Raw genomic sequence first — 113222 nt, forward strand, 5'->3', positions numbered from 1 at the left:
CGCCTCCACGTCGTCACGGCGGTCCTCGTCCACGGCCAGACCGTCGGCCGTCGGGATCGCCCATCCGAAGTCCGGCTCGAACCACTCGTCCCACCAGCCGTCGAGGACCGAGAGATTGAGGCAGCCGTTGAGCGCGGCCTTCATGCCGCTCGTACCACAGGCCTCCAGGGGGCGCAGCGGGTTATTGAGCCAGACGTCGCAGCCGGGGTAGAGCTTCTGCGCCATGGCCATCCCGTAGTCCGGAAGGAACACGATGCGATGGCGCACCCGGGGATCGTCGGAGAACCGCACCAGCTCCCGCACGAGCCGTTTTCCGCTGTCGTCGGCGGGGTGGGCCTTGCCGGCGACGACGATCTGGATCGGGCGGGTCGGGTGGAGCAGCAGTTCCCTCAGCCGGTCGCGGTCGCGCAGCATCAGGGTCAGCCGCTTGTACGAGGGCACTCGCCGGGCGAAACCGATCGTCAGCACGTCCGGGTCCAGCACGCTGTCGATCCAGCCGAGTTCGGCCTCTTCCGCACCCCGGGTGCGCCATGAGGCGCGGAGCCGCTCGCGTACCTCGGTGACCAGCTGTCCGCGCAGGGCCCGTCGCAGGTCCCAGAGCTCCCGGTCCGGGATCTCGGCGGCCGAGTCCCAGCGTCCGGGAGCGCCGCCGTACCCCTTGCGCAGCCGGAGGATCTCGGGCGCCACCCAGGTGGGTGCGTGGACCCCGTTGGTCACGGAGGTGATCGGCACCTCCGCCGCGTCGAAGCCCGGCCACAGCCCGGCGAACATCTTGCGGCTGACCGAGCCGTGGAGGGTGGAGACCCCGTTGGCCCGCTGGGCGAGCCGCAGCCCCATCACCGCCATGTTGAAGAGCTCGGGCTCGCCGCCGGGGTAGGTCTCCATGCCCAGTTGCAGAATGCGTTCGACGCCCACGCCCGGGAGTTCGCCGTCGTCCCCGAAGTGCCGGGCGACGAGCTCGCGGTCGAACCGGTCGATCCCGGCGGGCACGGGCGTGTGGGTGGTGAAGATTGTGCCGGCCCTGACCAACTCCACGGCGGAGTCGAAGTCGAGTCCGGTGCCGGAGAGTTCACGGATGCGTTCGAGCCCGAGGAAGCCGGCGTGGCCCTCGTTGGTATGGAACACCTCCGGCGCCGGATGCCCCGTGAGGCGGCAGTACGTCCGCACGGCCCGTACGCCGCCGATGCCCAGGAGCATCTCCTGGAGCAGCCGGTGCTCGCTGCCGCCGCCGTACAGCCGGTCGGTCACCTCGCGTTCGCCCGGCGCGTTCTCCTCCACGTCGGAGTCGAGCATCAGCAGTGGTACGCGTCCCACCCGGGCCTGCCAGATATGGGCGTGCAGCGAACGGCCGCCGGGAAGGGCGAGCACCACCCGGCTCGGGGTTCCGTCGACCTCGCGCATCAGGGTCAGCGGCAGTTCGTTCGGATCGAGTACGGGATAGTGCTCCTGCTGCCAGCCGTCGCGGGACAGGCTCTGGCGGAAGTAGCCGTGCCGGTAGAGCAGACCGACCGCGACGAGGGGGACGCCCAGATCGCTGGCGGCCTTCAGATGGTCGCCGGCGAGGATGCCGAGCCCGCCGGAGTACTGGGGCAGTGCGGCGGTCACCCCGAACTCGGGTGAGAAATAGGCGACGGCGGCCGGCAGTTCTGTTCCCTGGGCCAGCTGTTCCTGGTACCACCGGGGACCGTTCAGGTAGTTCCGCAGGTCTGCGGACACCTCGGTCAGCCGGTGCAGGAACTGCTGGTCCCGGGCCAGCTCGGTGAGCCGCCCGGCGGAGACGGCACCGAGCAGCCGCACGGGGTCGCATTCGGCCGTCCGCCGGACCTCCGGGTCGACGGCCTGGAAGAGCTCACTGGTCTCGGTGTGCCAGGACCAGCGCAGATTGCGAGCGAGGTCGCTGAGCGGTTGAAGGGGATCGGGGAGGACGGGACGCACGGTGAATCGACGAATGGCCTTCACGTATTCCACCTTTACAGGGGACGCACGAATCCGAGGGGACGCACCACGGTGTGCGCCTCACCGTCACCCTCTACGTCAACGGTGGGCCGCGCCCCGCGACCACGGCGCGCGACCGGCTCACAGCCCGTGCCGCCGGCCGGGCCGCCTGCCCCGCTTCCGTCTGCCCCGCTTCCCCCCGGGGCGATCTCCGCCCGCCCCGCCTCGTCCGTACCCGGGGCCCCTCACATCCGGTCCGGGCACATCCGCCACATGGGTAATGGCCGATTCCGTCCCCTCGTTCGCTCTTGTGGCACTTCGCACCAAGGGGAAAGCTGCCCAGTGACGTCCGAAGGGGCACCGACGAGCCCGCACACGCGGGGCGGCTCCCGGCGCATTCAGGTCGTCAAAGATACGCCCGATTAGTTGACACATCACCGGATCGGCCCCCCGGAAAGCATGGGAAGGCTTCTCCGGCACACAGCCCGAGTGCATACCGGGACCACGCGAATACCGCCCGAATGCAGCACAAATGCGAGGCACCCGCGGGACCGGTGTTCATCCGGTTCACATCCGCGCAACACATCCGCGCACCAGCCATTCGAGTGCCATTCGAGTGAATGCGGACAGGAGCGGCCATGCCCACACCCCATCAGCCGTCAACGGAGCAGCTAGAAAGGACGGACCCCCTCGGTCGCGGTGCGCGTATTTCGCCCTCCGCGGCCGCGTCGCGCCCCGTTCAGCCCGAGATCCAGTCCCCAGGTGATTCCATGATCGGTCGCATTCCCGTCCTCGACGTCCGCCCCCTCGTCGACTGCGGCAGAAGGCCTGCCAAGGCCGTTGCCGGTGAGACCTTCCAGGTCACCGCGACCGTCTTCCGAGAGGGCCATGACGCCGTCGCCGCCAATGTGGTCCTGCTGGATCCGAGCGGGCACCGCGGTCCCTGGACGCCGATGCGCGAACTCGCTCCCGGCACCGACCGCTGGGGCGCCGATGTCACCCCGGTCTCCGAGGGCCGCTGGACGTATACGGTCGAGGCCTGGAGCGATCCGGTCACCACCTGGCGACAACACGCCCGGATCAAGATCCCGGCGGGGATCGACACCGCGCTCGTCCTGGCGGAGGGCGCCGAGCTGCACGAGCGGGCCGCCGCGGGCGTACCCAAGCGGGATGGGCGCGAGGCGGTGCTGGACGCGGCCGACGCCCTGCGCGACGAGTCCCGCCCGGCCGCCGCCCGGCTCGCCGCGGCGCTCGCCCCCGAGGCGCAGGCCGCGCTCACCCGTCACCCGCTGCGCGAACTGGTCACCGCGTCCCGCCCGCTCCCTCTGGTGGTCGAGCGCCGGCGCGCCCTGTTCGGTTCCTGGTACGAGCTGTTCCCCCGTTCGGAGGGCGCCAGGGTCGAACCGGCCGAACCGGCCGAACCGGCCGGGACGGCGAAAAAGGACAGGGCGGGGAAGGCGGCACAGGCCGCGGCACGGCCAAAAAGGATCATCAGCGGCACCTTCCGTACGGCTGCCGAACGGCTGCCCGCAGTCGCCGCCATGGGTTTCGACGTCGTCTATCTGCCACCCATCCACCCCATCGGAACCACCCATCGCAAGGGCCCCAACAACTCGCTCTCCCCCGCTCCCCACGACGTGGGTGTGCCCTGGGCGATCGGCTCGGCCGAGGGCGGTCACGACGCCGTCCATCCCGATCTCGGCACCCTCGACGACTTCGATCATTTCATCGAGACGGCCCGCACCCTGCGCATGGAGATCGCGCTGGATTTCGCGCTCCAATGTTCTCCCGACCACCCCTGGGTGGAGAAACACCCCGAGTGGTTCCACCACCGCGCGGACGGCACCATCGCCTACGCCGAGAATCCACCGAAGAAATACCAGGACATCTATCCGATCGCCTTCGACAAGGATCTGCGCGGACTGGTCAAGGAGACATTGCGCATTCTGCGGTTCTGGATGGATCACGGGGTACGGATCTTCCGCGTGGACAATCCGCACACCAAACCGGTGATCTTCTGGGAGAAGGTGATCGCAGATATCAACCGGACCGACCCCGATGTGATCTTCCTGGCCGAGGCATTCACCCGGCCCGCGATGATGCATACGCTCGCCGCCATCGGCTTCCAGCAGTCGTACACGTATTTCACCTGGCGCAACAGCAGGCAGGAAATCACCGAGTACATCACGGAACTGTCGGGCGAATCCGCCTCCTACCTGCGGCCCAACTTCTTCGTGAACACCCCGGACATCCTGCCGGGCTATCTCCAGGACGGGGGCCGTCCGGCCTTCGAGGCGCGGGCCGTTCTCGCCGCGACGCTCTCCCCGACCTGGGGCGTGTACGCGGGGTACGAGCTGTGCGAGAACACCCCGATCCGGCCCGGCAGCGAGGAGTACATCGACTCGGAAAAGTACGAAATCCGGTCCAGGGACTGGGAGTCGGCGGAGCGCGAGGGCCGTTCGCTGGCCCCGCTCATCACCCGGCTCAACCGCATCAGGCGCCGCCACCCTGCGTTGCAGCAGCTGCGCGATGTGCACTTCCACTCCCCCGACAACGACGCGGTGATCGCGTACAGCAAGCGTTCGGGTTCGGACATCGTTCTCGTGGTCGTCAACCTCGACCCGCACCACACCCAGGAGGCCACGGTCTCGTTGAACATGCCGCGACTCGGCCTCGACCGGCACGAGAGCGTGCCGGTGCGCGACGAGCTCACCGGCGATACCTATCACTGGGGCAGGACCTTCTATGTGCGTCTGGAGCCGGGGGTCACGCCCGCGCACATCGTCGTCCTGCGACCGTCCCCGCCGACCGGAGGGTCACCCACACCATGATCGTCAACGAGCCCGTCCACGACCTGTTCGAGGACACCCCGGCCAAGGACCGCGATCCCAACTGGTTCAAGCGCGCCGTTTTCTACGAGGTTCTCGTCCGGTCCTTCCAGGACTCCAACGGCGACGGCATCGGCGACCTCAAGGGCATCACCGCCAAGCTGGACTACCTTCAGTGGCTGGGCGTCGACTGTCTCTGGCTGCCGCCGTTCTTCAAGTCGCCGCTGCGCGACGGCGGCTACGACGTATCCGACTACACCGCCGTACTGCCGGAGTTCGGTGATCTGGCCGACTTCGTGGAGTTCGTCGACGCCGCGCACCAGCGCGGGATGCGCGTGATCATCGACTTCGTCATGAACCACACGAGCGATCAGCACGACTGGTTCCAGCAGTCCCGCACCGACCCGGAAGGGCCGTACGGCGACTACTACGTCTGGGCCGACGACGACAAGCAGTTCCCGGACGCCCGGATCATCTTCGTCGACACGGAGACGTCCAACTGGACCTTCGACCCGGTGCGCAAGCAGTACTACTGGCACCGGTTCTTCTCCCACCAGCCCGATCTCAACTACGAGAACCCCGCGGTGCAGGAGGAGATCATCTCCGCGCTGCGCTTCTGGCTGGACCTCGGCATCGACGGGTTCCGCGTGGACGCCGTGCCGTATCTCTACCAGCGGGAGGGCACCAACTGCGAGAACCTCCCGGAGACGCACGACTTCCTCAAGCGGGTCCGCAAGGAGATCGACGCGCACTACCCGGACACCGTGCTCCTCGCCGAGGCCAATCAGTGGCCGGAGGACGTCGTCGACTACTTCGGCGAGTTCCAGGCCGGCGGCGACGAGTGCCACATGGCGTTCCACTTCCCCGTGATGCCGCGGATCTTCATGGCCGTCCGGCGCGAGAGCCGCTACCCGGTCTCCGAAATCCTGGCGAAGACACCGGCGATCCCGAAGAACTGCCAGTGGGGCATCTTCCTGCGCAACCACGACGAGCTCACCCTCGAAATGGTCACGGACGAAGAACGCGACTACATGTACGCGGAGTACGCCAAGGACCCGCGGATGAGGGCCAACATCGGTATCCGGCGGCGGCTGGCCCCACTGCTGGACAACGACCGCAACCAGATCGAGCTGTTCACGGCACTGCTCCTGTCGCTGCCCGGCTCCCCGATCCTCTACTACGGGGACGAGATCGGGATGGGCGACAACATCTGGCTGGGCGACCGGGATGCCGTACGGACCCCGATGCAGTGGACGCCCGACCGGAACGCCGGGTTCTCCTCCAGTGACCCCGGCCGGCTCTACCTCCCCACGATCATGGATCCGGTCTACGGCTACCAAGTCACCAATGTCGAGGCTGCGATGGCCTCCCCGTCGTCGCTGCTGCACTGGACACGGCGGATGATCGAGATCCGTAAGCAGAACCCCGCCTTCGGCCTCGGCTCGTTCAACGAACTGCCGTCGTCGAACCCCGCCGTACTCGCCTTCACCCGTGAGCACGGGGACGATCTCGTGCTGTGCGTGCACAACTTCTCGCGGTTCGCGCAGCCGACGGAGCTCGACCTGCGGTCGTTCAACAAGCGTCATCCGGTGGAGTTGATCGGTGGGGTGCGCTTCCCCGCCATCGGTCAGTGGCCCTATTTGCTGACTCTCGCGGGGCACGGTTTCTACTGGTTCCGGCTGCGGAAGGACGTCCCGCCGAGCTGACCGGGCGCCACTTCGCGCCACCAACCGCGGGGCGGCTTCCGCCGCCCCGCACGGGGCGCTCACCCCCGCAATCGAACACTTCCGGGCCCTTCCGGGTCCCCTCTGGCGTTTCGATCCCTTCGAGTCGAGTCCGTACGGACCATCCTGACCCGACACGTCCCGCACAGCCGGACAGCTATTGCCGCAATCCGGGACACTCTTCGCATCCTGTGGTGTGCCCGGGGAAAGGACGCGATGCCATGTCGGAGGCTGCATCCACTCGGGTCGCCCTGACTGACAGCACAGCCCTGCTCCCGTCTCTCGCCCCTCTGCTGCACAATTGGCTGCCCCGGCAGCGGTGGTTCGCGGGCAAGGGGCGGCCGATCACCGCGTTCTCACTGGTGTCGGCGACCGAAATACTGCCGGTGCGCACCGATTCCGTCGGCGCCCGAACCGGGACCGGGCTGCTCCATCTGCTGGTCCGGGTCCACCAGCCGTCCATGCCCGCGCAGTCGCAGGACGACTGCTACCAACTGCTGCTCGGCGTACGGGCCGCGCTGCCGCCACGGCTGGCGCCCGCACTCATCGGTCACGTGGCCGAAGGGCCGCTCACCGGCAACACCGTCTACGAGGGACTGCACGATCCACGCCTGGCCGAACTTCTGCTGGAACGGTTTCGTACCCCCGGCACCTTCGGCGCCCTGCGCTTCGACCGGGGCGGTACCCCCATCGCCGCGGGGCTCGCGCCGCGCGTGCTCGACGCCGAGCAGTCCAACACCTCACTCGTCTACGGCAACGCCTACATCCTGAAGATCTTCCGCCGGATCTTCCCCGGCACCAACCCCGATCTCGAACTGCCGCTCGCGCTCGCGCGCGAGGGCTGCGGTCGGGTGCCCGCCCCCGTCGCCTGGTTCGAGGCCACCGCGCCCGAGCCGCTCACCCTCGGGGTCCTGCAGCCGTTCCTGCGCGGCGCGCAGGACGGCTGGCAGCTCGCCCTGCGGGCCCTCGCCAAGGGCCTGGACTTCACCGGCGAGGCCCACGCCCTCGGCACGGCCACCGCCGAGGTGCACACCGCGCTCGCCACCGCCCTGCCGACACCCGCCCTGCGCCGCGCCCAGACCGAGCATCTCGCCGCCGCGATGGTGCAGAGGCTGGAGGCCGCCGCGCAGGCGGTACCGGCGCTTGTGCCGTACGTCCCCGGGCTGCGCGCCGCCTTCGACGCCGTGGCCGCACTGGGACACCGGGGCCGCAATTGGGCGGCCCAGCGTGTCCACGGCGATCTCCATCTCGGTCAGACCCTGCGCGCGGCCGACGGCTTCTGGTCACTGATCGACTTCGAGGGCGAGCCGGCCAGACCGCTGCCCGAGCGCCGTCGTCCGCAGCCTCCCGTGCGTGACATCGCCGGGATGCTCCGTTCCTTCGACTACGCGGCCCGCTCGCACCGCCCGTGGAACGCCGAGTGGGCTGCACGCTGCCGGACCGCGTACTGCGAGGGATACGCCAAGGCCGCGGGCGTCGACCCGCGCAGCGAACCGGAGCTGTTGCGCGCCCATGAGACCGACAAGGCGGTGTACGAGGTGCTGTACGAGGCCCGGCACCGGCCCGACTGGCTTGCGGTCCCGATGGCGGCCATTCACCGTCTGGCCTCCGTCGCCGACTGACGGCCCGGGTGCCGCCGCCCGCTCGCGGTCCCGCGGCCGTCGCACCCGCTCCACCGCCCGGCCCCGTTCCGCCCGGTTCCACCCCGGCCCGCCCGGTTCCACCCCGTTCCGCCCCGACAACACCTTCCGAGGAGGCTGTCCCCGTGACCGCCCGCAAGCCGTCCCGCAAACCCCCCGCCCCCACCGAGGTCCCCCGAGTCCCGCTGCTGACACCGGACGGGGCGGCATCCCCCGCGACCCCGGCGAAGGAGGCCGCGCCGCCCCCTTCGGAGCCGGCCGCGCCGGATACTCCGGACGCTCCGGCCAAGCGGCAGATGCCTGCGGGCAAGCAAGCCGCCGGTACCGATGCCGCGCCGCCGCATCCTCGCCGGGGCGCCGCCGGGCAGGGGGTACGACAGGCACGTCCCCTCGACGACAGCGACCGGGCCCGGCTGCTCTCCGGCGAACACCACGCCCCGCACGACCTGCTCGGCGCCCATATGGTCCGCGGCGGTGTGACCTTCCGGGTGCTGCGCCCGTACGCGCGGTCCGTGACCGTACTCGCCAAGGGGCTGCGCGCACAGCTGCACGACGACGGCGACGGCCTCTTCTCCGGGCTGCTGCCGATGCCCTCACTGCCCGAGTACCAGCTCCTGGTCGCCTACGACGACAACGAGGTGGAGGTGCACGATCCGTACCGCTTCCTGCCCACGCTCGGCGATCTCGATCTGCATCTGATCGGCGAGGGACGGCACGAGGAACTGTGGACCGCCCTCGGCGCGCAGCCCATGGAGCACCAGGGGGTCACGGGCACCCGGTTCACCGTCTGGGCGCCCAACGCCCGCGGTGTGCGGGTCATCGGGGACTTCAACTACTGGGACGGCACCGGCTTCCCGATGCGTTCGCTCGGCTCCACCGGGGTGTGGGAGCTGTTCCTCCCGGCGATCGGGGAGGGCACGCTCTACAAGTTCGACATCTGCCGCCCGGACGGTTCGCACACCACGCGCGCCGACCCGATGGCCCGCCGCACCGAGATCCCGCCCCACACCGCCTCGATCGTGACGGCCTCGCACCATGAGTGGCAGGACCAGGAGTGGATGGCGCACCGCGGGGACGTACCGGTGCACGAGGCGCCGTTCTCCGTGTACGAGGTGCATCTGCCATCTTGGCGGCCGGGGCTCACCTACCGCCAGCTGGCTTGCCAACTCCCGGAATATGTAAAGGATCTGGGGTTCACGCATGTGGAGCTGATGCCGGTCTCCGAGCATCCCTTCGGTGGTTCCTGGGGCTATCAGGTCACCGGTTTCTACGCCCCGACGTCACGCATGGGCACACCGGACGACTTCCGTTTCCTCATCGACGCGCTGCACCGGTCCGGTATCGGCGTGATCGTCGACTGGGTGCCCGCGCACTTCCCGCGCGACGACTGGGCGCTCGCGGAGTTCGACGGCCGCCCGCTGTACGAGCACTCGGACCCGTCGCGGGCCGCGCACCCGGACTGGGGCACGCTGGAGTTCGACTACGGGCGCACGGAGGTACGCAACTTCCTGGTCGCCAACGCCACTTACTGGTGCGAGGAGTTCCACATCGACGGGCTGCGGGTCGACGCCGTCGCCTCGATGCTCTACCTCGACTACTCGCGTGAGAACGGGGATTGGTCCCCGAACGAACACGGCGGCCGGGAGAACCTGGACGCCGTCGCCTTCCTCCAGGAGATGAACGCCACCGTCTACCGGCGCAACCCCGGCGTCGTCACCATCGCGGAGGAGTCCACCGCCTGGAACGGCGTCACCCGCGCCACCCACCATGTCGGTCCCGACGGTTTCGGCGGGCTCGGCTTCGGGCTGAAGTGGAACATGGGCTGGATGCACGACTCCCTGGAGTACGTGTCGAAGGAGCCGGTGCACCGCAAGTACCACCACAATGAGATGACCTTCTCGATGGTGTACGCGTACAGCGAGAACTACGTCCTGCCGATCTCGCACGACGAGGTGGTGCACGGAAAGCAGGCACTGGTCAGCAAGATGCCCGGCGACTGGTGGCAGCAGCGCGCCAACCACCGGGCGTATCTCGGCTTCATGTGGGCCCATCCGGGCAAGCAACTCCTCTTCATGGGCCAGGAGTTCGCGCAGGGGGCGGAGTGGTCGGAGGGGCACGGTCCGGACTGGTGGCTGCTCGACCCCTCGTATGCGGCCGAGAGCGACCACCGGGGTGTACGCACCCTGGTCCGTGACCTGAACTCGGTGTACGGCGCCACCCCCGCGCTCTGGCAGCGCGACACCGTCCCGGAGGGCTTCGACTGGGTGGACGGCGGTGCGGCCGACGACAACGTCTTCGCCTTCCTGCGCTACGACGCGCACGGTTCGCCGCTGCTCGCGGTCAGCAACTTCTCCCCGGTGGTACGGCACGACTACCGCATCGGCGTCCCGGACGTCCTCGGCGATCAGGCCGCTTGGGCGGAGGTCCTCAACACGGACGCCGCGCGGTACGGCGGCAGCGACGTACACCATCCCGGGCCGCTGAAGCCCGAACCGGTGACCGCGCACGGCCGGCCCGGCAGCATTCCGCTGACGCTGCCGCCGCTGGCGACGGTCTGGTTCAAGCCGGTGTGAGCACGGGTGCGGGGCCCCCGACCACCTCCTGGTCGGGGGCCCCGCGCCGTCCCCCCGCTCAGGACAACGACAGGATGTCGTGCCACACAGAACCCGGCAACACCGTGCAATGCGCCACTCTTTGACGCCTTGCTGCCGGACCTCTCTTTCCGCTGACCACGGCACGGCGCCGGCTCCTCTGCGGCTACGCCGGTGCCATGGATTCCGGACGGAGGAGCTCCTCACGCTTGCCGTCGACATGTCATGTGATCCAGATCACGGGCCACAGGTGCATCGTGGGCCGCGTGCCAGTGCCTTCTACAAGGTGTAGGCGACCGGCGAGAACAGGGACAGTGCGGATGGAGCAGAGTCGAGCCCGTGCGTTCGACGAGTTCGTGGCTGCCCGCTGGTCGGCGCTGGTCCACCTGGCCCGTCTGCTCGTCGGAGGCGATCGGCATCGGGCCGAGGACTTGTTGCAGGAGTCCTTGGTCAAGCTCTGGTTCGTCTGGCCCAGGGTCGCGGATGACGCACCGGAGCCGTACGTCCGCAAGGTGATGGTGCGTGCGGCGGCACGCTCCGGACAGCGGCGTTGGTGGGGTGAACGCCCCGTCGAACAGCTGCCCGAGGCGGCGGTGGTCGGCGATGTGTCCACGGACGTGGTGGAGCGTTCTCGACTGGAGGCCGCGCTGGCCCAGTTGTCGCCGAAGCAGAGGGTGGCGGTGGTGCTGCGCTACTACCAAGACCTGCCCGAGGGGCAGGTGGCGGAGGCGCTCGGATGCCCGGTGGGCACGGCTCGGTCCCATACCGCACGCGGAGTGGCGCAGTTGAGAAAGCTTCTGAGCGATGTGAACGAGCCGGTGCGGTGAAGGAGAACCCCATGGATCACTTCGAGCGGCAGCTGGCGCACATGATGCGCGACACCGAGGCGCCCGCACCGTTCGAGCCGAAGCACCGGGAACGTCTCCGGGCAGGGGTGCGTGTTCACCGTCGGAGACGGGCCGCGCAGAGGGCGGTCGGCTCCGTCCTGGCCGTCGCCGGCCTCAGTGTCGGACTGTTCCTGCTGCCCGGCCATGCGCCCCGGGTCGAGCCCAGCCACCCTGGCCCACAGCCCGCGACGAGCCCGTCGCCCTCCGCCCCGCCCGCGACACCCGACGCGTCCCCGAGCGCGCCCCCCTCCTCCAGCACCTCCACTGCCCCCGCGTCCCCGGACGAGACCGCCGAAATCATGCCGCCGACCACGACCGGGAGTACGGGCACGGCCACCGACACCCCGCCGGGGAGCACGGAGGACGCGTCTCCGTCCTCGACCTCGGCCCCGCCTTCGGGTACGGCGACCGCGCCGAACTAACCGTCGACCGCCTCGTCCTCGCTCGTCACCGCGTAACGCCGTAACGCCGTAACACACCGTCGCCCCGAGTGTCTTCGGCCTGCCCCATGCCAGGTTACAAAAAGGACAAAATATGAGAAACCAAGGGTCGCTTGCCCTGAAGGAACTGAGCCGACTGCCGCACCGCGCACCGGTGGCGACGCACCACCCGGAGCCCGTCCTGGACGTGGTCGTCCCCGTGTTCAATGAGGAGAGAGATTTGGAGCCGAGCGTGCGGCGGCTCCACACACACCTGTGCGAGACCTTCCCCTATCCGTTCCGTATCACCATCGCCGACAACGCCAGCACGGACAGCACCCCGCTAATAGCCGCTCGGCTGGCAGACGAACTGCCCGAAGCACAGTGGCTTCGGCTGGCCGAGAAGGGGCGCGGCCGGGCGCTGCGTACCGCCTGGTCGCTCTCGTCGGCCCCCGTACTCGCGTACATGGACGTGGACCTGTCCACGGAACTGACGGCGTTGCTACCGCTCGTGGCCCCGCTGCTCTCCGGCCACTCCGATATCGCCATCGGCACCCGCCTGGCACCCGGTTCCCGGGTGGTGCGCGGCCCCAAGCGAGAGATCACCTCTCGTTGCTACAACGCCCTCCTGCGCTCCGTCCTCGCCGTGGGCTTCTCCGACGCGCAGTGCGGATTCAAGGCGGTGCGGCGTGATGTGGCCCAGCGGCTGCTGCCCCTCATACAGGACTCGGAGTGGTTCTTCGACACCGAACTGCTGGTGATCGCCGAGCGTGCCGGGCTGCGCATCCATGAGGTGCCGGTCGACTGGGTGGACGATCCCGACACCCGGGTCGACATCCTCGCCACGGCACTGGCCGACCTGCGCGGCATCGCCAGGATCGGCGGGGCACTGGCGCGGGGCACGCTGCCGCCCGGCGGGTCGCTCCGCGGCGGTGGCGCCGACACACCGGGCGGGCTCGCCACCCAACTCGTGTGCTTCGCCGCCGTAGGAGCCGTCAGCACCCTCGCATACCTGCTCCTCTACGCGGCGCTGCGCCCGGTGGCCGGGTCCCAGGCCGCCAACGCACTCGCGCTGCTGGTCTGCGCCGTCGCCAACACGGCCGTGAACAGGCGGTTCACCTTCGGCCTCCGTGGCCGCGGCGGTGTGCTGCGCCACCAGGGCAGGGGCCTGGTCGTCCTCCTGATCGGCCTGGCGCTCACCGGCGGATCGCTCGCCGCCCTGCACCACGCGGTGCCCTCGGCCGGGCAGGCCACCGAACTCGCCGTACTCCTCGCCGCCAACCTGGCCGTGACGCTGCTGCGGTTCCTGTTCTTCCGAGCGTGGGTGTTCCGCGCGTGATCAGGACCACCGCCCGTACGACCGCGACCGACACCCCGAACTGGAACGCGAGGCTGTCGCAGCAGCCCGTCACCACGGGCCCCGACCGCCGGCGCCGGCTGCGCCGCACAGCCGAGCACTACGGCCCCGTACTGGCCGTCTACGGCACGCTCAAGTTCATCGGCTTCGCCGCCTTCATGTGGCTGCTGCACTCCGCCGGGGACTACCGCACGAAGCACCCGCGCTTCGGCGGCGGCGCCCACCCGTGGGACGTCCTGGCCAGTTGGGACGGCTGGTGGTACCAGCAAATAGCCATGTACGGGTACGACCCTCGGCTGGTTCCGATTCCCGGCGCCACCGGCCCGATCACCCTCGAAGGAAACTCGGCGGCGTTCTTCCCGCTCTACCCGGCGCTGATGCGGCTGATCTCCGAGCTCACCGGCCTCGGCCCGTACGGCGCCGGCCTGCTGGTCTCCGTCGTCGCCTCCTTGGTCGCCGCCCTGGGCATCTACGCCATCACCGAACGCCTCGGCGGCAGACGGGCCGGGCTGGCCGCGGCCGGACTCTGGGCCGTCTGGCCCGGTTCCGGCGTGGAGTGGGCGGTCTACTCCGACTCCCTCTACGTGGCCCTGGCCGTCTGGGCCTGCCATGCCGTACTGAGCCGCCGCTGGCTCACCGCCGGTCTCCTCACCTGCGCGGCAGGGCTCAACCGGCCCACCGCCGTGGCGCTGATCGCCGCCGTCGCCGTCGCGGCCCTGCTCGCGCTCCACTGTCGCCGGGACGGCATCCTGCGTCCGGTGGCCGCGATGGCCGTCGCCCCGCTCGGCCTCCTCACCTATCTCGGCTGGGTGGGTCACCAAATGGGCGACTACGGCGGCTACTTCAGGCTTCAGTCCGGTGCCTGGGCCCACGAGTGGGACTACGGCCGACACACCCTCGACGTCCTCACATCCGTCTCGGTGGGCCACTTCGACTATCTCTCCGCCTGTCCCTTCGCGGACCTGATCGGCGTCGGTGTCGTGCTGCTCGCGCTCGTATTGCTCACGCTGCTGATCCGGCTGCGTCCCCCGGCCGTCCTGACGGTCTACACCGTCCTCACCCTCGTCCTCGTCCTGGGCAGCCAGCAGATATTCGGCAACGTCTCCCGCTATCTGCTCCCCCTCTTCCCGCTCTTCCTCCCGCTCGCCCTCGCCCTGCGCCGCCTGAGCCTGACGCACCAGCTCCTGCTCCTCGGCATCGCGGCCCTGGCTTCCGGCTCGTACGCGGGCTACGGCCTTTTCGAACTCGGCGTCCCGTAACCGACGAACCCGCCAGGGCCGCGGCAGGCCCGGAGACGGCTGCACATGGAATCCCGCCTCCACCCCGGCATGGTGCACGGCCCGGCGGAAACTTCTTCCGGAACGGTCGCAACCTCGCGCCTGGTCGCACGTCGTATGGGGCAAAGGGCGCGCTCCCGCACCCCGACAGCGCCATTTCGCAAAGGTCCTCACTCCACAACGAGAAGTCGGCCCGCGATCCCTCGCAGCCGCCAGGCCCGCTCCGGCGCCGGCACCGTCGTCACCAGCGACGAACTCGCGGGCAGGCAGACCAATACGCTCTACGCCACACACCTTGGTGACAGCGCCCACCACCTCTACAACTGGGCGCAGACACGCTTGGCCTGACCTCTTGTCCAGCCCCTGCTCGGCCGGCACCTCCTCTCGGATGCGGTGGTCCGGTCCACGTCGCCTCAACCCGGCTTCCAAGGCCGGGACTTCGGGCCGCGAGATGCGAGCGTCGGGCTCAGTAGTCGCTGCCGCCGCAGCTGCTGTTGGATCCGCAGCTGTGGTGCCCTCCGCCGCCGTCCGCGTGCGGGCCCTGCTCGGAGTGCCTGTCGTCTTCCCTGTCCAGCGCCTTGCCGAACTTGACCAGCATGCGCCCCACCGACGGCAGTGGGCTCCCGCCCTCGTCCCGCCACTGCGGGCGTCGGCGCTCGCCCGGCAACCCGCCCCGTCCGTCGAACACCACCGCCCCGAGCGTTGCCGCGGCCCACGGTTTGCTCCTGCGCAACGCTGCGAGGCGGCGACGGCCCACCGGGCAGAATGGTTCGAGGACCGGGCCTGCCGGTATCGCGGTGAGCCAGGTCAGCCGCCGGGGCCCTGCGGATAGGTGTGAACGATGTACGCCCAGCGTGCTGCGCCTACTGCCAGGAAGATCAGTGCTGGCGCCAGCCACCAGCGGCTGAGGGAGTGCCGCAGCACTGGGCCCAGAGCGAGCAGGGAGGTGATGATGCTAAGGGTGATCAGCAGCGCTGACGCGACCTCGATTCCCGTCAGGGTGCTTTCGTCCCAGGCCCCTTGCGGCTGGGTGACGAGTGCGCCGTAGGCGACGTAGGCGCTGAGCAGGTTGGCAAGGATCAGGGTTACGGCCCAGGGCCCTCGGAGCAGGCCGGTCACTTCAAGGCGCTCCTCGCGTCGTCCAGATTCATGTCGAAGCCGCGGCCGTAGGCCTGGGCACTGTCATCCTGCCAGTAGGGGTTGCCGTTGTGCGGGCGGCGAGTTCTTGGCGCTGTTCCCGTGTCATTTCGTCTGCCGGGACGTCGGCGAAGCCGCTCTCTTCCTTGAGCATGGCCAGGTACTCGGAGGCGATGAAGATGTGGCCACCCTCAGCAGTCCGGGCGAACGGAAGTGCTCGCGTTCGGGCTACTGCCAGCACATATGACCGCCTGTCACTACACGGCGCAGCGGCGCCGGTCTGGGTGTCGAACTGTGCGAGGTGGGGGCCGCCGCTCGCCCCGACTGCGCCGCGCGTGGGGCGACAGCAGACGCGGGGATTCCCCCGGCGTGGCCGGAACATGCGTGGGCTGGAGCATGGTTCCGGCCCGCACGTCCCTACGTTCTGCTACTCACCGCGAACTGTCGAGACGCATGAGGGCGGAGTACGCCGACTCCGCCCTCCGCCCCGGGGCGGCATCAGGACGGGCATGGTCGAGGAAGCTTTGGGTCCCGCCATGGTGGAGCACCCGGCCGGACTCCATGAGGGTGACGGTGTTGGCCGCGTCGGCCAGATCGATCACGTCATGGGTTGACATCAGTACCGGGGTACTCGCCGCAATTTCCCCCAGCACATCACGGAATACGGAACGCTGATGAGGGTCGAGACCTGCCGTTGGTTCATCCAGCAGGATGACGCGGGCGTCGTGGGCGAGGGCACAAGCGATACCGACACGCCGAAGTTGTCCCCCGGAGAGACTGGCCGTCTTCTGTCCGGACTGTTCGGCGAGGCCGACCTGCTCAAGGGCGATGCCGGCTCGCTCCCACGCGTAGGCGCGGCTCTCGCCCTTGAGCCAGGCAATGTATGCCACGTACTCGCGAGCGGTCAGCTGCGGAGAAGTAGGTACCCGCTGGGGAAGCCAGGCCACGTGACGGCGGTATTCACGGGTGGCGGAGGTGAGATTCGAGTCACTGAACAGGACTCTGCCTGCTGTCGGCTCGACCGTACCTGCGAGAAGGGCCAACGTCGTGGACTTTCCCGCTCCATTGGGGCCGAGCAAGATTGTCAGACCTTGGTCAGGCACCTCGTAGGTGAATCGGGAGAGGACAGGGCGAAGCCTGCGTCGGTAAGTGAAAGTGACACGGTCAAGCAGGAGAGTCATCGGTCGGTCCTTGGCACGAGGCAGGTGAGGAGAGCGAGCCCCGTCAGGAAGACGAGGGCGGCGCCCGTCGCGGCGTGGGCGACATCGGCCTTCTCGGTGACGATTACCCAGGGATAGGGGTCGTTGATATGTCTGCCCCCGGTGAACATGGCGAGGATCATCCAGAACACAGGAACGAGGGCCGCTCGGTGTTTGAGGAAAGGCCAGCTCCCGAGGGTGAGTCCGCAGAAGAGCAGATTGTTGCGGGCGGCTGTCCACATCGCGTCCGAGCCCAACGGAGTCATCGCCGTTGCCGCCGCGCTGGCCAGGAGGGCGAAGCCTGCCACCAGGGCGATATCGATCGCATCGAGCCGGCGCACAGCGGATCGCTCCATGCCGGGCAAGCGCCTTTCGAGGCATGAGACGAGGGCGACAGAAGGCACGAGGCAGAAGAAGTTGCTCAATTCAGTTGGTATTGGATGGCTGCCCAGATACGCAGGGAGGACGAGGACGAGATTCGATGTGAGAGCGATGCTCAAGATGAAGGCGAACAGCGCGTAGGGCAGCAGGTCGAAGGCGCCTCGTTGACGTAACCACCAGATCATCCTGGCTGGCCGGCCTGGCAGGAGAGCTGGCGCTGCTCGACGTACCAGTTCTTCTGTTCGTTCAGCGGAAGGCCGTTCACCCTGCCCATTTCTGTGAGGAGTTGTTCTCTGCTCTTCCCCTTCCGGAATGATTGGGATTCACGGGAGAGCCAGTCGAGGTAGTCATCTGCCACCCCCATGGTCTGGGCGGTCCAAAGAGTGCTGTAGTGCAAGGTGTTCCACTCCGGGGTTTCGCAGGGTATTCCCACGACGACGATCGCCACATCTTTCCAGGGAATTCCGTCCGAGCTCCCGGCTGCAAGGTCGAGTGTCCACTCCTTGCCTATGGCATCCGCTTGTGCCCAATGGGAAGCTGACTCCGATGAACACAGCTATAGCTACGAGCGGTGCGGCGTACAACGCATGGAGGCGCCGCCCGATGAGGAATCCTATGACCGCGTGCGCGGCGAGCAGGACGACAACCATGCCGAACAGATGCAGCACATACGCGTCGGGAAGAACTCCGACGATCAACAACGCGCCCGCCGTAATGCCGGCGATCAGGGCTGCCAAAGTGAGCACGGATAAGGATCGGCTGGACAGCAACGCGCAGAGCGGAACGTGCGGGACCCATCTCCCAAACACCGAGAGTCCGGAGCCGTGTCGCTTCCACGGCAGCCAGTCCTGCAGCAGCAGCGAAGGCCAGTGGAACTGGTGCGTGTATGGCGTAGGACGCGACCTCGGTCGGCCAGGGCAGTGAACCGAAATGGCTAATTCTCCCCTTGGTCGTGAAAAAGACGTAGGCAAAGAAGAAGCCGGTCACTGGCAAAGCCAGCACAGCGGCGTGTGTGCGTAGAGCGGTGAAGAAGCGCATGGAGCCTCAAGGACATACAAGGCGGGCCGCCGCGCAGGATGCGCGGCGGCCCGGCGGGATCAGTCGGCCTGGGTCGTGTCCACGACGATCTGCCTGACACTTACTGTGCAGCTGATGCACGAAGCTAAAAATCTCCTGCCCATTCGGTTGACGAGGCCCCCCTCGAAGTGAAAACCGAACGGCTGAGCGACTGTATTACCGGCCTCATCGGTCTCACCGACTGATAGCCACGACTGATCGTCATCCGGCCAGATTGCCCTCGTGCTTTGGCAGTTGGGCGTGGGGCAGCAGGAACGGCGGACCCGCACTCCACGGGGTAACCGCCCTGGGCCTTCTCTCCGGCGGCACCGACGAGACAGTGTGCACCTCCTCTACCACCGGCACCTACCGCAACTACTTCACGAAGGTGCAGACAGTGCTGAACCAGACCGGTCTCAAGGTCTGCTGACAGCGAGCCGCCGCAATCAGTGAACCCGCTCTGCCCCGGCCACGTCACAGGGGCAGGGGCAGGGCAGCTGCCACGTCACCATCTTTTCGGAGGTCCACATGCGCATCCGGGCATCACGCTCGCTGAGCTTGCTCGCTGCGGCGGCTGTGTCCGCCGCCGGCTTGGGGACCATCTCCGGTTGCGGCGACCAGAAGGGTGCTGGCGGCGACACGGAGGTGCTGACGCACCGTGCCCGTGAGGTCGCCAAAGCCTGGGACGGATCAACCGCTGCCGCCGCGTGGCGAGCTGGCTACCACCCCATGGGTGACGTGGTCCAACTGCCGCGCGGCGGCCTGCGGAGCCAGGCCGACAAGCAGGCCTACCAAGACCACAACCTCGCCCTACGTGGCACGATGCCCAGCACCGGGCCCAAGAACGGCCGGGTGACTTGGGCTGGAGGCAGAGCGCTCACACGGCCGCTGACTGGGGCGGCTGAGTCGTACAAGGCCCTGGCCGGGGGCCACACCGACGGAAAGCCACACCTCACTGTGACCGGGGCGAAGCTGGGTGTGATGAGTGTGGCCACCAGCCGGGGACCTGCGGTGGTCCCAGCGTGGCTGTTCACCCTTGACGGCTATGCCTCCCCTCTCAAGCAGGCCGCCGTCATCCCATCGCCACTACCCCGTCCGCCGATCGGGCGGGCCGACGACGTCCCGGGCTATCCACTCAACCGGCTGGTCCAGATTGCCGCAGACGGGCGTTCGGTGACCGTAGTTGCCCTCCATGGCGCCTGCGACGACGGCCCCGTGGTGGATGTGCTGGAATCACGCGGCGGCGTGGTGCTCTCGGGCTCCGTCAAACACCGGAAGGACGACGGCGGCCTCTGCACCACACAGGCAGGGTTGCAACAAGTGACTGTGAAACTGGCGCGCCCCGTAGGCGACCGCGTGGTGCTCGACGCGCACACCGGCCAACCGGTTCCCTATAAGCCACCGCATGGACCCTCGCCGAGCTGGAGTTGAGCGGTACCAGCCGTCGGCGCACTCACGAAGGCAAGGCCCGACACTCCCGTCGAACGCGTCTGAGCCGCCCTCAAGCAGCACCTGGACAACACCGCCCTCTCCTGGCCGGCCCGCAGGCGACGGTCCACGTCTTCTTCCGCAGCCGATCACCCGGCCCAGATCCTGACCACCGCCGACTACGCCAACCAAGGCGAGAGGGTGCACTTCATCCAGGGGGATGGAACGGCCCCTCCCAGCCGATGGACGACGAAGCCCGCTGGGCCACCGCCCGCCGCCTGCTGCACGACGATGCCCTCAAGACCGAAGGCCGCCTCGCCGGCCTGCTGTTGCTCCTCTATGCCCAGTGGCCCGCAGCGATCTCCCGACTCACCGTCGACCACATCAAGGAGACGGACGGAGCGGTCCGCATCCGCCTCGGCGCGGTCCCCGTCGAGCTTCCCGCACCCGTCGCTGAACTGGCCCTCCAACAGGTCGAGGCCCGCCGCAGCCATGCCGTCCTCGCCCGGACGGATTCACCCTGGCTCTTCCCCGGCGGCCAGCCCGGCCGCCCCATCAGCGTCTGGGCCATGGGCGAACGACTCCGTAAACTCGGCATCCGCCTCGCCGAGGCCCGCTCGACCGCTCTGTTCCAGCTCGCCACCGAGCTGCCGGCCGCGATCCTCGCCCGCACCCTCGGCATGGACATCACCGTCGCCGTCAAATGGCAGCGAGCCGCCTCCGGAGACTGGGCTGCCTACGCAGCCGAGATCAGCCGACGCGCCAACCTTTCCGACCCACAGGGAGAAGTACATGACCGTCGATGACCAGCGCCTACTCGCTCTGCTGCGAAGTCTGGATGACCCAGACCACTGGGAATTCCCTCACGACTACGACCATGTCGCCACCCGGACCCGCTTCGATCGGCTCGCTGCACTGCTTGACCAGACGTTCGACTGCACATGCTCCGTTGATCGGGGAGTACAAGATGCCAGTTTCCACGGCGACATCGCCATCCCGGCTGTCGCCACGAAGAGCGGTGACCTCGTCGTGGTCCGGCTGAGCAACTTCGGCTCCCTGATCACAGCGAGTGCGGGAGGTGTCCCAGGTGACACCACAGATCCTGCCGACGGGCTGCACGACGAGGATCGCAGCCGAATCGAAGCTGCCGCGGCGACACTCGGCTGCATCTTGATTCCCAGGCTCGTGCTCAGGAAGCGATACGACGGATCGACGGAGATGGACGAGTGGCAGCACCTGTGGTGGCACCGCTTCTTCGACTACATGTGATCACTGGCGCCAAGGTATTCCGGGAGTTCCAATACCCGACGTCACCATTAGCGATCTACCCCGCCGAGACCATCGAGGCCCATCGCGCCTTCATCGACCGCCGCAGAGCCACCCGACCCAGCGATGAGTATCAAACACCCACCGAGGAGGAATGGGACGCTTTCCTGGCGCACTTCGAGAAGCGCAAAGTGTCCATCGGCACCTGCGCTCGTGCCTGTTCGAGCCCTTGTGTTCACGAACACGCTTGCATTCATTGCTCGCTCCTCCGGCCGGACCCGGCCCAGCGCGGCCGGTTGGAGGAGATCCGCGACAATCTCGTCGCCCGCATCGCTGAGGCCGAGCGTGAGGGCTGGCTCGGCGAAGTCGAAGGACTGAAAGTCAGCTTCGCTGGTGCCGAGGACAAGCTCGCCCAGATGGACGCCACCACAGCCCGCACGGCCGCGGCGGTCGATCTCGGGATGCCTGACTTCACGTCGGCCGCTGGACGCTCCAGCGACGCGTGACGACGGATATGCTTCGGTGGCTCAGTAGATTGGGAGCGCAAATTTGGGGGTGCCATGAGTCGGCCGTTGCTGTTCCTCGACGTCGACGGACCCCTGAATCCGTATGCGGCGAAGCCCGAGAAGCGCCCCGAGGGCTATACCACCCTTCGCGTCCCACAGGAGAGCGGGGCAGTTGGGGGGCACGGGAGCCTGCGGACCCACATGAGGCCACTACGGGTATGGCTCAACCCCGATCACGGGCCGGCGCTGCTGGCTCTCGGATACGAGATCTGCTGGGCCACAACCTGGATGAGCGACGCGAATAAGTGGATCGGACCTACGCTCGGTCTGCCTGAGCTGCCGTTCGTCGACTTCAGTGATGCCCTGCTCAACGAGCGCCCTGATGGCGTTCATTGGAAGTTGGAGCCATTGGTGGAGTACGCCAACGGCCGACCGTTCGCTTGGGTGGACGACGAACAGAGCGACGCGGATCACGCACACGTGGCTGCCAATCACCACGCAGCCGTCTTGCTCCACCACGTCAATCCACGGATTGGCCTGCGGAACGACGACTTCACTACCCTCGCGGCCTTCGCAGCATCCGTCGACACGTCGATGGGCGCTCCCTGAGCTTCAGGCGCCCAAGCCTAGTTCAGAGAAGCATGCGTGCCCGTGGATTCAAGCCGTTCCGTATGCGCGTCCGCAGTCGCCGAGCGCGAGTTCGCGGCGTTCGATCGGGCCTGTTCGGATTAGCCGTGCGTCACGCGGAGATATCACCTGCACACGCACATGCATCCGGAGCACAACCGGATCGGGGGCTGCCATGTGGACCACGCTTGCGCTCATCGACGCGACGGCCGCACTGGCCTCCTGCACCTCTTCCCTCGCCCTGTCCGGTCGGCGACTGCTCCGGTTGCGCCGGGAGCACATCCCTGAGCTGGGTCCGTACGATGCCGCGCTCCTGGCGGGCGGACCGAACCGGGTGGTGGAGGCGGCCCTGCACACCATGTGGGGCGGCGACAGCAGCGTCGTGGTCCGCTCGGGCGGGCGGCTCCGGCTGCTGGAGCCCGGGGCAGAACCCGCCCATCCGGTGGAGCATGCCCTGGTCGAGCAGTGGCGGGCATCAGGCGTTGCGACCCCCACCCTGCTGCGTCCGCGAGCGATACGGACCGAGGCGGTACGCGAGATCGGCGACCGGCTCGTCTCGTACGGTCTGGTGCTGAGCCCGGCGCGCGCACGAGCCCGGCTGTTCGCCGCGCGGGCCCTGCTCACCGTGGTGTTCGGCACGGTGGTTCTGGCGGCCTTCGCCCTCCCGCAGGGACTGCGGCACACGGTTCCGTTCCTCGCGGTGGGCGCCTGCTGTCTCGCCGTGCGGGTGCTGTGCCCGGCGCGTGGACTGTTGACCCCGGTGGGCCGTCGCCGCCTCGCAGCGTTGCGCAGGAGCGAGCCGTGGGCCGCGGCGACACTCGGGGCGGTGGTGTTCGACGGGCAGGGCGGGTTGCCGGGCGAGCGCCGACGCCCGCAGTGGCGGGACGAGGGCGGGAGCCCACTGCCGTCGGTGGGACGCATGCTGGTCAAGTTCGGCAAGGCGCTGGACAGGGAAGACGACAGGCACTCCGAGCAGGGCCCGCACGCGGACGGCGGCGAAGGTCACCACAGCTGCGGATCCAACAGCAGCTGCGGCGGCAGCGACTACTGAGCCCGACGCTCGCATCTCGCGGCCCGAAATCATGTTCTTGGGAGCCGAGTTGAGGCGACGGGGGCCAGCCCACTGCACCCGACCGGAGGACGTCGGGTCACCCCGGGCAGGCGGGCCCGGCGGCGGTCGCGTCGCCGCGGACAGGCGGGACCGGCGGCAGTCACCTCATCGCGAGCCGCCGGGTCACCAGAAGAAGTCGGGCAGCTCCCTGGCCGAGGGAAACGGCGCGTCCGCCGGCAGGGACCTGATCTGCACGAAGGCGTGCTCGAACTGGGAGTACGAGAACCCGTCGAGCCCCGGCGCAACAACCAGGACGTTGTCGCCCCGCCGCCAGGCCCGGTACCGCCACTCGTGGTCGAGCTCCGGCCGCCGCTCGTGCGTCACGTCGTGATCGGGCGGACCGAGCAGAGCGGTGAACATGTCGGCCACCTCGTCGAGTTGGGCCCCACACGTGCCGGCCGGCGGGTCGACAAGCCCGTGCCAGCCGGGGAGTTGGCTCCAGAAGTCCTCCCCCATCGCCCCGTCCGGGTGCACGTAGTACTCGTACGCGAACGGCATGGCGAAGCAGTCGTCGCCGTACACCATGTGCCCCGCGGGCGTGTGGCACTTCTCGTCCAGGTCGCCCAGGTAGTCACCGGTCGGCTCCCAGCCCGCGGCGACCATCGCCCGCTCGGCGGCCTCGGCGTCCTTCCAGTCCAGCTCCGCCACGTCGACGATCCGGGCAGCGAGTTCGGGAGTCACCGGGCAGACCGCGACGATCCAGGGCGCGTCGTCCGGGTCATCGTCGTCGATCCGGTCGAACGGCTCGTCGACCATGTGCGGCACTCCTTGCTCTGCTGTCCACGCGCACCCTACCCAGGCGGGAACGACGGCGGAGGACGGGAGCCAAGGAGCGCCGTCCGGCGGAGGAGAGCCGCTAGTGCCGGCATCAGGCAACGTTCGCCCCGACCCGGCTCTGGGGAACCGGTCTGACGCACCCGTTGTAGGAGTTGTAGGTGGCGACTGCCAAGCTGGCGCCGACAACTCCGCTCGCAGTGATCAACTGGGGTTCCGATGCCTGATGAACGATCCAAGTCCGCGCTGTCCTCGGTCGGCTTCGACGCCGCGTGGTGCGCCACCGACCTCGGCGAGTACCGCGCCTGCCGATACACCTATGAGCGCTACCCGTACGAGAGCCTGCCGCCGCTCGACTCCAGCCAGTTCACAGGAGCTTTTCAGTGGCTCGGTGGCACCCGAGGCCTCGACCCTGAGCAGGTCGCGAAGCTCAACGACTTGGCGGGGAATCTGGCGGCCAGGAACCTGTCTCTGCCGCAGGACTTCGTCACTTTTCAGACCAGTGCGAATCTGTACGGCTCGCTGGACGACCTACGACCAGGTGCGCGCGTACGGGCTCCCGGCGACCGAGGGCAAGAGCGGCGATCCGAGGTGGCCGGCCTTCGCCGACCGCTACGCCGAATCCGCGGCCACGTCACCCGGGCTCTGTCAGGAAAGGGTCGGAACATGCACGCCGGCGTCCGACCGATCTGCATGACGTCCACCGTGGGCTGCAGCGGAACTGGCTTCCAGCCCGTCACCTCCTGAATGAACCCGCCCTTGTCTGCCGTCGTCGCGTTCCGGCCTCGGTCCAGGACCGGCAGCCGAAGCCAGATGATCGGTTCCCCGGTATCGGCATTCACGGGCGTCCTGTAGTACGTGAGGAAGTCCTCCTCCTTGTATGGGCCGAACATCTTCTCCAGCTGAGGGTCACGGGGCAGGGTTCGGGCGTAAGGCGCACCCTCGAAGATGTCGGAGAAGGCGGGCGTCGTAACAGTCCAGAGAATGGTGACCTCGCCGGGCCGATACAGGTCTGACCAGCGCTCATGGGCCCTGTGCGCGTAGCCGTCCACCCACATGCGCCAGAGTTCAGCGGCACTCATCTCCTCTGGCTTGCGGCCCGCGCTGCAGCGTGGCGAGCCGTGGCACCAGATCGGCGTGGACAACCCCGTACCTCCTACGCGAGCGCTGCCCGGAGCCGGTCAACGCCGCTGATCCCGGTGAAGATCAAGCTGCCAGGACCTTCCGCAGTTCCCGTACGGCGCACTCACGATTCCACGTGGACGTGCGGGAGTTCGTCGCGCAGGCGGTCCAGGACCGGCCAGCCGAGCTTCGTGTACCGCAGATCGACGGCTTCGAGATGCGGCAGCTGGAAGAAGGACTCCGGCAGGACCGTCAGCTCGTTGGAGGAGAGGTCCAGCCGCCTGAGTCCCGGCATTCGGGCGAACGCGTCGTCGGGTAGCGCGGTGAAGGCGGTTCGCGCAACCTGTCCATGCACCGTGCATTCGCCCCAGCGGTCGATCTCCAGTTCCTCCAGGGTGGTGACGGCCCAGATGCCGGAGAGCAGATCCCGGTCCGGCTCGGGCTGGTAGGTCCACGGGGTGTTGCCGCTCAGTCGCAGCACCCGCAGTCGCGGGAGTCGCGCGAGGTCGGGCAGCCGCTCCAGGCGGGCCGACAGTGAACCGCGCAGGTCCAGTTGCTCCAAGTCGGCTAGGGCAAGCAGCTCGTCGGGGACGGATTCCAGCCACACGTGCATGAGGCCGAGAGCCCGCAGTCCTGTCAGCTGGGTCACCGGCAGAGGGAAGCCGACCGGCGACCGCCCTGGGGCACGCATGCCGGACAGGTCCAGCTCGCGCAGCGCCCGCAATCGGCCCACGGCCTCGGGCACCGGGCAGGTGAGCCCTCCGGCGTTCAACACTTCGAGCTGGGCCAGGTCGCCGATCTCCTCGGGCAGGGACTCGAAACGGTTGCCGGAGATGTCGAGGACGCGCAGTTGGCGCAGGGAGCCGATGGCCCGTGGGAGCTCGGTCAGCCCCATACCGGCAATGTTCAGCTCCTCCAGGGCGGTTAGCTCCCCGATACGGTCGTCGAGGGCGCCGAGGTACTCGTTGCCGGCGAGGGCGAGCTTGCGCAGTCCGGGGAAGGCGAAGAGCTGCCCGGGGACCTGCCGTAGTTTGCGACGGGACAGGTCGAGTTCGGTGATCTCGGCCGCCCTGGGCAGCAGGGCTCCCAGTTCTTCCTGTACGGCCAGGTGACTTGGCCGCGCACGGGGACCCAGGATCGGCTGTCCGGCGCGCAGAGCTTCGCTGATCCTGTACTCGTCGGCCCGGCCGTCCTCGTCGAGCAGTTCCGGCAGGACGATGCCGCCCAGTTCGTTGTCGGTGAAGTCGACCGGGCAGGTGGTGCGGTAGGGGTCGGCGATGAGCAGGGCTTCCGGTTGCTGTGCGAGGTCAAGGTTGAAGTAGAGGGTGCTGATGACAGCCTCGGCCCGGATACTGCCCTGGACCGTCAGATAGCCGCCGTCGTCGCCGTGATGGCCCTGGACGGCGCCGGTGGCGGTCAGGTCGCCGCGCACCACCACGTCGGGGCAGCCAAACAGCAGCACATTGCGTGCCCGTACGTTCCCGGTGAGCAGCAGGAAGCAGCCGCCAAGCCCACCCCACCACTCCAGATCGCCGTCGACGGTCAGGTCGCCGTCCACGATCACGTTGTACGGCACCCGGTCACCGTCGGAGTCCGGCTCCAGGCTCCCCGCGACGTGCAGGCCGCCCTCGTAGAGGCGTATCTCCTGCTCGTCGGCGAAGTCCTGGTATGGATACGCCAGGTCGGAGGAAGCAGAGAAACGCCTTTCCGCCTCGGCAATGGTGAGGACGCGATAGCCCGGCGGTGAGGTCACTGTGGTCATGCCGCCGGATGTTATAGGCCGCCTCCGACAGCCTTGTACACCCGGACACCTGCCCGGCGGCCTGCGGCCCCTGCGCGACAAGAACGCCGCGAGCTCGGGATCACGCATGCCGCGTCGGCTCCGCCGCAGGTGAGGTCTCTCCGCAGACAACACACAGAATTGCGTACGTCCGCGGTTCCGCATCCGGCTCCTCGTCCGGCGCGAGGGTCCACTGAATGTGCCTCACGATGGCGCGGGGCCCGCTCATTTCCCGCGCCTGGATTCGGCGTTGAGGGCAGCGAGGCGAACGGTCAGCTCCTGGCGCGAGGAGAGCACCTCGATGCCGTCCGGGTCGGCCTCCCACGACAGTCCGCCACTGATCGGGCGGAGTTGGATGTGCCCATCGATGGTGGCCATCACGACGCCGAAGCGGTCGGTTTTCGTATCCTTGACTACTGCCCCGATCCGGGGGTCGGCCTGCTGGTTGTTCGCCATGACGAAGACGCTATGCGCGCGCAGTGGGTCGAACCAGACACGGTGCGTGGCACTCTCCCAGCTCCAGGGAAGGAGGCACCACGCCTCGTAGTTACTACCCGGCGATGCCCAGGTGAAGTGCCATGTCACGCATGTCCTCGGTGAGCGTGCGCTTCCGTCCGGCAAGGATGTCGCTCATGATGTAGCGGGCCATTTGCTGGTGCCTCAGCCACTCGGGAGAAGCCCGCCTGATCGCGTTCAGCTCGTCCATTGCGTCCTGGTGGGAGCCGAGCATCGCGTGGGCCCTGGCCACGTCGAGACGGTGCCGGTCCCAGTTGTTCGCGCTCGGCCGACCGAGCTTCTTCAACGCCTTGCGGCTCAGAGTTCCCTCATCGGCCCGGCTGAGCACTCCGCGAGCGTCGCCGATGAGGGAGAGGTCCTCGATCGCCTTCATCTCGGCCGTGACGGGCCCGAATGTGGTCCAGTGTTCCCGGAAGTCGATGTGCTCTACGTCCAGGGCAGAAGCTGCGGTCGCAGCCAAGCGCCGGGCCTCCTTGGCAACCTCGGGGCGGTTGTTCCGCATGGCCGCGGCGGCTACGCGCTGACACAGTTCTCCCCAGACGGCGAGCTCGCCCGGCAAGGCGTTGGACATGCGCGGCTCCACCGCGTCGGCCGTGACGGTGGCCAGACGCTCAGCTTCGTCGAATCTGTCCTGCCGCAGAAGGAGCCAGCCCATACCGACGACCCCGGTAGCGGCGAGGAGGGTCTGTCCGGCCTCCCTGGCGTCCCTGATGCCTTGCGAAAGGGCGTGGTAGGCCATGTCGTAGCGCCGGACCTGGGTGAGGTACTTGCCAGTCAGAAGGAAAGCACTGGCCCTGACGATGGTGGCTCGCTGTCGCGGCTCCCCCGCGCCGCTGAGCACGACGGCGGCCTCGGCGGCGCGAAGGATGCCCGGCAGGCGCTTCGCGACGGAGTCGTAGCGGTCGGCTTGGTAAAGGGCATGGGAGTCGTCGATGTCCCGCTGTATGGCAGCGAGGCTGACTGCCCCCTCAGGTTCTACGAGGACCTCGGAGAGACCGACCGGCGGCATGAGCGCACGGCGTAGTTCCATGAGGCGGACACTGTCGCCTTCGTCCCCACGGGCAGGCTCAGGAGCGGCGGTTTCGAAGAGGCTGGATGTGGTGGTGTCGAGTGCCCTGGCGAGTATGTGGAGTGTCTCGACCCGCACACTTCCGCCCTGCTCGGCTTTTCGAACAACACCCAGAGAAAGGCCCGCACGCTCGGCAAGCTGTTCCTGGCTCAGGCCGGCGCGACGTCGGAAGTTGCGAACGTTCTCGGGCAGCGGCATGGGATCACCTCCCTTGCAGGGTACGTCCGTTGAGATCGAGGAGAGAACGCCGTCCGTCAATGAGTCAGCGGCAGAGAAGCCGTACTTCAGGTGGATGGCAGAGAAGACGGTCGACGGGCCTGATTGAGGAACGGCCCAGCAATTCAGTGACACCGGGGTTCCCAGCTGCAACACAATGCGGCCTACTGATTGAGAGCTTGTCAAGTGCCACGACCGGGCGGTAGCCGTGTCCGGCTCCGCCGTTCGAGCAGCGCGACGCTGCGGCTCGGAACCCGAGTTCCGGGCTTCGAGGGTCGGGATTCGAGCTCCGGGACCGGCTGGATCACTCTTTCGTGGGTACGAGGAAAGGGTCGGTCCCGACACTCGAGCTTCGGGATCCGGGTGTCGAAATCCGGGCTCCGGGATTCGAGCGCTCTTGGTTAACCGGTAGATGAAAGAAGGGGGTTGGGGAAACCTCCCCGTCCTCCCTGACCCGTCACGACCAGCAAGTACGACTAATCTTGACCAGCTTGCGGGGCGCCGTCGCTGCTGCTTACGGTTCCCCCAACCAAACGACCCCGACACGGTGTTCGCGCACCAGGCCGGGGTCTCACCCCAAGATCGAAAAGAGCGATCTCGTGGCTACCGAGAACCTTAACCCTGCCCTGCGTGCGCCCGCATCCTCACGCCCGTACGCGAAGGCCAGCCCCGGCTATGGCAAGCGATCCGCACTGGACCAACGCCCGCCCCGCGCCGATGACTTCGCGCTGCTTCCCGAGCGGGAGCGCTACATCGCCGGGTACGTCGACCACCTGCCCGACGGTGCGGCCATGGACATCAAGTCGCTGGCCAGGAGCATCCCCCTGTACGGACAGATGGCCGTCGGCAGCGCCCTCAGGGCGCTGGGAGTGGCCGGTCACCTGCGGTACGCCCAGTGCCGGGTCGAGGAGCGCGGCCAGGTCCGCTGGGTCACCCGAACCTTCTGGTCCCGCACCGCCCGCGACAACGAATGGTGGGGCGCCTTCCTGGACGCCGAGAACAACCGAGCCGCCCAAGAAGCAGCCGCAACAACCGCTCCCCAGCCGCCGCCCCGAATCCCCATGCAAGCGCCCGCTCCCCGAGCCGGGGCAGAACCGTCGGCCCCAACCTCCGTGGCACCGGCCGAGTCCGCGGCGCGGCCCGCCTCGCCCGCTCCCGTACCCGTACCCGTCGTACCGCAGCAACGGACCCCCGAACCGCCCCCGGGTCACCCCTCACCCGCGTACCTCGCCCTGGCCCAACTGGGCCGAATCGAACCGCGCCTGCCCCTCTCCGCCACCGACTGCACCGTCCTGGAACCACTGGCCGCCCAATGGTTCGCCCGGGGCGTGGACGCCGACTACCTCACCCATGCCCTCACCTCCGGCCTCCCCGCCCGGGTCGACTCCCCCGTCGGCTTCGTACGCCGCCGCCTCAACGACAAGATCCCACCCGGCCTGCCCACCACCCGGACACCGACCACGCCCGGCAGCCCCGTCCGCCGCCTGATGGTGGAATGCACCGAATGCGGCACACCCGGCCCACCCGAGGCACTCCCCGACGGCCTCTGCCGCCCCTGCCGCACACCTGCCCCGGGCCCGGCCCCGACAGCCCCCGCCGACCCGCCCGTCGAACGTGACATCCACGCACTGGTCGGCACCCTCCGCGACCTGATGAAAAGCCCCTGAACGCGTCGAGTTGCGCAGGTACCGCGCAGACAGCCGCCTGGAGATACGCCTGGAGATACGAACGCCCCGCCTCACACCGTCTCGAACACGTCCTCCAGCTCCTGGAGCAGCCTGCGCTTGGGGCGGGCGCCCACCATCGACTTCACCGGTTCGCCGGAGCGGAACACCATCAGGATGGGCGTCGACAGCACCGCGTACCGGCTCGCGATCCCGGGGCTGGTGTCGACGTCGAGCTGGACGATCTTGATGCGCTTGGCCCGCTCGGCCAGCTCCCCGATTCGCATGTCCTCGACGGTAAAGGTTGACGCGGACGTCAAGGCAAGCACGAAGGGCCGTCGCGGGAGCTCCCGCGACGGCCCTGCTGTTGCCGAGTGTTCGGTGTCTAAGCCTTTGCCGGGGCGGGCTCCTGGCCGCCGTCGCGCGGCTCCGGAACGGTGTGCGTGGCGTCGCCGTGCCCGGCGTCCTGACTGAGCATCTGCTCGTTCCACGGGAGCGCACCGGAGAGGACCTGCTTCACCCGCTCCTTGTCGATCTCCTTGGTCCAGGTGCCGACCAGGACGGTGGCCACCGCGTTGCCCGCGAAGTTCGTCATGGCGCGGGCCTCGCTCATGAAGCGGTCGATGCCGACGATCAGTCCGACGCCGTCGACCAGTTCGGGGCGGTGCGACTGGAGGCCGCCCGCGAGGGTGGCGAGGCCCGCGCCGGTGACTCCGGCCGCACCCTTCGAGGCGACGATCATGAAGAGCAGGAGCGAGATCTGCTCACTCGCGCTCAACGGGTCGCCCATCGCGTTGGCGATGAAGAGCGAGGACATCGTGAGGTAGATGGCGGTGCCGTCGAGGTTGAAGGAGTAGCCGGTCGGCACGGTGATGCCGACGACGGGCTTGCTGACCCCGAGGTGCTCCATCTTCGCGATGAGCCGCGGCAGGGCGGACTCCGACGAGGAGGTGGAGAGGATCAGCAGGAACTCGCGGCCCAGATACTTCAGTAGAGCCGGCAGACTGACCCCGGCGACCAGCCGCAGGATCGTGCCGAGCACCACGAAGACGAAGATCGCGCAGGTGGCGTAGAAGCCGACCATGATGACTGCGAGGGACTTCAGGGCGTCGACGCCGGTCTCGCCGACCACCGCCGCCATCGCGCCGAACGCGCCGACCGGGGCCGCCCACATGATCATGGCAAGGATGCGGAAGACGAGGCGCTGGATGTGGCCGATGCCGCGCAGAACCGGTTCGCCGGCCGAACCCATGGACTGAAGTGCGAAGCCCGTGAGCAGGGCGATGAGCAGGGTCTGCAGCACCTCGCCCTCGGTGAAGGCGGAGACCATCGTCGTCGGGATGATGCCGAGCAGGAAGTCCACGGTGGACTCACCGGCGCCCGCCGCCTGCTTCTCGCCCGCGGCGCGTACCTCTTCGGTGAGGTGGAGGCCCTGGCCGGGCTCCAGGATGTTGCCGACGAGCAGACCGATGGCGAGTGCGACGGTCGACATCACCAGGAAGTAGCCGAGGGCGAGGCCGCCGACCGCGCCGACCTTGGCGGCCTTGCGCACCGATCCGACGCCCAGCACGATCGTGCAGAAGATGATGGGCGAGATCATCATCTTGATGAGGTTCACGAAGCCGGTACCGAGCGGCTTGAGTTCGACCGCGACGTCCGGGGCCGCGAAGCCCACGAGGATGCCGAGGCCCACAGCCGCGATCACGGCGAGATACAGATAGTGCGTACGGTCCCGCTTGGCGGCTGCCACTCCCACGGGGGTTCTCCTCGGCTCGTCCAGGTAGCTCCCCCGTCCCTGGGGGGGCTTGGCGACTATCCCGCTCCCTCTGACGACGGTCACCGTTACGTACATTTCGTTCATATGTTTTCGGCCAGGCAGACTGTCGCCATGCGTCTCCCCCGCCCCCGTACCCGCCCTCGCAGCCTGGCCGGCCAGCTCTTCGCCATGCAGGTGGTGCTGGTCGCGGCCGTGGTGGCGGGGTGTGCGTTCCTCGCGTACGTCGCCGGCCGCGCCCAGGCGAAGGAGACCGCGACCCGGCAGGTCAGGGCAGCGGCGCTGGCGATCGCCAACTCGCCGTCCGTACGGGAGGCGATCCGCACCCCGGACCCGTCCGCCGTGCTCCAGCCGTACGCGGAGAAGGTCCGCAGGGAAACCGGGATCGCCTTCGTCACGATCATGTCCCCGGACCGGGTCCGCTGGACGCATCCGGACGCCGACCGGATCGGGGAGCAGTTCCTCGGGCACACCGCGCAGGCGCTGCGCGGCGAGACGTTCACGGAGACGTACACCGGCACGCTCGGGCCCTCGATCCGAGTCGTCACCCCGGTCCGGGACGGCGGCAGGATCACCGGTCTGGTCAGCGCGGGCATCACGGTCGAGCGGGTCACCTCGCAGGTGCGGGCACAGCTCGGGGCGCTGGGGCTGGCGGCGGGCGGGGCGCTGGCGCTCGGCGGCATCGGTACGTATGTGATCAACGCCCGGCTCCGGCGTCACACGCACGGTATGAACGCCGCCGAGCTGAGCCGGATGCACGACTACCACCAGGCCACGCTGTACGCGGTGCGCGAGGGGCTGCTGATGCTCGACGGGCGGCGCAGGATCGCGCTGATCAACGACGCGGGCCGGGAACTGCTCGGGCTCGAGCCGGGTGCGGTCGGGCGCAGGGTCACCGACCTCGATCTGCCGACGCCGCTGACCGGTGCGCTGCTCGCCTCCGAGAAGCGGGTCGACGAGCTGCATCTGACGGCGGACCGGGTGATCGTGGTCAACACGCGTCCGGTGGTGGGCGGGGAGCAGCGCGGTACGGTCGTGACGCTGCGCGATCATACGGAACTCCAGGCGCTTTCCGGTGAGTTGGACTCCGAGCGGGGATTCACCCAGGCGTTGCGCTCGCAGGCGCACGAGGCGGCGAACCGGCTGCACACGGTCGTGTCGCTGATCGAACTGGGCCGGGCCGAGGAGGCGGTGGGTTTCGCCACCGCAGAACTGGAGTTGGCCCAGGCCCTCACCGACCGGGTGGTGGGCGCCGTCGCCGAACCGGTGCTGGCGGCACTGCTGCTGGGCAAGGCGGCGCAGGCGAACGAGCGGGGGGTTGAGTTGGTGCTCGCGGACGACAGCCTGATCGACGACGGCGCCCTGCCCGCGACCCTGCCGCCACGGGATCTGGTGACGATCCTCGGCAATCTGATCGACAACGCGGTGGACGCGGCGTCGGAGGCGGGGACCGATGCGCCCGGTCCCGGAGCCGTGTCCGCCCGGCGAGCGGCGCCGGGGCGGGCCTGCCGCGCCCGGGTCACCGTCACCGCGCTCGCCGGGGAGGGCGAGTTGCTGCTGCGGGTCGCCGACACCGGGGCCGGGATCGATCCGGACGACGCCGCCGAGGTGTTCGACCGGGGCTGGTCGACGCACGGCGCGGGCCGGGGGATCGGGCTGGCCCTCGTACAGCAGGCGGTGCACCGCAACGGCGGGACGGTGGCGCTGGACCACGGCCCGGACGGCGGTGCGGAGTTCACGGTGCGAATGCCGCTGGCCGCCGGCGACCGCACGACGCACACCACGAAGGAGGCCATCGCATGATCCAGGTGCTGGTCGTCGAGGACGAGCCAGTCGCCGCGGACGCCCATCAGCTGTACGTGGGCCGCGTCCCCGGATTCACGGTGGCCGCGGTCGCGCACTCGCGTGCGGAGGCGGTGCGGGCGCTGGACCGTACGCCGGTCGATCTGCTGCTCCTGGATCTGTATCTGCCCGACGGGCACGGTCTTCAGCTGCTGCGTTCGCTGCGCGCGGCCGGGCACTCGGCTGATGTCATCGCGGTGACGTCGGCGCGTGATCTGGCGGTGGTCCGGGAAGGAGTGTCGCTCGGTGTCGTCCAGTACGTGCTGAAGCCGTTCACCTTCGCCACCCTGCGCGACCGCCTCGTCCGCTATGCGGAGTTCCGCGCGGCGGCCGGTGAGGCGAGCGGTCAGGACGAGGTGGACCGGGCGCTCGGCGCGCTGCGGGCCCCGCAGCCGACCCGGCTGCCGAAGGGGCTGAGCGGCCCGACGCTGGAGGCCGTCACTGGCGTCCTGCGTGCCGCTCCGGACGGGGTGACGGCGGGCGCGGCCGGGGTGGAGCTGGGTATCTCGCGGATCACGGCGCGCCGCTATCTGGAACATCTGGTGACAGTGGGGCGCGCGGTGCGGAGCCCGCAGTACGGCCAGATAGGACGCCCGGAGCTGCACTACCGGTGGGTGGCCCGGAGCCGCTGACCCCGTACGGCACTCGGACGTTCCTACGAGCCGTGATATCGGTGGAACACACCGTAGCCGGACCGTGTGTTGACTCCTACGGTGGGGCCGTGCACCCCTCGCCGCCCTTCAACGCCCCCGCCTCACGCCGGCTCCGCGAGGCCCTGGGGATGCTTCCCGACCATGTCGCGTACGGGCTCGGAGCCCAGTACGGACTCCGCATCAGCACCGAGACGGTGGTCGCCTGGGAGCGCGGGCTCGCCGTCCCGAGCGAGTACGAACTCACGGCGCTGGCCGGTGTGTTGTGGTGCTCGCCGATCGAACTGCTCACCGCCGCGCGCTCCCTGCGGGAGCACCGGGTGGCCCGGGAGCTGACCGTGGAGGAGCTGGCGCGTCTGTTGGGGCTGACCGTTTCCGCGTATCTGCGGATGGAGGAGTCGGGACGCTGGCGCGGCAGTGAACGCCAGTCCGCGGTGCTCAGCGAGGTGCTGGGGCTGACGGCTGCCGGGTTCGTGACGGTGTCCGGCCGGGACGAGGAACTGGCGGAGCTGTTGCGCGATGCGGTGACGACGCGCTGGCAGGCTCATGTCCGGCCGGTGGCGAAGCTGGTGCCGCTGGAGCGCGGGTTCCTGCAGGACGTACTGGCACAGTTGCACGCCGACTACCAGGCGCTGATGGTGTCGACGCTGAGCTGGAGCAGTACGGGTACGGAGCGGGCCGGGGCGACGGACGATGCGGCGCAGGCGTTCCTGGCGAAGATCGTGGAACGGTTCTGGCAGACGGCCGGGGTGCAGGGGACGAGCGCCTGAGCCGGCCGCCCCCGCCTGCCGCGCTGCACTCGGCCGTCGGCCCCCTGCCTGCCCTGCTGCACTCGGCCGTCGGCCCCCGCCCACCCCGCTGTACTCAGCCGTCGACCACCCGCCCGCCCGCGCTGTACTCAGCCGGCCGCCCCCGCCCGCCGCGCTGTACTCAGCCGTCGGCCGCGTCCGTGGCCACCGGGTCGAAGGAGAACAGGCTCCCCCGGTCCACCCCGTCGCAGCCCATCTGCATCAGCTGGGCGCCGCGCTCGGTGCCGGCCGCCTCGGCCCCGACGCACAGGTGGGTGTGGGCGGGGCGGATCCGGTACCCCTTGACGGGATGGCCTTGCGGCTCGATCCAGAACGCCTCCGCGGAGCCGCGCTTGCCGCACTCCTGGTCCTGCATCGGGGCTCCGGCCTCCCGCATCCCGTCCCAGATACCTGAGCAGCCGGGGCCGAAGTCCGGGTGATCGGTCACGATCTGCCAGACGTCGTCGCCCAGGGGTCTGAGGGAGAAGGCCGGGATCGTCTCCCCGTCGCACGGCACCTGGTAGATCCGGCCGCTGGCGGTTCCCCGCTTCTCGGAGAGACAGAGCCCGGAGTGGACGGACCGGATCTGCACCGTCCGCCCCGCCACGGGTCCGGCGACGGGGGCGGACCCCGGCTGTTCGTCGCGTACGAATAAGGCGACGGTCACCGCGGCGGCGAGCACCAGCAGGGAGAGGGCGGCCACCAGGACGGTCCGGGGGCGGCGACGGGCCGGGGGCGGGTCGGCGAGCGGGTCGGGTGACTGCTCGGGGGACTGCTCGGGGGACTGCCCGGCCGACGCATCCGGGACCTCCTCGGCCTCCTCCGTACCGGCCTCGCCCTCGGCCGCGACCGCTCCCCCGGCCCGTTGCCCGTGCACGGCGAGCTCCTTGCGTACGCCGAGCCAGCCCTCCACCTCCGTCGGCCCGCAGCCGCAGGCCCGCACAAACGCGGCGAGGAGTTCCTCGCGCGGGACCGTCGTACGCCCGAGCATGTTGGCGATCGTGGAGCGCGGCAGGACGTCCCCCACCGCGTCCGCCCGCTGCGTCAGCTCGCGGAACGTCAGACCCGACGCGTCCTTGAGCACCCGCAGCAGGGCAATGAATTCGGCCGCACTCCGCGCCTCCCTGGGATCCGGAGCCCTGCCCTCGACCACCATGTGCTGTGCCTCCCCTGGAATCCACGCCCGGACAGAGTTGGGACATGTCCGGGACAGGGATAAGCCTTGTTGATCCGGGCCGCCGGCTCAAGAGTGGAATCCGGCACCACGGCCCGCCCGGCCTCGACCCTCCGGAAAGGCCATGGCCGCCAGGGGGAACGGCAAGCGGCCCTGACCGTTCACGGGGGGACAGTCAGGGCCGCAGGCCACTCCTTCTGTGACGCTGCCGCGCGCCAGGGTCAGAAGACCGACTCCGTCTCGTCCATCCGGTCCTCCGGCACCGTCTTGAGCTGGGTGATGGCGTCCGCGAGCGGAACCATCTTGATGTCGTTGCCCCGCAGAGCCGTCATCCGGCCGAAGTCGCCCCGGTGCGCGGCCTCCACCGCATGCCAGCCGAAGCGGGTGGCGAGCACCCGGTCGTACGCGGTCGGCGTGCCGCCTCGCTGCACATGGCCGAGAATGACCGGTCGGGCCTCCTTGCCGAGCCGGGTCTCCAGCTCGATGGCCAGCCGGTTGCCGATGCCCTGGAAGCGCTCGTGGCCGTACTGGTCGATCTCGCCCTTGGCGTACGGCATGGAGCCCTCGGCCGGGTGCGCGCCCTCGGCGACGCAGATCACCGCGAACTTCTTGCCCCGCGCGAAGCGCTCCTCGACCATCTTCACCAGGTCCTCGACCTGGAAGCGGCGCTCGGGAAGGCAGATGCCGTGCGCGCCGCCCGCCATTCCGGACTCCAGCGCGATCCAGCCCGCGTGGCGGCCCATCACCTCGACGACCATGACCCGCTGGTGCGATTCGGCGGTGGTCTTGAGCCGGTCTATGGCCTCGGTGGCGACGCCCACCGCGGTGTCGAAGCCGAACGTGCGGTCGGTGGCGGAGATGTCGTTGTCGATGGTCTTGGGGACGCCGACGACGGGCATCCCGGCGTCCGACAGCATCCGCGCGGCGGTGAGAGTGCCTTCGCCGCCGATCGGGATGAGGGCGTCCATGCCATAACGGCGGCTCAGCTCGGTGCAGTTCTCGGCGGCCTCGCGCAGCCGGTCGCGCTCCAGCCGGGCCGAGCCCAGGATGGTACCACCGCGGGCGAGGATGCCGCTGACCGCGTTGAGATCGAGGGGGCGGAAGTGGCCGTCGAGGAGTCCCTTGAAGCCGTCCTCGAAGCCGATGACTTCATCGCCGTGACCCACCACGGCACGGTGCACGACCGACCGGATCACTGCGTTCAGGCCTGGGCAATCGCCGCCTGCGGTGAGAACTCCGATGCGCATCGTGCTGTATCTCCTGCTCGCTAGTGTGGTGCATTTCGGGGGCGACTACAGAATCCCCCGTACCGTGAGCCACAACGATTGTCCCACGTCAGGCCCGGTTCACGCGTTCTCGGCCGCTTTGCGCATGCCCACACGGGTGTTCCGCCGGGTGCGGCAAGGAATCCGGCCCGGATGCGGCAAGGAATCCGGCGGCGGTCCGGCCGGACGGGGCGGGGGCCCTATGGCCCTCCGCGCAGGGCCTTTCGCCCGGTGGGCGGCGTCTCGGGGCCCGCGAGTATCGTCAACATGGCAATACCATCCCAAACCGAAAAAGTGGACGGGAGAGCACGCGTGACGCGCAGCGTGTACGTGACCGGGATCGACCGGGGAGACGGCCGCCAGGTCGTCGATCTGGGAGTCATGGAGCTCCTGACACGTCAGGTGGACCGGGTCGGGGTGTTCCGACCACTCGTCCACGACGGACCCGACCGGCTATTCGAGCTGCTGCGGGCCCGCTACCGGCTCCCCCAGGACCCCGAGTCGGTCTACGGCCTGGACTATCACGAGGCGTCCGCGCTCCAGGCGGAGCAGGGTACGGACGAGCTGGTCTCCCTGCTCGTAGAACGCTTCCATCAGGTGGCCCAGAAGTACGAGGTGGTGCTGGTCCTCGGCACCGACTTCGCCGCCACCCAGCTTCCGGACGAGCTGGCGCTCAACGCCCGTCTCGCCAATGAGTTCGGCGCCTCGGTCATCGTGGTGGTCGGCGGGAAGGGCCAGACCGCGGAGTCCGTACGGGCCGAGGCCCACAACGCCTACCGGGCCTACGCCGGCCTGGGCTGCGACGTCCTCACGATGATCGTGAACCGGGTGGCGGCCGAGGACCGCGATGTCATCGCCGAGCGGCTGGCGGCCCGGCTGCCCGTCCCCTGTTCCGTCCTGCCGGACGATGCGGCGCTCTCCGCGCCGACCGTCGCCCAGATCACCGCGGCGCTCGGCGGCACGGTGCTGCTCGGCGACGATTCCGGGCTGGCCAGGGACGCGCTGGACTTCGTCTTCGGCGGTGCGACGCTGCCGAACATGCTGAAGGCGCTGACGCCGGGCGCTCTGGTGGTCACGCCCGGGGACCGGGCGGATCTGGTGGTCGGCTCGCTGGCCGCACACAGCGCCGGGACCCCGCCCATCGCGGGTGTGCTGCTGACCCTGGACGAACGCCCCGGCGAGGAGATACTCAAGCTGGCCGCGAGACTCGCACCGGGCACCCCGGTCGTCTCCGTGGCCGGCGGCTCCTTCCCCACAGCCGGCAAACTCTTCGCTCTGGAAGGCAAGTTGAACGCCGCGACGCCCCGCAAGGCGGAGACCGCGCTGGGCCTCTTCGAGCGACATGTGGACACCGGCGCCCTGCTGGACCGGATCTCGGTGGCCCGCAGCAGCCGCGTCACCCCGATGATGTTCGAGCACGAACTGCTGGAGCAGGCCCGCGCCGACCGACGCCGGGTCGTCCTGCCGGAGGGCACCGAGGAACGGGTGCTGCGCGCCGCCGACGTACTGCTGCGCCGCGATGTCTGCGACCTCACCCTCCTGGGCGACCCCGCCGTCATCCGCAAGAAGGCCGCGGACCTCGGCATCGATCTCGCCGGTACGCAGCTCATCGACCCGCAGACCTCCGAGCTGCGCCAGGCGTTCGCCGAGCGGTACGCACAGCTGCGCGCGCACCGCGGGGTCACGGTGGAGCTGGCGTACGACGTCGTCGCGGACGTCAACTACTTCGGCACCCTGATGGTCGAGGAGGGGCTCGCGGACGGCATGGTCTCCGGGGCCGTGCACTCCACCGCGGCGACGATCCGCCCCGCGTTCGAGATCATAAAAGCGAAAGGGGCCGAGCGGAGCTCGTCAGGCAGGCCGGCGGCGGGCGATGGCGGGACCGGGCCGGCCGCCTCGATCGTCTCCTCGGTCTTCTTCATGTGCCTCGCCGACAAGGTCCTGGTGTACGGCGACTGCGCGGTCAACCCGGACCCGGACACGGAACAGCTCGCGGACATCGCGGTGCAGTCGGCAGCCACCGCCGCGCGCTTCGGTGTGGAGCCGCGAATCGCGATGCTGTCGTACTCGACGGGCACCTCGGGATCGGGCGCGGACGTCGACAAGGTGCGCGAGGCGACGGACCGGGTGCGTGCCGGCCGGCCGGACCTGAGGATCGAGGGCCCGATCCAGTACGACGCCGCGGTGGAGCCGAGCGTCGCCGCGACGAAGCTGCCCGGCTCCGAGGTGGCGGGACAGGCGACGGTGCTGATCTTCCCGGACCTGAACACCGGCAACAACACCTACAAGGCCGTGCAGCGCTCGGCGGGCGCGGTGGCCGTGGGACCGGTGCTCCAGGGGCTGCGCAAGCCCGTCAACGACCTGTCCCGGGGCGCGCTCGTCCAGGACATCGTCAATACCGTGGCCATCACGGCGATCCAGGCACAGAGCGAGGAGCGAACCGTATGACCACCCCGACCGAAGAAGGCTCCTCCACCGTGGCCGCGAATCGCGTACTCGTGCTCAACTCCGGCTCCTCGTCGGTGAAGTACCAGCTCCTGGACATGAGCGACCACTCCCGGCTCGCGGTCGGCCTGGTCGAGCGGATCGGTGAGGAGACCTCCCGGCTGGTGCACACCCCGCTGGCCGGCGGTGGCGCCGAGCCGCGCGAGCGCATCGGCCCGGTCGCCGACCACGAGGCCGCGCTGAAGGCTGCGGCCGAGGAGCTGGCGGCCGACGGCCTCGGCCTGGACTCCCCCGCGCTGGCGGCGATCGGCCACCGGGTGGTGCACGGCGGCCTGCGGTTCACCGAGCCCGTGGTGATCACCGACGAGGTGCTGAAGGAGATCGAGCGCCTGGTCCCGGTGGCCCCGCTGCACAATCCGGCGAACATCGTCGGCATCCGTACCGCGCAGGCCCTGCGCCCGGACCTTCCGCAGGTGGCGGTCTTCGACACGGCGTTCCACACGACGATGCCGGAGTACGCGGCGCGGTACGCGATCGATGTGGAGACCGCCGACGCGCACCGCATCCGGCGCTACGGATTCCACGGCACCTCGCACGCGTATGTCTCCCGCAAGGCCGCCGAGCTGCTGGGACGTACCCCCGAGGAGGTCAATGTCATCGTGCTGCACCTGGGCAACGGCGCCTCGGCGTCGGCGGTGGCGGGCGGCCGGTGCGTGGAGACCTCGATGGGGCTGACCCCGCTGGAGGGGCTGGTGATGGGCACGCGTTCCGGTGACATCGACCCGGCGGTCACCTTCCACCTCAAGCGGGTGGCGGGGATGTCGACGGACGAGATCGACGAGCTGCTCAACAAGAAGAGCGGTCTGGTCGGGCTCTGCGGCGACAACGACATGCGGGAGATCCGGCGCCGGATCGACGAGGGCGACGAGCGCGCCGCGCTGGCGTTCGACATCTATGTGCACCGGCTGAAGAAGTACATCGGCGCCTATTCGGCGGTCCTCGGGCGGGTGGATGCCGTGGTGTTCACGGCGGGGGTCGGGGAGAACTCGGCGCCGGTGCGGGAGGCTGCGATCACCGGTCTCGAGGAGCTCGGCCCGGCGGTGGACGCGGATCTGAACGCCGTACGGTCCGGCGCACCGCGGCTGATCTCGCCGAACCACGCACGGGTCGCGGTCGCCGTGGTGCCGACGGACGAGGAACTGGAGATCGCCGTCCAGACCTTCGCGCTCATCGGACAGGCCCACAACTGAGCACCCCTGCGCCCCTTTGTACCTTCCACCAGACGGAATATTCCGCATCGAAACAAACCGATAGGATCCGCCTCATGCGCCGTTCCAAAATCGTCTGCACACTCGGTCCCGCCGTCGACTCCCCTGAGCAGCTCGTCGCTCTGATCGAGGCCGGCATGAGCGTGGCCCGCTTCAACTTCAGTCACGGCAGCCACGAGGAGCACCAGGGTCGTTACGACCGGGTCCGCAAGGCCGCTGCCGAGACCGGCCGTGCGGTCGGTGTGCTCGCCGACCTCCAGGGCCCGAAGATCCGCCTGGCGAAGTTCGCCGAGGGACCCGTCGAGCTGGTCCGCGGAGACGAGTTCACCATCACCGCGGAGGACGTCCCCGGCGACAGGTCGATCTGCGGCACGACGTACAAGGGCCTGCCCGGCGACGTCGCCAAGGGCGACCCGATCCTGATCAACGACGGCAACGTCGAGCTGAAGGTCATCTCGGTCGAGGGCCCCCGGGTGAAGACCATCGTCATCGAGGGCGGAGTCATCTCCGACCACAAGGGCATCAACCTGCCCGGCGCGGCGGTCAACGTCCCGGCCCTGTCCGAGAAGGACGTCGAGGACCTGCGGTTCGCCCTGCGGATGGGCTGCGACCTGGTGGCGCTCTCCTTCGTACGGGACGCCAATGACGTCAAGGACGTCCACAAGGTGATGGACGAGGAGGGCCGCCGGGTCCCTGTCATCGCCAAGGTCGAGAAGCCGCAGGCCGTCGAGCACATGGAGGGCGTCGTCATGGCGTTCGACGGTGTGATGGTCGCCCGTGGCGACCTGGCCGTCGAGTACCCCCTGGAGAAGGTCCCGATGGTGCAGAAGCGCCTGGTGGAGCTCTGCCGGCGGAACGCCAAGCCGGTGATCGTGGCGACCCAGATGATGGAGTCGATGATCACCAACTCGCGGCCGACCCGCGCCGAGGCGTCCGACGTCGCCAACGCGATCCTGGACGGCGCGGACGCGGTCATGCTGTCGGCCGAGTCCAGCGTGGGCGCGTACCCGATCGAGACGGTCAAGACTATGTCGAAGATCGTCGTCGCCGCCGAGGAGGAACTGCTCTCCAAGGGGCTGCAGCCGCTGGTGCCGGGCAAGAAGCCCCGCACCCAGGGCGGTTCGGTGGCCCGCGCGGCCTGCGAGATCGCGGACTTCCTGAACGGCAAGGCGCTGGTCGCCTTCACCAAGTCCGGTGACACGGCCCGCCGGCTCTCCCGCTACCGCGCGACCCAGCCCATCCTGGCCTTCACCACGGACGAGTCCACCCGCAACCAGCTCGCCCTGAGCTGGGGCGTCGAGGCCCACGTCGTACCGCACGTGGACAACACGGACGCCATGGTCGACCTGGTCGACGCGGAGCTCCTGAAGCTGGACCGCTACAACGAGGGCGACACGATGGTCATCACGGCCGGCTCGCCTCCCGGCATCCCTGGCACGACGAACATGGTGCGGGTGCACCATGTGGGCAGCGGGGCGCGCGGCTGACGCGCGTCAGAACAAGATCGGCAAAGGGCCGGGCTGCCGAGGCGAGCAGCCCGGCATGCGCCATCTCCGGTGAGAAAGGAGTGGGCGCTCCAGCCAGTGATCGGGTAGGCTCCGCTCGGTCATGCGTCGTCCAGCGGCCCAGGACACCGCACTCGGGTTCGCCCCGATGCGGAAACCCCGGTTCGAATCCGGGCGATGGCCACCTTCGTATCCGCAGCCCTCGCCACGTTTGTCCGCTCCATCGACGTGGACGACCCCAAGACCGCGTTCCTGGACACCACCGCATCCAGGAACGCCCGGATCACCTACGCACAAGCGCTGGAAGAAGCGCTGCGCAAGTCTCAGCTGTTGCCGCCGGTGAAGTAGTTGTGCAGCCCGGGCACATTGAGCGAGCCGCCGAACTGGCCGGCCTGGGTCACCTTGACCTTGGTGAAGAAGGCGAAGGGGACGTTCAGCGGCGGCGGTGTCTGCGGGCTGAACGTGACCGGGATGAGGCCGAAGAGGTTGCCCTTCAGCTCCTCCGTGTACATCGTCACCGTGCCGTTGCGGATGGTGGACGTGGAACCCTTCCGCGCCTGGACGTGGGCTGTGGTGCCGACCGGACCGACCGTCAGCTGGTGTAGGTCTTTGATGTCGATGGAGCTCGCGGTGAACTTCAGCACCTTCTTGATGGTGCCGTCCTGCGTCTTCACCTCGACGATGCCCTTGTAGTCGAGCCCGTTGAGGGTGAGCAGCGAGCTGTCCAGGATCCACGGGTCGGTCGGGAGCAGCGGCACGCCCGTTTCGAGGTCGGCCGCGGCCAGCGCTTCGGGGTCGGCCGTCGGACACGGGAAGCGCTCCTTGGCGCCGTCCGGGATGTCCTCGTCCTTCTTGGCGTCGAGACCTTTGGCGCTGTCGTCGAGCTCCTCGACCGACCGGCCGGCCTTGTCCGCGGCGTCGCGGATGGCGGCGGCGGTCTTGTCGGCCGTCTCCTTCGCTGCGTCCGCGGCCTTGTCCGCCGCTACGTCCTTGGCCTTGTCCGCCGCTACGTCCTTGGCCTTGTCCGCGGGCTTGGCGGTGTCGCTCTGCGAGGGCTTCAAGGACGCGGTGCTCGCGCTCGGGGACGGGCTCGCCGTCTCCTTGTCCGGTCCGTCGAAGAGATCCTTCAGCGCGTCACCGGCGCCCAGCGGGTCGAGCGGGTTCGCCGACTTCGTGGGGGTGGGCGAGGCGCTCGGCGAGGCGGCGGGCGCGTCGGTGGCCTTTGCCTCCGCCTCCGGCTTCGCGGCGTCGCTCGCGGACGGGGTTGCCGAGGGCTTCGGGGTCGCCGCTTCGCCCTTGTCACCGGAATCGGTGGTGGACGGGGACGGGGACTTCGTCTCCGACGCGGACGGGGAGGGGGAGGGCGACTCGCTCGGCTCGTCGGAACGAGTCACGCAGGGGCCGGGCGCGAACGGGATGTCCGAACTGTCCTCGGCCAGCGCGAGCTTGGGCGTGAGCCCCATGCCCACGAAGACGGCCGTCGGCATCGCGGCGAGCGCGAAAGCCTTGCCCGCGGGTATGTGCAGCTTCGTCAGCAACGATTTCCTGGGGGCCGCGTGGCGCGGTCCGCTTCTCGTCCGGAAGTTCTCCCCCGTCGAGTTCAGCTGCGTCTCGTCACCCCTCACGATGCCTCCCGCCGTCGACCTCAACTGTCGTGTCGTACTGCCCCGGCTGCTGCTGGGGCACCGATGCCGTGCTGTGGAACTCGGGCTCGGGCTCCTGCGTCCCAAAACCGGCGCCCTCGGGCATCTGGCCCTCCGCACCGGCGGATACGGCGTCGGGCTTCGGCTCGCCCGGGGCCCAGGAGATGGAGAGCGCTCCACCGAGCAGGGAGAAGAGGAAGCCGATCAGGAATCCGCCGATGTTGGCAACCGGTAGGGAGACCAGCGCCAGCAGGATCGCGGCAACTCCGGCGAACACTCTCACGATGTGGTGGAACCACATCGTGAGGCCCAGCGTGATCAGCAGGATCCCGATGATCAGCGATCCCGCACCGGCGGTCGTGGACATCGCCAGCGTGACGTTGCCGAGGTGCATGTTGGCGTACGGGAAGTACGCGATGGGTAGACCACCCACCATGGTGAACAGGCCCGCCCAGAACGGCCGGTTACCCCGCCAGGTGCGGAATCCCCGCCGGAAGACGCGGAGGTAGTGCTCGTTCTGCCCTGTGGACTCGGGGCTCATGGAAAACAGCTCCCTGGAACCGGTACTGCTGTGAGAAGAGAAAAGGGTGGGCGGCCGGAGACCCCGAAGGGCGCCCCCGGCCACCCGGGCGAGTGCTAGTAGCACTCCTTGTCATCGCCGCTGTACAGCCGCAGGCTCAGGTTGCTGAGCTTGAAGGTGCCGGCGGTGGTCGCCCACGCCGTCTGCTTCACGTTCCTCAGCGTCGCCGTCTCGGCGCGCTGCGCGAAGCCGTTCGGGTTGACGGCCTTCTCGGTGCCGGGCTGGATGCCGGGCTTGCCGACGGAGCCGGCCGCCACACCGATGTCGATGTTCTCGAAGTACGCGTCGGCGTCGAGCTCGGCGACGTCCAGGTACAGATTGGTCGCCTTGACCGGCTTCTTCGGGTTCGTACCCGCCTTCAGCTGCAGCGTGACACTGCCGAGGCCGAACGGAAGGTTCGGAGTGACCACCGACTGGCACATGTTGGTGATCGTGGCGTCACTGAAGCCGGACACGGCCACGGCGTGCGCCGCGTCATTGCCCTTGAGGTCCTTGCCGGTGGCAACGCTTCCGTACTGGACGAAGTCGTGACCGACGAGCTTGTCGGCACGCACCTTGAAGCTCTGGCCGGACACGCTGAACGACGCCGCGAGGGCGCCCTGCGCCAGGCCGATGCCCACCGCTGCGGTCGCCGCCACGCTCGGCACCATGACCAGAGCGAAGCGCTTCCATCTCGTGCCGCCACGAACCTGGGAACTCATAATTTTCCTCCTTCTCGGACGTACATCTCCGGTCGGGTCTGGGCCCGTCCTGGGATGGGAGAAGTGCTACGTCCTCGGAAAGAGAGCGCCCGCGTACGGAGGCAGGAACCGCGTCCGAACCACCGGCGATCACCCCCGAGCGACAACCACTGGCCACGCATGCGCGCAACCTGTTCGGACAGGCCCTGCCGGACGACAGGAACCCCCCTGTCCGGGGTCGGCGCCACTGTCGCCGACCCACTCGGTGGGGACCCAACAGAGCCGCCGCGCCGACTGGCAGCCGGGCTGGCGCTATTGGACCGAGCGTCGCCGATCGTGGTGCATTCCCGCCCGCGGCACAAGGGGGTTCGTTACTCGCTAGTAACGGCCTGATAACCGATGCGCGACCGGGTGACACCACCCGGCCACACAGGGTGGCGCCGAACAGAAGGACGAAAGGGGGAATCGGTGTCCTTATGCGGACAGACCCCGAGAGGTGACTTACTGCGAGTAACAGGCCTTACCTTTATCAAGATTTGGTAAAGCGGAGCCTTCTCTTATCGCCTGCTCGCGAAAACGGCCGTGGCACCCCGGGGGTGCCACGGCCGCGTTGTCACATCAGAACAAGACCCGCGCCAGCGCCGTACGCGCGGCGCCGACCCGCGGATCGTCGGGGCCGATCACCTCGAACAGCTCCAGCAGCCGCACCCGCGCCGTGTCCCGGTCGTCGCCGAAAGTACGGCGCACCGTCTCGACGAGCCGCCCGAAGGCGTCCTCGACATGACCACCGACCAGATCCAGATCGGCGGCCGCGAGCTGCGCGGTGACATCGGCCGGGTTCTCCGCAGCCTCCTTGCGGACCTGCTGCGGGTCCAAGTCCTTGACCCGGGCGAGGAGTTCGGCCTGGGCGAGACCGAGGTTGGCCTCCGTGTTGGCCGGGTCGTCGGACAGGACGTTCTTGTACGCCTGGATGGCACCGGCGAAGTCACTGGCGTCCAGAGCCTGTACGGCCGCTTCGAGCAGGGCGTCGTACGGCCCGGCGGGCGCCTCGGAAGAGCCCTCGCCGGCTCCCTCGGCTGCGGCCGCGTCCTGGTCGACCACGATTCCGGTGAGCCCGAACCGCTCCTCGCCGACCTGGATCAGCTGGTCCAGCGTCTGCCGGATCTGGGCCTCGGGGGCCGCGCCCTGGAAGAGCGGGAGGGCCTGCCCGGCGACGACGGCGAAGACCGCCGGGATGCCCTGGATGCCGAACTGCTGCATCAGCATCTGGTTGGCATCGACATCGACCTTGGCCAGCACGAAGCGGCCGTTGTACTCATGGGCCAGGCGCTCCAGGAGCGGACCCAACTGCTTGCACGGCTCGCACCACTCGGCCCAGAAGTCGATAACGACCGGGACCTCGGCGGAGCGCTGGAGGACATCGCTCTCGAAGCCCGCCTCATCGACGTCGATCACCAGGGCGGACGGCGACACGGCACCGCCACCACCCTGCCGGGCGGCCTCGGCACGGGCCTGCTCCGCCTTCACCTTGGCCTCGCCGGCCGCCTTCACCGCGGCAAGGTCGACGACGCCGCTCATGGACATGTTCCTAGGCTGCATACGTACATCCTCCCCCCTTGGCCCGCCGATACGGAAAGCAATGCGGGAACCGGATAGGTCCGCGGCCCCGGCCGGCGTGTGGGGCGGGCGGACAGACACGGTCCCGGGCCCCGCGAAGGACCCCGGAAGGGGCCGAAAAGACCCCGTGGGCTTCGGAAAGACCTGGTTCGGCAGCCGGACCCCCGCCCAGTGCCGGTGCGGCTCCGGGTCCCCACCCGGCGCCTGTGGCTGTCGCTCGTTCGTGGCGCGAGACGCGGCGTCCTGGCCGCCTTCCTTACGCTACGACCCGTAGCGTAACTGCCGACGGATTGTCCCGGACAGGTGATCCCAGTGATCTGTCTCACGGGACACCGGGACCGTTCGATTCTTGCTACTGGCCGGTATGGTCACCGCATGCTGAGCCACAGCGCCCAATCCCCCTCCCGGACAGGACGTCCGCGCAGTACCGCGGCCGATGCCGCGATCCTCGAAGCGACCCGGGCGTCCCTGGTCGATCTCGGCTGGTCGAAGCTGACCATGGGCGATGTGGCGACCCGGGCGGGGGTCGCGAAGACGACCCTCTATCGGCGCTGGGCGGGCAAGAACGAGCTGGTCGTGGACGCGGTCGCGGCCCTCTTCGACGAGTTGGAGCTCCCCGACCGGGGCAGCCTGGCGGCCGATGTGCAGGGCGTCGTGCTCCAGTTCGCCGCGCTGCTGGAGCGGCCGGAGACCCGGACCGCGCTGATGGCGGTGGTCGCGGAGTCCACCCGGGACGATTCGCTTCGGCTGCGGATCCGGTCGGCCATCGTGGACCGCCAGAAGCGCCTGGTCGTCCTCGGCCGGGAACGCGCCCAGGCCCGCGGCGAGCTGCCGTACGAGGACGATGCCGAGACGGCGGCCCACAACGCGGACCTGATCTTCGATGTGATCGCCGGTGCCGTGGTGCACCGGACACTGGTGAGCGCCGAGCCGGTGGACGCCGAGTGGGCGCGCAGCTTCACCTCTCTGCTGCTGCTCGGGCTGGTCGGCGCTCAGAGCTGACAGCGCCTGTCTTCGACCGCTTCCACCGGGCCGACGCGGCCTGTGCACTGCCGGGCTCGGGGCCGACCATGGCCCGGCAGGCCGTCCGGGCCACGGCGCGGACCTGACGGTACGGGCGGCGCCGGGCGGCGAAGCGCTGTGCACGCTGACATTCGAGGGCGGGGACCCGCCGGGCGGCGGGCCCCTCCCCCGCGCCCGTCAGAAGCCGGGCGGCTCCGTGTAGGTGCCCCACTCGTCGCGCAGGACCCCGCAGATCTCACCGAGCGTCGCCTCGGCCCGTACCGCGTCGAGCATCGGCCCGATCATGTTGGAGCCGTCGCGGGCGGCGGCCAGCATCGCTTCCAGCGCCGACTTGACCCGTGCGTCGTCGCGGGCGTCCTTGCGGCTGCCGAGCACCCGGACCTGCTCGCGCTCGACCTCGTGGCTGACCCGCAGGATCTCCAGGTCGCCGGTGACCGAGCCGTGGTGGACATTGACGCCGACGACGCGCTTGTCACCCTTCTCCAGCGACTGCTGGTACCGGAAGGCGGACTCGGCGATCTCGCCGGTGAACCAGCCGTCCTCGATGCCGCGCAGGATGCCGGAGGTGATGGGCCCGATGGGGTGCTGCCCGTCCGGGTGGGCCCGGGTGCCGCGTTCCTTGATCTGGTCGAAGATCTTCTCGGCGTCGGCCTCGATCCGGTCGGTGAGCTGCTCGACGTACCAGGAACCGCCCAGCGGGTCGGCCACATTGGCGACGCCGGTCTCCTCCATCAGCACCTGCTGGGTGCGCAGCGCGATCTCGGCGGCCTGCTCGGAGGGGAGCGCGAGGGTCTCGTCGAGGGCGTTGGTGTGCAGCGAGTTGGTGCCGCCGAGGACCGCGGAGAGCGCCTCGACCGCGGTCCGTACGACGTTGTTGTACGGCTGCTGGGCGGTGAGCGAGACACCGGCGGTCTGGGTGTGGAAGCGGAGCCACTGCGCCTTGTCGGTCTTGGCGCCGTACGTCTCCTTCATCCAGCGGGCCCAGATCCGGCGGGCCGCGCGGAACTTGGCGATCTCCTCGAAGAAGTCGAGGTGCGCGTCGAAGAAGAACGAGAGACCGGGCGCGAAGGTGTCGACGTCCAGCCCGCGGGAAAGGCCGAGCTCCACGTAACCGAAGCCGTCGGCGAGGGTGTACGCGAGCTCCTGCGCGGCCGTCGCCCCGGCCTCGCGGATGTGGTAGCCGGAGACGGAGAGCGGCTTGTAGGCGGGGATGTCGCGGGCGCAGTGCTCCATCAGGTCACCGATGAGGCGCAGATGGGGCTCGGGCTGGAAGAGCCACTCCTTCTGCGCGATGTACTCCTTGAAGATGTCGGTCTGGAGCGTGCCGTTGAGCACGCCCGGGTCGACGCCCTGGCGCTCGGCGGCGACCAGGTACATGCAGAAGACGGGGACGGCGGGTCCGCTGATCGTCATGGACGTCGTGACGTCGCCGAGCGGGATGTCCTTGAAGAGGACCTCCATGTCGGCGGCGGAGTCGATGGCCACGCCGCAGTGCCCGACCTCGCCGAGCGAGCGGGGGTCGTCGGAGTCGCGGCCCATCAGCGTCGGCATGTCGAAGGCGACACTGAGCCCGCCGCCGCCCGCGGCGAGGATCATCTTGTAGCGCTCGTTGGTCTGCTCGGCGTTGCCGAAGCCGGCGAACTGGCGGATGGTCCAGGTCCGGCCGCGGTAGCCGGTCGGGTAGAGCCCCCGGGTGAAGGGGTACTCACCGGGCCAGCCGATCCGCTCGAATCCCTCGTACGTGTCCCCGGGGCGGGGGCCGTACGCGGGTTCCACGGGATCTCCGGAGAGTGTGGTGAAGTCCGCGTCACGCTTGCGGGCCTTGTCGTAACGGGCCTGCCAGCGGCGGCGGCCTTCCTCGATCGCGTCAGCGTCCATACCATCGAATTTACTAGGACGTCCTAGTAAATGTCGATGGCAAACCGCCCGGTGCTTTGCACGGGGCGGTTCGGATGGTGCGGTGCGGGCCGGGCCCGGGCCCGGGTGGTTCAGGCCTTGACGGTCGCGGGTGAGCCGTCGGCGACCAGCGGCTCGACCTCGCGGACGACCTTGCGCTCGACGAAGAACGCAGCCGTCGGGATGGTGCCGGAGATCAGCACCCAGAGCAGCTTGCCCACCGGCCACTTCGCCTTGGAGCCCAGGTCGAAGGCGAAGATCAGGTAGATGATGTAGAGCACACCGTGGACCTGAGAGACGACGAGCGTCAGATCCTTGCCCATGTCGAAGCCGTACTTGAAGATCATGCAGGTGCAGAGCACCAGCAACATGACTGCGGTGACGTAGGCCATCACCCGGTACCGGGTCAGCACACTGCGTTTCATGGAATGGAGCGTAACCGGACGCCTGGGTGGATCTTGCAGCGGGCCGGGCCCTCGAAATGTTGTCCTACGCCTCGTCGAAATCCTGGGCCGCGATCCGCAGCGGCCGCAACATGGCGAAGATCTCCGCGCACTCCTCGGCGTCGTACGCCCCGAGCCCGAACTCCATGTCGACCAGGTCCTTGGTCGCCGCCTCGACGACCTCGCGGCCCTTGTCGGTGATGGAGGCCAGGGTTCCGCGGCCGTCGTTCGGGTTGGGACGCTTGGCGACCAGGCCGGAGCGCACCAGCCGGTCCACGGTGTTCGTGACGGAGGTGGGGTGGACCATGAGCCGCTCACCGATCTTGGACATCGCCAGCTCACCGGCCCTGGAGAAGGTGAGCAGCACCAGTGCCTCGTACCGCGCGAAGGTCAGTCCGTACGGCTTGACGACCGCGTCGACCTCGGCGAGCAGAATCTGCTGCGCGCGCATGATCGAGGTGATCGCCGCCATCGAGGGCACCGGGCCCCAGCGCTGCTGCCAGAGTTCGTCGGCGCGGGCGATGGGATCGAAGGGAAGACTGAGCGGCTTCGGCACGCCATCGACCTTACCCACTGGTCATATGCTGGTCAGCCTTGTCTCGAACTTCGGTCCGAATATGGTCGATGGGTGCGGTTCTCCCGGCTTCCGGCTGTACGAGCGGACCCGCTCGGGATCGCTCCGGCCGTGCCGGCGCGAGGAGAGCAGGAATGACAGGAACGGGGCGAGCCCCCGGCCGGGTGGGCCGGGGGCTCGTCGGGGCGCGTAGACGGACAGGGTGTCAGTCCGCGAGGTACCGCTCGACCGTTTCGACCTTGGAGGTCAGACCGTCCGTGACACCGGGGCGGATGTCGGCCTTCAGTACGAGGGAGACACGTCCGGCGCGGGCCTCGACGGCGGCGACGGCCCGCTTGACGACGTCCATGACCTCGTCCCACTCACCCTCGACAGAGGTGAACATGGCGTCCGTACGGTTGGGCAGCCCGGACTCGCGGACGACCCGGACGGCGTCGGCGACGTACTCGCCGACGTCCTCGCCGACACCCAGCGGACTGACCGAGAACGCGACGATCACGCGCTGACCACGCCTTCCCGGCGGGCGCGTGCGGCGATGACGCCGTCGGCCTCGTAGCGCTTGAGCACCTTGTCGCCATACAGCCCGCCGAACGGCAGCAGCGCGAGCAGGAAGAAGAACGCGATGCGCTTCAGCGGCCACTTGGTCTTGGACCAGACGTCGAGCAGCAGGACGGAGTAGATCACGAAGAGCACGCCGTGCAGGATGCCGAGCGGCATCATCAGGAAGTCGATGTCCGAGACCCGGCTGAGGACCGAGCCAAAGATGAGCAGTGCCGGGAAGGAGAGCGCCTCGGGAATCGAGATGAGGCGCAGCCGGTGCAGGGCGGTAGCGGTCTTGATGTCCACGAGGGCACCTTCGGTGGGAGGATCGTGACGGCTTGTGAATGCAGGCACAAGCGCAACCCATTGTGGCATCGGCACGGACGGCGTCCGGCGCCGGGGCCCGTATCTCGTCCCGATTGCCTACGGGGCCGTACCGGATGCGTATCAGAGGCGGTTCAGGGTGCAGGTTCCTCCCTGGGGCCCTGTCCCGGGGAGGAACCTGCCGATACCGTCGTTGGCGTGGCAATGTTCCGACTCCAAGGCAGCAGAACGCTCGCCGTCGACCTGACCGGCGACGCAGTCAAGGCGAAGAACGGCTCGATGGTCGCGTACGACGGCCGGATGTCGTTCAAGAAGATGACCGGTGGCGGTGACGGCCTGCGCGGCATGGTGACCCGTCGGCTGACCGGCGAGCAGATGACCGTGATGGAGGTGACCGGGCAGGGCACCTGCTACTTCGCGGACCGCGCGAGCGAGATCAGCCTCGTCTCCCTGGGCGGCGAGAAGCTCTGCGTCGAGGCGAGCAATCTGCTCTGCACCGACGCCGGGCTCCGCACCGGCACCACTTTCACCGGCCTGCGCGGCGGCGCGACGGGCCACGGCCTGTTCACGACCACCGTCGAGGGCACGGGTCAGGCGGCGATCATGTCGGACGGTCCGGCCGTGGCACTGCGGGTCTCGGCCCAGTACCCGCTGTTCGTCGACCCCGGTGCCTACATCGCCCATCAGGGCAATCTGCGGCAGCACTTCCAGTCCGGGGTGAACTTCCGGACACTGACGGGCGAGGGCTCGGGCGAGTCCTTCCAGATCCGGTTCGAGGGCGAGGGACTCGTCTACGTCCAGCCGAGCGAGCGGAACACCATCGGGGGCGACGTCTGATGCCGTTCCGTGAGATCAACTCGAAGATGATCGAGGCGACGGTCCTCCCGGGCCAGAAGATGTACAGCCAGCGCGGTGCGATGCTCGCCTACCGCGGCGAGGTGTCGTTCACACCGAACATCCAGGGCGGCCAGGGCGGTGTGATGTCGATGATCGGTCGCCGGGTGGCCGATGAGGCGACCCCGCTGATGACCGTCGAGGGCAGTGGCACGGTGATGTTCGGCCACGGCGGCCATCACATCCAGGTGATCAACCTGTCCGGCGACACCCTGTACGTGGAGGCCGACCGGTTGCTCGCCTTCGACGGGACGCTGGAGCAGGGCACGATGTTCATGGGCTCGCAGGGCGGAGTGATGGGCATGGTGCGCGGTCAGGTGACCGGGCAGGGCCTGTTCACCACCACACTCAAGGGTCATGGCGCGGTCGCGGTGATGGCACACGGAGGGGTGATCGAGCTGCCGATCACGCCGGGCCGCGCGGTGCATGTGGACCCGCAGGCCTATGTCGCGCACCACGGCGACGTACGCAACAAGCTCTCCACCGCGCTCGGCTGGCGCGACATGGTGGGGCGCGGCTCCGGCGAGGCGTTCCAGCTGGAGCTGAGCGGCAGCGGCGCGGTGTACGTCCAGGCCTCGGAGGAGAAACTGTGAGCACGCCCGTGGTCTTCGACCCGATGACGCTGCCGTCGGACGACAACGTCAACGCGTACACCTTCTGTGTGGAACTCAAGGGGAGCCAGTGGTTCCTGCAGAAGGGCAAGATGATCGCCTATTACGGGCGGATCGAGTTCAACGGCATCGGCCACGGCCGTTTCGAGCGGTTGATCCGTACAAGCTTCCACTCGCCGCTGCACGCGAGCGACTGGGTGGTGGCCGAGGGCAGCGGCAAGATGCTGCTCGCAGACCGGGCCTTCGACGTGAACTCGTACGACCTGGAGGACGGGAACCTGACGATCCGGTCGGGCAATCTCCTCGCGTACCAGCCGACGCTGGCACTCAAGCAGTCCATCGTGCCCGGCTTCCTGACACTGATCGGTACGGGGAAATTCGTGGCCGCGTCCAACGGTCCGGTGGTCTTCATGGAGCCGCCGCTGCGGGTCGATCCGCAGGCCCTGGTGGGCTGGGCGGACTGCCCCTCGCCGTGCCACCACTACGACCACGGCTATATGACGGGCGTGATGGGCGGTCTGCGGTCGCTGACCGGGATCGGTGGTACGTCGGGGGAGGAGCACCAGTTCGAGTTCGTCGGGGCCGGTACGGTGCTGCTCCAGTCGACCGAGATCCTGATGCCCGAACAGCCGGCGGGGGCGACGCCCACGCAGGCCGGGGTGCCCGGTGGTGCGGGTCAACCTGGCTCCTCGCCCCGTCTGCCCGGTCAGCTCGGGGACCTCCAGCGCCGCTTCGGTTTGTGAACGGTAGTCTGCGGAGTGTGACGTCGAACGTCCGCATCCCGCGCCCGAGCCCGTCTCCGGGCGGGTGCCGGGCGTCACATCCCTTCACTTCGTCCGGCTTTCAACTTCTTAGGTAGAATCCACATATGGAGACCGAGACGGCCACCCGCTGGCTGAACGACGCGGAGCAGTGCGCCTGGCGCACCCACCTGGACGTCAGCAGGCTGCTGATGCATCAGCTGGAGAAGGACCTCCAGCCGTTCGGCCTGACCAACAATGACTACGAGATCCTGGTCAACCTCTCGGAGTCGGACGACCAGCGCATGCGGATGAGCGACCTCGCCGCCGCGACGCTGCAGTCCAAGAGCAGGCTCTCGCACCAGATCACCCGCATGGAGAGCGCGGGGCTGGTCCGCAGGGAGAACTGCGAGTCCGACCGGCGCGGTTTGTACGCGGTCCTCACCGAGGACGGCGCCGAGACGATGCGAAAGGTGGCGCCGCACCACGTGGCGTCGGTGCGCAAGCACTTCATGGACCTGTTGACGCCGAAGGCACTGGCGGACCTGCACGCGGCGCTGGCCCCGGTCGCGGATCATCTGCGGGGGCGCCGCGGCAAGCTGTGACCTACGACGGGGCGGCGTTCAGCCGGCGTTCGGCAGCCACAGCTCGAACCGTGCGCCGCCCTCGTCCGCACTGTCCACCGTCAGTCGGCCACCGTGCCGGGCGGCGACGTCACGGGCGATGGCCAGCCCCAGACCGGCGCCTCCCTCGTCCCGCGTACGGGCGTCGTCGAGACGTACGAAGCGTTCGAAGATCCGCTCGCGCTCGTCCGGTGGAACCCCTGCCCCGTCGTCGGTGACCGCGACGACCACGCCGCCCCGTTCCCCACGCACCGAGACCGCCACCGCACGCTCCGCGTGACGCTCGGCATTGTCCAGCAGATTGCCGATCACCCGCGCCAACTGCCCCCGCGAACCGGTCACTTCGAACACACCGGAGTCCGGCACGGACACCGCCACCGGAACCCGGTCGCCGGTGCGCTGCGAGACCTCCTCATGGACCAGGGCGCCCACATCAAGCAGGGCACGGCCCGGCCGCTCCCCCGCGTCCAGCCGGGCCAGCAGCAGCAGATCGGCCGCCAGCGCCTGAAGTCGTACGGTGTCGGCGACCGCGCCCGGCACGTCCAGCAGCTCCGGATGCGCGGCGCCCACCTCCAGCTGGGTGCGCAGGGAGGCGATCGGGCTGCGCAGTTCGTGCGAGGCATCGGCCACGAAGCGCCGCTGCCGTTCCACCGACGCCTCCAGGGCCGTCAGGGTCTCGTTGGTGGTATGGGCCAGCCGGGCGATCTCGTCGCGCGAATCGGGCTCCGGAACCCGCCTGCTCAGATCCTCGGACGCGGTGATCGCGGCCATCTCGCGCCGGATGCCCTCGACCGGGCGCAGCGCCCGCCGGGTCACCAGCCAAGTCACCCCGGCGACGACGAGCAGCAGCACCGGCAGCCCGATCATCATCGCCCTGCGCACCGTGCCCACGGCCTCCTGCTCGGCGGCCAGCGGGGCGCCCGCGTGGACGGTGAGGGTCACCCCGGCGGAGGTGGTCGCCCGGACGGACGCGAAGCGGTAGTCGGCCGTGTCGTCGTCGACGGTCGCGGTGCCGTTGCTGAAGTCCGGTTCGCCGGAGTCGACTTCACCGCGGCGGGGGATGCTGCGGTCGTCGTCGTCCTCGTCGTTCGCGTCATCGTTCGCGTCATCGTTCGCGTCGTCGTTCGCGTCGTCGTTCGCGTTGTTGTTCGCGTTGTTGTTCGCGTTGTCGTCGCTCCCGTCACCGCCGTCGCCGTTGCTCCGGGACTCCCCGGCGGCCGGTGACGGGGCCGGCGTGACCTGCTCCGTACCGGTGCCGGAAATCGCCTTCAGGTCCTTGGAGACGGCCACCACTCGCCCGCCCTCGTCGGTCACCTGGACCGGGTGGTCCTCCTCGTCGCGCATCTCCAGCCGGTCGTACGGCACATCGAGGGCCAGCTGCCCTGCCACCTCACGGGCCGCCACCTCGGCCTGCAGCCCCGCCTGCTCGGTGAGGTTGGCGCGCAGGAGGAGGAGTACGGCGAGCCCGGCCCCGACCAGCGCGAGGGCGACCACCACCGTGGCACCGAGTGCGGCCCTGGCCCGCACCGATCTCACAGCGCCTCCAGCCGGTATCCGGCACCGCGCACCGTACGGATGGCGGGTGCGCCGATCTTGCGCCGCAGCGCGCTCACATACACCTCGACGATGTTCGGGTCGCCGTCGTAGGCGAAGTCCCACACGTGTTCAAGGATGTCCGCCTTGCTCACCACCTGCCCGGCCCGCAGCACAAGCTGTTCCAGCACCGCGAACTCCTTGGCGGTGAGGGTGATTTCGGCCGCGCCGCGGTGGACACGGCGGGCGGCGGTGTCCATGCGCAGGGAGCCGACGGTGACCACCGGCGAGGCGGAGCCCCCGCCGCGGCGCAGCAGCGCCCGGATCCTGGCTACCAGCACGACGTACGAGAAGGGCTTGGTCAGGTAGTCGTCGGCCCCGGTGTCGAGGCCCTCCGCCTCGTCGTACTCCCCGTCCTTCGCCGTCAGCATCAGGATCGGCATCTCATGGCCGGCGGCGCGCAGGGCGGCACAGACCCGGTAGCCGTTCATCCCGGGCAGCATGATGTCGAGGACGACGAGGTCGTACGCCCCCTCGGCGGCCAGGTGCAGCCCTTCGAGACCGTCGTGCACGACGTCCACGGCGAAGCCCTCGGCGGTGAGTCCCCCGGCCAGGGACATCGCCAGCCGCTTCTCGTCCTCCACGATCAACAGGCGCATACTCACAGAATCGCAAACCGAACCTGAAGACGGCTTCAGGTGGCTTCAGGCTGCGTTCAGCATCACCTTGGCAGTGTGGACCGTATCGAAACCGGCCACCCGATCAGGGAGGAACCCTCATGAAGCGCAGGATCGCCATCGCCGCCGTCACCGCGGCCGTGCTCGCCGGCGGCACAGCCGCCACGGCCGTCGCCCTCACGGACGACGACAGCCACGACCGCGACACCAGGAGCAGCGCGGCGAGCGGCAGCACCACTGCCCGCGTCGGCGTCGGGGACGCGACCGCGGCCGCCGTCAGGGCCGTCCCGGGCACGGTCACCGAGGCCGAACTGGACGTCGAGGACGGCAGGCAGGTCTGGGAACTCGATGTGTACGGCTCCGACAAGGTCTGGCACGACGTGACGGTGGACGCGGGCAACGGCAAGGTGCTCGGCAAGCACGTCTCCGACGACAACGACGACGATCGCGACCGGCATGCGCCCAGGTCTGCCCCCGTCTCGCTGGACGCGGCGGTCGGCGCCGCGCTCAAGGCGACGCCCGGGACCGTGACGTCGATCGAACTGGACGACAGCGATGGCCGGAGCGGCGGGGCACTGCGCTGGGAAATCGACGTCCGGGGCAAGGACGGCAAGCAGCACGAGCTGAACGTCGACGCCAAGACAGCGAAGGTCACGGCGGACCGGTCGGACGACGGCCATGACCGTCATGACGATGACCACGGGGACGACGGCTGAGGGCCTGTCGGGTGACCTCCGCTGGGATGGCAGACGCGGTCCGGTGCGAGCGATTCCGAGGCGGAGGAGGGAGTCGACGCGAAGGGGGGTCCCCTCCATAGCCTTCAAGGCGCCTTCAAGGCTATGGGGGAGTTGGTGACCGACGACAACGCGGGAAGCGTGCGTGCCCCCGACCCGTCCGGCCGGGTCAGGCCCCGGTGAGTCCTGCCACGAGCTCGTCCGCCGCCGCGTACGGATCGAGGCTCCCCGCCACGATGCGTTCGGCGAGCGCGCCGATGTGGCGGTCGCCGTGCAGATCGCCGATGCGCTCACGCAGCCGGGTGACGGCGATCGTCTCGACCTCGTGGGCCGCACGGGCCAGGCGCCGCTCGGCGAGCACTCCGTGCTCCTCCATCCACGCCCGGTGCTTCTCCAGCGCCTCGACGACCTCGTCGATCCCCTCGGCCCGGGCGGCGACCGTCTTCACGATCGGTGGCCGCCAGTCGCCGGGTCCGCGGGACTCGCCGAGGCCCAACATGTGGTTGAGCTCGCGCGCGGTGGCGTCCGCACCGTCCCGGTCGGCCTTGTTGACGACGTACACATCGCCGATCTCCAGGATTCCGGCCTTCGCCGCCTGGATGCCGTCGCCCATGCCGGGCGCCAGCAGGACGACGGAGGTGTCGGCCTGGGAGGCGATCTCCACCTCCGACTGGCCGACGCCGACCGTCTCCACGAGGATCACTTCGCAGCCCGCCCCGTCCAGCACCCGGATCGCCTGCGGTGCCGACCAGGCGAGACCGCCCAGATGTCCGCGGGTGGCCATGGAGCGGATGTAGACGCCCGGGTCGGAGGCATGCTCCGACATCCGGACCCGGTCGCCGAGGAGCGCGCCGCCGGAGAACGGCGAGGACGGGTCGACGGCCAGGACACCGACCCGCTTGCCGGCCCGCCGGTACGCCGAGACCAGCGCCGACGTCGATGTCGACTTGCCGACACCGGGTGAGCCGGTCAGGCCGACGACGTACGCGTTGCCCGTCAGCGGCGCCAGGGCCGCCATCACCTCGCGCAGCTGCGGCGATGCCCCCTCCACCAGGGAGATGAGCCGGGCCACGGCCCGGGGCCGGCCCGCACGGGCCTGCTCGACCAGGGTGGGGACGTCCACCATCACCGCTCCGTTCACTCGCTGCGTGCTCTACGTGTACTACGTACGGCTTATCCGGGCCGTTCCTACCGGGGGACGCGGATGATCAGCGCGTCGCCCTGACCGCCGCCGCCGCACAGTGCCGCCGCACCGGTGCCGCCGCCGCGGCGCTTCAGCTCCAGCGCCAGGTGCAGCACCACACGGGCGCCGGACATGCCGATCGGGTGACCCAGCGCGATGGCACCGCCGTTGACGTTCACCTTGTCCGGGGTGACGCCGAGGTCCTTCATCGACTGGACGGCGACCGCGGCGAACGCCTCGTTGATCTCGATGAGGTCGAGGTCCGCGACCTCCAGGCCTTCCTTCTTCAGGGCGTGCTCGATGGCGTTGGACGGCTGCGACTGGAGCGAGTTGTCCGGGCCCGCCACATTGCCGTGGGCGCCGATCTCGGCGATCCAGTCCAGGCCCAGCTCCTCGGCCTTCGCCTTGCTCATGACGACGACCGCGGCGGCGCCGTCGGAGATCTGCGAGGAGGTTCCCGCGGTGATCGTGCCGTCCTTGGTGAAGGCCGGGCGCAGCTTGCCGAGGGACTCCGCGGTCGTCTCCGGGCGGATGCCCTCGTCCTTGGAGAAGAGGACCGGGCCGCCCTTGCGCTGCGGGATCTCGACCGGGGTGATCTCGGCCTCGAAGATGCCGTTCTTCTGGGCGGCGGCAGCGCGCTGGTGGGAGAGGGCGCCGATCTCGTCCTGCTCGGCGCGGTTCAGCCCGAGGCGGGTGTTGTGATTCTCGGTGGATTCACCCATCGGGATGTTCTCGTAGGCGTCGGTCAGACCGTCGTACGCCATGGAGTCGAGCATCTCGATCGCGCCGTACTTGTAGCCCTCGCGGGACTTCGGGAGCAGGTGCGGGGCATTCGTCATGGACTCCTGGCCGCCGGCGACGACGACGTCGAACTCACCCGCGCGGATGAGCTGGTCGGCGAGCGCGATCGCGTCGAGCCCGGACAGACACACCTTGTTGATGTTGAGCGCGGGGACGTTCAACGGGATGCCCGCCTTGACCGCGGCCTGGCGTGCCGGCATCTGGCCTGCTCCGGCCTGCAGCACCTGGCCCATGATCACGTACTCGACCTGGTCGCCGCCGATGCCGGCCCGCTCCAGTGCGGCCTTGATGGCGAAGCCGCCGAGTTCGGCCCCGGAGAAGCTCTTCAGCGAGCCGAGGAGGCGGCCCATGGGCGTACGCGCGCCCGCGACGATCACTGAGGTGGTACCAGTCGTTCCTGACATGAGCCGCAGCCCCTTGGGATTAGGAGTGAACGAGGGTTTACATGAATGTACTGAGCGGTACCTCGCCCGTCATCCGGCAGCGGGTGTGATCGCGCGCACGTTGCGTAACCATCGGTGTCGCGCTGCACTGGTTTCATGCTGACGCGAATCGACCACATCGGGATCGCCTGTTTCGACCTCGACAGGACTGTCGAGTTCTACCGCTCGACCTACGGGTTCGAGGTGTACCACTCCGAGATCAACGAGGAGCAGGGCGTACGGGAGGCCATGCTCAAGATCAACGATACGTCCGACGGCGGTGCTTCCTACCTCCAGCTCCTGGAGCCGACCCGGGAGGACTCGGCCGTGGGCAAGTGGCTGGCAAAGAACGGGGAAGGTGTCCACCACATCGCCTTCGGCACCGCGGACGTCGACGCCGACGCGGCGGACATCCGGGAGAAGGGCGTCAAGGTGCTGTACGACGAGCCCAGGACCGGATCGATGGGGTCCCGGATCACCTTCCTTCACCCCAAGGACTGCCACGGTGTCCTCACCGAACTGGTCACGTCCGCAGCGGAGCACTGACCTCCGGATACCTGGCCCGGTAGAGTGGGCTGTTCCGGGCCGGGGCCGGGTCGGGGCCGCGCAGCGTCCCCAGCCGTTGATCTGCCACCATTCCCCGGGGGACCGTTCGCCGGCGAACGGTACTCGTTGGAGAGTTGCGACCAGGGGACGGATGGGACCGCGCAGTGCGGGGCTACGAACGCCAGGAGAGCCACCGAGCTGAAGACGACCATCTCTCACGGTTCGAAGCCAAGATGGACCGGCTGAAGACCGACCGGGAGAAGGCCGTCCAGCACGCCGAGGACCTCGGTTACCAGGTCGAGGTCTTGCGCGCCAAGCTGCATGAGGCTCGGCGCAATCTCGCGACCCGTCCCGCCTACGACAGCGCGGACATCGGCTACCAGGCCGATCAGTTGCTCCGTAATGCCCAGATCCAGGCCGACCAGCTGCGGACCGACGCCGAGCGGGAGCTGCGTGACGCCCGTGCGCAGACGCAGCGGATCCTGCAGGAGCACGCCGAGCACCAGGCGCGGCTCCAGGCCGAGCTGCACAACGAGGCCGTGCAGCGGCGCCAGCAGCTCGACCAGGAGCTGGCCGAGCGCCGCCAGACCGTCGAGTCCCATGTCAACGAGAACGTCGCCTGGGCCGAGCAGCTCAGGGCCAGGACCGAGTCCCAGGCGCGCAGGCTGCTGGAGGAGTCCAGGGCCGAGGCCGAGCAGTCGCTGGCGGCCGCGCGCGGCGAGGCGGGCCGACTCGCGGACGAGACCCGGCAGCGACTCGGTGCCGAGGCGGAGTCGGCCCGTGCCGAGGCCGAGGCGATCCTGCTGCGCGCCCGCAAGGACGCCGAACGGCTGCTGAACGCCGCCTCCAGCCAGGCGCAGGAGGCCACCAGCCACGCCGAGCAGCTGCGCACGTCGACGACGGCGGAGGCCGAGCAGACCCGGCAGCAGACCGCCGAGCTGAACCGGGCCGCCGAGCAGCGCATGCAGGAGGCCGAGACACGGCTGCGCGAGGCCCGCCTGGAGGCCGAGAAGGTCACTGCCGAGGCGAAGGAGGCCGCCGTCAAGCGGCTGGCCGCCGCCGAGTCGCAGAACGAGCAGCGCACCCGTACCGCCAAGTCGGAGATCGCCCGGCTGGTCGGCGAGGCCACCAAGGACGCCGAGACCCTCAAGGCGGAGGCCGAGCAGGCGCTCGCCGATGCCCGTGCCGAGGCGGACCGGCTGAAGTCCGAGGCGTCCGAGAAGGCCCGCACGGCGGCCGCCGAGGACACCGCGGCCCAGCTGGCCAAGGCCGCCAGGGCCGCCGAGGAGGTGCTGACCAAGGCGTCCGAGGACGCGCGGTCCACCACCAGGGCGGCGGGCGAGGAGGCCGACCGGATCCGCCGCGAGGCGGAGGCCGAGGCGGACCGGCTGCGCGGCGAGGCCGCCGAGCAGGCCGATCAGCTCAAGGGCGCGGCCAAGGACGACACCAAGGAGTACCGGGCCAAGACGGTCGAGCTGCAGGAGGAGGCGCGCAGGCTGCGCGGCGAGGCCGAGCAGCTGCGCTCCGAGGCGGTCGCCGAGGGCGAGCGGATCCGTGGCGAGGCCCGCCGCGAGGCCGTCCAGCAGATCGAGGAGGGCGCGAAGACCGCCGAGGAGCTGCTGTCCAAGGCGAAGGCGGACGCCGAGGAGCTGCGTGCCACGGCGGGCACGGAGAGCGAGCGGGTCCGTACCGAAGCTGCCGAGCGGGCCGGCGCACTGCGCAAGCAGGCGGAGGAGGCCCTGGAGCGGGCCCGCGCCGAGGCCGAGCAGCTGCGTGCCGAGTCCGAGGAACAGGCCGGTTCCACCACCACCGCGGCCGAGCGGGCGGCGGCGGAGCTGCGCGAGGAGACCGCGCGCGCGGTCGCGGCCCGGCAGGCGGAGGCGGCCGACGAGCTGGCCCGGCTGCACGCCGAGGCCGAGACCAGGGTCTCCACCGCCGAGCAGGCGCTCACGGACGCGCGCGCCGAGGCGGAGCGCATCCGGCGCGAGACGAACGAGGAGTCCGAGCGGCTGCGCACGGAGGCCGCCGAGCGGCTGCGGGCGCTGCGGGAGCAGGCGGAGACCGAGGCGGAGCGGCTCCGCGACGAGGCCGCGGCGGATGCGTCGAAGTCGCGTGCGGAGGGCGAGTCCGCAGCCGTACGGCTGCGCAGCGAGGCTGCCGCCGAGGCGGAGCGGCTCAAGAGCGAAGCTCAGGAGAGCGCCGACCGGGTGCGGTCCGAGGCCGCTGCCGCCGCCGAGCGGGTGGCCACGGAGGCCGCCGAGGCACTGGCCGCCGCGCAGGAGGAGGCGAACCGCCGCCGCCGGGAGGCCGAGGAGACCCTCGACGCGGCGCGCACCGAGGCGAACCAGGAGCGCGAGCGGGCCCGTGAGCAGAGCGAGGAGCTCCTCGCCTCCGCCCGCAAGCGGGTCGAGCAGGCACAGGCCGAGGCCCAGCGCCTGGTCGAGGAGGCGGACAGCCGGGCGGCCGAGCTGGTCTCCGCGGCCGAGCAGACCGCCCAGCAAGTGCGGGATTCGGTCAGCGGGCTGCAGGAGCAGGCCGAGGCGGAGATCGCCGGACTGCGCTCCACCGCCGAGCATGTCGCGGAGCGGACGAAGTCCGAGGCGCAGGAGGAGGCGGACCGGGTCCGCGCCGACGCGCACGCGGAGCGGGATCGGGCCGGCGAGGACGCGAGCCGGATCCGCCAGGAGGCGCGGGAGGAGTCCGAGGCCGCTAAGGCGATGGCCGAGCGGACCGTGTCCGATGCGATCAACGAGTCGGAGCGGCTGCGCGCGGACACCGCGGAGTACAGCCAGCGGATGCGTACCGAGGCCTCCGACGCGCTGGCCTCGGCCGAGCAGGACGCGGCACGCAGCCGGGCCGAGGCCCGCGAGGACGCCAACCGGATGCGTTCCGATGCCGCGGCCCAGGCCGACCGGCTGGTGGGCGAGGCGACGAGCGAGGCCGAGCGGATCCGTACGGAGTCGGCGCAGCAGGCCACCCAGCTGGTCGACGAGGCGACGCAGCGGTCCACCCAGCTCGTCGACGAGGCGAAGCAGCAGGCGGACCGGCTGACGGGCGAGGCCACGGACGAGGCCGAGCAGATGCGTGCGGAAGCGGCGGCCACCATCGGCTCCGCGCGGGAGCACGCGGCCCGTACCCACGAGGAGTCGGAGCGGGTACGCGCCGACGCGGAGGCGGCGGCCGAGCAGATGCGCTCGGAGGCCCGTCAGGAATCGGACCGGCTGCTCGACGAAGCGCGGGAGGCCGCTGCGAAGCGCCGTGCCGATGCCGCCGAGCAGGCGGACCAGCTCATCAACAAGGCCCAGGAGGAGGCGCTGCGCGCCGCCACCGAGGCTGAGGAGCAGGCCGACACGATGGTCGGCGCGGCCCGCAAGGAGGCCGTGCGGATCACCTCGGAGGCGACCGTCGAGGGCAACTCCCTGGTGGAGCGCGCCCGTACGGACGCGGACGAGCTGCTCGTCGGCGCGCGCCGGGACGCCACGGCCATCCGGGAGCGTGCCGAGGAGCTCAGGACCCGGCTCGAGGGCGAGATCCAGGAGCTGCACGACCGGGCCCGCCGGGAGACCTCCGAGCAGATGAAGACCACGGGCGAGCGCGTCGACAACCTGATGAAGGCGGCGACCGAGCAGCGCGACCAGGCGGCGGCCAAGGCCAAGGAGCTGCTGGCGGAGGCGAATTCGGAGGCGAGCAAGGTCCGCATCGCGGCGGTGAAGCGGGCCGAGTCGCTGCTGAAGGAGGCCGAGCAGAAGAAGGCCACGCTGATCCGTGAGGCCGAGAAGCTGCGGGCCGACGCCGAGACCGAGGCCAAGCGCACGGTGGACGAGGGCAAGCGCGAACTCGATCTGCTGGTGCGTCGGCGCGAGGACATCAACACCGAAATCTCCCGTGTCCAGGACGTGCTGGAGGCGTTGGAGTCGTTCGAGACGCCGACGGGCGGCGGCAAGGGCGCGGGCGGCGGCTCCACCAATGGCGTCAAGGCCGGGGCCGCGGCGGGCACTCGATCGAGTGGCAAGTCGTCCGAGGGGTAGTCACCCTGCCATCTCCCGTGCTTCGTCAAGGACGTTCAACCCTCGGAGTGGCAAGAGTTGCGCAGGTCAGCCACTCAAAAGGGGTGTCATTCTCCAGACCAAACGGGCATCCACTCGATGACACGCCGCTTCGGCCCCTAGGATTCCCCCTAACACCTCACCGGTCTCATTCGACAGGAACCCCATGAGCGACCCTTCCTCCCCCTTCGGCTTCGAGCTCGTGCGACGTGGATACGACCGCGGTCAGGTGGATGACCGCATTACCAAGCTCGTCGCCGACCGTGACAGTGCCCTCACCCGCATCACGTCTCTGGAAAAGCGCATCGAGGAGCTCCACCTCGAAACGCAGAACGCCCAGGCCCAGGTGAGCGACGCGGAGCCGTCGTACGCCGGTCTCGGCGCGCGCGTGGAGAAGATTCTCCGCCTGGCCGAGGAGGAGGCGAAGGACCTGCGTGAGGAGGCCCGTCGCGCCGCCGAGCAGCACCGTGAGCTCGCCGAGTCGGCCGCCCAGCAGGTGCGCAACGACGCCGAGTCGTTCGCCGCCGAGCGCAAGGCGAAGGCCGAGGACGAGGGCGTCCGTATCGTCGAGAAGGCCAAGGGTGAGGCCACCTCGCTGCGCGCCGACGCCCAGAAGGACGCGTCGCAGAAGCGCGAGGAGGCGGACGCCCTCTTCGAGGAGACCCGTGCCAAGGCCGCCCAGGCCGCCGCGGACTTCGAGACCAACCTGGCCAAGCGCCGCGACCAGTCGGAGCGCGACCTGGCGTCCCGTCAGGCCAAGGCCGAGAAGCGCCTCGCCGAGATCGAGCACCGCGCCGAGCAGCTCCGTCTGGAGGCCGAGAAGCTCCGTACGGACGCCGAGCGCCGGGCCCGTCAGACGGTGGAGACCGCGCAGCGCCAGTCCGAGGACATCGTGGCCGACGCGAACGCGAAGGCCGACCGGATCCGCAGCGAGTCGGAGCGCGAGCTGGCGGCGCTCACCAACCGCCGCGACTCGATCAACGCTCAGCTGACCAACGTCCGCGAGATGCTGGCGACGCTGACCGGTGCCGCGGTGGCAGCCGCCGGCTCCCCCGCCGACGACGAGCCGGTCACCCGCGGCGTCCCGGCTCAGCAGACCCGCTGACCCCGGAGTACCGCAGCTGTACTACTTGCGCGCCCGGTTCCACCCCTGTGGTGGCGCCGGGCGCGCGGCCGTTCTAGCGTGAACGCATGATCGAGCTTGAAGGGCTCACCAAGCACTTTGGCAACAAGGTTGCCGTCGACCGGCTTTCGTGCCAGGTCAATCCTGGAATGGTGACGGGCTTTCTGGGCCCCAACGGGGCGGGCAAATCCACGACGATGCGGATGATGCTCGATCTGGACAACCCGACCAGCGGTTCGGTGCGTATCAACGGCAAGCACTACCGCGACCTGGAAGAACCTCTCAAGTACATCGGGGCACTGCTGGACGCCAAGTCGATGCACGGCGGGCGCAGCGCGTACAACAATCTGCTCTGCCTCGCGCAGAGCAATCGCATCCCGAAGAGCCGGGTCGCGGAGGTTCTGGACACCGTCGGTCTGAGCGCGGTGGCGAGGAAGAAGTCGAAGGGTTTCTCCCTCGGCATGAGCCAGCGGCTCGGCATCGCGGCGGCGCTGCTCGGCGACCCGCAGGTGCTGCTCTTCGACGAGCCCGTCAACGGTCTCGACCCCGAGGGCATTCACTGGATCCGCAAGATGATGAAGGCGCTCGCCGCGGAAGGCCGGACGATCTTCGTCTCCTCGCATCTGATGAGCGAAATGGCACTCACCGCGGACCACTTGATCGTGATCGGTCAGGGCCGGCTGCTGGCCGACACCTCGATGGCCGACTTCATCCACCAGAACTCCCGCAGTTACGTACGGCTGCGCTCCCCGCAGCAGGAGCGGCTGCGCGATGTGCTGCACGAGGCGGGCATGGTCGTGGTCGAGACGGGGAGCGGCACGCTGGAGATCGACGGCGCCACCACCGAGGCGCTGGGCGAGCTCGCCGCCCGGCATCAGATCGTGCTGCACGAGCTGAGCTCCCAGCGGGCCTCCCTGGAGGAAGCGTTCATGCAGATGACGGCGGATTCCGTGGAGTATCACGCCCACTCGGAGCGCGGTGGGGCACCACCACCGCCCGTGGGCCCGCGCTGGGGCGCTCAGTACGACCGGCAGACCGCCTCCGGCACCGGCAAGGGGGCGTGACGACGATGGCATCGGTACCCGCGGTCCTGACCTCCGAGTGGACCAAGATCCGTACGGTCTCCTCGACCGTCTGGACCCTGATTTCCGCGTTCGTCGTCACCGTCGCGATGAGCGCGGCGCTCTGTGCCCTGATGAACGCCCAGTTCGACGACCTCCCCGCGGTGGAGAGGGCCATCTTCGACCCCACCCTCATCAGCTTCTCCGGCATGGTCCTCGGCCAGCTCGCCATGGTCGTCTTCGGTGTGCTGGTGGTCGGCACGGAGTACAGCTCGGGCATGATCCGTACCTCGCTGGCCGCCGTGCCGCAGCGCGGTTCGTTCCTGTTCAGCAAGGTCGCGGTGGCCGGTGTGCTGGCCCTGGTGGTCGGCATCGCCACCAGCTTCGTCTCGTTCTTCCTCGGGCAGGCACTCCTCGGCGATCACCGCACGGACATCGGCGCGGACCATGTCCTGCGCGCGGTCGTCGGCGGCGGCATCTACATGGGTCTGATCGGGATCTTCTCCATGGGTGTGGCGACGATGCTGCGCAGCTCCACGCTGTCGCTCGGCATCCTGATGCCGTTCTTCTTCCTGGTCTCCCAGATCCTGTCGGCGGTCCCGGGCACGAAGAAGGTCGCCCGCTACTTCCCCGACCAGGCCGGATCCAAGATCATGCAGGTGGTTCCCGACGCCATGAACGGCAACCCGGCTCCGTACGGGCCGTGGGGTGGGCTCGGGATTCTGGTCGCCTGGGTGGCGGCCGCGCTGGTGGGCGGGTATCTCGTACTGAAGAAGCGGGACGCATGACCTAACCCTTGGCCGGAACCGTCAAGGCCTGGATATCCTCCTAACCCTTACGGGGGTGTGCGGCCGGACGGCCCGGGCCCCGACGACGGACAGAAGTCGATGGGGCTGGAGCATGATCGAGGCAGTCGGCCTGACGAAGCGCTACGGCGCGAAGACAGCCGTGTACAACCTTTCCTTCCAGGTGCGGCCGGGCGCCGTCACCGGATTCCTCGGTCCCAACGGGTCGGGCAAGTCCACCACCATGCGCATGATGCTGGGCCTGGACCGGCCGACTTCCGGTCATGTCACGATCGGCGGCCACCCCTTCCGCAGTCTGCCGAACGCTCCGCGGCAGGTGGGTGCGCTGCTGGACGCGAAGGCGGTGCACGGCGGGCGCAGCGCCCGTAACCACCTCCTCTCGCTCGCCCAGCTGGCCGGCATCCCGGCCGCCCGGGTCGACGAGGTGCTCGGAGTCGTCGGACTGCACGATGTCGCGCGGAAGCGGTCCAAGGGCTTCTCGCTCGGTATGGGCCAGCGGCTCGGCATCGCGGCGGCGCTGCTCGGCGACCCGCAGGTGCTGCTCTTCGACGAGCCCGTCAACGGTCTCGACCCCGAGGGCATCCTCTGGGTCCGCAATCTGATGAAGATGCTGGCGTCGGAGGGCCGTACGGTCTTCGTCTCCAGCCATCTGATGAGCGAGATGGCACTCACCGCCGACCATCTGATCGTGATCGGCCGCGGACAACTGCTCGCCGACATGAGCGTCAAGGACTTCATCTCCGCCAACTCGGCCGACTTCGCCCGGGTACGGATCGCGGACGGTGTGCCGGAGCAGCGGGAGAAACTGACCGCCTCGCTCACCGAGGCGGGCGGCCAGGTCATGTCGGAGCCGGACGGGGCCCTGCGGGTCACCGGACTGCGGCTGCCCCGGATCAGCGATCTGGCGCACGAGTCCGACGTGCGGCTGTGGGAGCTCTCGCCGCACCAGGCCTCGCTGGAGGAGGCGTACATGCGGATGACGCAGGGCGTCGTGGACTACCGCTCGACGGCGGACCAGAAGGCCGGGCTGCAGCAGCCGGTGCACGGTGGGTACGGACAGCAGCCCGGTTACGGGCCACCGCAGCAGCCGGTCCCGGAAATGCCGCAGCAGAGCTGGTACGCCCCGCCGCCGCCCGGACGGAACCCGTACACGGAAACCCCGGCGACCCCCGCCACCCCGGCTGAGAAAGCCCCGGCGGCCCCTGCCGCCCCGGCCACGGAAGCCCCCGCCGCCCCGACCCCGTCCGAACCCGCCGCAGCCCCCGCAGACCTGACCGAGCGCGAGACCAGCGAGGACGCCCGATGACGACACCGCCGACCCCGCAGGCGCCGTACCAGCAGGCCCCGGCCCCGCAGCAGAGCCGGCAGGGCGCATCGGCCGGGCTCTACGCCTCGCCGATCCCGCTGCGCCGCGCCACCCTCGGCAATGCCCTCGCCTCCGAGTGGACCAAGATCCGTTCGGTGCGCTCCACGATGTGGACGCTCGGCATCATGATCGTGCTGCTGATCGGCCTGGGTCTGCTGGTGGCGGCGATCATGAACACGGCCGACACCGACATCGGCGAGGTCCCGGTACTCAGCTTCGGCTTCTTCGGTGTGCTGCTCGGCTCGATCTGTGTCATCACGCTCGGCGTGATGACCATCGCCTCCGAGTACGGCACCGGCATGATCCGTACGACGCTGACGGCCTGCCCCAGCCGTGCGCGGGTGCTGAGCGCGAAGGCGATCGTCTTCTTCCTGCTCACCTTCGTCATCACGACCGTGACGACCGCGCTGGTCGGCGCCTTGCAGACGGCCATCCTGGACGGCGCGGCGCCCACCGGTGACGACTGGCTGCGCGCCACGGTCGGCGTCGGCCTCTACATGGCGACGCTGGGACTGCTCTCGCTCGCGGTCGGCGCTCTCATCCGGCACTCCGCGGGTGCGATCACGATCATGATCGGGGTGGTGCTGCTGCCGCTCGTGCTGGCCATCTTCATGTTCGCGCAGTCGCTCGCCGACCTGCAGGAAGCGCTCTTCGAGTACTCGATCCCCAGTCAGCTCAGCGCGTTCTACGACACTTCGGTCACCGGGGCGGGACCGTCCGGCTGGGAGCCGCTGTGGATCATGCTCGGCGTCACGGCCGTGGCCATGGCCGGCGCCTATCTGTCGCTGGAGAACCGCGACGCCTGACCACTCGTCGGCGAGGCCGGTCGCCGGGGCTCAGTAGCGAGGCGCGTTCCTGGACCGCTGCACCTGCGTGGTGCGGCGGTCCTTCGCGTTCCAGCACGCCTTGTGCCAGTGCCTGCGGTCGTCGATCCCGCCGTACTCGGACCAGGCCACCAGGTGCGGGACACCCGACGGGATCTCCTGGTCGCAGCCGGGGCAGCGGTACCGCTTGCCGACCGCGCTCGCGCCGCTCACCGGGCGGACCGACCACTCCTCCCCCCGCCACTCCTCCGTGCGTCCACCGCCGCCGTAACGGGCCCCCGGCTCCGCTGCGCTGTCGTGGGGACTCTCGCCGCCTCGGGGGCGGTTGCGGCGCGGGGACACGTGACACCTCACAGGGCAGGCCGGGCAGTTCCCGTCCAGCGTAGGGCCATTCGGACGAGGCGGTCGTCCCGTGCCTCGCGGGCCGGCGCCCTGGAGGGGGTGAGTTACCGGAAAATCGCAACAACTTGCCTCCGGACCGTGCCTTTGGCACGTGTCAGACGTTGTCCCCGGCAGGGGAGAGCCGCGTCGGCCGCAAGGAGGCAATTGGCGATGCGTGTGGGAACGTTCGTACTGGCAGCCCAGTTTCCGGGTCAGGGACCGGGAGAAGCTCTGCATCGCGCGATCCGGTCCACCGAGGTCGCGGAGGAATCCGGGCTCGACTCGGTCTGGCTGGCAGAACATCATTTCGTGCCGTACGGGGTCTGCCCGTCCGCCGTCACCCTGGCCGCGCTGCTGCTCGGCCGCACCCGGAGAATCCAGGTGGGTACGGCGGTGAGCGTGCTGCCGACCCAGCATCCGGTCGCACTGGGCGAGCAGGCCGCGCTGCTGCATCTCACCAGCGGCGGCAGATTCAGCCTGGGCGTCGGCCGGGGCGGCCCCTGGGTGGATCTGGAGGTGTTCGGAGGGGGCCTGGAGGCATACGAGAAGGGGTTCCCGGAGTCCTTGGAGCTGCTGCTCGACTGGCTGGGCAAGCCACGGGTGGCGGGAAACGGGGAGCGGTACGGCTTCCGCGAGGTGGCGGTGGTTCCCCGGGCCGACGAGCTGCTCGACAAGGACGGCAGCGCGAACCCCGGCGGCCCCGAGGTGATCGTCGCGTGCACCTCGCCGAAGTCGGTGAGGCTCGCCGCGGAGAACGGACTGCCGATGCTGCTCGGGATGCACTGCGGGGACGAGGAGAAGGCCGAGATGGTCGCCCTGTGGCGCTCCAGCGCCCTTGCCGCGGGCCGCTCGCCCGAGAGCGTCCGGGAGGCCGGACATGTGTCCGCAGGGGTGGCCCAGATCGCCGACCGTGCCGAGGACGCCGTGGAGACGCTCGTGAAGGCGATGCCCGGCTGGCTGCGACAGGGCTTGGACGCCCATGTGACGGTCGACGGCCGGCACCGGGTGATGCGCGACCCGGTCGCCTATACGGAGCTGCTGTGCGGCCTTCATCCGGTGGGGCCGCCCCGGCTCGCGGCCGACCGGCTCGCCGCCACCACCGAGCGGACCGGCATCAGCCGCTTCGCGCTCCTGGTGGAGGGTTCGGGAGATCTGGCGTCCACGGAGGAGAACGTAGCGCGGCTGGGCACCGAAGTTCTGCCGCTGCTCACATAAGAAGTCGTAAGAGGTACGGGGGCTGCCGCCCCGGAGCCAGTTGCACCTTCTGCGGCCCGGAACGGCAGCAGAAGCGTTTAGCAGTCCCGTAGTTCGGGCGACTGATTGAGCAACTGGCCCCTCACCGAGGTGAAGCGGGCCAGACGCTCGTCGACCGAGGCGTCCAGCGGGAACACCGCGACGCGGTGGCAGTTCTGGAATGCCAGACGCACCCCGAAGTGCCGCTGCAGGGCGCCACGTATCGCATCACTCGCGAGCGCACGCAGCAGCTGACCACGTGCCTGCTCGTCCGGCGGGGGCGTCTGGTTGTCGGCGAACTCTCCGCCGTCGACCTTCAGCTGAGCCACCAGCGAGCTGATCATCTCCCATGCGTAGGGCAGGGAGGTCCGGACGCAGTCGACGAAGTCGGCTTCGTCGACCTCGCCTCGCTCGGCCTGTTCCAACAGGGCCGGTGAGACGTCGAGCGACATGGGTTCTCCTCTCGCGACCCCGACGCCGGGCCGGGGCCTTACGGGCAGGGCAGGAGGACGGCGACGCAGCGTGCACAGACGGCGACCTCCCTCCTGTCTTACACGGTAAGGGCGCAGTCCAGGCCGCACCAGGAGATTGGGAACACAACCGGCCAATAACGAAGGGGAGTAAAGAGGGGCAAGCCCCGCAGGGCCCCGGTCCGGGGCGGTGGCGGGCCGCGGAGGGAGAATCGCGTCGAGCGCCTGTCGTCGAGTAGCGTTGCCGACCATGCGTCTCGTCATCGCCCGCTGCTCCGTGGACTACGCCGGCCGGCTCACGGCCCACCTGCCCTCCGCTCCCCGTCTGATCCTGATAAAGGCCGACGGGAGCGTGTCGATCCACGCCGACGACAGGGCGTACAAACCCCTCAACTGGATGTCACCGCCCTGCACCCTCAAGGAGGGCGCCGACGACACCGCGGGCGTCTGGACCGTGGTCAACAAAGCGGGCGAGAAACTGATCATCACGATGGAGGAAATCCTCCATGACTCGTCCCATGAGCTGGGGGTCGACCCGGGGCTTATCAAGGACGGCGTCGAAGCACATCTGCAGGAACTCCTCGCTGACCGGATCGAGACACTCGGCGAGGGCTACACCCTGATCCGCCGTGAGTACTTCACCGCCATCGGGCCCGTCGACATCCTGTGCCGGGACGCCGACGGGCAGACCGTGGCCGTGGAGCTGAAGCGCCGCGGCGACATCGACGGCGTGGAGCAGCTGACCCGCTATCTGGAGCTGCTCAACCGCGATCCCCACCTCGCCCCCGTGAAGGGCATCTTCGCGGCTCAGGAGATCAAGCCGCAGGCGCGGGTGCTGGCAACGGACCGCGGGATCGACTGTGTGGTGCTCGACTACGACGCGCTGCGCGGTATCGAGGACGACAAGCTGCGTCTGTTCTGACGTGCGGCGAACGCCGGACGCGCATGGCCCGTCCGGCGTTCCATGAGCTCCGCTCAGCCTGCGGTCGGACTGCTGTCCGCACTGGCAGCCCCCGACGACGAAGAAGAAGGCCCGCTCGCCGAGTCGGAAGTATCCGGCGAGGTCGGCGGGGTCTCGGTGGCCGATTCCGACGGGTCCGGGGACTCGGGCCGAGTCGGACTCGGGCTCGGGCTGCTCGAATTCGACGGCGAGGGCGACTGCGTCGGACTGGACGAATCGGTCGGACTGCCCGACGACGGCTTGCCGCTGGACGGCGTGTTGGACGACGGGGTGTCGCCCGGCCGCGTCGATTCCGTGGACGGCGTACCGCCCATGCTCGGTGTGGCCTGACTGGCCGACGGGCCCGGCGTCTGTGCACTGCCGGTGGATGACGTGTCCCCGGGCATCGAGCCGTCCGCCGGCCCGTCTTCCGGGATGTCGTTCCCGCTGTCGTCCTGACCCGCCGGTTCCTCGGTTGTGACACCCGGGGTTCCCTGGGCATCGCCGTCGCCGGACGCCATCCCCAGCGTCACCACCGTGCCGAGCAAACCGGCCAGGAGCACGCCCGCGCCCACCGCGACCAGGTTGCGCCGGGCCCCGCCCAGCACCGCGAAGCGGCCCTTGCGCGCCGCCGAGACGGCTGTGGGGGCGCTCGGTCGGGATATCACCGCGGTGTCGGCCTCGTACGGCCGCGACAGCGGCTGCGTCACGGCTGTCGTCGGACCGGCCGGCAGCGGCACCGGCTCCTCGTACCGCAGGGCCGGCACATCCTCGGCCACCGGGATGCGGCCGCCGGGCAGCGGGCCACCGGAGCGGTCCTCGACCAGGGCGAGCGCGCGCCGTCCGGCCACCGCGCCCGACTTGTCGGCGAGCGCCCCGCGCATGCTGATCGCTGTCTCCAGCTCCGCCCTGGCCCGGTCCGGATTGCCGGTGCAGAGCGCGAGGACGCCCAACTCATGGTGGAAGTACGCCTCTTCGGCGACCTCTCCGGCGATCCTGGCCGCCTCCTGGCCGATCCGCAGGACCCTCTCCCAGGCGCCCCAGTGCAGTCCCGCCGCGAAGGCCGGAGACGCGCTGCGGGCCAGCAGCACGGCCGCGCTGGTCTGCCCCGCCCCATCACCGGGAACGAGCTGTGCCATGGCCGCGATGACGGCGTCGGCCTCGGCGGTCGCCCGTGCCGGGGAGACCGAGGCGTGCCCGGCCCACCAGGCGTAGTGCTGGGCCGCCGTCCGGGCCCGGTCGGCGCTGTCCTCGCCGTATCCGGCGGCCTCCAGCTGGGCGACAACTCCGGCGGCCAGCCGGTAGCGGGTACCGGCCGGGGAGAGCAGTCCGCAGCCGGCCAGTTCACCGAGCGCGGCATCGGCGTGGGTGTCCCCCACGAGCGCGGGCAGATGCGCCTGGTGCGGCACCTCGCCGCCGAGTGCGACCGCGAAGCGCAGAGTGTCGCGGGCGGGCCCGCTCAGCCGTGAGGCGAGCAGTGCGGCGGGCGCCGCGCCCACGCCGAGGCTGGGCAGCGGGATGTGGACGCCGTCGAGTTCCTCGTCGTGCCCGAAGGGTGCGGCTGCGGGCCGGCCGTCGGCGCCGCCGTAGGCGTCGTAGGCGTCGGGGTCGGTGCGCAGCATGTCGCGCTGGCGCAGCAGGGCGCCCGCCTGGACGAAGCGCAGCGGCAGCCCCTCGGACTCGAACCAGAGGTCTCCCGCCCAGTTCACCTCCTCGTCGGTGAGCGGACGCTCGACGACCCGCTCCAGCAAATCGATCGAGGAACCGCGGCCGAGGCCCGCGAGGAAGACCTCTTCGAGGTACGAGTCGGTGGTGGGTGCGGCGACATCCGGCGTCGTCGCGAACAGAAAGGCGCACTCCGGTGTGGCATCGAGCAGCTCCTCGAGGGCGGCCCCGCCGAATTCCAGGTCGTCGAGCACGACGACGGCGCCGATACTGCGGACCTTTTCGAGGAGACCGGCACGGTCGGGCCGGTGCAGCGGTGTGTCATGTACGGCCTCGAAGAGCCCGTACAGCAGGTCGGTGACGGTCCGCTTGTAGCCGGAGAGCCGTACGACTCCGTCCGGTGCGAGGTCCGCGCAGTCGGCAGCGACAGCGTTCAGCAGTGCCGTACGGCCGGATCCGGACGGTCCGGTGAGCCGCACCGAGCGGCCGCGGGCCAGCAGGCGCACCAGCCGTTCGCGCTCTTCGGCACGCTCCAGGAGGGGCGGCTGGGGGGCGGGCGGCCCCGGCGGCACCGGTGGTGCGGTGGCGCGTTCGTGGTCGGCGCGCTCGGCCGCGGTGCGCCGGGCCGGAGGGCCGGGCTGCTTCCCAGGCGGGCACAGTTCGACCTCGCTGCCATCGACGGGGTTGACGGTGAGGAGGTAGTCGCCCGATATGAGCTGGACGACGCGCGCCTGTTGCGGCGTTTGCTGACCGAAATCCGGAGTAATGGGGCTTCCCCTGCTCGATCGGAGTTGAGAGCTTGGGGAAGGATCGCCGGACGGCTGTCGCCGGGCGGTTCCCTCACCGAAGCTGTCGTCGCCCCGACCGTACTCTTCCGGCCCCCGGTGTGTCGGGTCCATCGCCAAAGCCCCCAGACGCGTCGCGCACGATTGTCCCTCCCGGCCTCGCACGCCCCGCTGTCGCTTCCGGTCCGGTGTCCGCCTGGTGGGTTCCTCGTCAATCGGCGGACGGCCGAACCCTAAACCGTGGCACAGTGTCCGCGCACAGTCGGGGGGCCGCGCCGCCCGAAGCGCACATTCTCGTACGGATTGTGCACCTTCGGCCGCGCCGCACGGCCGGGCCCGTCCACCGGGAAGGGGTCGGCCAGGCCCTACACGCGCGGCAGGGAGTCTGCGGCGATCCCGCCCTCGATGGCCAGAATGCGGTGCAGCCGGGTCGCCACCAGCAGGCGCTGCATCTGCGGCGGCACGCCACGGAGCACCAGCCGTCGTCCGGCCCGCCCGGCCCGGCGGTGCGCGCCCATGATGACGCCGAGGCCGGTGGCGTCCCAGGAATCCAGCTCGGTAAGGTCGAGCACCAGGTCGCCGACTCCGTCGTCGAGGGCCGAGTGCAGGGCCGTACGGGCGTCCGCCGCGCTTCGGACATCGAGGCGGCCCCCGACGACCAGCTCGGCGTGGTCGCCCCTGATGTGCATATGCGCTCCCCGGGATTACTCCGTAAAAGGTTCGTCCATCTGTTCTGTCTCTGCCACAACTGACTCCGACAGCGACAGGTAAGTTGCCATCTGTAAGCGAACCGATACCAAATTCACCCCGGGGAGTGACCAAGGCCCGGCGAGGACCCACACGGATCCACCGATTCCGGAGATACCCCCCGTACCTCCGGGCCTGACCGACGGCAGATCAGGCGACCGGAGGACCGAAAACGATCAGTACGTGTAGAAGCCCTGCCCGCTCTTGCGGCCGATGTCACCTGCATCCACCATCCGGCGCATCAGCTCCGGCGCAGCGAACTTCTCGTCCTGGGACTCGGTGTAGATGTTGCTTGTGGCGTGCAGCAGGATGTCGACACCGGTCAGGTCCGCTGTGGCGAGGGGCCCCATGGCGTGGCCGAAGCCCAGCTTGCAGGCGATGTCGATGTCCTCGGCCGAGGCGACGCCCGATTCGTACAGCTTGGCGGCCTCGACGACGAGCGCCGAGATCAGCCGGGTGGTGACGAAGCCGGCCACGTCACGGTTGACGACGATGCAGGTCTTGCCGACAGACTCGGCGAACTCCCGTGCGGTGGCGAGGGTTTCGTCGCTGGTCTTGTAGCCGCGTACGAGTTCGCAGAGCTGCATCATCGGGACCGGCGAGAAGAAGTGCACACCGACGACGCGCTCGGGGCGCTCCGTCACGGCCGCGATCTTGGTGATCGGGATCGCGGAGGTGTTGGAGGCGAGGACGGCGTCGTCCCGGACGATCTTGTCGAGGGCCCGGAAGATCTCGTGCTTGACCTCGAGCTTCTCGAAGACGGCCTCGACGACGACATCCGCGTCGGCGACCGCGTCGAGGTCGGTGGTGGTGGTGATGCGGGCCAGCGCGGCGTCGGCGTCGGCCGCCTCCAGCTTCCCCTTGGAGACGAACTTGTCGTACGAGGCCTTGATCCCGTCGCGCCCACGGGTCAGGGCCTCGTCGGTGACATCACGCAGCACGACGTCCCAGCCCGCCTGGGCGGAGACCTGCGCAATGCCGGATCCCATGAGTCCGGCTCCGATGACGGCGAGCTTCCTGGCCACGTCTGCACCCCTTGTTTTCTGTTCGCCTCTGCAGTTGGTCCCTGCACGGCCCGGTCCAACGGTTGTTCGCATGCTCTCCGGCGGAGATTAGTACCCGCGAGGGGCCCTGTGACCGGGAAGAGATGCGCGTCACGTCTCGCATGACGGACATCACACCGGGACACGTCATTCGGCGGCGCGCCGGGCGTAGTTGAGGACCTGCTCGCCGGGGAGGCCCTCCATGTCGTCGAGCGGACCGAGCGCTTCCCGGAGACCTCGGCGGGGCTTCGTCCCACGACCATCCCGCGACCATCTCGCGGCCGATGTGCCCGAAAAGAGTGGTGCGCCGGAGCCGGACCTTGAGCCCGTCCGCGCCCAGTACTGATGGCGCTCACCTTCACGCCGGCGGCCGTGACGGTGGGCACACGCGTCTTCCGCGGGGCCGGTGCGTAACTAGGCTGGTCCCATGGTCAATCTGACACGTATCTACACCCGCACCGGCGATCAGGGCACCACCGCCCTCGGCGACATGAGCCGGACCGCCAAGACCGATCTGCGGATCTCCGCGTACGCCGACACCAATGAGGCCAATGCCGTCATCGGTACGGCGATCGCGCTCGGGCAGCTCTCCGAGGATGTCGTGAAGGTCCTCGTCCGCGTGCAGAACGACCTGTTCGACGTGGGCGCGGATCTGTCGACCCCGGTCGTCGAGGACCCGAAATATCCGCCGCTGCGGGTCGAGCAGAGTTACGTCGACAAGCTGGAGGCGGACTGCGACCACTACCTGGAGCAGTTGGAGAAGCTGCGCAGCTTCATCCTGCCGGGCGGTACTCCGGGGGCGGCGCTGCTGCACCAGGCGTGCACGGTGGTCCGGCGTGCGGAGCGATCCACGTGGGCGGCGCTGGAGGTGCACGGTGAGGTGATGAACGCGCTGACGGCGACGTATCTCAACCGCCTCTCCGACCTGCTGTTCATCCTCGCGAGGACGGCGAACAAGGAGGTCGGCGACGTGCTGTGGGTGCCTGGCGGCGAGCGGTAGCCGCTGTGCCCCTCGATCGCCGGACGGACCTGCTTTTCAAACCCGTCCGGCGGTTGAGGACAAACCCGTCGCCGTGGTGATCGCGCACGGACGGAACCGGGGACTTTTCAGCGCCCCACCCCCTCCCGCTTCGGAACACCGTGTAGCTCCCCGCGATGACCACGTTGATCCCGGTCACAAACAGCATCGTCTGCTGCCACGACCGCGGCGACGTCACATCCCCGTCCCCGCCCACGTACCAGATCGCCGCTTGCAGCAGCGCCAGTCTCGTTCCTGCCCGCCATCACGGGGGGGGCAGCGTCCGCAACCACCGCGACGCCGCCGAGGCCGCCAAGCTGCGCGCCGATCAGACCGCGCTGTCGGCCGAGATGGACCGTACCCAGGCGGTGACCGCCGAGCGCGCCCGGATGACCCGCGAGCTCCACGCCATGGTGGCGAACCATCTCTCCGCGATCGCCATCCACTCCACCGCCGCCCTCTCCATCGACGACCCGGACACCTCGCGCGACGCGCTGGGAGTGATCCGGGAGAACAGTGTCGACAGTCTGGCCGAAATGCGCCGTCTGATCGCGGAGTTCGCCGGGACCACCCCCGCACGCCCGGCGCACGCGCCCGATCCTGCGGTGCTCGACCCTCACCCAGCGGGAGCGCGAGGTGCTCGGCTGTCTGGGCGCGGGGCTGTCGAATGCCGAGGGCGCGGTCCGGCTCTCGATGGCCGGGGCGACGGTGAAGACGCACGTCAGCAGGTTGCTGGGCAAGCTGAAGCTGCACAGCCGGGTCCAGGCGGCGGTCCTGGCACAGGAGTTGGGCATCTGAGGTTTGGCTCCGAGCCTTGGTCCGGACCTCTTGACGATTGGTCCAGACCTTCCTGATCTCGCCGCCGGCCCAGGCGTCCCCGCCTCGAAGTTGCTGCTCGGCGTCGGCTTCCATGGCCGCGGCTGGACCGGTGTCACCCAGGACGCGCCCGGCTGCGCCGCCACGGGCGCGGCACCCGGCACATTCGAGACGGGCTTCGAGGACTACAAGGTCCTCAAGACCAGCTGGCCCTCGGGCCACGCCGTACAGACCTTTGGCGCTCTTACGCCACATTCACCCTCTGGCCGGGCGGAGCCGCCTCCAGCCAGGCGAGGAACCCGGTCAGCGCATCCTCGCTCATGGCCAGCTCCAGGCGGGTCCCACGATGGAGACAGCCGAGCACCACGGCGTCGGACAGGAGCGCCAGCTCCTCCTCGCCCTCGGGCAGCCGACGGGCGACCACCTCGATCGCGGAACGCTCCAGGCCCCGGCGCGGGCGGGGAGAGTACGAGAAGACCCGGAACCAGTCGATCCGGTCGCCGCTGTACCGGGCGACCCCGTACACCCAGCCCTTGCCCGAGAGATCGGGCTCCTCCGGCACATTCCATCGCAGGCTGCAGTCGAAGGTCCCACCGGAGCGCTGAATCAGCCGCCGACGCAGACCGAAGACGAAGAGACCCACCGCGATCAGTGCGACGACCAGCCCGCCCACCCACAGCGCGAGGAACATCTTCACCGACCTCCTCGCGTCGTCGAGTAACGGATACCGCCAGAACTGCACCTGCACCTGCATCGCCTCAGCCGCGGCACGGTCTGGAGTGGTCTCCAGCTCGGGCCGCGGCTGAGGGTAAAGCTACGTGGTCGCGGGGCGCTAGCGCACCGCCACCGCACGCAGTCGCACTTCGGCGCGCCGCTCGGAGGCGGCGTCCGTGTCCGACTTCGCACGCTCCAGCGCACGCTCGGCGCGCTGGACATCGATCTCGTCCGCCAGCTCCGCGATCTCCGCGAGCAGCGAGAGCTTGTCGTCCGCGAACGAGATGAAACCGCCGTGCACAGCGGCGACAACGGTTCCGCCGCCGCTCGTACGGATCGTCACCGGGCCCGATTCCAGCACACCCAGAAGCGGCTGGTGACCGGGCATGACGCCGATGTCGCCGGACGTGGTGCGCGCGACGACCAGGGTGGCCTCGCCGGACCAGACACTGCGGTCCGCGGCGACCAGCTCGACGTGCAGCTCAGCAGCCAAGGGTGGCTCCTCGGGTCACCACCCGGCCGTTCATGCCGGGTGTTGGGTCAATTCTACGGGGCGTGGTGAGGGGGACGGGACGCACCCGCCCCCCTCGGTGAGCCAAGGGCTCAGGAGACGCCGAGCTCCTTGGCGTTGGCCTTGAGGTCCTCGAGGCCACCGCACATGAAGAACGCCTGCTCCGGGAAGTGGTCGTACTCACCGTCGGCGATCGCGTTGAACGCGGCGATCGACTCGTCGAGCGGAACGTCCGAACCGTCCACGCCGGTGAACTGCTTGGCGACGTGGGTGTTCTGGGACAGGAAGCGCTCGATGCGACGGGCGCGGAAGACCGTGAGCTTGTCCTCCTCGCCGAGCTCGTCCATACCGAGAATGGCGATGATGTCCTGGAGGTCCTTGTACTTCTGCAGGATTCCCTTGACCCGCATGGCGGTGTCGTAGTGGTCCTGCGCGATGTAACGCGGGTCCAGGATCCGGGACGTGGAGTCCAGCGGGTCCACGGCCGGGTAGATGCCCTTCTCGGAGATCGGACGGGAGAGAACCGTCGTCGCGTCGAGGTGGGCGAAGGTGGTGGCCGGGGCCGGGTCGGTCAGGTCGTCCGCGGGGACGTAGATCGCCTGCATCGAGGTGATCGAGTGACCGCGGGTCGACGTGATGCGCTCCTGCAGCAGACCCATCTCGTCGGCCAGGTTCGGCTGGTAACCCACCGCGGACGGCATACGGCCGAGCAGGGTGGACACCTCGGAGCCGGCCTGGGTGTACCGGAAGATGTTGTCGATGAAGAAGAGCACGTCCTGCTTCTGCACATCGCGGAAGTACTCCGCCATGGTCAGACCGGCCAGCGCCACACGAAGACGCGTGCCCGGCGGCTCGTCCATCTGACCGAAGACAAGCGCCGTCTTGTCGATGACGCCCGAGTCGGCCATTTCCTCGATGAGGTCGTTGCCCTCACGGGTGCGCTCACCGACACCGGCGAACACCGACACACCGTCGTGGTTGTTGGCCACGCGGTAGATCATTTCCTGGATCAGAACGGTCTTGCCGACACCGGCACCACCGAACAGACCGATCTTTCCACCCTTGACGTACGGGGTGAGAAGGTCGATGACCTTGACGCCGGTCTCGAACATCTCGGTCTTGGACTCGAGCTGGTCGAAGTTGGGCGCCTTGCGGTGGATCGGCCAGCGCTCGGTGACCTCGGCCGCGGCCTCGGGCTTGTTCAGGATCTCGCCAAGGGTGTTGAACACCTTGCCCTTGGTGATCTCGCCGACCGGGACCGTGATGCCGGTGCCCGTGTCGGTCACCGGGGCCTGGCGGACCAGACCGTCGGTGGGCTGCATCGAGATCGCGCGGATCACGCCGTCGCCGAGGTGCTGGGCGACCTCGAGCGTCAGCTTCTTGAGCTTGCCGTCCTCGGCCGGGTCGGCCACCTCGACGGTCAGCGCGTTGTAGATCTCCGGCATCGCGTCGACGGGGAACTCCACGTCGACGACCGGGCCGATGACCCGGGCGACGCGGCCCGTGGCAACGGCCGTCTCAACTGTGGTCGTCATTACTTGTCACTCCCCGCGGTCGCGTCGGCCAGCGCACTGGCACCACCGACGATCTCGCTGATTTCCTGGGTGATTTCGGCCTGGCGGGCCGCGTTGGCAAGCCGGGAGAGGCTCTTGATGAGCTCACCGGCGTTGTCGGTGGCCGACTTCATCGCACGGCGGCGGGCAGCGTGCTCGGAAGCAGCGGCCTGCAGCAGCGCGTTGTAGATCCGGCTCTCGACGTACCGCGGAAGCAGGGCGTCGAGGACGTCCTCCGCCGACGGCTCGAAGTCGAACAGCGGCAGGATCTCGCCCTTGCCGTCCTCCTCCTTCGCAGCGCCGAGGCTGAGCGGCAGCATCCGGTCGTCCACCGGGTTCTGCGTCATCATCGACACGAACTCCGTGAAGACGATGTGCAGCTCGTCCACGCCGCCCTCGGCGGTCTCCTGGGTGACCGCTTCGATCAGCGGGGCCGCAGCCCGCTTCGCATCCGCGTACGTCGGGCTGTCGGTGAAGCCCGTCCACGACTCCGCGATCTTGCGCTCGCGGAAGCCGTAGTAGGCGACACCCTTGCGGCCGATCACATACGTGACGACCTCCTTGCCCTCGCCGCGCAGACGCTCGGTCAGTCGCTCCGCGGCCTTGATGGCGTTGGAGGAGTAACCGCCGGCCAGACCGCGGTCGCTCGTGATGAGCAGGACCGCGGCCCGCGCCGGAGCGTCGGCCTCGGTGGTCAGCGGGTGCTTGGTGGTGGAGCCGGTTGCCACCGCGGTCACCGCACGGGTGAGCTCGGTCGCGTACGGCGTCGACGCCGCCACCTTGCGCTGCGCCTTGACGATGCGCGAAGCGGCGATCATCTCCATCGCCTTGGTGATCTTCTTCGTGGCGGTGACGGAGCGAATGCGGCGCTTGTAAACGCGAAGCTGAGCGCCCATCGATCAGCCCTCGCCCAGGAGCTTGCCGTCCGAGGTCTCGAACTGCTGCTTGAAGGCGGCGACCGCGTCGGCGACCGACTGCAGCGTGTCGTCGGACATCTTGCCGCCCTCGACGATGCTGGTCAGGAGCTCCTTGCGCTCACGGCGCAGGTACTCCAGCAGCTCGCTCTCGAAGCGACGGATGTCCTCGACCGGGACGTCGTCCATCTTGCCGGTGGTGCCGGCCCAGATGGAGATGACCTGTTCCTCGACCGGGTACGGGTTGTACTGCGGCTGCTTCAGCAGCTCGACCATGCGCTTACCGCGCTCCAGCGACGCCTTCGAAGCCGCGTCCAGGTCGGAACCGAAGGCGGCGAACGCCTCCAGCTCGCGGTACTGGGCGAGGTCGACGCGGAGTCGGCCGGAAACCTGCTTCATGGCCTTGTGCTGGGCGGAGCCACCGACACGGGAGACCGAGATACCGACGTTCAGGGCCGGACGCTGGCCGGCGTTGAACAGGTCGGACTCCAGGAAGCACTGGCCGTCGGTGATGGAGATGACGTTGGTCGGGATGAACGCCGACACGTCGTTCGCCTTGGTCTCGACGATCGGGAGGCCCGTCATCGAACCGGCGCCCATCTCGTCGGAGAGCTTCGCGCAGCGCTCCAGCAGACGCGAGTGGAGGTAGAAGACGTCGCCCGGGTAGGCCTCGCGGCCCGGCGGACGGCGCAGCAGAAGCGACACGGCGCGGTAGGCGTCGGCCTGCTTCGAGAGGTCGTCGAAGATGATCAGGACGTGCTTGCCCTGGTACATCCAGTGCTGACCGATGGCCGAACCGGTGTACGGCGCCAGGTACTTGAAGCCGGCCGGGTCGGACGCCGGGGCGGCGACGATGGTCGTGTACTCGAGCGCACCGGCCTCTTCCAGGGCACCACGCACGGAGGCGATGGTGGAACCCTTCTGACCGATGGCGACGTAGATGCAGCGCACCTGCTTGTTCACGTCGCCCGAGCGCCAGTTGTCGCGCTGGTTGATGATCGTGTCGACGGCCAGAGCGGTCTTACCCGTCTGACGGTCACCAATGATCAGCTGACGCTGGCCGCGGCCGATCGGCACCATGGCGTCGACGGCCTTGTAGCCGGTCTGCATCGGCTCGTGCACCGACTTACGGACCATGACGCCAGGGGCCTGCAGCTCGAGGGCGCGGCGGCTTTCGGTCGCGATCTCGCCGAGACCGTCGATCGGGTTGCCGAGCGGGTCGACGACGCGGCCGAGGTAACCCTCGCCGACGCCGACGGAGAGCACCTCACCGGTGCGCTGCACCGGCTGGCCCTCTTCGATGCCGCTGAACTCGCCGAGGACGATCGCACCGATCTCGCGCTCCTCGAGGTTGAGGGCGAGACCGAGGGTGCCGTCCTCGAACTTCAGCAGCTCGTTCGCCATGGCCGAGGGAAGACCCTCGACCTTCGCGATGCCGTCGCCGGCAACGCTGACCGTACCGACCTCCTCGCGCGAGGCCGCGTCCGGCTTGTACGACTGGACAAAGTTCTCCAGCGCGTCCCGGATCTCCTCCGGCCGGATCGTGAGCTCCGCCATCTGGGTTCCCTGCTCTCCTTGTTGGGCCCGAAGTTTCTTAAGGGGGTCTGGGGGCCGACCCCCAGGAATCTTCTGCAATTTCTGCACGGCCCAACCGGGCCGCTGGTCTTGCTCTGTTCTGTTGCTGCGCTGCGCTCGTCAGCCGGCCATACGACGGGTCGCCTCGTCGAGGCGCTCCGCGATGGTGCCGTTGATGACCTCGTCACCGACCCGCACCGAGATCCCGCCGAGGACCGTGGGGTCCACATCGAGATTCAGATGCATCGGCCGACCGTAGATCTTCGCCAGCGCGGCGCCGAGGCGCTGCTTCTGCTGATCACTCAACGGCACTGCTGAGGTGACGACGGCGACCATGCGGTCCCGGCGCTCCGCGGCAAGCTTGGAGAAGGACTCGAGTCCCTCTTCCAGGCTACGTCCACGCGGCTGGGTGACCAGCCGCACGACGAGGCGCTGGGTGGCGGGCCGTGCCTTGCCGCCGAGCAGGCTGCGCAGCAGCTCGCTCTTGGCGGCGACGGACGCGGACCGGCTGGTGAGCGCGGCGCGCAGTTCCTTGTCGGAGGCGACGATCCGGCCGAACCGGAACAGCTCGTCCTCGACGTCGTCGAGGTCTCCGCTGCGCTGGGCGGCGGTGAGGTCCGCGATGTTCGCCAGTTCCTCAACCGAGTCGACCAGGTCACGCGACTGCGACCAGCGGGAGCGGACCATGCCGGAGATCAGGTCGACGGTCTCGCCGCCCATCTGATCGCGGAGCAGTCGTCCGGCCAGCTCGGCCTTGGCCTCGCCGTCCTGCGACGGGTCGGTCAGGACCCGTCGCAGCGAGACCTCGCGCTGGAGCAGCGCCGTGACGGCGGCCAGCTCCCCGGCGAGCTTCGCCGCGTCGACCGACGTGTTGTCGGTCAGCGCGTCGAGACGCTCACGTGCGGCAGCCAGTGCCTCGCGGCTCGCGCCGTTCATCGGACAGCCTCGGCCTTCGCCTCGAGCTCGTCGAGGAATCGGTCGACGGTGCCGCTCTGCCGGGCGTGGTCCTCAAGGGACTCGCCGACGAGCTTGCCGGCCAGGTCGGTGGCGAGCTTGCCCACGTCCTGACGCAGCGCCGAAGCCGCAGCCTTGCGGTCGGCCTCGATCTGGGCGTGGCCGGCAGCGATGATCTCCTCGCGCTGCCGCTGGCCTTCCGCCCGCATCTCCTGCAGGATCACGGCGCCCTGCTCCTGCGCCTCCTGGCGCATACGAGCGGCTTCGTGGCGGGCCTCGGCGAGCTGAGCCTTGTACTGCTCAAGCACGCTCTGAGCCTCGGTCTGGGCCGCATCGGCCTTTTCCATGCCGCCTTCGATTGCCTCACGACGCTCTTCCAGAACCTTGTTGATGTTCGGGAGGAGCTTCTTGGCGAGGACGCCGAAGACGATGGCAAAGGCGATGAAGCCAATGACGAGCTCAGGGATCGGCGGGATGAGCGGGTTTTCCGCTTCCCCTGCCGCGAGCTGAACCAGAGGGTTCACGTCAGTGCCTTCCGTCGAATGGGCTGTTCGCGACCGGTCAGGAGGTCGGGTAGACGAACGGCATGACCAGACCGATCAGGGCGAGCGCCTCACAGAAGGCGAAGCCGAGAATCTGGTTGGCGCGGATGAGACCGGCAGCCTCGGGCTGACGGGCGAGCGCCTGGGTGCCGTTACCGAAGATGATGCCGACGCCGACGCCGGGGCCGATCGCGGCGAGGCCGTAACCGATGGAGCCGAGGTTGCCCTTGATTTCGACGCTGGTGGCGGCGAGGGTCTGGAGAGCAGACATGCCGGTTCTTCCTTCTCTTTCTTGGTCCGGTGGGGGTTGGCCACCGGGTGCTTCAGGAGGTGGGGTGCTCAGTGGCCCTTGGCGAGAGCGCCCTGGATGTAGCTGCAGGTCAGCAGGACGAACACATAGGCCTGGACAGCCTGGATGAAGAGCTCGAAGACGGTCATCACGATGACCATCACGAACGAGACACCCGCGTAGGCGATGCCGATGCCGTTGAGCAAGTACCAGCTGGCGATCGTGAAGAGCAGCAGCAGGGTGTGACCCGCGAACATGTTGGCAAAGAGCCGGACGGCGTGCGTGAACGGCCTGACGAGCAGGTTCGAGAAGAGCTCGATGGTCATCGAGAGCGGCAGAACCGGGCCGAGCGTCTTGTCGTAGCCCGTGAAGTTCTTGAAGGCTCCGACGAAACCGTGCTTCTTGAAGGTCAGGCTGACCCACAGGACGTACACGATCGCGGCGAGCGCGGCCGGGTACGCAATGATCGCCGTCACGGGGAACTGGGCGACCGGAATGATGGACCAGAGGTTCATCATCCAGACGAAGAAGAACAGGGAGACCACGAGCGGGACGTACTTCTCGCCCTCGCGCTTGCCGATCGTCTCGTAGACGACGCCCCGGCGTACGAAGTCGTAGCCGGCCTCGGCCACCATCTGCAGCTTGCCCGGAACGATCTTCGGCTTGGCGAAAGCCGCCCAGAAGAAGCCGATGATGATCAGCGAGCCGAGCAGCGCCAGCAGCATCGTCTTGTTGAAGTACAGGTTGCTGTCCGCATCACCCCAGAGGGGCTCGAACAGGAACGAGTGCAAGCCGGGTGCCGGGAAACCACAACCGTCGAAGATGTGGCAATCGGTCTCGAAGGCGAGCACCTGTGTCGGGTCAGCACTCACCGCGGGCTCCTTCAGCGTGGCGCATAGGTACGGCAACCTCGTTGTGTCGGCGCGGCGCGAAGCCGCGGTTCGGCACTGGACTGGTGTAACGGATGTGTGGGCGGCAGTCAGGCATTGAGCCTCGCGATCGAACAGGCGTCAGCTCACATGCCCGCGCCCGCAGTGCCGCAGTTGGAACCGGACGATAGCAGGGTCGTGGACCCGCACTTATCCCGCCCCTACCCTTCACGATTTCGACCCCGTGTTCTTGGGCTTTTCACCCTTGTCGGCATCGGGTTCGACGTAAAGGATCTTGGCCTTCATGTGCGCACGCGCCTGTGCGCCGATCCACACGAGGGTCGTCGCGACCAGCGTGATCGCGAAAGCCTTCGGGTTGAACATAGTGGTGTTCTTGAACGCGGCGACAAAAATGAACAGCAGGATGAGCTGAGTCGTATAGAGCATCAGCCCCATCGCCTGGAACAGGTGAGGCAGGGACTTCGCGGTCCGTTGCAGGACCCCGAGTCCGATCCCCATGAAGAGGATCACCACGATTGTCGCAACGACCGCGCCCAGGGCTCCCTTGCCGCCGGCAACGCCAGCGCTGATGGCGACGGCAACAGCGCCGGCGACAGCGGTGGGTACGGCGGCTTGAAGGAGAGTCCGGACGTCGTTGGACGGCATGGCGGCAGCTCCGCTTGCAGGGGGTGGGCAGTGTGTCGTCATGGACGAGCGTAGGCCCGGTCCGAGTCGATGCCTCGGGCCGATGGACCGTGGTACTCAGGTCCTTCAACTCCGTCACCGGGCTTCGTGAACGGTATCACAAACTATTTGATGAGGTCTTTACCAAGAAAGTGTGCTTGCTGTCACACATGAGAGTGAAGCTGCCCGGGTGAGCAAGGTAACTCGATGAATTGTCTGGTAATGCCCCTTGATGACCGAATCGTCAATGCGCGGAATCAGCCCTGTCTCTGTCCGAAAAACGCGAACGGGCACCGATGGCAGTCGCCCCGTTGACGCCGGAAACTCCCACGACGACCGGGGACCGCTCCGGGAGCTCGTGCCCCTCCTGCCCCATCTTCGTTTGCAGGGGCCGCTGTTGGGCCTCGTGCGCGGATGAGGGTTCCTCCTCGGGCGCCTCACCCTCGCTGCGGTGACGGCGGTAGCGAGGCGGTACGAAGCGTTCCGCCCAGCGCGGCGCCCTGGGCGTGAAACGGGGCATCAGCAGCAGGACGAGGCCCAGGGCGCTCAGGCCCACGATCACGATCACGATCCACAGCGAAGCCGAGTGCACGGAGTAGCCGACGGTGCCGAAGGCGATCAGGGCCGACCAGAAGTACATGATCAGCACGGCCCTGCTGTGCGAGTGGCCGATCTCCAGCAGCCGGTGGTGCAGATGGCCGCGGTCCGCCGCGAACGGCGACTGGCCGTTCCAGGTACGCCGCACGATCGCCAGCACCAGGTCGGCGGCCGGGATCGCGATGATGGTCACGGGCAGCAGCAGCGGGATGAAGACCGGAAGCATCGCGTGGGTGGCCTCGCGCTCACTGCCGGCGAAGAGCTTCATCGTGTCCGGGTCGACCTGCCCGGTGACGGAGATCGCACCCGCCGCCAGCACCAGGCCGATCAGCATCGAACCCGAGTCGCCCATGAAGATCCGGGCCGGATGAATGTTGTGCGGCAGGAAACCCAGGCACATGCCCATCAGGATCGCCATGAAGAGCGTCGCGGGAGCGGCCGCCTCGATCATGTGCCCGTACCAGAGCCGGTACGTGTACAGGAAGAACGCGGCGGAGGCGATACACACCATGCCCGCCGCAAGACCGTCCAGACCGTCGACGAAGTTGACCGCGTTGATGGTGATGACGACCAGGGCGACCGTGAGCAGCGTGCCCTGCCACTGGGTGAGCGCGACGGTGCCGACGCCGGGGATCGGCAGCCACAGAATCGTCAGGCCCTGGATGACCATGACCGCGGCGGCGATCATCTGCCCGCCGAGCTTGATCAGTGCGTCGATCTCGAACTTGTCGTCCAGAACACCGATCAGCCAGATGATCGTGGCCCCGGAGAGCAGCGCCTGCGGCTCGTTGGACAGCTCGAAGACGCTGTCGAGGTTGTGCAGATGGGCCGCGACGATCAGTCCGGCGCACAGCCCGCCGAACATGGCGATGCCACCGAGCCTCGGTGTCGGTTCTCGGTGGACGTCACGCGCACGGATCGCGGGCATCGCCCCGACCGCGATGGCGAACTTTCGCACCGGGCCGGTCAGCAGATAGGTCACCGCGGCCGTGACACAGAGCGTCAGCAGGTAATCACGCACGGGCTGCCTCATAGATTTCGCCGGCCATCTCAGCCCACACTTTAACTACGTCGGGCTCGTGGTTGAGGACACGGAGGCCGGGCCGATGGTTGCACGGACCACGTCTACCCCGGATAGGGCGGATATTTCCGGGCCAGTTCCTGAACCTCCGGGCGGATGTCGCCCTCCTCACCCACCGCCGCCCCGAAGAGCACCGCCAGCCGCGCCATGTCGGCGTCGTCCATGCCCTGGGTGGTGACGGCCGCGGTACCGAGCCTGATGCCCCGGGCGTCCCCGTACGGAAGCGCACAGGTGTCCAGCACCAGGCCCGCCTCTGCCAGCCGGGTACGGGCGGTGGGTCCGTCGACGCCGAGCGGGGCAGGGTCCGCGACGATCAGGTGGGTGTCCGTACCGCCGGTGGTGACGTCGAAGCCCTCGGCCTCCAGACCGGCGGCCAGCACCCGGGCATGGGCCACCACCCGATGGGCGTATGCCGCGAACGCCGGAGTGGCCGCCTCCCCGAACGCGACGGCCTTCGCGGCGACCGTGTGCATCTGCGCGCCGCCCTGGGTGAACGGGAAGACCGCCCGGTCGATCCGCTCGGCCAGCTCCGCACCGCACAGGATCATCCCGCCGCGCGGACCGCGCAGCACCTTGTGCGTCGTCGCGCAGACCACATCCGCGTACGGCACGGGGTTCGGCGCCGCTCCCCCGGCGATCAGCCCCATCGGATGCGCAGCATCGGCGATGAGATACGCGCCCACCTCGTCGGCGATCTCCCGGAACACTTCGTAGTCGGGATGACGGGGGTACGAGATCGAGCCGCTGACGATCGCCTTGGGGCGGTGCGCACGCGCCAGGGTCCGCACCTGCTCGTAGTCGATCAGGCCGCTCTCGGAGTCCACTCCGTAACCGATGAACTCGAACCAGCGGCCGGAGAAGTTGGCGGGCGAGCCATGGGTGAGATGTCCGCCGTACGGGAGTCCCATCGCGAGCACGGTGTCGCCGGGGCGCAGCAGGGCCGCGTACGCGGCGAGGACCGCGGAGGAGCCGGAGTGCGCCTGGACGTTGGCATGTTCGGAACCGAAGAGCGCGGTGGCCCGTCGGCAGGCGATGCGTTCGGCGGCGTCGGCCTGCTCGCAGCCGCCGTGGTAGCGGGCGCCGGGGTAGCCCTCGGCGTACTTGTTGGCGAGCGGTGAGCCGAGGGCGGCGAGAACCGCGGGCGAGGTGAAGTTCTCGGCGGCGATCAGTTGGAGGGTGCTCGACTGCCGTTGCAGCTCCCCCAGCAGTATGGCCGCGATCTCCGGGTCCTCGCGGAGCAGGGCGCCGAAGTCCTGCGGCAGGGTGGCCCGGGCGGCGAAGGGGGATGCGGCAGGAGTGGTGACCGGCATGTGACGCTCCGGGCCTGGGAGGGGTGCGCTGACGTCAGCTCCAATGTAGGCCCGCGACAAGCCCTCTGCCTGCTGTGCGGCGACGCCGTACACCCGTTGGGCCCTCAAGTGCCGGGCCCGTGCGTACGGCCGTCAGAGTGGCGCTGGAGGGCCCGTCAGTGCGGGGCCGGTACGCCGGTCAGTGCGGTGACGACCGGGTCGAGTGCCTGGTTGATCTCGTCACCGATGGACCGGAAGAACGTGATCGGGGCGCCGTACGGGTCGTACACCTCGTCGGCGTCCGCGGTGGGGGCCAGCAGCCAGCCGCGCAGCGCGGCCGCGGCGCGGACCAGCGCGCGGGCGCGCTCGACGACGCCCTCGTCGAGCGGGTCGGGCAACGTGGCGGGGTCTATGGCCCGGACCAGCCGGGTGAATTCCTTGAGGGTGAAGGTCCGCAGGCCGGCCGAGTGACCCATCGAGATCACCTGTGCCCGGTGGTCGCGGGTGGCGGTGAGCACCAGGTCGGCGCGGATCACATGCTCGTCGAGCAGTTCCCTGCCGACGAATCCGGTGGTGTCGGCGCCGAAGTCGGCGAGGACGATCTCGGCGTTGGCCTCCATGGGTGCGCCTTCGTGCCCCCAGGTGCCCGCGCTCTCCACGATCAGTCCGCCTTGACGCGGATCGCCGAGGCGGTCCACCAGGGCGTGCCGGGTCAGCCGCTCGGTGATCGGTGAGCGGCAGACGTTGCCGGTGCTGACGTGGAGGATGCGGAATGTGTCGGCCTGCCCCGCTATGCCACGCCCCTCAGGGGCGGTCAATTGGCCACCTCGAGGTCGGGTACCACCTTGCGGAGTTCCTCGGCCGAGAGTGCGCCGGCGCGCAGCAGTACGGGCACCTTGCCGGTCACGTCGACGATCGACGACGGCACGATGCCGGGCGTCGCGCCGCCGTCGAGGTAGACGGAGACGGAGTCGCCGAGCATCTCCTGGGCTGCGTCGCAGTCCTCGGGGGCCGGGTGTCCGGTGAGGTTGGCGCTGGAGACGGCCATCGGGCCGACCTCCGTGAGCAGCTCGATGGCGACCGGGTGCAGCGGCATCCGGATGGCGACGGTGCCACGGGTGTCCCCGAGGTCCCACTGCAGCGACGGCTGGTGCTTGGCGACGAGCGTGAGGGCGCCCGGCCAGAAGGCGTCGACGAGTTCCCAGGCCTGCTCGGAGAAGTCGGTGACCAGTCCGTGCAGGGTGTTCGGGGAGCCGATCAGCACGGGCGTCGGCATGTTGCGGCCCCGGCCCTTGGCGTGCAGCAGATCGGCGACGCCCTCGGAACTGAAGGCGTCCGCACCGATGCCGTACACGGTGTCGGTGGGCAGCACGACCAGTTCGCCGCGGCGGACGGCCGACGCGGCCTCACGCAGACCCGTCGTACGGTCGGTCGCGTCGTTGCAGTCGTATCGCCGTGCCATCAGCCGGCCTCCTCAAGCATGTACGGGTATGGCGGGTACGGGTCGTTCGGGTGGCGGCCGCAGGTCACGGCATGGCCTTGCGGGCCGTGGCGAACCGCGGCCGGTTGTTCAGGTCGGGGTGATCGGCCGCGTCGGCCCAGCCGCGTTCCTCGGTGAAGATCCACGGCACCTGGCCGCCCTGGGTGTCGGCGTGCTCGATGACGACGAGGCCGCCGGGGCGCAGCAGGCGGTGTGCGGTGCGTTCGATGCCGCGGATGGTGTCGAGTCCGTCCTCGCCGGAGAAGAGGGCCATCTCCGGGTCGTGGTCGCGGGCCTCGGGTGCCACGTACTCCCATTCGGTGAGCGGGATGTATGGCGGGTTGGAGATGACCAGGTCGACCTGGCCGTCGAACTCGGGAAGGGCCGTGAGCGCGTTTCCGTGGTGGACGGTGACCCTGGACCCCTCTGCGTTCTTCCTGGTCCACTTGACGGCGTCGTCGGAGAGCTCCACGGCGTGCACGCGTGAGCGCGGCACCTCCTGGGCCATGGCCAGGGCGATGGCGCCCGATCCGCTGCAGAGGTCGACGATGAGCGGCTCGACGACATCCATCGCGCGCACCGCGTCTATCGCCCAGCCGACGACCGATTCGGTCTCCGGGCGGGGGACGAAGACACCGGGTCCGACCTGGAGCTCCAGGTAGCGGAAGAAGGCGCGTCCGGTGATGTGCTGCAGCGGTTCGCGGGCCTCGCGGCGGGCGATGGCCTCCCAGTAGCGGGCGTCGAAGTCCGCGTCCGGCACATGGTGCAGCTCGCCCCGCTTGACGCCGTGCACGAACGCGGCGAGTTCCTCCGCGTCGAATCGTGGTGAAGGGACACCGGCGTCGGCCAGCCGCTGGGTGGCCTGGGCCACCTCGGCGAGCAGCAGGTTCATCGCGGTTCTCCGTAGGGTCACGGGTGGGGCGGGCTGGGGCTCACGCGGCGGCGAGCTTGGCGGCTGAGTCGGCGTCGACACAGGCCTGGATCACGGAATCCAGGTCACCGTCGAGTACCTGGTCCAAGTTGTACGCCTTGAATCCGACCCGGTGGTCCGAGATCCGGTTTTCCGGGAAGTTGTATGTCCGGATCTTCTCCGAACGGTCGACCGTACGCACCTGGCTGCGTCGTACGTCCGAAGCCTCCTGCTCGGCGGCTTCCTGGGCGGCCGCGAGCAGACGCGAACGCAGGATACGCATGGCCTGCTCCTTGTTCTGGAGCTGGCTCTTCTCGTTCTGGCAGGAGGCGACGACGCCGGTCGGCAGGTGGGTGATGCGGACCGCCGAGTCCGTGGTGTTGACGGACTGGCCACCGGGGCCCGAGGAGCGGTAGACGTCGATACGGAGATCATTGGCGTGGATCTCGACGTCGACCTCCTCGGCCTCGGGCGTGACGAGCACACCGGCGGCGGAGGTGTGGATACGGCCCTGGGACTCGGTGGACGGCACCCGCTGCACGCGGTGCACCCCGCCCTCGTACTTCAGCCGGGCCCACACGCCCTGGCCGGGCTCGGTGGCACCGTTGCCGCCCTTGGTCTTCACAGCGACCTGGACGTCCTTGTAGCCGCCGAGCTCGGACTCGGTGGAGTCGATGATCTCGGTCTTCCAGCCGACGCGCTCGGCGTAGCGCAGATACATCCGCAGCAGATCCCCGGCGAACAGGGCGGACTCGTCGCCGCCCGCGCCCGCCTTGATCTCCAGGAGCACGTCCTTGTCGTCGCTGGGGTCGCGCGGGACCAGGAGGAGGCGGAGCTTCTCGGTGAGCTCTTCGCGCTGTTTCTCCAGGTCCTTGACCTCGGCGGCGAAGTCGGGGTCGTCGGCGGCGAGCTCGCGGGCCGTCTCGATGTCGTCCCCGGCCTGCTTCCAGGAGCGGTACGTGCCGACGATCGGGGTCAGCTCGGCGTAGCGCTTGTTGAGCCTGCGCGCGTTGGCCTGGTCGGCGTGGACCGCCGGGTCCGCGAGCTTCTTCTCGAGATCGGCCTGTTCGCCGATCAGTTCCTCGACCGCCTCGAACATCTTCGGGCTCCTGGTTTCTTCACTCGAACGTGCCTGCTGGACGGCGTGATGCTGTCCGGTGCGGGGTGCGGGGACGGGCCCGTACCCCGGGCCGGAAAAAAACGCCGGTCTCGGCGCCCCCGGGAAGAGGGCGCCGAGAACCGGCGCAGTGGCTCGCTACTTGCTGGCGGAGCCGGCAGCCTTGCCGAAGCGGGCCTCGAAGCGGGCCACGCGGCCACCGGTGTCGAGGATCTTCTGCTTGCCCGTGTAGAACGGGTGGCACTCGGAGCAGACGTCGGCGCGGATGGTGCCGCCGTCGATGGTGCTCCGGGTCGTGAACGCCGCGCCACAGGTGCAGCTGACCTGCGTCTCGACGTACTCGGGGTGGATGTCGCGCTTCAAGGGTTTCTCCTAGGTTCGGGAGGGCGCCGGGTCGTACGCGCGGATTGCGCGTCCGTGAACCGGGGCCGACGTACCAGTCTGCCAGGGACCGGCCGTATCTCCCAAAACCGGGGGCCGGCCGCAACTATTCCCGGCCTGCCCGGTCACTTCTGTTCCCGGTCCGCCCGGTCACTTCACGACGCTGCCCGCGTCGCCCTTGTCGCCCGCCGACTTCTCCGTGGCGGAGGCGGGGATGGCCTTGTCGTGCTCGAGTGCCGTCCACACCTGCTGGGCGGGCCCCTCCAGCGGTACGACGCGGTTCGGGTCGGTCGGGTCGTACTGCACGGGCAGGGTGACCATCTGGACGTTCTCCGGGTCGAGCCCCTTGAGGCTGTTCGCGAAGCTCGTGAGCTCCTCCACCGAACCCAGGTCGGAGTCGGTGGTGACCGCCTTGGTCGCCGTGTCCGCGAGGTCGAAGAGAGTCTTCGGATTCGAATACACCCCGACACTCTTGGCCTGTTCCATCAGCGCCTTGATGAACGCCTGCTGGAGCTGGATGCGGCCGAGGTCGCTGCCGTCGCCGACGCCCGTGCGGGTACGGACGAGGGCCAGCGACTGCTCACCGTCGAGCGTGTGGGTACCGGGTTCGAGATACAAATGGCTCTTGGGGTCATTGATCGTCTGGGTGGTGGTGATCTCCACGCCGCCCAGCTCGTCGATGAGCTTCTTGAAGCCGGTGAAGTCGACTTCGAGGTAGTGGTCCATGCGGATGCCGGACATGGACTCGACGGTCTTGACCGCACAGGCCGGTCCCCCGACCTCGTACGCCGAGTTGAACATCGCACGCTCCTGGCCGGCGACGGGCTGCCCCGTGGTGTCGCTGGTGCAGTCGGGGCGGGTGACGAGGGTGTCGCGAGGGATGGACACGACCGAGGCGCTCTTGTGGCCCTTGTTGATGTGCACGACCATCGCGGTGTCGGAACGGGCCGTGCCCTCGTCGACGCCGTACTCGGAGTTCGCGCCGGAGCGGGAGTCCGAGCCGAGTACGAGGATGTCCTGGGAACCGTTGTCGACGTCGTCGGGGCGGTTCTTGCCGAGCGCCGCGTTGATGTCGACGGCCTTGAGATTGCCGTTGAGCTTGAAGTAGGCGTATGCGAGCCCGCCGCCGCCGACAACCACGGCGCCGGCCAGGATCCAGGCGACTATCACCGTCACCCTGCGGCGACGGGAAGGCTTCTTCCGGCGTTTGCCGGTGGGGCGTATTCGGCCGCCTCTCCCGCTCTGCTCGGTCATCCGTCTCCCTCGGTCGTCAGCTTCTCCCGGCTACCCCCTGCAGCGGTGTTCGGGCACTGGTTCTGCCAATTTTGGCGACTTGTCGTCACTTCATACGACGAAGCGGCACGAAGAAGGGTTACACAACAGCCTGTCACATCCGCGTGAGGACAAAAAGGACGCGCGACCCTGATGAACAGCTGGTGACCCCGCGCTCACCTGCGGTTTCTTACCCGATGCAGACATCGCGTCGGCGCCCACTGTCGCGACGGGCATGTGGCGAAGGTCTCGGATCGACCGAAAGGACCGAATCGACTGCGTCACATACGCGGGCCCGACAGCACAGGGCCGCCCCCGTCACCGGAGTGACGGGGGCGGCCCTGTGATTCAGTCGATCGGGGTAGGACGTCAGTCGTTGCCGTTACCCGGAGCCGGCGTCGTCTTCTGGATCTGGAGCAGGAACTCCGCGTTGGACTGGGTCTTCTTCATCCGGTCCAGGAGAAGCTCGATCGCCTGCTGCTGGTCGAGCGCGTGCAGCACCCGGCGCAGCTTCCAGACAATGGCCAACTCGTCGCTGCCGAGCAGGATTTCTTCCTTACGGGTGCTGGACGCGTCGACGTCCACTGCCGGGAAGATGCGCTTGTCCGAGAGCTTCCGGTCGAGCTTGAGCTCCATGTTGCCGGTGCCCTTGAACTCCTCGAAGATCACCTCGTCCATGCGCGAGCCGGTCTCGACGAGCGCGGTGGCCAGGATGGTCAGCGAACCGCCGTCCTCGATGTTGCGCGCGGCACCGAAGAAGCGCTTCGGCGGGTACAGCGCGGTCGAGTCGACACCACCGGACAGGATGCGGCCGGAGGCGGGTGCCGCGAGGTTGTACGCGCGGCCGAGGCGGGTGATGGAGTCCAGCAGGACGACCACGTCGTGACCCAGCTCGACGAGACGCTTGGCGCGCTCGATGGCCAGCTCGGCGACGGTGGTGTGGTCCTCGGCGGGACGGTCGAAGGTCGAGGAGATGACCTCGCCCTTCACCGACCGCTGCATGTCGGTGACCTCTTCCGGACGCTCGTCGACCAGGACGACCATCAGGTGGCACTCGGGGCTGTTGACCGTGATCGCGTTGGCGATCGCCTGCAGGATCATGGTCTTGCCGGTCTTCGGCGGGGCCACGATCAGGCCTCGCTGGCCCTTGCCGATCGGTGCGACCAGGTCGATGATCCGCGTCGTCAGGACGTTGGAGTCGGTCTCCAGACGGAGCCGGTCCTGCGGGTAGAGCGGGGTCAGCTTCTGGAACTCCGGGCGGCCGCGTCCGGTTTCGGGCGCCATGCCGTTGACCGAGTCGAGGCGGACCAGGGCGTTGAACTTCTCGCGACGCTCGCCGTCCTTGGGCTGGCGCACCGCACCGGTGACGTGGTCACCCTTGCGCAGGCCGTTCTTGCGGACCTGGGCGAGCGAGACGTACACGTCGTTCGGGCCCGGCAGGTAGCCGGAGGTCCGAATGAACGCGTAGTTGTCGAGGATGTCCAGGATGCCCGCGACAGGGATCAGGACGTCGTCCTCGGAGACCGGAACCTCACTGGCGAAGTCCTCGCGGCCACGACGGCCACGGCGGTCGCGGTAGCGGCCGCGGCGACCACGACGGCCGCCTGCCTCGTCGTCGTAACCGTCGTCCTGCGGGCCGCCGCCCTGCTGGCCCTGGCGCTGCTGGCGCTGGCCGCCCTGCTGGCCCTGGCCACCGCCCTGCTCATCGCCCTTGCCCCGACGGTCACGCTGACGGTCGCGGCGCTCCCCGCGCTCCTGGCGGTCGCCCCGGTCGCCGCGCTGCGCACGGTCCTGGCGGTCGCCCCGGCGGCCCTCGGCCGTGTCGGCCACGGCCTCGGCCTTGGCATCGGTGCGGTCGTCGCCCTTCGGCTCGGCCTGCGTCTGAGCCTTGGCCTCGGCGGCCGGCTTGCTCTCCGCCTTGCTCTCCGGGCTGCCGGCCTGAGCGGTCGCACGGCGCCGACGGCGCTCGCCCGCGGGCTGGTCGTCGCTGGCCGGCTGGCCGGGGATGTCGATCTGCTGCTGGGCTGCGGCCTTCTCGGCGGGCGCGGCGGCGGACTCGTCCCCGGTGCGCGCCTTGGAGGTGGCACGGCGCTTCGGCTTGGTCTCGGCATCCGCGGCGGGCACGGCGGCCTTGGGCGCAGCGGAGCTACCGGCCTGCGCCTCCTTGATGACCTCGATCAGCTGGCCCTTGCGCATCCGCGCGGTGCCCTTGATGCCGAGGCCGGACGCGACCTGCTGCAGCTCGGCCAGGACCATGCCGTCAAGGCCGGTGCCGGAGCGGCGGCGCCGTGCGGTGGTGCCAGTGGCAGCACCTTCGGCGGGCGCAGCGCTGTCGACGGTCTTGTCGGCAGTCACGCCCATCAGATCGGTGGTGTCGCTCACGAAGGGTCCTTCCCTGGAGCGGACGTCGGCCTTCTGGCTCGGCGACCGGTTGTGCTGTCCGACTGCGGTCTTTTCTTGCGGACCGAGCCGGGGCGGTGGTCCGCCGGGTACGGCGGAGAGATGAAGGTGTGCAAGGGTCCGGCGCGAGCATCCCCCTGCTCGGCCCACTCCTGGACGAGCGAGGGGTGTCGTGCCGGTTCCGGAGCGTGCACGAAACTGCTCAGGCAGGCTGCTCAGGCAGTTGGGGAGGCTCCCGGAAGAATTGGTGGTCCCGGAAAGGGACACGAAGCAACGCGCCACGTAGACGTCGGTTGCAGACTTGAGGTTAACACTACCGGCTCCAACAAACATTCCCCCTCTCACTCACCGGCAATCACTTCTCGGCTACGGGGCGAGCGGCAGCACGCTCGCACCCGGTGCGTCGAGAGTGAGCCGATTGGCTGCCCATCCCTCGCCCGCCAGCCGTGCGACCTTGTCGGCCGCACCGTCCTCGGCCAGTGCGAGCACGGTCGGCCCGGCACCGGAGATGACTGCGGGCACGCCGTCGGCGCGCAGTCGGTTCACGAGCTCCACGCTCTGCGGCATCGCCGGGGCGCGGTACTCCTGATGAAGCCGGTCCTCGGTGGCGGTGAGCAGCAGCTCGGGGTGCCTGGTCAGCGCCTCGACGAGGAGCGCGGCACGGCCGGCGTTGAAGGCGGCGTCGACGTGCGGGACCGTGCGCGGCAGCAGTCCGCGGGCGGTCTCGGTCAGGACCGGCTTGCTGGGCACGAAAACCACCGGAACGATGGAATCTGCGGGGTCCATCCTGATCGCGCGGGCCGATCCGCCGTCCATCCAGGCAAGGGTGAACCCGCCGAGCAGGCAGGCCGCGACATTGTCGGGGTGGCCCTCGATCTCGGTGGCGAGCTCCAGCAGCGCGGCGTCGTCGAGCCGGGCATCACCGCCGGTCGTCACGGCGCGGGCGGCGACGATGCCGGCACAGATGGCGGCGGAGGAGGAGCCGAGGCCGCGCCCGTGCGGGATGCGGTTGGCGCAGACGATCTCCAGGCCGCGGGGCTGTCCGCCGAGCAGGTCGAAGGCGGTGCGCAGGGAGCGCACGAGGAGGTGGCTCTCGTCGCGGGGCAGCGTGTCCGCGCCCTCACCCGCGATGTCGATGTGCAGTCCGGAGTCGGCCACGCGGACGACGACGTCGTCGTACAGCCCCAGTGACAGGCCGAAGGCGTCGAAACCCGGGCCCAGGTTGGCGCTGGTCGCGGGGACGCGCACCCGGACGGCGGCGGCTCGGAAGGCGGGACCGGCCATCGCTTAGACGACTCTCCTTGTGAGACAGCGGGGGTGGTGAAGCGTTTTCTCGAAGGTGGCGGGAGGTCGTGGCGGCGGGGAGTGGAATTCCGGGGAACCCGACGGCCACAACGGCCCTCGCACCGCGGCAGATGCGGCGGGGTGGGTTGAGTACAGCTTATCGAAGGAAGGTTCTGTAGCGACATAGGGCGCACAGGAGGCGCACGATGCGTGTCGCCCGCCTCCTATGCGCTCGCCGCCCCGAAAAGGGGCGGTTGAGCTGGGTTCTTGCCGACAGGTGAGCCGGGTTGTCACTGGCAGATGAGCCAGGTCCGTGCCGACAGGCAGGCCCGGTTCCCCGCCGACCGTCCACCGGACCTACGCGAGGCCCAGCTTCTCGGCGGCGGTGGCCGCGTCGACCGGGACCGTGACCGGCTGCGGGGCGCCCGCGACAGCCCAGTCGGGGTCCTTGAGCCCGTTGCCGGTGACCGTACAGACGATCTTCTGGCCCGGGTCGACCTTGCCCTCCTCGGCGGCCTTCAGCAGACCGGCCACGGAAGCGGCCGACGCGGGCTCGACGAAGACGCCCTCCTGGGAGGCCAACAGCCGGTAGGCGGAAAGGATCTGGCGGTCCGTCACCTCATCGATGAAGCCGCCTGATTCGTCCTTGGCGTCCAGTGCGTACTGCCAGGAGGCCGGGTTGCCGATCCGGATCGCGGTGGCGATGGTCGACGGGTCCTTGACGATCTCGCCGCGGACGATGGGCGCGGAGCCGGAGGCCTGGAAGCCCCACATGCGCGGACCGTGCGTGGACATGCCGTCGCCCGCGTACTCCTTGTACCCCTTCCAGTACGCGGTGATGTTGCCCGCGTTACCGACCGGGAGGACGTGGATGTCCGGGGCGTCGCCGAGCGCGTCGACGATCTCGAACGCGGCGGTCTTCTGGCCCTCGATACGGGACGGGTTGACCGAATTGACCAGCGCCACCGGGTAGTTGTCCGAGAGCGAGCGGGCCAGTGTCAGGCAGTCGTCGAAATTGCCGTCGACCTGGAGGATCTTGGCGCCGTGCACGAGGGCCTGCCCCATCTTGCCGAGCGCGATCTTGCCCTGCGGTACGAGGACGGCGCAGACCATGCCGGCCCGCACCGCGTACGCGGCGGCGGAGGCGGAGGTGTTGCCGGTGGAGGCACAGATGACGGCCTGTGCGCCCTCCTCCTTGGCATGGGTGATCGCCATCGTCATCCCGCGGTCCTTGAAGGACCCGGTGGGGTTGGCGCCCTCGACCTTGAGGTGCACCTCACAGCCCGTGCGCTCGGAGAGGACCTGAGCGGGGACGAGCGGCGTACCACCCTCACGAAGCGTGACGACCGGCGTCGTGCTCGTGACCGGAAGGCGGTCCCGGTACTCCTCGATGATGCCGCGCCACTGGTGGGTGCCCTTGCTGGTCATGGGTCCTTACTCCCCTTCAACACGCATGATGCTGGCGACACCGCGCACGGTGTCGAGCTTGCGCAGCGCTTCGACGGTCGCCGAGAGGGCGGCGTCGGGCGCGCGGTGGGTGACGACGACGAGAGAGGCCTCGCCGCCCTCCCGTCGCCCGCCGCCACCCTGCTCGATGGCGACTTCGTCGCCGCTGCTCGGATTTCTGCCCTGCTGGCGGACGGTATCAATGGATACGCCCTGTTCGGCGAAGACCGTCGCGACCTGGGCGAGTACACCAGGCTTGTCGGCCACGTCGAGGCTGATGTGGTACCGCGTGACGACCTCGCCCATGGGGCTGACCGGCAGGCGCGTGTACGCGGACTCGCCGGGGCCGGTGGCCTCGTTGAGTTTGTTGCGGCAGACCGCGACCAAGTCACCGAGGACCGCGGACGCGGTCGGCGAGCCACCGGCGCCGGGGCCGTAGAACATGAGCTGTCCGGCCGCCTCGGCCTCGACGAACACCGCGTTGTACGCCTCCCGGACGGAGGCCAGCGGGTGGCTCAGCGGAATCATCGCGGGGTGCACCCGCGCGGTGACGGACTGCCCGTCGGCGGCGCGCTCGCAGATGGCGAGGAGCTTGACGGTGCAGCCCATACGGCGGGCGGAGGCGATGTCGGCGGCGGTGACCTCGGTGATGCCCTCGCGGTGCACGTCACCGATCCTGACCCGGGTGTGGAAGGCGATACCGGCGAGGATCGCGGCCTTGGCGGCGGCGTCGAAGCCCTCGACGTCGGCGGTCGGGTCGGCCTCGGCGTACCCGAGAGCGGTGGCCTCGTCGAGCGCCTCGGAGTATCCGGCTCCGCTCGTGTCCATCCGGTCGAGGATGAAGTTGGTGGTGCCGTTCACGATGCCGAGAACCCGGTTGACCTTGTCGCCGGCGAGGGATTCGCGCAGCGGCCGTACGAGCGGGATGGCACCGGCCACGGCGGCCTCGTAGTAGAGGTCCCGGCCGTGCTGCTCGGCGGCGCCGTGCAGTGCGGCGCCGTCCTCGGCCAGCAGCGCCTTGTTGGCGGAGACGACGCTCGCGCCGTGCTCGAAGGCGGTGGTGATGAGGGTACGGGCGGGCTCGATGCCGCCGATGACCTCGATGACGACGTCGATGTCGCCGCGTTTGACCAGGGCTGTCGCATCGGTGGTGATCAGTGCGGGGTCGACCCCCTCCCGCACCCTCGAAGGTCGGCGCACGGCGACACCGACGAGCTCGACCGGCGCGCCGATGCGTGCGGCGAGGTCGTCGGCGTGCGTCGTCATGATGCGCGCCACCTCTGAGCCGACCACTCCACAGCCCAGCAGCGCCACCTTCAGCGGACGCGTACGCATCATCCGACCTCGTTTCCTTTACATCTGATGTGTGCACCAGTCTCACTCACCGGACGGGAGTTTCTGTCACTCGTCCGGATCCTGAGACATATATTTCATCAGCCGACATCGAGACGCAGGAGATCTTCCTCCGTCTCGCGCCTGACGATGACTCGCGCCTCTCCGTCGCGCACGGCGACGACGGGCGGGCGCAGGGCATGGTTGTAGTTGCTCGCCATGGAGCGGCAGTACGCGCCGGTGGCGGGCACGGCGATCAGATCGCCGGGCGCCAGGTCGGACGGCAGGAACGCGTCCTTGACCACGATGTCGCCGCTCTCACAGTGCTTGCCGACGACGCGGACGAGCATCGGCTCGGCGTCGGAGGTGCGCGAGACGAGCGCGACGCTGTACTCGGCGTCGTACAGCGCAGTGCGGATGTTGTCCGACATGCCGCCGTCGACGCTGACGTACGTACGCAGCCCCTCCAGGGGCTTGATGGTGCCGACCTCGTACAGCGTGAACGCGGTGGGGCCGACGATGGCGCGCCCCGGCTCGACGGAGATCCGCGGGGTGGCGAGCCCGGCCGCCTCGCACTCGCGGTTCACGATGTCACCGAGCGCCTTGGCGATCTCGTGCGGCTCGCGCGGGTCGTCCTCAGAGGTGTACGCGATCCCCAGCCCGCCGCCGAGGTCGATCTCGGGCAGCTCGATGCCGTGCTCGTCGCGCACTTCGGCGAGCAGCTGCACCACGCGCCGGGCGGAGACCTCGAAGCCGGCCATGTCGAAGATCTGCGAGCCGATGTGTGAGTGGATGCCGATGAGTTCGAGCCCGTCGAGGGTGAGCGCCCGGCGTACGGCCTCGGCGGCCTGTCCCCCGGCCAGCGCGATCCCGAACTTCTGGTCCTCGTGCGCGGTGGCGATGAACTCGTGGGTGTGCGCCTCGACGCCGACGGTGACGCGGATCTGTACGCGCTGCCGCTTGCCGAGCCGCTGCGCGATGTGTGCGACCCGGGCGATCTCCTGGAAGGAGTCGAGCACGATCCGCCCGACGCCGACGGTGACCGCCCGCTCGATCTCCGCGACGGTCTTGTTGTTGCCGTGGAAGGCGATGCGCTCGGCGGGCATACCGGCGTCCAGCGCGCAGGTCAGCTCGCCCCAGGAGCAGACGTCGAGGTTGAGCCCCTCGTCCTTGAGCCAGCGCACGACGGCCCGTGACAGGAACGCCTTCCCTGCGTAGAACACATCGGCGTCCGGCCCGAAGGCGTCGGCCCAGGCCCGGCAGCGGGCCCGGAAGTCGCTCTCGTCGAGGAAGTAGGCGGGGGTGCCGAACTCCTCGGCCAGCCGTGTCACTTCGATCCCGCCGACGGTGACCGCACCGTCCTCGTTGCGGGCGACGGTACGGGACCAGACCTTCGCGTCCAGGACATTGAGGTCGGCGGGCGGGGCCATGTAGTGCCCCTCCGTCATGACGTCGGCGTGACGGGGCCCGGCGGGGTGTGCGGATCGGCTCATCGTGTTGCTCTGTTCTCTCGGGTCTCAGAGGACTTCGGGTGCGCTGATGCCGAGCAGGGACAGGCCGCCTGCCAGCACCGTCCCGGCGGCTTCGGCAAGGGCGAGCCGGGAACGGTGGGCGGCCGAGGGTTTCTCGTCTCCGACGGGGAGCGGCCGGGCGCTGTCGTGGAAGTCGAAGAAGGCCTGCGCGACCGCTTCCAGCTGCCGGGCGAGCCGGTCGGGCTCACGGTGGCGGGCGGCGGCGGCGAGCACACCGGGGTGATCGGCGAGACGCGCACCGAGGGCGGGCGCGTCGACGCTCTCCTCGTACGCGGCACAGAACCCGAGCTGCTCGGCGTTCCGGCTCAGGGCACAGGTCCGGGCGTGTGCGTACCGCACCCGGAACAGTGGATTGCTCTCCTGCTGTACGAGGAGCTCATCGCTCCCCGTGGACCGGGCCCGGTCGTGCGGGGCGGCCCGCAGCAGTGCCCAGCGCGCGGCATCGCTCCCGAGCCGCTCGAAGAGATCACGGTCCGAGGTCGGCACAGGCACCACATGCAGCGCTTCGCCGCCCGCCGTCCGCTCCGCGACCTCGGCCCCCTGAGCCCGGAGCAGCCGCTCGACGGTCTCGGTGACGACACGGGCGCGCAGCTCGTCGACGGGCACGAACGAGACGGAGACGCCGACGAGGCCGTCCCCGTGCCCGTACTCGGTACCGCGCTCGTCGACGGCCCGGACAAGCGCTGCCAGGCCGTCGGCATTGTCCAGCGTGAAGTTCAGAAATCCCGGCCCGGTGACCTCGACGCCACCGATCCCCGGCGCTCCCTGTACCCGTTCCCGAAGGATCTCCGCCACATCCCTGGCCGGCAGCGCGGCGGGTCCGGCCAGCTGGAGGGCGACGGCGCAGGCGTAATCCCCACGTCCGCCGGGACGTGTCCGCTCCACCCGCACGCGCGCGGGCACGGGCGCGCGCAAGGCGTCCTCGTCGACCGCGCGGCGCACGGCGTGCAGCACAGTCCTGGAGAGATCGGCGGGGGTCACAGGACAAGCGTATGGGAGGAAGGGGGCTGCCTCGCGACCCGGTTTCGCCATGCGGTCACCCTGCGGCGCTCTCCGCCCTCCCGGCACCATGTCTGTCGTCGAGCGACGGCGGGCCCCCTTTGCCCATCAACTGCCTTACGAGCCGCACCAGCTCGCTCGGCTCGAAGGGCTTCGCCAGGAACGCATCGACGCCCCCGCTGTCCGCCTCGTGAGGGGTGCAGGCACTGATGATCGCCACGGGCAGATGTCTGGTCCGCGGATCGGAGCGCAATCTGGTGGCGGTCTGCAGACCGTCCAGCCGGGGCATGACGACGTCGAGCGTGATCACATCGGGACGGACCCGGTGCACCAGATCCAGACACTCGACACCATCGGCCGCGGTCACGACCTCGAAGCCCTCAAGCTCAAGATTGACCCTGATCAACTGCCGGATGACCTCGTTGTCGTCGACAACAAGCACGCGGCCACACGCCCCTGACACACTCCGAGAGTAGGCGGGGCGTAGGGGCTGCGTCCGGGTATTGCCCATTTCCGACCCCGGAGAGGTGGCGCGCGAGGGTGGCCGGATGTACGCAGAATCACCCTGCGCCTCTCCCTCGACGGGCACCCACGCCGCCCCTTCGGGGCCGGAAATACCTGTTCACCGACACCCTGAGGAAGCTGGTAGTGTTTCCCCCGTCGCCGAGCAACACAGCGATACGCCCCCGTAGCTCAGGGGATAGAGCAACGGCCTCCGGAGCCGTGTGCGCAGGTTCGAATCCTGCCGGGGGCACTTCGCATGAAGTGCCCAAAGACCCCGTCATCAGCAATCACGCTGAGGCCGGGGTCTTCGCGTATGCGCAGGCATGTGCAGCGCCGAGCGGCCCCAGGACGGGGTCTGTGGACTTTTTGTGGACAGGATCTTGGAGCGTCTGCACAGGTCAAAGCAGCTGCCTCGGACGCGGGCGCAGCCCGGCGTGCCAGTCCCGCTCCAGATCCGCTGCGTCGAATACGCTGCGAAGACGTCCAACCTGAGTCCTTGATATTGCGTATACACAACGGACTGCCGCGCGGCGGCGACTCTTCACGTCGGCCCGGATGGGGCAGCTGCCGAATGCAGGAAGGGGTGTGGCATGAGGTCCCCAGGCGTGCAGCTTCGGGAGATCACCGACGACAACCGGGATGCCGTTCGCGCTCTCCGCGTCCGACGTGACCAGAAGCAGTTCGTCGCCTCCGTGTCCAAGTCGCTCAAGGAGGCGACAAAGAAACCAGAGGCCAATCCCTGGTACCGCGCCCTGTACCGCGATGACGAGCCAGTCGGCTTCGTGATGCTGTCGTGGAAACCGCCGGCTGGTCCTTACAAAGGGCGGCACTTCATCTGGCGCCTCCTCGTCGACAAGCGGTACCAGGGGCGAGGGATCGGCCGAGAGGCGCTCACGCAGATCACCGCCCTGGTTCGCACGGACGGCGCCACCGAGCTGCTGACCAGCTACGAGCCCGGCGACGGCGAACCGTGGCCCTTCTATCAGAAGTTCGGGTTCGAGCCCACCGGGGAAATCGACGACGGCGAGATCGTTCTGCGGCTCACCTTCCCCACGCGGTGAGCTCATACGGAAAGCGATCGTCCCTCGGTGAAACGGAACGCGACGCGGCAGGTGCAACTAGCTGTTGTGTGTCACGACGTTGTAGGCACTTCGGATGTGGCATTGGCTGACTTGTTGCTGCGTACGGCGTTGAGGTAGTCGGCGATGGCGTCCCTGTTGCGGATCAGGCACTCGATGCGTTCGGTCATCCGGTCGCGTTCACGCTCCAGCGTGCCGGTCATCTCGGGTGTCACGTCCGAGAAGTAGATGATCCGGGGCTGATCGAGGCACGGGAGGATCTGTTTGATGATCCGGGTCGGCAGGCCGGCGTCGAGCAGTCCTCGGCGCGCGGGGAGGCCGTGGCACTGGATAGCCGTTACCGTTACCGGCTGATCGCCTCGGCACCCGCTCGCGGAGCGCAAGCCTGCGAAGGGCCGAGCCCCGCGCCCCGCTCCTGCCGACGGCTCGTTCACCGCCTACGCAAACCATCTGGACGGGGCGGAGCGTGGCTCCCGGTCATCAGACGGCGACCACGTGCACGTCCGTCGGCGCGAGGACCGTCAGGTAGGCGTGGATGTCCCCCGGGTCGGTGGTGAAGATCACCGCGCTGCCGTGCCGGGCCGCTGCCAGAGCCACCCAGGCGTCCACCGCGTCCGGTCGCTTCTTCGCCGGCAGGGCCGCCCGCCCCAGAGCGGTGCCGATGCGCCGCCAGTCCACGAGGTCCGGGCCCGTCGCACAGGCCAGACACTCCGGACGGCCCGCCTTCGTCTCACGCATGGGCGGCTCGGACGTACGGGCCTGAGGGACGGTGCAATCCTTCAGGACGCCGGACAGGGCGTGCACCAACGCCGACTGGGGGCGCCACACCTGGGCGAGGACCGGTCCCAGCACCAGCGCCCGGTGCGGGATCGTACGCAGTCCCTCGTGGAGAGCCACCGCCTTCGCCTTACGGTCGGCGAGTGCGATGAGCATGCCGGTGTCGTAGACCGGCACCCGTGCGCTCACGCGGCGTGTCCCGGACGGCGGCCTTGCCGGTCCCGGCCGTGGACGAGTCCCAGGGCCTCCTCGACTTCGCGACGTTCCTGCTCCGTCAGTTCCGCGGTCGGTTCCGGGGCAGGTTCGGCGGGCAGCCCGTCCGCCGACCGCTCCGCGCGGGCGATGAGTGCGTCCACCTCGGCGAACTGTTCCTCTATGGCGTCACTCTCGGCCATCTGGCGCGTTGCGGCATGCACCAGGTATGCCGAGACGTCCATGCCCGCCCGTTCCGCGTGCCGCCTGATGCGTTCCGCTTGGTCTTGCTCCAAGCTGATCGTGATGCGCGTCTTTGCCACGAAGGCATCGTAATACGCGTATGACGGCAGTGCGAGTGCGGTCGAGCGTTCCGCAGGGACTCCGGCCCGATGTCGAGCTTCGCGCCGATCGAGCGGATCGCCGCGGACGATCGTTCAAGGACTGCAGAAGACCAGCCTTTGCCCAGATGAACTCGCATCCCCTGAAGGCACTACCTCCAGCCATAGCCTGCAGCGGCTTCGGCTCCGAACCCGAGGCAGGCGCGCACGGCCTTCCCACAATCCGCAGACACAGCGATGGCGCCGCACCGGGTGGGGGTCCGGTGCGGCGCCCGCGCTCGGCGCCGGGCTACTTCAGCCCGTAGGCCCGGTCGAGGGTCTCGACGGTGCGGCTGCCCGCGTTGTCCCAGAGTTCGGCCCTGACCGCCACATATCCGTTGGTGCCGGAGAGCTTCGGCTGGCGGTAGGAGATCCGGAAGGAATCGGCGTCCGCGCGCTCGACCGTGGCCGGGCGCCATGTCGTGCCGCCGTCGTAGCTCACCGAGACCTTCGCCCCTGCGAGCTTCGTCGACCCCGTCCAGCCCTTGGCCCGGTAGCCGTCCAGGGTGAAGGAGTACGGGGTGCCCGCACGGACCCGGTTGAGCAGGTCGGAGGAGATCCGGTAGTGCGTCGCGATCACCGGCAGGGGCTCACAGGTCGAGACCTGGTGGAGGACGTCCTTGCAGGTTTCCTGGTTCACCCCGCGAGGGGCGTCCGCCGTGAACGAGTACTGCGTGTGCGTGCCCTTGGCGCCCTCGAAGTAGTTCTCGGATTCCGTGTCGAACGGGAGGTCGATGTCCAGCCGGTAAGCGGCCCTGTCCTTGATGGTCCACTGGCTGCCGTCCTCGATCTCCTTCCCGTCGCGGTAGAACGCGGTCCTGGGGATGGGGCCCCAGTCGGTGTAGTGCTCGGGGTCGGAGTCCGCCCCCACCCCGGGCAGCACCGCGACGCCCTGGTCGGTGCTGCAGAAGTTGCAGGACACCATGCTGCCCAGCGGAGCCGGGTGCAGGGCGGGCTCGAACCAGTTCTCGGTCATGGAACGGCCGGGACGCGGGGTCTCGGTCCTACCGTGCATCTGGGGGCTGTAGACCTTGAATCCGACGTGCTGCTGGTACGTGAGGCCGCCCTTCGCGTAGACGTAGTCGTCGCGCTGCTGTCCCCGGAGGACGACCTCCGGCACCCGCTCCGACACGGTGTTCGTCGCCTCGGGGCCCCAGACGTCCTGCACGTAGGCGCTGTACTGCTCGCGTCCGTAGCCGTGGAAGGCGTTGGTGATCTTGGCGAAGTCCTTGCGCTGGACCGTGGCACCGAGGTCGGCGGGGATACCGTCGTGGAAACTCCACTGACCGGAGTAGGCGTAGGCCGACTCCTTCTGGCCGTGCAGGGCGACGGTGACGGGCTTGCCGTGACCGGCCGCCGCGATCCGTGCGGCCAGTTCCTGTCCGTCCCGGTAACTGATTCCGGCGAACGGGATGTTCAGGCCGTTGCCGACGCTGGCGTAGACGCTGCGGTCGGTCGTCCGGGCGACCAGGACTGCGGCGGCGCCGGCGTCATCCAGCTCACCGGCCAGCACTCCGACGCTGACCGGACGGTCGTGGTGTATGAGCACGGCCTTGCCCTTGATGTCCTTCGCGGCCAGTTCCTCGGGGCTCCCGCGGCCGATGTCCACGACCTCAAGGTTCTTGGTGCCGTCGAAGCGTGCGAGGTTGACGGGTGCCCGCAGCGTCAGGGGGAAGCCCTTGTGGCCGCTGACCTCGCCGGTGAGCAGTGGCTGCCGCTCACGCTGGTAGAAGGTCGTGGACAGCGTGCCCGTCCGGGGCTCGGCCGTGGGGATGGCGCCGAAGTGCCCGGTCGTGGGTGCGGCGTCGCCGGTCGTGGAGATGCTCGCGGTGCGGCCGTTCGGGGCGGTGCGGCGCAACTGGTAGGTGAATGTGGAGGACTGGAGCGGTCGCTTCTCACCGACGACGTTCAGCCGGAAGTCGCTCGCCCGGGTGGCGTCCGCGGTCACGGTGACGGGCTTGTCGGTGACCGTGACGTCGGGGAGGCTGAACAGGTCGAGGGCGTCGGCGGCTCCGTGTTTATAGCCGAGATCGCCGGTGGTGATTCCGCCGTAGAGGGCATAGTTCCCCTGGGGAACGCGCAGCTTGAGGCTGCCCCGGCCGCTCGTCGGGAAGCTCTGGTAGTAGTCGCTGTCGAGGCCCATGACTACGACGAGGCTCCGGTCGGGGGCGCCGCCCGTGCGGTCCTTGAGGTCGACGGTCATGCCGTAGCTCTCGACCTCCTTGGTGAAGCCGAGCGCGGCGTGTGCCGTGGCGCCGTCCGCGGTGGTCGCCGTGACGTCGCCCGTGTAGTCGCCCGCGTCGAGGAGGTTCGGGTCGAGGACGACCGGGACTTCGGTGCTGCCGCCGGCGGGAACGGTGATCTCGTCGTGGCCGAAGGTCAGCGCGCCGTCGGGCAGGGTGCCCTTCGTGGTGTGCGCGGCGAGCTTCACGGTCGTCGCCGTGTCGGTGGGGTTGCTGAGGGGGCGAGGGTGCGGGTGAGCTTGTCGTACGTCTCGCCCTTGCCCGGGTACCAGATCATGCCGAAGTCGGCGGGCCCGGAGAGGTCCACTCGGGAGTCGAGGGAGGCGGCGACGTTCACGCGGCCGCTGCCCTGCTCGTAGACGCTGTACGCGGCGGAGGGGTCGGTGTGCGAGGTCAGCGCGGCCTTGAGGCGCTCCCCCTGCCAGTCTGGGTGCCGCTGCGCGAGGATGGCGGCGGCGCCCGCGACGTGCGGGGTGGCCATCGAGGTGCCGTTGGCCGATGTGTACTTCCCGTCGACCACGGTGCCCATGGCGGTGCCTGCCGCGCGGGCGGCGACGATGTCGACGCCGGGAGCGGTGACGTCCGGCTTGATCCCGTGGTCGTAACTGCGCGGGCCCCGGCTGGAGAAGCCGGCGAGCACCTCGGACTTGTCGACAGCGCCGACCGTCAGGGCCGCGTCGGCGGCGCCGGGGCTTCCGATCGTGGACGTGCCCGGGCCGTCATTGCCGGCGGCGATCACGAACAGGGACTTGCTCGTCGCGCTCAGCCGGTTCACCGCCTCCGTGGAGGGGTCGTCCGCGGAGTCTCCGGCGCTTCCCAGGCTCATGTTGATCACGTCGGCGCCCTGGTCTACGGCCCATTCCATCCCGGCGATGACGCCGGAATCCGGGCCCTTGCCGTTGTCGCCGAGGACCTTGCCGATCAGCAGGTCGGCGCCGGGGGCGACGCCCTTGTAGCGTCCGTCCGAGGCGGCGCCGCTGCCCGCGATGATGGACGCGACGTGGGTGCCGTGGCCATGGCCGTCCTGGACCGTGGGGGTTCCGACGAAGCTCTTCGCCTCGATGACCCGGTCCTTGACGTCGGCGTGGCCGAGGTCGACGCCGGTGTCGAGGACGGCGACCTTGGTGCCGGTGCCGTCGTAGACGGCCGCCCATGCCTCGGGGGCGTGGATCTGCGGGACGCTCTTGTCGAGGGTCACCTTCGCGGGCGCGTCGTACCAGATCTTGGCGACGCCGGAACCGACCGCGGTCTTCGCCCGGCCCGTCCTGGCCGGCGCGGGCTGGGCGGCCTTCCAGAACGAGGCCGCCTTGTGCTTGTCGACCCGGAGGGCGGCCATGCCCGTACGGTTCAGCACGACGCCGGTCCTGCTGGCGGGCAACCGTCGCGCCCGGTCGGTCAGCTCTGTGCGGGAGGGCTTGTCGGCGTACGAGACGATCACGGGCAGCGTGCTGTCCTTGACGTCCCCGTGCCCGTCCTTCAGTAACTGGGTGACGTTGAACAGCCGCCGGTCCAGGGTGTTCAGGGCGAGACCGGCCAGCGCGTCGGTCGGGTAGACGTACAGGTCGCCCTTCGGATCGGTGACGGTCTGGAACGTCGTCCCGTTGCCGGGCGCGGGTGTGACGGTCACGGAGGTACGGCCGCCCGCACCACTCGTCACCGCCACCTTGTCACCGGTGACGAGGGTGATCTCGGCCGGTTTCGCGTTCTTCGCCGCCTTCAGTAACGAGCCGCCGGCCGGGGAGGGCGCGAGGGGTGCTCCGGTCGCCGTCCCGGAACTGATCCCGGGTATCAGCGCGCCGGTGGCGAGCACCGTCGTGACGGCGAGCAGCCGTCTCCTGAGTCTGCCGCGTGAGGGGGTCGGCACGTACTTCTCCTTGGGTGGAAGACGAGAACGAGCGCAAGGAGCGCACGCCGAAGTACGGGCATGAGAGCCCCGAAAGCGGAAAGGAACGGACCCGGACCGGGCGGCGCACCCGGAGGCTATAGCCCAAGGCCGTGAAGTTACGGACTGATCGTTGGCGTCAAGATGTTGATGCTGAGGGTGGCCGTGTAGGTGCGTCGGTCGACCTTGAGGCTCTTGTACGCGTATCGGGACAGGGGTCGTTTCACTGCGCGGGGGCTGATGCGGAGGCGGCGGGTGGGCAGGAGCTGGTCCAGGACGGCTCGGCCGATCGTTCCGACGAGGTCGATCACGGTGTCGGCGATGATGCCCGCGGCCTGAATGATCTGATCGCGGGCGCATCGGAATGCAACGCTGAAGCTGCCGCGGTCTGGGTCCACTCCGGGTGTGGTCTCGGTGGCGTCGGCGATCGCGATCCGCAGGACCTGGTAGGCACTCAGCAGTGAGTAGACCTCCTGGGCGATGCCGGCCCAGGTCTGCGAGCGCAGGACGCGTCGGCTCAGCATCGACTTCTTGATCGCGAAGTAGGCGGACTCCACTTCCCATCGCTCGTGATACAGGCTGACCAGGTCGGATGCCGGGTATCGGTGGTGGTCAAGGAGGTTGGTGGCCAGTCGGTAGAGCCCGGTCTGACGGCCCTGGCTGGTGGTGATGGTGATCTCGCACTCGATGATGCGGACCTCGAGGGTACCGAAGCGGGAGAGATAGGAGCCGTCGTCGAAGCGGGCCAGGACCGGGGGTTTGCGGGCGGCCGAGACGCGAGCCAGGAAGGCGGCCTCGGTGGCGGCGACAG

At 69.1% G+C, this 113222-nt stretch carries 105 protein-coding genes, 2 tRNA genes and 3 pseudogenes (2 of these 110 cut by a window edge); 46 read left to right on the forward strand and 64 right to left on the reverse strand.

Annotation, left to right across the window (positions count from 1 at the left end):
• Positions 1-1959: the 5' portion of an alpha-glucan family phosphorylase gene (gene glgP / locus ACZ3IC_RS04995; protein ID WP_467412683.1), read on the reverse strand. The gene continues 645 nt to the left of window position 1, outside the view; only the first 1959 of its 2604 coding nucleotides appear in the window; the start codon lies at positions 1957-1959; the stop codon falls past the left edge of the window.
• 746 nt (positions 1960-2705) lie between these two features.
• Here glgP and ACZ3IC_RS05000 point away from each other — a divergent pair.
• The 8 genes from ACZ3IC_RS05000 (at position 2706) to ACZ3IC_RS05035 (ending at position 14640) form a co-directional block, all read left to right on the forward strand.
• The gene (locus tag ACZ3IC_RS05000; protein ID WP_467412685.1) at positions 2706-4766 is read left to right on the forward strand and encodes an alpha-1,4-glucan--maltose-1-phosphate maltosyltransferase; all 2061 of its coding nucleotides are present in this window, start codon (positions 2706-2708) and stop codon (positions 4764-4766) included.
• A complete protein-coding gene (treS, locus tag ACZ3IC_RS05005; protein ID WP_467412687.1) occupies positions 4763-6469 on the forward strand; it encodes a maltose alpha-D-glucosyltransferase in 1707 nt (568 codons plus the stop codon). The genes ACZ3IC_RS05000 and treS overlap by 4 nt, the downstream gene beginning before the upstream one ends.
• A 239-nt stretch (positions 6470-6708) precedes the next feature.
• Positions 6709-8109 (forward strand): maltokinase N-terminal cap-like domain-containing protein, encoded by a 1401-nt coding sequence (locus tag ACZ3IC_RS05010; protein ID WP_467412688.1) that lies wholly within the window; start codon positions 6709-6711, stop codon positions 8107-8109.
• A gap of 143 nt (positions 8110-8252) precedes the next feature.
• Positions 8253-10700 (forward strand): 1,4-alpha-glucan branching enzyme, encoded by a 2448-nt coding sequence (gene glgB, locus ACZ3IC_RS05015; RefSeq protein WP_467412691.1) that lies wholly within the window; start codon positions 8253-8255, stop codon positions 10698-10700.
• 338 nt (positions 10701-11038) lie between these two features.
• A complete protein-coding gene (locus ACZ3IC_RS05020; protein WP_467412694.1) occupies positions 11039-11545 on the forward strand; it encodes a SigE family RNA polymerase sigma factor in 507 nt (168 codons plus the stop codon).
• Between the two features lie 11 nt (positions 11546-11556).
• Positions 11557-12027, forward strand: a complete 471-nt coding sequence (locus ACZ3IC_RS05025) for a hypothetical protein (RefSeq protein WP_467412698.1) — start codon at positions 11557-11559, stop codon at positions 12025-12027.
• Between the two features lie 112 nt (positions 12028-12139).
• On the forward strand, positions 12140-13363 hold the full coding sequence (locus ACZ3IC_RS05030) for a bifunctional glycosyltransferase family 2/GtrA family protein (RefSeq protein WP_467412699.1): 1224 nt from the start codon (positions 12140-12142) through the stop codon (positions 13361-13363).
• A 98-nt stretch (positions 13364-13461) separates the two neighbouring features.
• Entirely contained in the window at positions 13462-14640 is a 1179-nt protein-coding gene (locus tag ACZ3IC_RS05035) for a glycosyltransferase family 39 protein (RefSeq protein ID WP_467413145.1), read from the forward strand.
• A gap of 484 nt (positions 14641-15124) precedes the next feature.
• On the opposite strand, the gene ACZ3IC_RS05040 is transcribed toward ACZ3IC_RS05035, so the two are convergent.
• From ACZ3IC_RS05040 to ACZ3IC_RS05060, 5 genes are all read right to left on the reverse strand, one after another.
• Positions 15125-15349 carry a hypothetical protein gene (locus ACZ3IC_RS05040; protein ID WP_467412702.1) on the reverse strand — a complete coding sequence of 75 codons (225 nt, stop codon included), beginning with the start codon at positions 15347-15349 and terminating at the stop codon, positions 15125-15127.
• Positions 15350-15465: 116 nt separating this feature from the next.
• A complete protein-coding gene (locus tag ACZ3IC_RS05045) occupies positions 15466-15777 on the reverse strand; it encodes a hypothetical protein (protein WP_467412703.1) in 312 nt (103 codons plus the stop codon).
• A gap of 449 nt (positions 15778-16226) precedes the next feature.
• Positions 16227-16976 (reverse strand): ATP-binding cassette domain-containing protein, encoded by a 750-nt coding sequence (locus ACZ3IC_RS05050; RefSeq protein WP_467412706.1) that lies wholly within the window; start codon positions 16974-16976, stop codon positions 16227-16229.
• Entirely contained in the window at positions 16973-17560 is a 588-nt protein-coding gene (locus tag ACZ3IC_RS05055) for a hypothetical protein (RefSeq protein ID WP_467412707.1), read from the reverse strand. The genes ACZ3IC_RS05050 and ACZ3IC_RS05055 overlap by 4 nt, the downstream gene beginning before the upstream one ends.
• Positions 17557-17823, reverse strand: a complete 267-nt coding sequence (locus tag ACZ3IC_RS05060; protein ID WP_467412709.1) for a hypothetical protein — start codon at positions 17821-17823, stop codon at positions 17557-17559. Before ACZ3IC_RS05060 ends, ACZ3IC_RS05055 begins: the two co-directional genes overlap by 4 nt.
• A 139-nt stretch (positions 17824-17962) precedes the next feature.
• Here ACZ3IC_RS05060 and ACZ3IC_RS05065 point away from each other — a divergent pair, with 139 nt between their 5' ends.
• The 7 genes from ACZ3IC_RS05065 (at position 17963) to ACZ3IC_RS05095 (ending at position 23309) form a co-directional block, all read left to right on the forward strand.
• A complete protein-coding gene (locus tag ACZ3IC_RS05065) occupies positions 17963-18127 on the forward strand; it encodes a hypothetical protein (protein WP_467412711.1) in 165 nt (54 codons plus the stop codon).
• Between the two features lie 1033 nt (positions 18128-19160).
• Positions 19161-19862 (forward strand): hypothetical protein, encoded by a 702-nt coding sequence (locus tag ACZ3IC_RS05070; protein ID WP_467412713.1) that lies wholly within the window; start codon positions 19161-19163, stop codon positions 19860-19862.
• 239 nt (positions 19863-20101) lie between these two features.
• Positions 20102-20665 carry a hypothetical protein gene (locus ACZ3IC_RS05075; RefSeq protein WP_467412715.1) on the forward strand — a complete coding sequence of 188 codons (564 nt, stop codon included), beginning with the start codon at positions 20102-20104 and terminating at the stop codon, positions 20663-20665.
• Positions 20652-21128, forward strand: coding sequence for a hypothetical protein (locus ACZ3IC_RS05080; protein ID WP_467412716.1), 477 nt, complete (start codon positions 20652-20654; stop codon positions 21126-21128). The genes ACZ3IC_RS05075 and ACZ3IC_RS05080 overlap by 14 nt, the downstream gene beginning before the upstream one ends.
• Entirely contained in the window at positions 21086-21631 is a 546-nt protein-coding gene (locus ACZ3IC_RS05085) for an integrase (RefSeq protein WP_467412717.1), read from the forward strand. The genes ACZ3IC_RS05080 and ACZ3IC_RS05085 overlap by 43 nt, the downstream gene beginning before the upstream one ends.
• Positions 21632-21685: 54 nt before the next feature.
• Positions 21686-22240 carry a hypothetical protein gene (locus ACZ3IC_RS05090; RefSeq protein ID WP_467412720.1) on the forward strand — a complete coding sequence of 185 codons (555 nt, stop codon included), beginning with the start codon at positions 21686-21688 and terminating at the stop codon, positions 22238-22240.
• Positions 22241-22433: 193 nt separating this feature from the next.
• Complete coding sequence (locus ACZ3IC_RS05095; RefSeq protein ID WP_467412721.1) at positions 22434-23309, forward strand: TIGR04222 domain-containing membrane protein; 876 nt, start codon at positions 22434-22436, stop codon at positions 23307-23309.
• Between the two features lie 183 nt (positions 23310-23492).
• On the opposite strand, the gene ACZ3IC_RS05100 is transcribed toward ACZ3IC_RS05095, so the two are convergent.
• Positions 23493-24125 carry a hypothetical protein gene (locus ACZ3IC_RS05100; protein ID WP_467412724.1) on the reverse strand — a complete coding sequence of 211 codons (633 nt, stop codon included), beginning with the start codon at positions 24123-24125 and terminating at the stop codon, positions 23493-23495.
• A gap of 237 nt (positions 24126-24362) precedes the next feature.
• Here ACZ3IC_RS05100 and ACZ3IC_RS05105 point away from each other — a divergent pair, with 237 nt between their 5' ends.
• Positions 24363-24890: a hypothetical protein gene (locus ACZ3IC_RS05105; RefSeq protein ID WP_467412725.1), complete on the forward strand. Its 528-nt coding sequence runs from the start codon at positions 24363-24365 to the stop codon at positions 24888-24890.
• Between the two features lie 499 nt (positions 24891-25389).
• Here ACZ3IC_RS05105 and ACZ3IC_RS05110 read toward each other — a convergent pair whose 3' ends face one another.
• The 4 genes from ACZ3IC_RS05110 to ACZ3IC_RS05125 all read right to left on the reverse strand — a co-directional run bounded on the left by ACZ3IC_RS05110 (position 25390) and on the right by ACZ3IC_RS05125 (position 28828).
• The gene (locus ACZ3IC_RS05110; RefSeq protein WP_467412726.1) at positions 25390-27027 is read right to left on the reverse strand and encodes a leucine-rich repeat domain-containing protein; all 1638 of its coding nucleotides are present in this window, start codon (positions 27025-27027) and stop codon (positions 25390-25392) included.
• A 100-nt stretch (positions 27028-27127) separates the two neighbouring features.
• Complete coding sequence (locus ACZ3IC_RS05115) at positions 27128-27274, reverse strand: DUF7848 domain-containing protein (protein WP_467412729.1); 147 nt, start codon at positions 27272-27274, stop codon at positions 27128-27130.
• Complete coding sequence (locus ACZ3IC_RS05120; protein WP_467412731.1) at positions 27271-27501, reverse strand: hypothetical protein; 231 nt, start codon at positions 27499-27501, stop codon at positions 27271-27273. Before ACZ3IC_RS05120 ends, ACZ3IC_RS05115 begins: the two co-directional genes overlap by 4 nt.
• 94 nt (positions 27502-27595) lie before the next feature.
• The gene (locus tag ACZ3IC_RS05125) at positions 27596-28828 is read right to left on the reverse strand and encodes a helix-turn-helix domain-containing protein (RefSeq protein ID WP_467412733.1); all 1233 of its coding nucleotides are present in this window, start codon (positions 28826-28828) and stop codon (positions 27596-27598) included.
• Positions 28829-29445: 617 nt separating this feature from the next.
• Here ACZ3IC_RS05125 and ACZ3IC_RS05130 point away from each other — a divergent pair.
• Complete coding sequence (locus ACZ3IC_RS05130; RefSeq protein ID WP_467412736.1) at positions 29446-30513, forward strand: MarR family transcriptional regulator; 1068 nt, start codon at positions 29446-29448, stop codon at positions 30511-30513.
• A 71-nt stretch (positions 30514-30584) separates the two neighbouring features.
• Here the strand turns inward: ACZ3IC_RS05130 and ACZ3IC_RS05135 are convergent, their stop codons facing one another.
• Positions 30585-30830 (reverse strand): thioredoxin family protein, encoded by a 246-nt coding sequence (locus ACZ3IC_RS05135; RefSeq protein WP_467412737.1) that lies wholly within the window; start codon positions 30828-30830, stop codon positions 30585-30587.
• 65 nt (positions 30831-30895) lie between these two features.
• The gene (locus ACZ3IC_RS05140; protein ID WP_467412740.1) at positions 30896-32266 is read right to left on the reverse strand and encodes a cation:dicarboxylate symporter family transporter; all 1371 of its coding nucleotides are present in this window, start codon (positions 32264-32266) and stop codon (positions 30896-30898) included.
• 132 nt (positions 32267-32398) lie between these two features.
• Between ACZ3IC_RS05140 and ACZ3IC_RS05145 the strand changes: the two genes are divergently transcribed.
• From ACZ3IC_RS05145 to ACZ3IC_RS05155, 3 genes are all read left to right on the forward strand, one after another.
• On the forward strand, positions 32399-34087 hold the full coding sequence (locus ACZ3IC_RS05145) for a sensor histidine kinase (RefSeq protein WP_467412741.1): 1689 nt from the start codon (positions 32399-32401) through the stop codon (positions 34085-34087).
• Positions 34084-34758: a response regulator gene (locus tag ACZ3IC_RS05150; protein ID WP_467412743.1), complete on the forward strand. Its 675-nt coding sequence runs from the start codon at positions 34084-34086 to the stop codon at positions 34756-34758. The genes ACZ3IC_RS05145 and ACZ3IC_RS05150 overlap by 4 nt, the downstream gene beginning before the upstream one ends.
• 149 nt (positions 34759-34907) lie before the next feature.
• Positions 34908-35546 (forward strand): helix-turn-helix domain-containing protein, encoded by a 639-nt coding sequence (locus ACZ3IC_RS05155; protein WP_467413148.1) that lies wholly within the window; start codon positions 34908-34910, stop codon positions 35544-35546.
• 160 nt (positions 35547-35706) lie between these two features.
• On the opposite strand, the gene ACZ3IC_RS05160 is transcribed toward ACZ3IC_RS05155, so the two are convergent.
• Both ACZ3IC_RS05160 and ACZ3IC_RS05165 read right to left on the reverse strand, forming a co-directional pair.
• A complete protein-coding gene (locus ACZ3IC_RS05160; RefSeq protein ID WP_467412745.1) occupies positions 35707-36720 on the reverse strand; it encodes a helix-turn-helix domain-containing protein in 1014 nt (337 codons plus the stop codon).
• Positions 36721-36959: 239 nt separating this feature from the next.
• Positions 36960-37985 carry an ATP-dependent 6-phosphofructokinase gene (locus ACZ3IC_RS05165; protein WP_467412746.1) on the reverse strand — a complete coding sequence of 342 codons (1026 nt, stop codon included), beginning with the start codon at positions 37983-37985 and terminating at the stop codon, positions 36960-36962.
• Positions 37986-38315: 330 nt separating this feature from the next.
• Between ACZ3IC_RS05165 and pta the strand changes: the two genes are divergently transcribed.
• The 5 genes from pta (at position 38316) to ACZ3IC_RS05190 (ending at position 43569) form a co-directional block, all read left to right on the forward strand.
• On the forward strand, positions 38316-40451 hold the full coding sequence (gene pta, locus ACZ3IC_RS05170; protein WP_467412748.1) for a phosphate acetyltransferase: 2136 nt from the start codon (positions 38316-38318) through the stop codon (positions 40449-40451).
• Entirely contained in the window at positions 40448-41698 is a 1251-nt protein-coding gene (locus tag ACZ3IC_RS05175; protein ID WP_467412749.1) for an acetate kinase, read from the forward strand. Before pta ends, ACZ3IC_RS05175 begins: the two co-directional genes overlap by 4 nt.
• A 74-nt stretch (positions 41699-41772) precedes the next feature.
• Positions 41773-43203 carry a pyruvate kinase gene (gene pyk / locus ACZ3IC_RS05180; RefSeq protein ID WP_467412751.1) on the forward strand — a complete coding sequence of 477 codons (1431 nt, stop codon included), beginning with the start codon at positions 41773-41775 and terminating at the stop codon, positions 43201-43203.
• Between the two features lie 117 nt (positions 43204-43320).
• Positions 43321-43405: transfer RNA gene (locus ACZ3IC_RS05185), tRNA-OTHER, on the forward strand.
• On the forward strand, positions 43399-43569 hold the full coding sequence (locus ACZ3IC_RS05190; protein WP_467412754.1) for a hypothetical protein: 171 nt from the start codon (positions 43399-43401) through the stop codon (positions 43567-43569). The genes ACZ3IC_RS05185 and ACZ3IC_RS05190 overlap by 7 nt, the downstream gene beginning before the upstream one ends.
• Here the strand turns inward: ACZ3IC_RS05190 and ACZ3IC_RS05195 are convergent.
• The 4 genes from ACZ3IC_RS05195 to ACZ3IC_RS05210 all read right to left on the reverse strand — a co-directional run bounded on the left by ACZ3IC_RS05195 (position 43545) and on the right by ACZ3IC_RS05210 (position 47723).
• The gene (locus ACZ3IC_RS05195; protein ID WP_467412755.1) at positions 43545-44846 is read right to left on the reverse strand and encodes a hypothetical protein; all 1302 of its coding nucleotides are present in this window, start codon (positions 44844-44846) and stop codon (positions 43545-43547) included. The two genes, ACZ3IC_RS05190 and ACZ3IC_RS05195, sit on opposite strands and share 25 nt — an antisense overlap.
• Complete coding sequence (locus ACZ3IC_RS05200) at positions 44836-45405, reverse strand: DUF6114 domain-containing protein (RefSeq protein ID WP_467412757.1); 570 nt, start codon at positions 45403-45405, stop codon at positions 44836-44838. The genes ACZ3IC_RS05195 and ACZ3IC_RS05200 overlap by 11 nt, the downstream gene beginning before the upstream one ends.
• 95 nt (positions 45406-45500) lie before the next feature.
• Positions 45501-46145 carry a DUF6230 family protein gene (locus ACZ3IC_RS05205; RefSeq protein WP_467412760.1) on the reverse strand — a complete coding sequence of 215 codons (645 nt, stop codon included), beginning with the start codon at positions 46143-46145 and terminating at the stop codon, positions 45501-45503.
• Between the two features lie 597 nt (positions 46146-46742).
• A complete protein-coding gene (locus ACZ3IC_RS05210; RefSeq protein ID WP_467412762.1) occupies positions 46743-47723 on the reverse strand; it encodes a tetratricopeptide repeat protein in 981 nt (326 codons plus the stop codon).
• Positions 47724-48116: 393 nt separating this feature from the next.
• Here ACZ3IC_RS05210 and ACZ3IC_RS05215 point away from each other — a divergent pair, with 393 nt between their 5' ends.
• Positions 48117-48743: a TetR/AcrR family transcriptional regulator gene (locus ACZ3IC_RS05215; protein WP_467412764.1), complete on the forward strand. Its 627-nt coding sequence runs from the start codon at positions 48117-48119 to the stop codon at positions 48741-48743.
• A gap of 198 nt (positions 48744-48941) precedes the next feature.
• Here ACZ3IC_RS05215 and ACZ3IC_RS05220 read toward each other — a convergent pair whose 3' ends face one another.
• The 5 genes from ACZ3IC_RS05220 to ACZ3IC_RS05240 all read right to left on the reverse strand — a co-directional run bounded on the left by ACZ3IC_RS05220 (position 48942) and on the right by ACZ3IC_RS05240 (position 52523).
• Positions 48942-50642, reverse strand: coding sequence for an acyl-CoA mutase large subunit family protein (locus ACZ3IC_RS05220; protein ID WP_467412766.1), 1701 nt, complete (start codon positions 50640-50642; stop codon positions 48942-48944).
• 110 nt (positions 50643-50752) lie between these two features.
• Complete coding sequence (locus tag ACZ3IC_RS05225; RefSeq protein WP_467412767.1) at positions 50753-51085, reverse strand: DUF3817 domain-containing protein; 333 nt, start codon at positions 51083-51085, stop codon at positions 50753-50755.
• Between the two features lie 64 nt (positions 51086-51149).
• Complete coding sequence (locus tag ACZ3IC_RS05230) at positions 51150-51659, reverse strand: MarR family winged helix-turn-helix transcriptional regulator (RefSeq protein WP_467412768.1); 510 nt, start codon at positions 51657-51659, stop codon at positions 51150-51152.
• A gap of 223 nt (positions 51660-51882) precedes the next feature.
• Positions 51883-52176 carry an MTH1187 family thiamine-binding protein gene (locus ACZ3IC_RS05235; protein WP_014048385.1) on the reverse strand — a complete coding sequence of 98 codons (294 nt, stop codon included), beginning with the start codon at positions 52174-52176 and terminating at the stop codon, positions 51883-51885.
• Entirely contained in the window at positions 52173-52523 is a 351-nt protein-coding gene (locus tag ACZ3IC_RS05240) for a DUF3817 domain-containing protein (RefSeq protein ID WP_467412770.1), read from the reverse strand. The genes ACZ3IC_RS05235 and ACZ3IC_RS05240 overlap by 4 nt, the downstream gene beginning before the upstream one ends.
• Positions 52524-52745: 222 nt before the next feature.
• Between ACZ3IC_RS05240 and ACZ3IC_RS05245 the strand changes: the two genes are divergently transcribed.
• From ACZ3IC_RS05245 to ACZ3IC_RS05260, 4 genes are all read left to right on the forward strand, one after another.
• Positions 52746-53378: an AIM24 family protein gene (locus ACZ3IC_RS05245; RefSeq protein WP_467413149.1), complete on the forward strand. Its 633-nt coding sequence runs from the start codon at positions 52746-52748 to the stop codon at positions 53376-53378.
• The gene (locus ACZ3IC_RS05250) at positions 53378-54028 is read left to right on the forward strand and encodes an AIM24 family protein (protein ID WP_467412772.1); all 651 of its coding nucleotides are present in this window, start codon (positions 53378-53380) and stop codon (positions 54026-54028) included. The genes ACZ3IC_RS05245 and ACZ3IC_RS05250 overlap by 1 nt, the downstream gene beginning before the upstream one ends.
• Positions 54025-54789 carry an AIM24 family protein gene (locus ACZ3IC_RS05255; protein WP_467412774.1) on the forward strand — a complete coding sequence of 255 codons (765 nt, stop codon included), beginning with the start codon at positions 54025-54027 and terminating at the stop codon, positions 54787-54789. Before ACZ3IC_RS05250 ends, ACZ3IC_RS05255 begins: the two co-directional genes overlap by 4 nt.
• A gap of 125 nt (positions 54790-54914) precedes the next feature.
• The gene (locus ACZ3IC_RS05260; protein WP_467412775.1) at positions 54915-55391 is read left to right on the forward strand and encodes a MarR family winged helix-turn-helix transcriptional regulator; all 477 of its coding nucleotides are present in this window, start codon (positions 54915-54917) and stop codon (positions 55389-55391) included.
• Between the two features lie 18 nt (positions 55392-55409).
• Here the strand turns inward: ACZ3IC_RS05260 and ACZ3IC_RS05265 are convergent, their stop codons facing one another.
• Together ACZ3IC_RS05265 and ACZ3IC_RS05270 are read right to left on the reverse strand one after the other, a co-directional pair.
• Positions 55410-56945, reverse strand: a complete 1536-nt coding sequence (locus ACZ3IC_RS05265) for a sensor histidine kinase (RefSeq protein WP_467412776.1) — start codon at positions 56943-56945, stop codon at positions 55410-55412.
• A complete protein-coding gene (locus tag ACZ3IC_RS05270) occupies positions 56942-57601 on the reverse strand; it encodes a response regulator transcription factor (RefSeq protein ID WP_467412778.1) in 660 nt (219 codons plus the stop codon). The genes ACZ3IC_RS05265 and ACZ3IC_RS05270 overlap by 4 nt, the downstream gene beginning before the upstream one ends.
• 119 nt (positions 57602-57720) lie before the next feature.
• On the opposite strand from ACZ3IC_RS05270, the gene ACZ3IC_RS05275 reads away from it, so the two are divergent.
• On the forward strand, positions 57721-58335 hold the full coding sequence (locus ACZ3IC_RS05275; protein WP_467412779.1) for a PepSY domain-containing protein: 615 nt from the start codon (positions 57721-57723) through the stop codon (positions 58333-58335).
• Positions 58336-58522: 187 nt separating this feature from the next.
• Here ACZ3IC_RS05275 and meaB read toward each other — a convergent pair whose 3' ends face one another.
• Both meaB and ACZ3IC_RS05285 read right to left on the reverse strand, forming a co-directional pair.
• On the reverse strand, positions 58523-59479 hold the full coding sequence (gene meaB / locus ACZ3IC_RS05280) for a methylmalonyl Co-A mutase-associated GTPase MeaB (RefSeq protein WP_467412781.1): 957 nt from the start codon (positions 59477-59479) through the stop codon (positions 58523-58525).
• A 62-nt stretch (positions 59480-59541) separates the two neighbouring features.
• Positions 59542-60741, reverse strand: a complete 1200-nt coding sequence (locus tag ACZ3IC_RS05285; RefSeq protein WP_467412782.1) for an acetyl-CoA C-acetyltransferase — start codon at positions 60739-60741, stop codon at positions 59542-59544.
• Positions 60742-60876: 135 nt separating this feature from the next.
• Here ACZ3IC_RS05285 and mce point away from each other — a divergent pair, with 135 nt between their 5' ends.
• The 7 genes from mce to ACZ3IC_RS05320 all read left to right on the forward strand — a co-directional run bounded on the left by mce (position 60877) and on the right by ACZ3IC_RS05320 (position 70513).
• A complete protein-coding gene (gene mce / locus ACZ3IC_RS05290; protein ID WP_467412785.1) occupies positions 60877-61305 on the forward strand; it encodes a methylmalonyl-CoA epimerase in 429 nt (142 codons plus the stop codon).
• Positions 61306-61469: 164 nt separating this feature from the next.
• Positions 61470-65333 (forward strand): polarized growth protein Scy, encoded by a 3864-nt coding sequence (gene scy, locus ACZ3IC_RS05295; protein ID WP_467412787.1) that lies wholly within the window; start codon positions 61470-61472, stop codon positions 65331-65333.
• 184 nt (positions 65334-65517) lie between these two features.
• A complete protein-coding gene (locus tag ACZ3IC_RS05300; RefSeq protein WP_467412789.1) occupies positions 65518-66456 on the forward strand; it encodes a cellulose-binding protein in 939 nt (312 codons plus the stop codon).
• 86 nt (positions 66457-66542) lie between these two features.
• Complete coding sequence (locus ACZ3IC_RS05305; RefSeq protein WP_467412790.1) at positions 66543-67538, forward strand: ABC transporter ATP-binding protein; 996 nt, start codon at positions 66543-66545, stop codon at positions 67536-67538.
• A 5-nt stretch (positions 67539-67543) separates the two neighbouring features.
• The gene (locus ACZ3IC_RS05310; protein ID WP_467412792.1) at positions 67544-68323 is read left to right on the forward strand and encodes an ABC transporter permease; all 780 of its coding nucleotides are present in this window, start codon (positions 67544-67546) and stop codon (positions 68321-68323) included.
• A 112-nt stretch (positions 68324-68435) separates the two neighbouring features.
• Positions 68436-69647, forward strand: a complete 1212-nt coding sequence (locus ACZ3IC_RS05315) for an ABC transporter ATP-binding protein (RefSeq protein ID WP_467412794.1) — start codon at positions 68436-68438, stop codon at positions 69645-69647.
• Entirely contained in the window at positions 69644-70513 is an 870-nt protein-coding gene (locus ACZ3IC_RS05320) for an ABC transporter permease subunit (RefSeq protein WP_467412795.1), read from the forward strand. Before ACZ3IC_RS05315 ends, ACZ3IC_RS05320 begins: the two co-directional genes overlap by 4 nt.
• 30 nt (positions 70514-70543) lie before the next feature.
• On the opposite strand, the gene ACZ3IC_RS05325 is transcribed toward ACZ3IC_RS05320, so the two are convergent.
• Positions 70544-70873, reverse strand: coding sequence for an ATP/GTP-binding protein (locus tag ACZ3IC_RS05325; protein WP_467412797.1), 330 nt, complete (start codon positions 70871-70873; stop codon positions 70544-70546).
• Between the two features lie 210 nt (positions 70874-71083).
• Here ACZ3IC_RS05325 and ACZ3IC_RS05330 point away from each other — a divergent pair, with 210 nt between their 5' ends.
• Positions 71084-72127 carry an LLM class flavin-dependent oxidoreductase gene (locus tag ACZ3IC_RS05330; protein ID WP_467412798.1) on the forward strand — a complete coding sequence of 348 codons (1044 nt, stop codon included), beginning with the start codon at positions 71084-71086 and terminating at the stop codon, positions 72125-72127.
• Positions 72128-72204: 77 nt separating this feature from the next.
• Here the strand turns inward: ACZ3IC_RS05330 and ACZ3IC_RS05335 are convergent, their stop codons facing one another.
• The gene (locus tag ACZ3IC_RS05335; protein ID WP_030971516.1) at positions 72205-72597 is read right to left on the reverse strand and encodes an SCO5389 family protein; all 393 of its coding nucleotides are present in this window, start codon (positions 72595-72597) and stop codon (positions 72205-72207) included.
• A 268-nt stretch (positions 72598-72865) separates the two neighbouring features.
• Between ACZ3IC_RS05335 and nucS the strand changes: the two genes are divergently transcribed.
• Positions 72866-73537 carry an endonuclease NucS gene (gene nucS, locus ACZ3IC_RS05340; protein WP_467412799.1) on the forward strand — a complete coding sequence of 224 codons (672 nt, stop codon included), beginning with the start codon at positions 72866-72868 and terminating at the stop codon, positions 73535-73537.
• 53 nt (positions 73538-73590) lie between these two features.
• Here nucS and ACZ3IC_RS05345 read toward each other — a convergent pair whose 3' ends face one another.
• The 3 genes from ACZ3IC_RS05345 to ACZ3IC_RS05355 form a co-directional block, all read right to left on the reverse strand.
• Positions 73591-76119, reverse strand: a complete 2529-nt coding sequence (locus ACZ3IC_RS05345; RefSeq protein WP_467412802.1) for an ATP-binding protein — start codon at positions 76117-76119, stop codon at positions 73591-73593.
• 251 nt (positions 76120-76370) lie between these two features.
• Complete coding sequence (locus ACZ3IC_RS05350; protein WP_072486732.1) at positions 76371-76694, reverse strand: STAS domain-containing protein; 324 nt, start codon at positions 76692-76694, stop codon at positions 76371-76373.
• A 234-nt stretch (positions 76695-76928) separates the two neighbouring features.
• On the reverse strand, positions 76929-77777 hold the full coding sequence (locus tag ACZ3IC_RS05355) for a 3-hydroxyacyl-CoA dehydrogenase family protein (RefSeq protein ID WP_361440664.1): 849 nt from the start codon (positions 77775-77777) through the stop codon (positions 76929-76931).
• A 445-nt stretch (positions 77778-78222) separates the two neighbouring features.
• On the opposite strand from ACZ3IC_RS05355, the gene ACZ3IC_RS05360 reads away from it, so the two are divergent.
• The 4 genes and pseudogenes from ACZ3IC_RS05360 to ACZ3IC_RS05375 all read left to right on the forward strand — a co-directional run.
• Positions 78223-78795 (forward strand): cob(I)yrinic acid a,c-diamide adenosyltransferase, encoded by a 573-nt coding sequence (locus ACZ3IC_RS05360; RefSeq protein ID WP_467412805.1) that lies wholly within the window; start codon positions 78223-78225, stop codon positions 78793-78795.
• A gap of 264 nt (positions 78796-79059) precedes the next feature.
• Positions 79060-79368, forward strand: a pseudogene (locus tag ACZ3IC_RS05365) (histidine kinase); the annotation flags it as partial.
• Positions 79344-79611: pseudogene (locus ACZ3IC_RS05370) on the forward strand (response regulator transcription factor); the annotation flags it as partial. The pseudogenes ACZ3IC_RS05365 and ACZ3IC_RS05370, both read left to right, overlap by 25 nt.
• 72 nt (positions 79612-79683) lie before the next feature.
• A pseudogene (locus ACZ3IC_RS05375) lies at positions 79684-79842 on the forward strand (chitinase); the annotation flags it as partial.
• A gap of 31 nt (positions 79843-79873) precedes the next feature.
• On the opposite strand, the gene ACZ3IC_RS05380 reads toward ACZ3IC_RS05375, so the two are convergent.
• From ACZ3IC_RS05380 to ACZ3IC_RS05500, 25 genes are all read right to left on the reverse strand, one after another.
• Positions 79874-80320 carry a DUF2550 domain-containing protein gene (locus tag ACZ3IC_RS05380; protein ID WP_467413152.1) on the reverse strand — a complete coding sequence of 149 codons (447 nt, stop codon included), beginning with the start codon at positions 80318-80320 and terminating at the stop codon, positions 79874-79876.
• A 141-nt stretch (positions 80321-80461) separates the two neighbouring features.
• Positions 80462-80836, reverse strand: a complete 375-nt coding sequence (locus ACZ3IC_RS05385; protein WP_366293370.1) for a F0F1 ATP synthase subunit epsilon — start codon at positions 80834-80836, stop codon at positions 80462-80464.
• Positions 80837-80946: 110 nt separating this feature from the next.
• Positions 80947-82389: a F0F1 ATP synthase subunit beta gene (gene atpD / locus ACZ3IC_RS05390; RefSeq protein WP_467412808.1), complete on the reverse strand. Its 1443-nt coding sequence runs from the start codon at positions 82387-82389 to the stop codon at positions 80947-80949.
• Positions 82389-83303, reverse strand: coding sequence for a F0F1 ATP synthase subunit gamma (locus ACZ3IC_RS05395; RefSeq protein WP_467412810.1), 915 nt, complete (start codon positions 83301-83303; stop codon positions 82389-82391). Before ACZ3IC_RS05395 ends, atpD begins: the two co-directional genes overlap by 1 nt.
• A gap of 3 nt (positions 83304-83306) precedes the next feature.
• Entirely contained in the window at positions 83307-84878 is a 1572-nt protein-coding gene (gene atpA / locus ACZ3IC_RS05400) for a F0F1 ATP synthase subunit alpha (protein ID WP_467412811.1), read from the reverse strand.
• Between the two features lie 138 nt (positions 84879-85016).
• A complete protein-coding gene (locus tag ACZ3IC_RS05405) occupies positions 85017-85832 on the reverse strand; it encodes a F0F1 ATP synthase subunit delta (RefSeq protein WP_467412812.1) in 816 nt (271 codons plus the stop codon).
• Complete coding sequence (locus ACZ3IC_RS05410) at positions 85829-86374, reverse strand: F0F1 ATP synthase subunit B (RefSeq protein ID WP_467412813.1); 546 nt, start codon at positions 86372-86374, stop codon at positions 85829-85831. The genes ACZ3IC_RS05405 and ACZ3IC_RS05410 overlap by 4 nt, the downstream gene beginning before the upstream one ends.
• A gap of 37 nt (positions 86375-86411) precedes the next feature.
• Entirely contained in the window at positions 86412-86663 is a 252-nt protein-coding gene (locus ACZ3IC_RS05415; protein ID WP_037689279.1) for an ATP synthase subunit c family protein, read from the reverse strand.
• 68 nt (positions 86664-86731) lie between these two features.
• Positions 86732-87553 carry a F0F1 ATP synthase subunit A gene (atpB, locus tag ACZ3IC_RS05420; RefSeq protein WP_467412816.1) on the reverse strand — a complete coding sequence of 274 codons (822 nt, stop codon included), beginning with the start codon at positions 87551-87553 and terminating at the stop codon, positions 86732-86734.
• Between the two features lie 225 nt (positions 87554-87778).
• Complete coding sequence (locus ACZ3IC_RS05425) at positions 87779-88216, reverse strand: hypothetical protein (protein WP_467412819.1); 438 nt, start codon at positions 88214-88216, stop codon at positions 87779-87781.
• A 262-nt stretch (positions 88217-88478) separates the two neighbouring features.
• Positions 88479-89864, reverse strand: coding sequence for an MraY family glycosyltransferase (locus ACZ3IC_RS05430; RefSeq protein ID WP_467412821.1), 1386 nt, complete (start codon positions 89862-89864; stop codon positions 88479-88481).
• A gap of 92 nt (positions 89865-89956) precedes the next feature.
• Positions 89957-91222 (reverse strand): serine hydroxymethyltransferase, encoded by a 1266-nt coding sequence (locus ACZ3IC_RS05435; RefSeq protein WP_467412822.1) that lies wholly within the window; start codon positions 91220-91222, stop codon positions 89957-89959.
• Positions 91223-91377: 155 nt separating this feature from the next.
• A complete protein-coding gene (locus ACZ3IC_RS05440) occupies positions 91378-92019 on the reverse strand; it encodes an arsenate reductase/protein-tyrosine-phosphatase family protein (protein WP_467412823.1) in 642 nt (213 codons plus the stop codon).
• A complete protein-coding gene (locus tag ACZ3IC_RS05445) occupies positions 92016-92663 on the reverse strand; it encodes an L-threonylcarbamoyladenylate synthase (protein WP_467412826.1) in 648 nt (215 codons plus the stop codon). Before ACZ3IC_RS05445 ends, ACZ3IC_RS05440 begins: the two co-directional genes overlap by 4 nt.
• A gap of 64 nt (positions 92664-92727) precedes the next feature.
• Positions 92728-93573: a peptide chain release factor N(5)-glutamine methyltransferase gene (gene prmC, locus ACZ3IC_RS05450; RefSeq protein WP_467412828.1), complete on the reverse strand. Its 846-nt coding sequence runs from the start codon at positions 93571-93573 to the stop codon at positions 92728-92730.
• A 40-nt stretch (positions 93574-93613) separates the two neighbouring features.
• On the reverse strand, positions 93614-94690 hold the full coding sequence (gene prfA / locus ACZ3IC_RS05455) for a peptide chain release factor 1 (protein ID WP_093894461.1): 1077 nt from the start codon (positions 94688-94690) through the stop codon (positions 93614-93616).
• Between the two features lie 156 nt (positions 94691-94846).
• Positions 94847-95071 (reverse strand): 50S ribosomal protein L31, encoded by a 225-nt coding sequence (gene rpmE / locus ACZ3IC_RS05460; protein WP_467412831.1) that lies wholly within the window; start codon positions 95069-95071, stop codon positions 94847-94849.
• A gap of 168 nt (positions 95072-95239) precedes the next feature.
• Positions 95240-96343, reverse strand: a complete 1104-nt coding sequence (locus ACZ3IC_RS05465) for an LCP family protein (RefSeq protein WP_467412832.1) — start codon at positions 96341-96343, stop codon at positions 95240-95242.
• 387 nt (positions 96344-96730) lie between these two features.
• Complete coding sequence (gene rho / locus ACZ3IC_RS05470) at positions 96731-98743, reverse strand: transcription termination factor Rho (RefSeq protein ID WP_467412834.1); 2013 nt, start codon at positions 98741-98743, stop codon at positions 96731-96733.
• Between the two features lie 384 nt (positions 98744-99127).
• Entirely contained in the window at positions 99128-100045 is a 918-nt protein-coding gene (gene thrB / locus ACZ3IC_RS05475) for a homoserine kinase (protein WP_467412835.1), read from the reverse strand.
• A 357-nt stretch (positions 100046-100402) separates the two neighbouring features.
• Positions 100403-101473: a threonine synthase gene (gene thrC / locus ACZ3IC_RS05480; RefSeq protein ID WP_467412836.1), complete on the reverse strand. Its 1071-nt coding sequence runs from the start codon at positions 101471-101473 to the stop codon at positions 100403-100405.
• A gap of 6 nt (positions 101474-101479) precedes the next feature.
• The gene (locus tag ACZ3IC_RS05485; RefSeq protein ID WP_467412838.1) at positions 101480-102829 is read right to left on the reverse strand and encodes a homoserine dehydrogenase; all 1350 of its coding nucleotides are present in this window, start codon (positions 102827-102829) and stop codon (positions 101480-101482) included.
• Positions 102830-102924: 95 nt separating this feature from the next.
• The gene (gene lysA / locus ACZ3IC_RS05490) at positions 102925-104316 is read right to left on the reverse strand and encodes a diaminopimelate decarboxylase (protein ID WP_467412839.1); all 1392 of its coding nucleotides are present in this window, start codon (positions 104314-104316) and stop codon (positions 102925-102927) included.
• 24 nt (positions 104317-104340) lie between these two features.
• Positions 104341-105336, reverse strand: coding sequence for an ArgS-related anticodon-binding protein NrtL (nrtL, locus tag ACZ3IC_RS05495; protein ID WP_467412841.1), 996 nt, complete (start codon positions 105334-105336; stop codon positions 104341-104343).
• A gap of 55 nt (positions 105337-105391) precedes the next feature.
• Entirely contained in the window at positions 105392-105796 is a 405-nt protein-coding gene (locus tag ACZ3IC_RS05500; protein WP_467412843.1) for a response regulator, read from the reverse strand.
• A 240-nt stretch (positions 105797-106036) separates the two neighbouring features.
• On the opposite strand from ACZ3IC_RS05500, the gene ACZ3IC_RS05505 reads away from it, so the two are divergent.
• Both ACZ3IC_RS05505 and ACZ3IC_RS05510 read left to right on the forward strand, forming a co-directional pair.
• Positions 106037-106108 (forward strand) — tRNA-Arg (locus tag ACZ3IC_RS05505).
• A 442-nt stretch (positions 106109-106550) separates the two neighbouring features.
• A complete protein-coding gene (locus ACZ3IC_RS05510) occupies positions 106551-106919 on the forward strand; it encodes a GNAT family N-acetyltransferase (protein WP_467412844.1) in 369 nt (122 codons plus the stop codon).
• Positions 106920-106990: 71 nt separating this feature from the next.
• Here ACZ3IC_RS05510 and ACZ3IC_RS05515 read toward each other — a convergent pair whose 3' ends face one another.
• The 6 genes from ACZ3IC_RS05515 to ACZ3IC_RS05540 all read right to left on the reverse strand — a co-directional run.
• Positions 106991-107269 (reverse strand): MerR family transcriptional regulator, encoded by a 279-nt coding sequence (locus ACZ3IC_RS05515; protein WP_467413153.1) that lies wholly within the window; start codon positions 107267-107269, stop codon positions 106991-106993.
• Positions 107270-107417: 148 nt separating this feature from the next.
• The gene (locus ACZ3IC_RS05520; protein WP_467412847.1) at positions 107418-107903 is read right to left on the reverse strand and encodes a hypothetical protein; all 486 of its coding nucleotides are present in this window, start codon (positions 107901-107903) and stop codon (positions 107418-107420) included.
• Positions 107900-108229, reverse strand: a complete 330-nt coding sequence (locus ACZ3IC_RS05525) for a plasmid mobilization protein (RefSeq protein ID WP_467412849.1) — start codon at positions 108227-108229, stop codon at positions 107900-107902. Before ACZ3IC_RS05525 ends, ACZ3IC_RS05520 begins: the two co-directional genes overlap by 4 nt.
• Before the next feature lie 307 nt (positions 108230-108536).
• Positions 108537-110717 (reverse strand): protease-associated domain-containing protein, encoded by a 2181-nt coding sequence (locus ACZ3IC_RS05530; RefSeq protein WP_467412852.1) that lies wholly within the window; start codon positions 110715-110717, stop codon positions 108537-108539.
• On the reverse strand, positions 110714-112393 hold the full coding sequence (locus ACZ3IC_RS05535) for a S8 family serine peptidase (RefSeq protein ID WP_467412853.1): 1680 nt from the start codon (positions 112391-112393) through the stop codon (positions 110714-110716). Before ACZ3IC_RS05535 ends, ACZ3IC_RS05530 begins: the two co-directional genes overlap by 4 nt.
• Positions 112394-112530: 137 nt before the next feature.
• Positions 112531-113222, reverse strand: partial view of a transposase gene (locus tag ACZ3IC_RS05540; protein WP_467413156.1) — the 3' portion only. The gene runs 310 nt beyond the window's last position; only the last 692 of its 1002 coding nucleotides appear in the window; its start codon lies off the right edge, out of view; the stop codon is at positions 112531-112533.

It is taken from the genome of Streptomyces sp. NPDC002958, assembly GCF_055563255.1.

Excerpts from the sequence above, each read along its gene's own strand:
- ACZ3IC_RS05335 (WP_030971516.1), bottom strand. The coding sequence starts at position 72,597 with ATGTCGCTCGACGTCTCACCGGCCCTGTTGGAACAGGCCGAGCGAGGC.
- ACZ3IC_RS05065 (WP_467412711.1), top strand. The coding sequence starts at position 17,963 with ATGGAGGCGCCGCCCGATGAGGAATCCTATGACCGCGTGCGCGGCGAG.
- ACZ3IC_RS05415 (WP_037689279.1), bottom strand. The coding sequence starts at position 86,663 with ATGTCTGCTCTCCAGACCCTCGCCGCCACCAGCGTCGAAATCAAGGGC.
- ACZ3IC_RS05250 (WP_467412772.1), top strand. The coding sequence starts at position 53,378 with ATGCCGTTCCGTGAGATCAACTCGAAGATGATCGAGGCGACGGTCCTC.
- ACZ3IC_RS05205 (WP_467412760.1), bottom strand. The coding sequence starts at position 46,145 with ATGAGTTCCCAGGTTCGTGGCGGCACGAGATGGAAGCGCTTCGCTCTG.
- ACZ3IC_RS05020 (WP_467412694.1), top strand. The coding sequence starts at position 11,039 with ATGGAGCAGAGTCGAGCCCGTGCGTTCGACGAGTTCGTGGCTGCCCGC.
- ACZ3IC_RS05010 (WP_467412688.1), top strand. The coding sequence starts at position 6,709 with ATGTCGGAGGCTGCATCCACTCGGGTCGCCCTGACTGACAGCACAGCC.
- ACZ3IC_RS05300 (WP_467412789.1), top strand. The coding sequence starts at position 65,518 with ATGAGCGACCCTTCCTCCCCCTTCGGCTTCGAGCTCGTGCGACGTGGA.
- ACZ3IC_RS05330 (WP_467412798.1), top strand. The coding sequence starts at position 71,084 with ATGCGTGTGGGAACGTTCGTACTGGCAGCCCAGTTTCCGGGTCAGGGA.
- ACZ3IC_RS05000 (WP_467412685.1), top strand. The coding sequence starts at position 2,706 with ATGATCGGTCGCATTCCCGTCCTCGACGTCCGCCCCCTCGTCGACTGC.
- ACZ3IC_RS05395 (WP_467412810.1), bottom strand. The coding sequence starts at position 83,303 with ATGGGCGCTCAGCTTCGCGTTTACAAGCGCCGCATTCGCTCCGTCACC.
- ACZ3IC_RS05315 (WP_467412794.1), top strand. The coding sequence starts at position 68,436 with ATGATCGAGGCAGTCGGCCTGACGAAGCGCTACGGCGCGAAGACAGCC.
- mce (WP_467412785.1), top strand. The coding sequence starts at position 60,877 with ATGCTGACGCGAATCGACCACATCGGGATCGCCTGTTTCGACCTCGAC.
- ACZ3IC_RS05345 (WP_467412802.1), bottom strand. The coding sequence starts at position 76,119 with ATGGACCCGACACACCGGGGGCCGGAAGAGTACGGTCGGGGCGACGAC.
- thrC (WP_467412836.1), bottom strand. The coding sequence starts at position 101,473 with ATGACCAGCAAGGGCACCCACCAGTGGCGCGGCATCATCGAGGAGTAC.
- ACZ3IC_RS05225 (WP_467412767.1), bottom strand. The coding sequence starts at position 51,085 with ATGAAACGCAGTGTGCTGACCCGGTACCGGGTGATGGCCTACGTCACC.
- prmC (WP_467412828.1), bottom strand. The coding sequence starts at position 93,573 with ATGAACCTGCTGCTCGCCGAGGTGGCCCAGGCCACCCAGCGGCTGGCC.
- ACZ3IC_RS05100 (WP_467412724.1), bottom strand. The coding sequence starts at position 24,125 with ATGGTCGACGAGCCGTTCGACCGGATCGACGACGATGACCCGGACGAC.
- ACZ3IC_RS05025 (WP_467412698.1), top strand. The coding sequence starts at position 11,557 with ATGGATCACTTCGAGCGGCAGCTGGCGCACATGATGCGCGACACCGAG.
- ACZ3IC_RS05270 (WP_467412778.1), bottom strand. The coding sequence starts at position 57,601 with ATGCGCCTGTTGATCGTGGAGGACGAGAAGCGGCTGGCGATGTCCCTG.
- ACZ3IC_RS05220 (WP_467412766.1), bottom strand. The coding sequence starts at position 50,642 with ATGGACGCTGACGCGATCGAGGAAGGCCGCCGCCGCTGGCAGGCCCGT.
- ACZ3IC_RS05120 (WP_467412731.1), bottom strand. The coding sequence starts at position 27,501 with ATGGCGAACAACCAGCAGGCCGACCCCCGGATCGGGGCAGTAGTCAAG.
- lysA (WP_467412839.1), bottom strand. The coding sequence starts at position 104,316 with ATGAGCCGATCCGCACACCCCGCCGGGCCCCGTCACGCCGACGTCATG.
- nucS (WP_467412799.1), top strand. The coding sequence starts at position 72,866 with ATGCGTCTCGTCATCGCCCGCTGCTCCGTGGACTACGCCGGCCGGCTC.
- ACZ3IC_RS05030 (WP_467412699.1), top strand. The coding sequence starts at position 12,140 with ATGAGAAACCAAGGGTCGCTTGCCCTGAAGGAACTGAGCCGACTGCCG.
- ACZ3IC_RS05485 (WP_467412838.1), bottom strand. The coding sequence starts at position 102,829 with ATGATGCGTACGCGTCCGCTGAAGGTGGCGCTGCTGGGCTGTGGAGTG.
- ACZ3IC_RS05350 (WP_072486732.1), bottom strand. The coding sequence starts at position 76,694 with ATGCACATCAGGGGCGACCACGCCGAGCTGGTCGTCGGGGGCCGCCTC.
- ACZ3IC_RS05145 (WP_467412741.1), top strand. The coding sequence starts at position 32,399 with ATGCGTCTCCCCCGCCCCCGTACCCGCCCTCGCAGCCTGGCCGGCCAG.
- ACZ3IC_RS05115 (WP_467412729.1), bottom strand. The coding sequence starts at position 27,274 with ATGAGCGGGCCCCGCGCCATCGTGAGGCACATTCAGTGGACCCTCGCG.
- prfA (WP_093894461.1), bottom strand. The coding sequence starts at position 94,690 with ATGTTCGAGGCGGTCGAGGAACTGATCGGCGAACAGGCCGATCTCGAG.
- ACZ3IC_RS05360 (WP_467412805.1), top strand. The coding sequence starts at position 78,223 with ATGGTCAATCTGACACGTATCTACACCCGCACCGGCGATCAGGGCACC.
- ACZ3IC_RS05070 (WP_467412713.1), top strand. The coding sequence starts at position 19,161 with ATGGGTGACGTGGTCCAACTGCCGCGCGGCGGCCTGCGGAGCCAGGCC.
- ACZ3IC_RS05260 (WP_467412775.1), top strand. The coding sequence starts at position 54,915 with ATGGAGACCGAGACGGCCACCCGCTGGCTGAACGACGCGGAGCAGTGC.
- treS (WP_467412687.1), top strand. The coding sequence starts at position 4,763 with ATGATCGTCAACGAGCCCGTCCACGACCTGTTCGAGGACACCCCGGCC.
- ACZ3IC_RS05160 (WP_467412745.1), bottom strand. The coding sequence starts at position 36,720 with ATGGTGGTCGAGGGCAGGGCTCCGGATCCCAGGGAGGCGCGGAGTGCG.
- ACZ3IC_RS05080 (WP_467412716.1), top strand. The coding sequence starts at position 20,652 with ATGACCGTCGATGACCAGCGCCTACTCGCTCTGCTGCGAAGTCTGGAT.
- ACZ3IC_RS05175 (WP_467412749.1), top strand. The coding sequence starts at position 40,448 with ATGACCACCCCGACCGAAGAAGGCTCCTCCACCGTGGCCGCGAATCGC.
- ACZ3IC_RS05285 (WP_467412782.1), bottom strand. The coding sequence starts at position 60,741 with ATGTCAGGAACGACTGGTACCACCTCAGTGATCGTCGCGGGCGCGCGT.
- ACZ3IC_RS05210 (WP_467412762.1), bottom strand. The coding sequence starts at position 47,723 with ATGCAGCCTAGGAACATGTCCATGAGCGGCGTCGTCGACCTTGCCGCG.
- ACZ3IC_RS05125 (WP_467412733.1), bottom strand. The coding sequence starts at position 28,828 with ATGCCGCTGCCCGAGAACGTTCGCAACTTCCGACGTCGCGCCGGCCTG.
- ACZ3IC_RS05405 (WP_467412812.1), bottom strand. The coding sequence starts at position 85,832 with ATGAACGGCGCGAGCCGCGAGGCACTGGCTGCCGCACGTGAGCGTCTC.
- ACZ3IC_RS05275 (WP_467412779.1), top strand. The coding sequence starts at position 57,721 with ATGAAGCGCAGGATCGCCATCGCCGCCGTCACCGCGGCCGTGCTCGCC.
- ACZ3IC_RS05190 (WP_467412754.1), top strand. The coding sequence starts at position 43,399 with ATGGCCACCTTCGTATCCGCAGCCCTCGCCACGTTTGTCCGCTCCATC.
- ACZ3IC_RS05090 (WP_467412720.1), top strand. The coding sequence starts at position 21,686 with ATGAGTCGGCCGTTGCTGTTCCTCGACGTCGACGGACCCCTGAATCCG.
- meaB (WP_467412781.1), bottom strand. The coding sequence starts at position 59,479 with ATGGTGGACGTCCCCACCCTGGTCGAGCAGGCCCGTGCGGGCCGGCCC.
- ACZ3IC_RS05445 (WP_467412826.1), bottom strand. The coding sequence starts at position 92,663 with ATGGCACGGCGATACGACTGCAACGACGCGACCGACCGTACGACGGGT.
- ACZ3IC_RS05310 (WP_467412792.1), top strand. The coding sequence starts at position 67,544 with ATGGCATCGGTACCCGCGGTCCTGACCTCCGAGTGGACCAAGATCCGT.
- ACZ3IC_RS05075 (WP_467412715.1), top strand. The coding sequence starts at position 20,102 with ATGGACGACGAAGCCCGCTGGGCCACCGCCCGCCGCCTGCTGCACGAC.
- ACZ3IC_RS05305 (WP_467412790.1), top strand. The coding sequence starts at position 66,543 with ATGATCGAGCTTGAAGGGCTCACCAAGCACTTTGGCAACAAGGTTGCC.
- ACZ3IC_RS05095 (WP_467412721.1), top strand. The coding sequence starts at position 22,434 with ATGTGGACCACGCTTGCGCTCATCGACGCGACGGCCGCACTGGCCTCC.
- ACZ3IC_RS05150 (WP_467412743.1), top strand. The coding sequence starts at position 34,084 with ATGATCCAGGTGCTGGTCGTCGAGGACGAGCCAGTCGCCGCGGACGCC.
- ACZ3IC_RS05430 (WP_467412821.1), bottom strand. The coding sequence starts at position 89,864 with ATGAGGCAGCCCGTGCGTGATTACCTGCTGACGCTCTGTGTCACGGCC.
- thrB (WP_467412835.1), bottom strand. The coding sequence starts at position 100,045 with ATGGCCGGTCCCGCCTTCCGAGCCGCCGCCGTCCGGGTGCGCGTCCCC.
- ACZ3IC_RS05105 (WP_467412725.1), top strand. The coding sequence starts at position 24,363 with ATGCCTGATGAACGATCCAAGTCCGCGCTGTCCTCGGTCGGCTTCGAC.
- ACZ3IC_RS05380 (WP_467413152.1), bottom strand. The coding sequence starts at position 80,320 with ATGTTCCTCGCGCTGTGGGTGGGCGGGCTGGTCGTCGCACTGATCGCG.
- ACZ3IC_RS05465 (WP_467412832.1), bottom strand. The coding sequence starts at position 96,343 with ATGACCGAGCAGAGCGGGAGAGGCGGCCGAATACGCCCCACCGGCAAA.
- ACZ3IC_RS05050 (WP_467412706.1), bottom strand. The coding sequence starts at position 16,976 with ATGACTCTCCTGCTTGACCGTGTCACTTTCACTTACCGACGCAGGCTT.
- ACZ3IC_RS05110 (WP_467412726.1), bottom strand. The coding sequence starts at position 27,027 with ATGACCACAGTGACCTCACCGCCGGGCTATCGCGTCCTCACCATTGCC.
- ACZ3IC_RS05245 (WP_467413149.1), top strand. The coding sequence starts at position 52,746 with ATGTTCCGACTCCAAGGCAGCAGAACGCTCGCCGTCGACCTGACCGGC.
- ACZ3IC_RS05155 (WP_467413148.1), top strand. The coding sequence starts at position 34,908 with ATGCTTCCCGACCATGTCGCGTACGGGCTCGGAGCCCAGTACGGACTC.
- atpA (WP_467412811.1), bottom strand. The coding sequence starts at position 84,878 with ATGGCGGAGCTCACGATCCGGCCGGAGGAGATCCGGGACGCGCTGGAG.
- ACZ3IC_RS05425 (WP_467412819.1), bottom strand. The coding sequence starts at position 88,216 with ATGCCGTCCAACGACGTCCGGACTCTCCTTCAAGCCGCCGTACCCACC.
- ACZ3IC_RS05165 (WP_467412746.1), bottom strand. The coding sequence starts at position 37,985 with ATGCGCATCGGAGTTCTCACCGCAGGCGGCGATTGCCCAGGCCTGAAC.
- atpD (WP_467412808.1), bottom strand. The coding sequence starts at position 82,389 with ATGACGACCACAGTTGAGACGGCCGTTGCCACGGGCCGCGTCGCCCGG.
- ACZ3IC_RS05320 (WP_467412795.1), top strand. The coding sequence starts at position 69,644 with ATGACGACACCGCCGACCCCGCAGGCGCCGTACCAGCAGGCCCCGGCC.
- ACZ3IC_RS05055 (WP_467412707.1), bottom strand. The coding sequence starts at position 17,560 with ATGATCTGGTGGTTACGTCAACGAGGCGCCTTCGACCTGCTGCCCTAC.
- ACZ3IC_RS05200 (WP_467412757.1), bottom strand. The coding sequence starts at position 45,405 with ATGAGCCCCGAGTCCACAGGGCAGAACGAGCACTACCTCCGCGTCTTC.
- pyk (WP_467412751.1), top strand. The coding sequence starts at position 41,773 with ATGCGCCGTTCCAAAATCGTCTGCACACTCGGTCCCGCCGTCGACTCC.
- ACZ3IC_RS05215 (WP_467412764.1), top strand. The coding sequence starts at position 48,117 with ATGCTGAGCCACAGCGCCCAATCCCCCTCCCGGACAGGACGTCCGCGC.
- ACZ3IC_RS05435 (WP_467412822.1), bottom strand. The coding sequence starts at position 91,222 with ATGCCGGTCACCACTCCTGCCGCATCCCCCTTCGCCGCCCGGGCCACC.